Genomic DNA, 85,795 nt, shown 5'->3' on the forward strand with positions numbered 1-85,795 from the left:
TGAAGAAGACGGAGAACATGTTGGAGGCGGTCTGCACCTGGTGCGCGACGCCCTCCTTGTTCAGCGCCTCGCCGACGAGTCCCCGGATCTGCTCCGACACCGCGTCGACCTTCTCGTACGCCGCGTCGTCGAGCAGCCGCAGCTGGGCGAGGCCGGCGGCGGTGGCGACCGGGTTCCCGGAGAGGGTGCCGGCCTGGTAGACGGGACCGGCGGGCGCGAGATGCGCCATGACGTCCGCCCTGCCTCCGAAGGCGGCGGCGGGGAACCCGCCCCCCATCACCTTCCCGAAGGTCATCAGGTCGGGCACGACCCCGTCGATCCCGAACCAGCCGGCCCTGCTCGTCCGGAACCCGGTCATGACCTCGTCGGAGATGTACAGCGCGCCGTTCTCGCGGCAGGCGTTCTTCAGCCCCTGGTTGAACCCGGGCGCGGGCGGCACGACACCCATGTTCCCCGGCGAGGCCTCGGTGATCACGCACGCGATCTCGCCGGGGTGCCGGTGGAAGGCCTCCTGCACGGCTTCGAGATCGTTGTACGGCAGCACGATCGTGTCCCCGGCCTGAGCGCCGGTGACACCGGGCGTGTCGGGCAGCGCGAAGGTGGCGACGCCGGACCCGGCGGCGGCCAGCAGGCTGTCGACGTGCCCGTGATAACACCCGGCGAACTTGATCACCTTGGTGCGCCGGGTGAACCCGCGGGCCAGCCGGATCGCGCTCATCGTCGCCTCCGTCCCGCTGCTGACCAGCCGCACCTGCTCCAGCGGCTCGATCCGGGCGACCATCTCCTCCGCGAGGGCGACCTCGCCCTCACCGGGGGTACCGAAGGAGGTACCGCGCGAGACGGCGTCCTGCACGGCGGCGATGACCTCGGGGTGCGAGTGCCCCAGGATCATCGGCCCCCACGAGCACACGAGGTCGACGTACTCCCGCCCGTCCGCGTCGGTCAGGTAGGCCCCCTTGCCGGAGACCATGAAACGAGGCGTGCCGCCCACGGCACGGAAGGCACGCACCGGCGAGTTCACACCACCGGGCGTGACGACGGAGGCACGGTCGAAGAGCGCCTGTGAGACGGGCGCGTCGTAGGGATAGGGCATTTCGCTCTGGGCACTCATGACGTGCGACTTCTCCGACTTCTCGGACTCCGACTGCTGGGTGACCTCCTCAGGGTAGGCCGAGGAGGGAGCCGACGCGGTGGGGGCACCTCCCGGCCGAGGGCTGGGGGACGTCGGCGAGGGGCGACAAGGCGGAGGACGGTGGTCTTCTCGCGGTGGAGGACGGCGATCTCCGGTCGGCGGGCGGGGCATCTGCGAGACTGTGATCCGATACACGCAGCTCATCCGGTACGCAGGCGGCCGGAGGCTGTAAAGATCCTGCGGACTGATGTTTCGACGCACGTTTCGGCGGGCGGCCGTGGGGGAGGTCACTGACACGATGATCGGGTTGCGCGGCGGGGGCCACGCGTCCTAGAAAAGCAGTCGGGTGGAGATATGCATCGCGGTGGCGGACTGGGCGAGGGGACCGATGACCTGGGTCCTCGACGCGCCCATCGGGGAAGGCACCGACGCGAGGCGGAGGAAGCGGCGGAAGCAGCACGTCAGGAACAAGGCGTACCGAGTGAGTCGGAGCGGCGCGACCGACGTATCGATCAGTGGGACCAGAGGGGCCGGCGGATCGATCGCGGGATCGACCGTTCTGAGAGCGGGAGCAGGAATGGTGGTCGGGTGGGGGTGACGTACAAATACTTCGGCGCACCGGACGGCGCGACCGCGGCCCGCGTCCCGATCTCGATGCGTCCCGAGGAACTCGGCGGCGACGAGCTCGGCATGAACGGCATGTTCACCAAGATCAAGCCGGAGACCATGGCCGCGATGGTGCTGACGGGCATCGAAGGCGTACCTCTGCACAAGGTGCCGCCCCTGGAACTGGTCGTCCTGCACCCGGACTACGCCGTCGTCAAGCTCCCCATGACCGTCGTCGACCCGCTCCGCGGCATAGGCGAGGAAGCCGTCGGCGCGGCCGCCTTCATCTGGTCCACGGTCCCGGACCGCGGCGGCCCGAGAGACGCCTTCAACGTCTACCAACTGCTCCACGAGTGGCAGGACTTCTCACACCGGCTGCATGAGGCGGGGCACCAGCCGTACTGCCTTGTCTGGCCGTGAGCCGAGGTTTCGCTCCGTTCGGGCGAGGTCTTCGGACCTCGCCCTTTCTGCTGCGACCAGTCCCTCAACAGGCCCACTCTGCATGACGCCCATCGCCCCACCCGCGTACCCACCTGGCGTATCCGCCACCCCGGCGAGCCCCACGGCTCCGCCCCCCCGCTGACTGTAGGAGCGGGCGGTCTCCACCCACAGGGCAGATCAGCGCAACAGCTGCCCGCCGATCGCCTGAGCTTCCCAAGCTGAGAGCGCGAGTTCGATTCTCGTCACCCGCTCCAGCAGAAACCCCCAGGTCGTGGACCCGGGGGTTCTTTGTTGTCTAGACCGGCGAGCGGGTGCCGCACCACTGGCGCACCATTAGCCCGCTGATAACTCCTGCGTGTGGTGCGGACGGCCGTCCTCGCGGTCCTTCTTGTGGTGCTTCGCACGCTCGGATCGCACCATGCCGTCCAGTCCTGCGGGGACCTCCCGTTGCCGCTCGTCGTCAGAGTGCTGGCAGATCATCGCGGCCTTCTCGGAGGATTGGCCGGCGGGACGTCTAGGTCGACAGACTGGCAAGGTACGGCCGTGTGCGAGACCGGTCAGCGGCAGAGTTCCATGATGGTGTCATCGAAGTCTGGGAACTCTCGGGTCGCTTGCTCGATGCCGGCAGCAGCCGATTGCTTGTGGTCGGCCGCGAATCGTTCAGCGACAGCCGTCAGTTCCTGGTTGTGACGCGCGGTCCAGTCGGGTTCGTACGAGGTGGTCGCCTCCCGCGGGCCGTATCCCCCGGCCAGCACCCACAAGAAGGCACTCAAGTCGCGCGCAACGACACCGGTCTCGCCCTCGGAACCGAGAAAGACCACAGGCTGGTCTACGAGCGGGCGGTGCGGGCGGATGAGCCAGAAGGCCGCGTATCCGCCCGAGCCGTCCTGGCCGAACACACGGAAGCGGTCGCCGTCCAGCTCCGCGTTGCCCGTCCAGGCGCGGAACCAGTCGGTGGTCTCCTCGATGGACAGGAAGGCAGGGAAAGGCTCGAAGTCCACACCATTGCCGTCGTCATAGTCGAACGGGAGCACGAGCGCGGCGGCGAGGGCCGCGGGGAACTGCCGATCGTCGGTAGGAATCACGCGGTCACGCTAGCGACCACCACTGACATTGAGACCCGGATTCGCTGCGTCCGCTGATCTCCCCAGCGCCCGACCGAGGTAGGCACGGCGGAGGCGCGCACCTTTGTCCGAGCCGCTGCCCGTACGCCCATGCGCCGGTTCGTGAGGGGAGACGACAGCGCCTTAGGCAGTCATGCTAATTGCTTCCATCCAATTCGGAGGGATTCGACAGGGGGAAGGTTCTTATGTCACCTATACGTCTTTCGCGAGGTACCGTGATCGGCGCGGCCTGGACGTTGGCCGTGAGCGCAGCGATCGTCGGTCCCATCGGAGGCGCCACACCGGCCGCCGCAGCCAACCCGTGGACGTGTCCTGCGGGTGGCGACCCCAGCTTGTGGAATCCGCGCTATACGTCAACAGTTGGTACGGCTGAAGTCTGGTGGCGGAAGATCGAACTGCGCTACCACAGCGGTACCCGCTGTGCGTGGGGGCGGATTTCCAACGGCTCGCCTGGCGACTCGGTCTGGGTGGACTGGTCTGCCAACGGGGGGCAAACCTGGAAGCAGCTGGATGTGACCAAGATCCCGAGGGGTGGCCACGAGGTGCACACGGTCGCTCACAACGACGCCGGGTATGTGATGCGAGCATGCGGCAAGGCAGGTAACCGCCGCGAAATCGTCTGCACCGGCTGGTACTAGATCGTCTGCCGCAGGCGCGGGTAAGCGCCACCGGGCTAGGACAGGGTGATAGGGGTTCCAGGCGCAGGTTCTAGCCGCCGGGGACTGTTGCTGTGTCCCGTATGACCTCCAATGACCGATCTCTACAGAGCTACGGATCAGAAGGGTCTTGAACCGGTCGCCAAGGAGGAGGCCAGGGTGCCTCGCGCACCTGGCCCATATCGGCTATCTGCAGGCTGCGCCGCGCATGCCGGTAAAACTCTGCGCGCGCAGCGCGGTACTCGCTGAAGGCCTGCGCCCAAGTGGAGGGGTTGCCAGTCAACTGGCCCCGAGCGAGCCACTCAAGGTGCCAGACGCTCCTGTTGAGTATTTGCACTGCCTGCGCGGTTTCAGCGTTGGCCAGGAGGCTGAGAGCTTCCACCAGGGCTGAGCGCCGGCCTTCCACGTCTGCAGCTTGCTCCAGCTCCGTCTCGGTCGGCTCAAGCGGTGCCGGATGGTTGGTGAGACCGCGGTGAGCGGCAAACCGTTGGTAGCGGGTAGCACAGTCCTTCACCGCATGTCCGTATTCGCTGTATGCCTGGAGGAGCTGACTGTCCCAGCGGATCTCCTGCTGTCTACGCCAACGACTGCGTTCGGTGAGTGCTCCAACCACGTAGGACATCAGACCACCCACTACTACGCCGATCAGCGTCGGTAGTTGATCAAGAACCCCACTCATATGCCCCCCTGAGACGCCTGCGAGTTACATACCCTGCCCGACTCCTCGGCTTCGGTTTGCCGAGAGGGACGACAACGCAGACCTGCTCTGCGCTGTACGGAGGGCAACATCGTGTGCCCGCACCACAACCGCACCAGATCGAGCGGGGAACAGCGGGGAACCACGGGGAAGGCAACCAGGCCCCACGAGGCCACAGCCCGACCGTTCTCCCAGGTCATCCCTTGTTTCGACCCCAAATGCCCGCAGCTTCACAAGCTGAGGTCACTGGGCTTCTGCACGACCGTTCAGGTCGAACAACAGCCACTCCAGCCAGGCCGCCGACACGCCCAAGGCGCCGGCCCACACGTGCATGGCCCCCACATAGGCGACGTACCGAGCCGACCAACGACGGGTGCCTGCGGCTTCCTTGCTGGACCAGCCGAGCGCGTTGAGGGATCGGAAGACGCGATCATCCAGGATCAAGGCACGCTCGCGTTCGGCATCCCGGTCATCGACAGTGGCAAACCACTTGGTGAAGAACGACCGCCTCACTCCCCGCAACGTGAACTCGGTGTACGCCCGGGCCAGCTCGCCGACACGGACAGCGCTACGTGTCGCGTCGCGTCGCGAACCCTGCTCCCCAGATCATGACCGCGATGCATCTCGACGAGCGGTCGAAACCGCTCCACCATGTCTCCCTGGGATGCCATGCGGACAGCATCCTCAGCGACCGCCGCTGCCCCCAGCCTCCTCGCCAGGCTGTGGCGCGACCGTTATGAGCGTCGGCGTACCCCGATCTGGTGGCGGCACCCGCCCAAGTGGTGGGGCGCCGCCACGGTAGGGTCCTCCTCTGCTGGTGGGGAGGAGCTACAGGTGACGGCGTACAAGGTGGGCTATGCGGAGGGGCAGTGGACCGTATGGATCGCCCTGGGCCTGGCGGCAGTCTGGGTTGCGACAGGACGATGGCGGGACTACCCAAGCGGTGAAGGCAGGAACGCGGAGCAGCTCGCGTCCGAGGTGCGGCGCCGGTCCCGGTTGGTCAATCGTTCGATCCTCGCCGTCGCCTCGCTGTGGATCCTGACGAACATCGTCGTCGGTGTCTGGGCGGTCCGGCAGTAACCGTCGTCACGGATCCTTGCGCGGGGACTCACCGGGGAATCCCGGACGGTCGGCCGTGCGCCGGGGAACATCGGCAAGGCGAACTGGCCGGTCCCTATGTTGGCAGCAGCGCTCAAGTCCAGGCGGAGTGTGACACGTGGTCGCGGAGACGCAGCGTGCCACCTACGCCGACGTTCTCGATGCCGTTCAAGAGGCCGTGTCAGAGGGTGAGTAGTTCCTCGTGGAAGCCGCCGAACTGCCGGGGTCGGTGGATGAGGTGGATTTCGAGGATCCAGTGGCAGGTGCGGCCGGTCTTGTCGGTGCGGCGCAGGGGGGTGTCGTTGGCGGGGGTGATGTAGGACTCCGTGTCGGCGCCGTCGATGGTCTCGTGGGGGAACTCGCCGACGAGGTGTCCGGCGTGCCAGCCGCCGAGTTCCCAGCCGGCCTCGGCGGCCAGCCGTTCCACCTCGGTGTACAGCTGCTTGCCGGTGATGTCGCCGTGCTCGGCGAAGTACCGCTTGCCGGCGTCGAAGATCCTCGGCAGGTCGGCGCGGAGCCGGTGCTTGTCGGGGTCGTCGCCGAGGACGAAGGTGCGGCCGAAGTCGGCCTCGTACTCCTCGAAGATGGGCCCGAAGTCGGCGAAGACGATGTCGTCCGCGGTGATACGGCGGTCCGGGGGGTTCTCCCGGTACGGCGCCAGGGTGTGGGGGCCGGAGCGCACGATCCGCTTGTGCCAGTGGCGGGTGGTGCCGAAGAGTTCGTTGGCCAGGTCGCGCACCCGGTCGCTGACCGCCCGCTCGCCCTCGCCGGGCGCGACCAGGCCGCGTGCCTCGATCTCCGCGAAGAGCCGCTCGGCCTTGGCCTGGGCGTCCAGCAGGCGGGCCGCACGGGTGGGTTCGTCGTGAGCGTCATAAGCGTCGTGAGCGTCGTGAGGCATGGCAGTGAAAGTACGTTCCAATAAATGTTCGAGTCAATCAGATTGGACTCTGCGGGGCCGGGGCGCCTGTCGTCAGTGGTCGTGCGGGCCGGGCCGGTGGACCGGGCCGTGGGCGTCGTCGCAGTGTTCCGTCTGATCGGCCGAGGGGGTGGCGATCTGCAGCAGTTCCTCGCCGTCGCCGTCCTCGCCGAGGTGGTCGACCTGGAGGGTGGCGTGGGTGATGGCGTGCCGGTCGCGCAGCAGCTGCTGGAGGTCGCGGCGCACGGCGTGGCAGTCACCGCCGGGTTCGACCAGGACGTGGGCGGAGAGGGCGGGTTCGCCGGAGGTGATGGTCCACAGGTGCAGGTCGTGGATCTCGACGACCGCGGGCCGGCCGGCCAGTTCGTCACCGATCGAGTCCGGGTCGAAGCCGACCGGGGCGGCTTCCAGGAAGATCCGCCCGGAGTCCCGGACCAGGCCGTAACCGGCCTTGAACATCAGCACGACCACGACGAGCGTGGCGATCGCGTCGGCGCGGTCGAAGCCCGTGAGGACGACGATCAGCGCGGCGATCGCCGTGCCGATGAACGCGAACAGGTCGTTGAGGATGTGCTGGTAGGCGCCCTCGACGTTCAGCGAGCCACGGTTCGCCTTGGAGATGCACCAGGTGGCCGCCACGTTGACGACGATCCCGGTGAGCGCGGTGGCCAGCATCAGGCCGCCCTCGACCTCGGGCGGGCTGATCAGCCGGCGCACCGCCTCGTACGCCAGCCAGGTCCCGAGCAGCAGCAGGGTCAGGCCGTTGGCCTGCGCGGAGAGGATCTCGGCGCGCTTGAGGCCGTAGGTGAAGCCGCCGCGCGCGGGGCGGGCCGACAGCCGCATCGCGACGAGCGCGAGCACGATCGAGGCGGCGTCGGTGAGCATGTGCGCCGCGTCGGAGATCAGGGCCAGGGAGCCGGCGACGACACCGACGACGACCTCCGCCGCCATGAACACCGTGATGAGGGTGAGGGCGATGGCCAGCCAGCGGCGGTCGGCGTCCGCCGAGACGCCGTGGGAGTGCCCGGCGTGCCCGCCCTCACCGTGGCCGTGGCCATGGCCGTGGTCGTGCCCGTGATCGTGATCGCCCATGGCGGTTGCCGCCCCTCGCGTCGGGTGTTCCGCCTCGCAGTGAAACGCATGGCCGGGGTGAACGCCAAAGGCTGCACCGGTGACCGTTGTCATCTCCGTTAGCTCGGCCCTGGCCTGCGGAAACGCGGCCTGCCCGGAAGGCGGCCGGGCCCGTTTCCGACCGGCTGTCCGGCTGAACGCTCTCACTCGTCCCGCCGTATACGACGAGGTGACGACCGGGCCCGGCAGCGGTGCCGTAGCAGGCCGGGCCGGCCACGCGGGGACGTGTGCGCGGGCCGGTCTGTTCGCCGTGCTCGGGACCGTCCTCGCCACGTTCGGGCATCACGCGGTCGCCGGGACGGCCGTGCCCTGGCGGCTGGTCATCCTCTCGACGGCCGTCCAGTTCGCGGCGGTGTGGCCGCTGGCCCGGCGCCGCTACGCCGCCGTCGCCACCGTCGTCTTCACCCTCGGGACACAGGGCCTGCTGCACCTGGCGCTGTCGTACGCGGAGGGTGCCGGTGGCGGTGTCGGGGGTGGCGTCGGGGGCAGTAGTGGTGGCGGTGGCGCATCGGGCCACACCATGCACGCAATGCACACCGTGCACGCCGTGCACGCCGTGTCCGGGGACGGACACGCCTGGCATCGGGCCGGGACGGCGATGACGGTCGTGCACACGGTCGCCGCGCTGGTGGTGGCCTGGCTGCTGCACCGCGCCGACGCCCGGATGACGGCCGCGCTGCGCGCGCTGCGCACCCTGGGCCGGGCCGCCGCGGAGGCGCTGGCGTGGGTGCTGCCGCGACCGGTCGTCCGCCGCCGTGGTGCGACGGCGGCGCGGCTGCCCGTCTGGCGGTCGGCGCCGGGGGCGGACGACGACACGCTCGTACAGGAAGAGGTACTGGAGCACGCGGTGGTGCGCAGGGGCCCACCAGCCGGGGAGCGGCTCCAGAACATCACCGGATCCGGCGTCCGCCGGTCCGGATCTTCCCGTACCGGCAAGGAGTTCCCCTGTGTCCCACGTGTCCCACGTGTCCCACGTGTCCCATGGATCCCATGGATCCGCTGCCGCGCGTCCCTCCGTCCTTACGACGGCCCGGCGCGCGGCGCTCGTCGGCGCCACCGCGCTGACGGCCGCGCTCGCCCTGGCCGGTCCCGCCTCCGCGCATGCCGAGGTGGAGGCCGACACCCCGCGGGCGCTCGCCACCGGCGTCACCCTGACCTTCGTGTCGGAGGCCGAGTCCGACTCGGCCGGCTTCACCGAGCTCCGCGTCGTGCTGCCGGAGGGCATCTCCCCCGGTGACGTGAGCCTCGACGACGCCCCCGAGGGCTGGAAGCTGACGGCGGCGGGCAACGGGTACACCGTCGCCGGACCGGCCCTGAAGCCGGGTGTCGACGCCGAACACAGCATCAAGGTCAAGCAGCTCCCGAACGCGAGGGAACTCGTCTTCAAGACCGTCGAGACCTACAGCGACGGCGAGATCTCCCGCTGGATCGAACTGCCCACCGGGGGCAAGGAGCCGGAGCAGCCCGCACCGGTGCTGAAGCTCAAGGCCGCCGCGGCGGGGGCCGCCTCACTCGCCCCCAGCCCCAGTGCGAGTACCCCTACTAGTGCCAGTGCCAGTGCCAGTGCCGATGTGACGCGGAGTCCGACCCCCTCGGCCGTGCGGGCGGCCGGGGACGACGGCGGCGGTATGCCGGCGGGGGCGGTCGTCGGCGGAGTGGCGGCGGTGGTCGTGGCCGTCGGCGGCGGGGCGTGGTGGCTGGCCGGGCGCCGGCGCCGTTCGGCCGCCGCGCAGAGCTGATCCGGGGCTCCGGGGCGGCGTTTCCCGCGCCGCCCCGGGGCCGTGGTCAGGACGGGCTCTGCGTGACGCCCGGGCCCATGCCGCTCATGTGCACGATGTCGCCGCCGAGCTTGGGCCGGAACTCCTTGAGCACCTTCGGCTGGGCGCTGACCACCCAGCGCGTCCCGACCAGGTAGGTGCCCTGGTACATGCTGATCGTCTCCAGCCAGGTGTCCTGGAACCGTTCCTCCGGGAACGTGGTGATCAGGTAGTCGCCGCCCTTGGTGTGGCACACGCCCTCGCGCAGTTCCTCCGCGTCCACCCGGATCTTGGCCTTGCACTGCGTCAGGTTGGCGATGACCTCGACCTTGGCGGGCGCCACGACCTGGGCCTCCTGGGCGGAGACCGTCCGTTTCCCGGCGGACTTCTCGTCGGTGGCGTCGTCCTCGCCGCTGCAGGCGGCGGTGAGCGGGAGAAGGGCGAGGCTGCCGACGACGGCCGCACCGCGAACCAGTCGGGCGGTGGGTGAACGTCGTTGCTGCTGCTGGGGCACGGGACGGCTCCGATTCATCGCGGTTGCGCGGGTGAAGGGGGACCCCTGACGGGGGGTACGGCCGAACACCGACGGGTGTTCAGCACGTGGGGGTGGGGTGGGGCAGGGTGGTGTGGGGTGGGGTGGCCGGTCAGCCGCGGAACGTCTGGAGGGCGGCCGCGTCGGGGGTGTGGGCCGAGGCGGGACTCCGGGGGTCCCTCGCCGTACGGGGAAGGAGCGCGCGGGCGGGTGCGTCGGCGTCCGCCGGCGTCGCGGTACCGGTCGACGGGGTCTCGGCGGACGACCGCGCCTCGGCGTGCTGGCCGGTGCGCGGAGCACGGACCGGCGAGTCGGCCGCCGCGTCCACGTGGACCGAACCGGCACCGACGGCCCCCGCCGGCTCCGCCGCAAGCACCGGTGCTGCCGTCACGGCCGCCGTGTGCACGGCGTAGGAGGCGTGGTGCGGGGTCGCGATGTGCAGGAGCACGGCAGCGGCCAGCAGTACCACTGCCGCCGCCATGCGCCGTACCACCACGCAACTCCCGACGTCCGCTCCCACCGACGTCACGACGCTACCCGCCCGCCCCCATCGCCCGGCCCGAACTCACAGGCCCACGAGGTGATGTGGGCAACACACCGCCTCCGGCCGGGAGGCCGGGAGGCCGGCAGGCCGGCAGGCCGGGAGGCCAGCAGGCCGGCAGGCCGGCAGGCCGGGGACCATCGCGCTATTTCCCGGTGCCGGACGTCGCCGTCGTCGTGGTGGTGGTGGTGTAGTGCGGGCGGTTGCGTATCAGCAGGGCCGAGGCGAGGGCCGCGCACAGGAAGACGGCGGCGACGACGGTCATGCCGGCGTGGACGCCGGAGGTGAAGGCGTCGCCGATCGCGGCGGTCACGTTCGGCGGGGTCGCCCCGTGGCCGCCGGTGCCGGTGGCGACGGCGTGTTCGACGGCGGGCCAGGCGGCTCGGGGGACGTCGTGGGCGTCGAGCTGGGCCGGAAGGCGGGACTGGAGGCGGCTCGCGAGCAGGGCGCCGAGGAGGGCGGAGCCGGTGACGGAGCCGATCTGGCGGAAGGCATTGACGGCCCCGGAGGCCATGCCGGCGTGTTCGTGGGAGACGCTGACCAGGGCGGCGGCGGTGCTCGGCGCGGCCACCATCCCGGACGCGGCGCCGAAGAGCACGTACAGCCACCACACCCGGGCGTAGGGGGTGGTCGGCTCCACCGTGGTGAATCCGGCCGTGGCGGCGGCACCGACGAGGAAGCCCAGGGTGAGCGGGAGTTTGAAGCCGGTACGGCGGATCACGCGTCCGGTGGCGTAGGCGACGACGACGTAGACGCCGAAGAAGGCCAGCAGCCGCCAGCCGACGTCCAGGGCGGACAGGTGCTGGACGCGCTCGTAGAAGAGCACCGAGAGAATGGCCACCCCGGTGAAGCCGAACAGCGACACGGCCGCGACGAACATGACGGCGCTGAAGGACGGCGACCGGAACAGGCTCATGTCCAGCATGGGGGTGCGGGCGGCCCGTTCGACGAGGACGAAGCCGCCCAGGGCCGCGACCGCGACGATCCAGGCCGTGAGGATCCGGGGGCTGGTGTAGCCGTCGTGGCCGCCTTCGATGAGGGCGTAGACGAGGGCGGCGATGCCGAGGGCGGCCAGCACCTGGCCGGGGATGTCCAGCTTGCCCGCCGGGCCTCGGGACTCGGCGACGAAGACGGCGGCGGCCATGGTGACGACTGCGAGCGCGGCGGTCGACAGGAAGACCGTGTTCCAGTGGAAGTGGTCGAGGAGGGTGCCCGCGATCAGCGGGCCGGCGGCGAGGCCGATGCCGGAGGCGGCCGCCCAGGCGGTGACCACCTCGGTGCGCCGGTGCGGGTCGGGGAAGGCGGCCCCCAGGATGGCCAGGCTGTTGGGCAGGATGAGGGCGCCGCCCAGGCCGGAGATCAGCTGGCCGGCGATGACACCTCCCGTCGAACCGGCGGTGTAGACGGTGAGCGACCCGATGATCATGACCGCGGCGCCCGCGAGGAAGGCGCGCCTGCGGCCGTAGCGGTTGCCGAGGGTGCCCGCGGACATCACCAGGCTGGCCACGAGCAGCGTGTACGCGGAGGGGATCCAGACCAGGCCGGTCGGGGAGACCCGCAGGTCGTCCTGGATGGCCGACAGCGCCGACACCGACGCGGTGATCAGCAGGAACGTCGTCATGGCGCCCAGGCACATCGCGACGAGCGTGACGGCCGCGGCCCGCCGGGAGAGCGGCTCGTGCGGCTGCTGTGGCTGGTGCGGCTGCTGCTGCGGCTGCTGCTGCGACTGGTGCTGCGACTGGCGGGAGGCGTGCCGGTCGGCCGGCTTGAGCCGGCCCGGGGCGGGAGCAGGGGTCGGGGCGTCGGGGGCCATGGAGTCCTCGTCTCGGAGCCGGGCTGCGGGCAGCGGACGGCGACACGCCTCCGGAGACCCGAGCTGACTTACGATTGCAGAAGTCAGCTACGACGCTATAGGCTGACTTCGCACGAGGCAAGCCAGGTGGAGGTGGAGCGGTGAGGGACACAGAGGTGGACGGGGAGCCGAAGGATCTGCTGCGAGAGCGGGACGCCTGGTCCATGGCCAACTGCTCCGTCGCCCGGACCCTGGAGATCGCCGGCAACAGGACGGCGCTGCTGATCATGCGCGAGGCGTTCCTCGGCACCCGCCGGTTCGACGACTTCGCCAGGCGGATCGGCATCGGCGAACCCGCCGCCTCGGCCCGCCTGAAGGAACTCACCGCCGCCGGGCTCCTGGAACGCGTGCCCTACCAGGAGCCCGGCCAGCGGACCCGGTACGCCTACCGGCTGACCGAGAAGGGGCGGGACTTCCTGCCCGTCCTCACGGCACTGCGGCAGTGGGGCGACACCTGGGCCGCGGACGAGCAGGGTCCCCCGCTGGTGGTCCGTCACAAGGACTGCGGCGCCCCGGTGCGCGCGGTGCTGCGCTGCGACGACGGCCACGACGTCCGGCGCGGGGAGTCGCTGGTCGACGCCGGGCCGGGTCTCATCCGCGTCGGCCCGACGGCAACTGAACCGGACGGCAACTGAACCCGACGGCGGCAGGACTCACGCAACCAAAAGCACGAAGCACGAAGCACGAAGCACGAAGCACGAACGAAGCGCTACGAGGAGTTGTCTTGACCCACGACGTCAACCCCGGACAGGGGTCCAGGTCCCGCACGTTCGGCTGGGAGGACCCCGCCGTCTCCGCAGGCGCCGTCCCGCACCACAGCGGCCTCGACTTCCTCCGGGAGATCCTGGCCGGGAGGCTGCCCGCCCCGCCGATAGCCGCCACCCTGGGCTTCACCCTGGAGGAGGCCGAGTACGGCCGGGCGGTCTTCGTGCTGGTGCCGGGCGAGGAGCACTACAACCCGATCGGCAGCGTCCACGGCGGGGTCTACGCCACGCTCCTGGACTCGGCGGCCGGCTGCGCGGTGCAGTCCGTGCTGCCCCAGGGCACGGGGTACACCTCGATCGACCTGACCCTGAAGTTCCTGCGCCCGGTCACCGTCGACACCGGCAAGGTGCGCGCCATCGGCACCGTCCTCAACAGCGGCCGCCGCACCGCCCTCGCCCAGGCCGAACTCCGCGACTCCGAGGACCGGCTGCTGGCCCACGCCACCAGCAGCTGCCTGCTCTTCCCGGTCACGGCCGGCTGACGGTCACGGCCGGCTGACGGCTCCGCCGCAGGGGCCGGCGGAGGGTCAGCGGACGCGGGCCACGCCCGCGTAGATGCCGGCGTCCGGCTCCGGTTCCGGGGCCGGGGCGGAACCGAGCCACCGCGTCGACGTCACCAGGCCGGGGGCGACGAGGTCCAGGCCGTCGAAGAAGCGCTCCACCTCCGGGCGGGAGCGGAAGGCGAGCCGGATCCCGCCCTTGGCGTACTCGGCGACGACCTGGGCGGCGAGCTCCGGGTACACGTCGGAGGCGGCGTGCGACAGGATCAGATAGCTGCCCGACGGCAGGGTGTCCATGAGGGCCCGGACGATGCCGTGGGCGTCCTGCTCGTCGGTGATGAAGTGCATCAGCGCGATGAGGGACAGCGCGACGGGGCGGTCGAAGTCCAGGACGTGCCGGGCGTGCCGGACGATCGCCTCCGGGTCGCGCACGTCCGCCTGGATGTAGTCGGTGGCCCCCTCGGGGCGGGAGATCAGCAGCGCCTCGGCATGCCGCAGCACGATCGGGTCGTTGTCGGTGTAGACGACCTTCGCCGACGGCACTATCTCCTGCACGATCTGGTGGAGGTTCGGCTCGGTGGGGATGCCGGTGCCGATGTCCAGGAACTGGTCCACGCCCTGGGCCGCGAGCCACGCGGCCGCCCGGTTCATGAACTGGCGGTTCTGCCGCGCGGCGTCCCTCGCCTCGGGCGGCAGCTTCTCACCGACCGCCTCGTCGACCGGGTAGTTGTCCTTGCCGCCGAGCAGCCAGTCGTAGACCCGCGCGGGATGCGCCCTGCTGGTGTCGATCGGCGAGGAGGGCTGAGGGCTGGTCGGCATGGCAACTCCGTCGCGCCGGTGGAAGGTTCGGACCGGGTTCGCGGTGATCGTACTCGGACCTCCCATCTACCTTGTGCGAGAGGGGACTTGCGGCGGACGGGACCCTGCCGTCCGCCCCACCGGGCGGAGTTGGCACGGTGTGACGGACGGCAGGGTCCGAGTGCGGGTCCGGTCAGCCGGGCATGGCCGCACGGACCAGCGCGGTGTCCACGAACTGTTCGAAGCGGACGATCAGGCCGCCGCGTACGACGAAGTGGTGGGCGACCCGGACGTCGACCGGGCGCCCGGTGGCCCTGTTGACGGCCGTGTAGCGGGCGAGGACGACGACGTTCTCGCCGTCGACGACATAGGTGTCGTCGTGGGCGGTCCAGCCGTCCCACTCCTCGCCGAGCCGCTCCATGACGTGGGCGGTGACGCCCTCGGGCGTGCGGTAGGTGCCGGCCAGCGGGAAGCCGGCCATCTCCGTCCACTCCACGTCGGGGGCGAGGGTGGCGCGCAGGGCGGCCAGGTCACCGGCCGCCGAGGCCAGGTACTGCCGTCGTACGACGTCGGCGGGGGCGGTGGACAGGGCGAACTCGCTCATGGTCAGCCCCACTTCAGCTCGCCCTTGGCGACCTTCGCGCCGATCTGGGCGGCGATCAGCATGCCGTGGTCGGGGTAGCGGGCGACGAGCGCCTCGGTGAGCGCGGCACCGTCGGCGGCCTTGTCCAGCTCCTCCTCGAAGGCGAGCAGGTAGTCGCGGGTGGCGGTGACGGCGGAGATGTCGGCCGGGGTGCCGGGCAGCCGGTGCCCGGGCACCACCAGCTCCGGCTCCAGGGCCGCCATCTCGTCCAGCAGCCGGATCCAGGCCGAACGGTCCTCGGGGGCGGGGGTGTCGGCGACCCACACGTGCTCCCGCTGGAAGAGCAGGACACCGCCGAGGAGGGCGCGGTGCCCGGCCTGCCAGAGGTAGTGGCGGTCGGGCAGCCCGGCCGGGCCGCCCCGGAGTTCGAAGCGGTGGCCCTCCAGGGTGAGGTCGCCGGTGAGCGGTTCGAGGTCCACCAGGCGGGTCGGCAGGTTCGGGCCGAGGGCCGCCCAGGCCTTGAGCTTGCCCTCGTAGGAGTGCCGGATGTGCTCGATGGTGATCGGGGTGGCGACGAAGCGGGCGTCGGGGAAGGCGTCGGCGAGGACCTCGGCGCCGAAGTAGAAGTCGGGGTCGCCGTGGCTGACGAAGACGGTGGTCAGCCGTTTGCCCGAGTCCAGGACCGCGGCGGCGAGGCGGTGGCCGTCGGCGCGGGTGAAGGCGGCGTCGACGAGCAGGGCCTCGTGCTCGCCGGTGACGAGGGTGGCCGTCTTGTTCCGGGAGCCGGCGGGGAAGTCCAGGTCGAGGACGGTGAAGTCGAGGGCGGGGCTCATGGAGTGCTCCTGAACGCAGAGGGAGAGGGCGGCGGAGGGAGGGCCGGCCGCCGATCGTGAGCGATTCACCTGACGGAACAGTAACTGACGCGTCAGATATTTCTCCGTGCGTGTGGCTCCCGTCACACCCGCATCCGGGGTCAGGGCAGCCGGGGCAGCACGTCCCGCGCCGCATGGCTGAGGATCCGCAGATCCTCAGCGAACCGGTCACGGTCCTCCGGCGGCAGCGGCGCCAGGAAGAAACGGCGGATGTTCTCCACATGCACCCGGGAGGCGGCCACGGCGGTCTCGGCGCCCTTGGCCGTCAGCCGGACGAGACGGCCGCGCCGGTCGGCGGGATCCTCCGCCCGCTCGACCAGCCCGGCCGCCTCCATCCGGTCCACCAGCCGGGTCACTCCCCCGGTGGTCAGCACCTGCTCCTGCGCGACCGCCCGCATCGGCAGTCCCGGCTCGCCCGCCCGCCCCAGGATGAGCAGCACCTCGTACATGAGGTGACTGATCCCGCACTCCTGCTCCAGGGACCGCCCCAGGAGGTACTCCAGCCGGTTCGCGGCCCCCTGCAACCGCCCGAAGGCCAGCACCAGCGGGTTGTTCGCGGCGTCCCGCGGCGTCGAGATCTCCACCTGCTCGTCCACGACCCCGGAACCCCTCTCCTCGTAGCCCGCACCCGCACCCGTACCCGAGCCCGCACCCGTACCCGCGCCCGCTTCCGTCCGATCATCCCCGAGCGGAACCGGACCGGCCAACGCGCGCCGCCGCAACGTCAGTCGGTCTCGCCGTGCTGCCTGCGGATCCGGGCGGCCACCTCGTTCTCCTCCGTCTCCCACCAGGGGCGGACCCGGTCGGCGGCCGGGGCGGGCACCGCGGCCGGAGCGGCGGCCGGAGCGGCGACAGGCGCAGCGACAGGAGCGGTGGCGGCCTGCTGCCGGTCCAGGTGGCGGTCGAGGGCCGCCGTCTGGACGCGTTCCGCACGGGCCCACTGGAAGAGGATCGCCAGCAGGAAGGGCAGGGCGACCAGTTCGGCGATGCCCAGCATCGCGCCGCCGCCGATCTGCTGGTCCTGGCGGACGTCCGGGGACCAGGACGGATGGTGGTGCAGGTACCAGGCGCCGGCGATCAGCGTGCCGTGCGTCATGACGACGAGCCCGGGGATCGCGTCGACCACGCTGTCCAGGAAGACCAGGGCCGCCCGGACCGGGTGCGTGCACCAGGCGGGGAGGGTCTCCTCCCGGGTCAGGACCGGTACGACGAACAGGCAGCCCGCCGCCAGCAGGTTCAGGTACATCAACTCGTGCAGCCAGCCGACCCGCAGGGCGGTGGCGAAGTACGGGGTGAAGTAGACCGTCAGCTCGGTGGCGAGCACCAGCGCCGTGCTGACCAGCGGGAAGGTCAGGACCCGGAGCACCCGGCCGGTCATCGTCCGGCGCACCCGGGCCGCCGCGCCCTCCGGGAGCGCCGCCAGCGCGAGCCGGAGCGGGTCGCCCAGGGCCAGGCCCAGCGGGGCCACCAGGTCGAGCAGGATGTTCTGGACGGCCGCCGGCCAGAAGAGCACGTGGTCGTAGACGGCGAGCGCCGACATCGTCGCCACCACCAGCGCGCCGAGGCCCAGGACCGTGAAGGCGGCGGTGCGGGCCGCCGACCACGGCTCCCCCCTGCCGCGTACCCGCGCCACGCCCCAGCCGTACAGCCCGCCCAGGGCCAGGACCAGCAGCAGCGCCGGTACGTCCGGCTGCCACGACGTCAGCAGCCGGCCCACGGTCAGCTCGGCCATCCGGCTCACGCTCCTCAAGATCCGGGACGAAACGGGTCAGGTCTGGCCCACTGCGCGACGCTATACCGGGCCCGCCCGACCCTCGCACAGGGGTGGCCTGCAGAATCGGCGCGGTCATCGGACCGGTCATCGCACCGGCGATCGGCGCAGTTCACAGAGGTTCACAGAAGTTCACAGGGGTGGGGTTCATGTTCGGAAAGCGGCTCGTCGTGAGCGGGGCCATCGCGATTCTGATCGGCGCGCTCGGCGCGTGTTCCAGCGGCGGGGACGAGAGCGGGTTCGACGACGGCGTCACCTACGGGCAGGACGACACCGGCACCGGCACCGGCACCGCCACTTCCGCCGCCGCCCCCACTCCCACCCCCACTCAGGACGACACCGTCCACGGCCTGAAGGACGACGTCCGGCACATCGCCGCGAAGACCGCCAGGGCCACCCGGCCGCACCTGGTCAGGAAGTGCACCACCGCCACCCGCCGGGTCCGGCACACCTCCAGCAGCGGAAGCGGCAGCAAGCGGAAGACCCGTACCTGGTACACCACCGAGCGGTACCGGTCCTGCACCAAGGTCCGCAGCGGCACGGAGACCTACCGCAGGACCGTCCGCGCGGAGCAGTGGTGCGTGGAGCTGGACGACGTGAACGGCGACCCGAAGACGGACGACGTCTGGTACCAGGTCGGCCGTACGGTCTACGACGACGCCCGGGCCGCGGACGACCACGCCCGGCTGGAGTTCGTCCCGGCCCACGAGGGCTGCTGAGCCGCCCGCCCGGCCCCTGTCACAGTTCTGTGCCAGGCCGAGGTGACCCTTGTTCACTTTCGTTCAGCCGTACTTAAAGTGATCAACGCGGCTTGTGGATCTTGAAGAGCTCCGCCGCCGCACGGGGACACGGGGAACACGGGGAACACGGGGGCTTTTCACCATGGGGGAACGATTCGTCGCGCCTCGGCGCATGCCGGCACGGCCCGTCGCCGCGCTGCTGGCCGTCGTCGGGGTCCTCGCCGGGGTGCTGGTCGGCAGACCGGGGCTGGAGTCGGTGCCGGGCTGCGGCCCGTCGGGGGAGCTCTATCCCTCGCAGACCGCGCAGGACTGGGTGTCGTACGCCGATCATGTCGTCGTCGCCAGTCCGACGCGGGAGCGGGACACCAACCGGCAGGACTACGCCAAGGGGGCCATCGCGTACACGGCGGACCGGCTGGTGAGCTTCCGGACCGAGCGCCGGCTGTGGTCGGCCAAGTCGCCACGGCACGCGATCGGTTCCGGCTTCGACCTGGTCGCCCCGGGCTGGAAGGCCTACCGGCCCAGTGGCACCCGGGTCGCGCAGATGGCCGTCGACTCGCCCCGCTTCCAGGCCGGGCACACCTATCTGCTCGCCGTGCGCTGGCACGAGGGCGCCTGGGCGGTGCTCGGGGAGGGTGCCTCCGTGCCCTTCGACGACCACACCGGCGACCGGGGCGAGTGGTGCGGCCGGGTGCTCGGCGAGGACGACATCGCGGAGGGGGAACGATTCTCCCGGCATGACGACCACAGCCTGGAGAAGGCGCTCCTGGGGCAGGACGAGCAGGCTGCCATCAGCGCCCTGGACCGCGCGGCCCGCGCGGCCCGCGGCTGAAGCCGATCGCACGGCCGTACCCGTGCCGTACACCTGACCGCATCCTGAACGGCACAGGACCGGCAAAGCTTTGTCCCTCAGGACCCTCCAGTACACAGCCACCCACATCTCCCCCACCGAAATGGCATGCACTGTTCACGCGCTCTCCACTTTCGACGCGTTGATGCGCAAGGAACCGGCCATTGACTCTGCGGCGCGGCACCCCGATTCGGAGCCGTGTGGGGCGAATCGTTTCCGAACAGGGGGGGCACTGTGGTGTCCGCGCTCGAGGGTTCCGCCGGGGCGGAATCCGAAAGACCCGTGCCCAGGCGGCTGTCGACCGCCCGAGGGCTCGGGGACCGGATCTTCCGGTACCAGTTGACGGCCACCGGTGGTGTCGTCCTCGCCATCATGGCCGCCGTGGGGCTGTTCCTGCTTCTGCGCGCCGGACAGGCGCTGAGAGCCCGGGGTGTGTGGGCCTTCCTCACCACCGCCCAGTGGCAGCCGGACGTCCACAAGTTCGGCATCGCGGCCGTACTCACCGGCACGCTGCTGATCGCGGCCGTCGCCGTCACGATCAGCGTGCCGCTGGCCGTCGGCACCGCGCTGTTCATCTCGGACGTGGCTCCCCGGGGACTGCGCCGGACGCTCGTCACCATGGTCGACCTGATGGCCGCCGTGCCGTCCGTGGTCTACGGCTTGTGGGGGCTCTTCTTCCTCCAGCAGCACGTCATCGGGCTGTCCCGCTGGCTGTCGGACTGGTTCGGGTGGATCCCCTTCCTGCACGTCGACGGCACCCAGCCGGGCGAACCGCTGGCCTCCCAGAGCGTGTACACCGCGTCCACCTTCGTCGCCGGGATCGTCGTCGCGCTGATGGTCGCGCCGATCCAGTGCTCGGTGATGCGCGAGGTGTTCGCCCAGGCGCCGGCCGGTGAACGCGAGGGCGCCTACGCGCTCGGCGCCACCCGCTGGGGCATGATCCGCGCGGTCGTGCTGCCGTACGGCATGGGCGGGATCATCGGCGGCACCATGCTGGGCCTCGGCCGGGCGCTCGGCGAGACCATCGCGGTCTACCTGATCATCTCCCCGGTCTTCACCATCCAGCCGCACATCCTGCAGACCGGGTCGAACTCCGTCTCCTCCCTCATCGCCCTGCACTACGGCGATGCCTCCACCTTCGGCATGTCGGCGCTGATGGCCGCGGGCCTCGCGCTGTTCCTGCTGACCCTGGCGGTCAACTTCACCGCTTCCTCGATCGTGGCCCGGTCACGGTCCGGCGCACAGAGCGAGGCGTGACGATGACCGTCGTAGACCTTGAGAAGGACGTCCCCCAGGACGCCCCTCGGCCGGCTCCCCAGGACGCTTCCGCGACCGGGCCCGCGACCGACGCCGACGCCGTCGCCGTCGCCGAACTCCCCGACGTGCCGCGCCGGATCGGCGGGTTCACCCGCTCCGGGGTGCTGTCGCTGCTCGGCGCCGCCGCCTCCGGGCTGTGCGTCACCGTCCTCCTCTTCGGCGAACTCGCCCCCTTCTCCGGGGCATTGGGCTTCTTCATCACCGCGTACCTTTCTTTCCTAGGTATCTACGCGGTGTTGACAGGGCTTGAGGAGGACGCGCAGGCGGTCCGGGACCGGGTGATGACCGTCGTCCTGTGGACCGCGGGCGGGCTGATGTTCTGCGCGCTCGCGATGGTCGTGGGCTTCACCGCCTGGCGCGGCCGCGAGGCCCTGCCGCACGGCAACTTCTTCACCCAGGACATGCAGGCGGCGGGTCCGCTGGACCCGCTGAGCCACGGCGGCATCGCGCACGCCATGCTCGGCACCCTCATCATGATCGCCATCGCGCTGACGATCACGGTCCCGCTGGGCCTGGCCTGCGCGGTGTACCTGAACCAGATCCCGGGCCGCTTCTCCCGGTTCGTCCGCACGATCGTCGAGGCGATGACCGCGCTGCCGTCCATCGTGGCCGGCCTGATGGTGTACGCGGTCTGGATCCTCGGCCTGGGCATGCAGAAGTCGGGCCTCGCGGCCGGCTTCGCGATCAGCGTGATGATGCTGCCGATCGTGATCCGCGCGGCGGACGTGGTGCTGCGTCTGGTGCCGGGCAACCTGACGGAGGCCTCGGAGGCGCTGGGCGCGCCCCGCTGGCGGACCGTCTGGCACGTGGTCCTGCCGACGGCCCGCTCCGGTCTCGCGACCGCCGTCATCCTCGGCACCGCCCGCGGTATCGGCGAGACGTCCCCGGTCCTCCTCACGGCGGGTTTCACGGCCGCGCTCAACGCCGACCCGACGAGCGGCCCGATGGTCTCCCTCCCGCTGGCCGTCTTCAACTTCGTCAAGTCCCCCGAACCGACGATGATCGCCCGAGGCTTCGGCTCGGCGGCCGTCCTCATGGCCCTCGTCCTCATCCTCTTCGCCATCGCCCGCGTCATCGGCGGCCGCGGCCCCGGCCACCAGAGCAAGCGCCAGGCCCGCAGAGCCGCCCGCGCCTCCCGCCGCGACACCGACCGGTTCGGCCAACTCCACACCCCGGGCCTGGACCTGTTCGAGCCCACGGCCCCGGCGAACCCCGGCGAGACCAGCGCCCCTCTTGGGGACGCTGAGAACCCCGGCGAGAGCAGCGCCCCTCTTGGGGGCGCGGGGCTGCATCAATCAGCGGCTCCGCCGCGGAGCGCGACCAGCCACGACGCACCCGCACCCGAAAACGGCGAACCGGCCCCCGAACCCGCACCCACCGACGGCGAACAGCCCCTGTCCTCCACAGGAGACGAGCACTGATGTCCAGCCAAGTCATCAACGCCCTGAGACGGCTGGGCATCCTGGCCGCGATTCTCAGCATCCTCAGCCCCCTCACCGTCCTCGGCATCGCGCAGAGCGCCTCGGCCGACACGTACACCCCCATCGCCGGCGCCGGCTCCACCTGGGCGGAGAACGCCGTCGACGAGTGGCGCCGCGCCGTGAACCAGTACGGCATGCGCATCAGCTACGCCGGCACCGGCTCCTCCGACGGCCGCCGCCAGTTCCTCTCCGGCACGGTCGACTTCGCCGTCTCCGACATCCCGTTCCAGACGAACCCCACCGACGGCAGCGCGGCGGAGCGCCCGGCCTCCGGGTCGTACGCCTACATGCCGATCGTGGCCGGCGGCACGGTGTTCATGTACCACCTCACCGTCAACGGCAAGCGGGTCACCAACCTCCGCCTCTCCGGCGACGTGGTCACCAAGATCTTCACCGGGGCCATCAAGACCTGGGACGACCCGGTGATCAAGGCCGACAACCCGGGGCTGCAGCTCCCGCACCGCACCATCGTCCCCGTCGTCCGCTCCGACGGCTCCGGCTCCACCGCCCAGTTCACGATGTGGATGGCGAACCAGCACAAGGCGCTGTGGAACGCCTACTGCGCCAAGGTCGGCCGCTCGGGAGCGTGCGGGCAGACGTCGTACTACCCGACCGTCTCCGGCATGATTGCCCAGTCCGGTGACCTCGGTGTCGCCGGTTACGTCGCCCAGAACTACGGCGAGGGCGCGATCGGGTACGTCAACTACTCGTACGCGCTGAACGCGCACTACCCGGTCGCCAAGATCCTGAACCACGCGGGCTACTACACCGAGCCGACCCCGCAGAACGTGGCGGTCTCCCTCCTCAAGGCGGAGATCAACACGAACAAGAACTCGTCGGACTACCTCACCCAGCAGCTCAACGGCGTCTACAACGACAGCGACAAGCGCAACTACCCGCTGTCCAGCTACTCGTACATGATCCTGCCGCTGAAGGTGCAGGGCACCTTCACCAAGGCCAAGGGCAAGACGCTCGGCGCGTTCTCGTACTACTTCATGTGCCAGGGCCAGCAACAGGCGCCGAAACTCGGCTACTCGCCCCTGCCGATCAACCTCGTCCAGGCCGGCTTCGACCAGATCCGCCGGATCCCGGGCGTGGAAGCGCAGAACATCAACATCAAGAACTGCAACAACCCGACGTTCACCGCGAACGGCGAGAACAAGCTCGCGCAGACCGCGCCCTACCCGGCCGCCTGTGACAAGAAGGGCGCCGCGCCCTGCACCAGCGGCAGCGGCGGCGCCAAGTCCGGCTCGGGCGGCTCCTCCTCCAGCGGCGGCTCCTCCAGCAGCGGCGGCACCACGGGCGGCACCGGGTCCACGGACGCCTCGACCGGCGGCACCGGCGGTACCGGCGGCGGCAGCGCCCAGCCCTCCGTCGACCCCGACACCGGCCAGACCATCTCCCCGGACGGCTCCACGGGCTCCGCGTCCGGCGGCACCGGTGCGGCGGCGGCCGGCGGCACGGTCGCCCTCGCCCAGCCCGTCGCGGTGGCCACCGGGCACGGCTGGACCGCCACCCAGACGCTGATGCTGCTGGCCGCGCTGCTGGTCTTCGGCCTGCTCCTGCTGCCCTCGGTGGTCTCCCGGCTGGTCGGCAACAAGCGTTCCGACGACGGGAGTTCCCGATGAGACGGACCAGTCGCACCCGGATACGCAACGCCCTGGTCCGCCTGCTCGCCGGCGCCACCGTCGGCGCCCTCGCCGGACTCGCGGTCGCCCAGGCCGCCCCCAGCGCCACCGCGGCCACCGGTTCCGCCGTGACCGTCGCCGGGCGCGGTGAGTTCAAGGACATGAAGTTCACGGTCTCCCAGACCAAGAACCTCACCAGCCAGGCCGTCACGGTCAGCTGGACCGGCGGCACCGCGACCACCTTCGCGGGCACCCAGTTCAACACCGACTTCGTCCAGATCATGCAGTGCTGGGGCGACGACGACGGCACGGTCCCGTCCAACCCGGGCCCGTCGCGCACCCAGTGCCAGTACGGCGCCTCCCCGACCACCAACCGCACCAGCTGGCCGGGCAACGCCCTGGACGACACCCGGCAGGTCTTCTACAGCGCCGACCCGACCAACTACGGCCAGGACAACCGGTACGGCGCCGCCAACCCGAACGCCGGCGGCGAGGTCCCCTTCAAGTCCGTCGACGGCACCACGATCACCACGAACACCCAGAACAACGCGCTGTTCAACTACAACACCACCAACGAGATCGACTTCGCCCGCACCGGCACCAACGGCACGGGCAAGGAGTACTTCGAGGTGCAGACCGCCAACGAGGCACCCCACCTCGGCTGCGGCGAGCCGGTCAGCACGAACGGCGTGACCAAGCCCCGCTCCTGCTGGCTGGTGATCGTCCCGCAGGGCCATCTGGACCTGGACGGCAAGCCGTACGCGGACACGAGCCAGGTCAACGCGGGCTCCCCGGTCTCCTCCACCAACTGGAAGAACCGGATCGCGGTCAAGCTGAACTTCAACAGCGTCGGCACCAACTGCGCGCTGGGCGCCGACGAGCGCCCCACCACCGGCAGTGAGCTGGTGGCGGACGCGATGACCAGCTGGCAGGCCCAGCTCTGCTCGTCCGGCAAGGTCTACGGCTACACCGAGCTCGGCGAGCCGGACACCCGGTCCCGGCTGACCTCGGACGCCTCCTCCACGGGCATGGCCTTCACCACCCGCAAGCTGGGCGCCGACGCGGGCACCACGGCACCGTCGGGGACGACCACGTACGCGCCGGTCGCGCTCTCCGGAGCCGTCATCGGCTTCACGATCGAGCGAAGAGCCAAGTCCGACGCACCGGACAGCATCAAGAAACTCGCGGGCACCAAGGTCGAGTCCCTCAAGCTCAACGCCCGCCTGGTCACCAAGCTCCTCACCGAGTCGTACCGCAGCTCCCCCTGGGGTTCGATCGTCAACGGCACGGTGGCCAAGGGGTACGGCTGGGCGAAGAGCAACCCGGCCGGTATCGCCTCCGACCCCGAGTTCATCGCTCTGAACCCGGAGTTCCAGTACCTGTCGGTCGCCGAGACCCCGGCCACCGACACCGACCTGATCACCTCGCTGGGCCACTCCGACACCGCCCGCGCGATCTGGCAGTGGATCCTCGCCGACAAGGACGCCCGGCAGTTCCTCGCCGGTGTCCCGGACGACGACGGCATGCGGGTCAACCCGTACTACAGCACCAACAAGGACCTGAACCCGACCGGGATCGCCTTCGACCCGTCGAGCACCGACGACTACCCGAAGAGCGACCCGTGGTGCACGGTGCCGCCCGGCTCGGACGCCCCGTCCACGGCCACCCAGTGCATGACCGACTTCCACCCCTACGTGGACGACATGCACGCCGGCGCCCTGCACACCCGGCGCGCGGACACCCTGTGGAAGTCCAGCTGGGACGCGCTGTCCAGCCCGCAGGCGTACAAGAGCCCCGGCCCGCAGACGGTCGGCTCGCGGTTCATCATCACGATCACCGACGCGGCCTCCGCCGCCCGGTACGGCCTGCAGACCGCCCAGCTGGAGAACAGCGCCGGCAAGTACGTCGCCCCGACCACGGCCGGGCTGACCGCGGCCGCCGCGACCGCCTCCGGCAGCGGCGTCGCCGAGATCACCCCGGACAGCACCACGGCCAAGGCCGCCTACCCGCTCGCCGAGCTGGTGTACGCGGCGGTCCGGCCCGGCAAGGTGAGCAAGGCCGCCCGCCAGGACTACGCGGCCCTGCTGCGGTACGCCGCCGGCACCGGGCAGACCCTGGGCGCCGACCCGGGCAAGCTGCCCGAGGGGTACGCCCCGCTCTCCACGAAGCTGCGCGCGCAGACCGTGAAGGCGGCGGACGCGCTGCTCGCCTACACCGGGCCGACGTCGACCGACGGGGGTTCGGCGGACGGCGGCGGCACGGACACGAGCGGGGGCGGTCCCTCGGGCAGCGGCGGTACGGCCGACGGCGGTACGACCGGCGGTGCCGGTACCGGTACGCCGGCTGACGGTGCCAGTGCCACGCCGAGCGTGAAGGCGTCGTTCGACGGGGGCAAGGCGCTGGAGACGACGGCGGCGGGCAACACGCCGGCCGATCCGTCGAATCCGCTGCGGTACGCCGTTCCGGCGGGGGCCGCGATCGGTGCGGTCGCCGGGGTCGGGGCGCCGTTCGCCGGCGGGCGACGGCTGTCGATGTCTTCCGCTGTGGCGGCAGTTCGTCGGCTGCGGGTTCGTCGTGGCTGGTCGCGCCCACGCGGCGGAGCCGCAAATGGATAACGCCCCGCGCCCCTAAAAGACGGGGCGTTGAGCCCCACCGGAGCTAAATGCTCCCCACAATCGGCCGCCCGCCCCGAAAGGCAGTCGGGGCGGACGGCTCGTACCACCCTGCCAGATCCTCTGGCAACACCCAGCTAGCAAGCTCTCGTCAGGAGACTCTCGATGCGCAATCTGCGCTCTTCGGCGGCGTTCGTCGCCGCTGCCGTGGTGGCCGGCGGCCTCGCCCTCGCCACCCCGGCGGTCGCCGACCCGGACGCCGGTGCCTTCCGCCAGCTGGTCGGCGTCGGCTCGGACACCACCCAGGACGTGCTGAACGCCCTGGCCGGTGACACCGTCAACGGCACCAGCTACTCCGCCACCGCCGTGAAGTCGACGAACGGCGCGGGCATCGCGTCGTACGACGCGATCGAGCCCGGCACCGGCTCCACCACCTCCACCATCAAGACCCGCACGGACGGCCCGTCCTTCCTGCGCCCGAACGGTTCCGGCAACGGCCGTCTCGCCCTCAGCGAGGCGCTGACCGGTGACAAGTACCCGACCAGCGCCGGTGTCTCCATCAGCGGCCAGGTCGACTTCGCGCGTTCCTCCGGCGGCCCGTCGGCCTCCGGCACCGCGCTGACCTACATCCCGATGGCGCGTGACGCGGTCGGCGTCGCGGTCAAGGGCTCGGCCCTGGACACGCTGACCGCGGACCAGCTGCACGACATCTACTCGGGCACCGTCACCACGGTGAACGGCCAGACCGTGCACCCGCGGATCCCGCAGGCCGGCTCCGGCACCCGCAAGTTCTTCCTCGCGGCGATCGGCCTGACGGACGCGACGCTCTCCGCGAACGTCACCACCGTCCAGGAGAACCAGGCCAACGCGGCCCTGACCGAGGACGGCGCGCTCGTCCCGTTCTCCGTCGGTTCCTGGATCGCCCAGAACAACGGCGTCTCCCCCGACTACAGCACCACCGCGGTCGCGGCCGGCGGCCACCTGGCCGCCATCCAGCTGCCCGGCGACACCGGCGCCACCAGCCCGGTCACCACGGTGAACGGCAAGCTGTCCCCGGTCACCGCCTACTACGACAACTCGACCTTCGGCCGCGACGTGTACAACGTCGTCCCGAGCCGGGCGATCGACACCACGAGCATCTTCTTCGACAAGGACCTGTACGACGTCTTCGTCACCAGCGGCAGCCACACCGCCGCGCTGGCGTCGGACGCGGCCGAGACGGTCATCGCCAAGTTCGGCTTCGTCAACGAGTCCTACAACGGCTCCATCTCCGTGGCCAAGCACGCCAAGCTCGGCGGCCTGGAGGAGTCCGGCGTCGACACCTCGGTGCCCGGCGCCCCGACCGTCAAGGCCACCGTCGGCGACGCGAGCCTGAAGCTGTCGTGGACCGCCCCGTCCGCCACCGCGCTGCCGGTCACCGACTACCGCGTCACGCTGACCGACGCGGACGGCGGCGTCGTCGCGGTCAAGGACGTCGCGGCCTCCGCCACGTCGTACTCCTTCACGGGCCTGGCCACCGGCACCTACACCGCCACGGTCACCGCCAACAACCTCAACGGCACCGGTGCCGCGGCCACCTGGACCGGCGCGGTCAAGTACAAGAGCACCACGACCGCCGCCACCGCCACCACCGCGTACGGCAAGACCCCGAAGGTCGCCGTCACCGTCGCCGGCTCGCACAGCGTCACCGCGAGCGGCAAGGTCACGGTGAAGGAGGGCTCCACCACCCTCGGCACCGGCACCCTGAGCTCGACCGGCAAGGTCACCATCAGCCTGTCGAACCACCTCAAGGTCGCCACCCACTCCCTGACGGTGTCCTACGGCGGCAGCTCCAAGCTGAACTCGTCGTCCGCCACCGTCTCCCTGAAGGTCACCAAGGCCTCGGCGGCGGTCTCCACCTCCGCCCCGACCTCGGTGAGCCACACCGCCAAGGCCAAGGTCACCGTCAAGGTCACCGCGACCGGCACCACCCCGGGCGGCACCGTCCGCGTCTACCAGGGCTCCAAGGTGATCGCCACCGGCACGCTCAGCAGCGGCAAGGTCACCATCACCCTGCCGAAGCTGGCCAAGGGCAAGCACACCCTGCACGCCTTCTACGTCGGCTCCTCGACCGTGAACTCGAAGACGGGCGCCAACTTCTCCATCACCAGCAAGTGACCGTCTGACGGGCCCGCCGGGAGCCACCACGGCTCCCGGCGGCCCCTCATCGGTCTCTCCGAACCGATCTTCCCGAACCGAACGTTCCGAACCGATCTTTCCGAAGGAGGCGGGCCGCCGTGACGGTCGCCGTACCGACACCGAAAGCTCTGGCTCCGGCCGTGCCGCGCAGGCCCGTCCGCAGCCTCACCTTCGTCCGCCACCTCTCGCGCGGCGGACTGCTCAGTCTCGCCGCCCTGCTGCTCGGCATGACCGTCCAGCTGCTGGTGGTCAGCGGCGCGCAGCAACACTCCGCCCAGCACTCCGACTTCAACCGGCTGCGCGAGGAACTCGCCCTCGGCACCGCCCCGGTGGCCCAGACCGACCAGGACGGCAAGCTGCTGGCCCCCGGTTCGCCGGTCGCCATCGTCGAGATACCGAAGCTGGGTCTGAGCCAGGTCGTCCTGGAGGGCACCGACTCCTCCGTCATGACGGACGGCCCGGGGCACCGCCGGGACACCCCGATGCCCGGCCAGGCCGGTACCAGCGTGCTGATGGGCCGGGCGGCGGCGTACGGCGGCCCGTTCGGCCGGCTCTCCGAGCTGACCTCCGGCGACACCTTCACCGTGATCACCGGCCAGGGCAAGGCGAAGTACCTGGTCATCGACGTACGACGGGCCGGTGACCCGGCGCCGACCGCGCTCGCCTCCGGGAAGAGCCGGCTGGTGCTGATCACGGCGACGGGCCCGAAGTTCATGCCCTCGGGCGTCCTGCGCGTCGACGCCGACCTGGTCTCCGACACGTTCCAGACGCCGGCGGCCGTGATCCGGGCCGGTACGCTCCCGGCCTCCGAGGAACCCCTGGCGCGGCCCTCCGGGATGCCGTGGCCGCTGGTGATGTGGCTGCAGGCACTGCTGCTGACGGCGGTCGCCGCCGTCTGGGCCTGGCACCGCTGGGGCCGCCACCAGACATGGATCGTCTTCGCCCCGGTCGTCGCCGTGCTCGGCCTCCAGGTCGCGACGCGCACCACCGAACTGCTGCCGAATCTGCTGTGACAGGTGAATGAGATGACCGAGACCGCGACGACCGACACCGCGACCACCGAGACCGCCCCCGAGGCGGCCGACCCCGCGCTGACCGACACCGCCGTGCTGCCCGCCCCCGTGGTGGACGGCCCCGCCCCCGCCACCCTCGAAGCCCGTGCCGTCTCCGCCTGGTTCGGCTCCCACCAGGTGCTCAGCCGGGTGTCGCTGACCATGCCCGCGGGCGAGGTCACCGCGCTCATCGGCCCGTCCGGCTGTGGCAAGTCGACGTTCCTGCGCACCCTGAACCGGATGCACGAGATGATCCCGTCGGCGCAGTTCGGCGGCGAGGTGCTGTTCGAGGGCGAGGACATCTACGACGCGTCCTGGCGGCTGACCGACGCCCGCCGCCGGATCGGCATGGTCTTCCAGAAGCCGAACCCGTTCCCGGCGATGTCGATCTACGACAACGTGGTGGCCGGCCTGAAGCTGACCGGTACGAAGGTCGGCCGCCGGGAGAAGGACGAGCTGGTCGAGGAGTCCCTCACCCGGGCGGGCCTGTGGAAGGAGGTCCGCGACCGGCTCCGGCAGCCCGGCGGCGCCCTGTCCGGCGGCCAGCAGCAGCGGCTGTGCATCGCGCGGGCGCTGGCGGTCCGCCCCCGGGTGCTCCTGATGGACGAGCCGTGCTCGGCGCTGGACCCCACCTCCACCCGTCGGGTGGAGGAGACCATCCACGACCTGGCCGGCCAGGTGACGATCGTGATCGTCACCCACAACATGCAGCAGGCCGCCCGTGTCTCCCAGCAGTGCGCGTTCTTCCTGGCCGAGCAGGGCACCCCGGGCGGCATCGTCGAGCACGGCGCCACCGAGACCGTCTTCAACTCCCCGGAGGACCAGCGGACGGCCGACTACGTGGCCGGCCGCTTCGGCTGAGTTCACTCCGGGGGTCGCTCCGGGGGGCCCTGGGGGTCGCCTGGGGGTCAGCAGTACGGCGGCTGGTTGGTGAGCGAGGACGCCACCCGCATCCAGACGCCGAACTGCTGGTAGAGCGCCGGGAGCAGGCCACGGGCGTGGACGGTGCGGCTGTCCGTGGCCGTCACCCCCGGGATGCCGAGGAGGACGGCCGGGACCGAGGCGGACTGCCAGCGCACGGCGAGGAGCGACTCGCCCTCGGGCGCGGCGGGCCGCTTCGGCGCGGGCGAGAGGGCCTCGGTGACCGTCTCCTCGATCGCCCGGCGGGCCTCCCCGGCCGGGCGCAGCTCGGCGGCGAACCGGTCCCGGGCGTACTTCACGGGGACGGTGACGACCGATTCGTCCCATGCCGTCATCTCGGCGCACGCCGCGTCGTCACCCGTGAGGGCCACGACGGGGACGCCGAGCGCGGCGGCGGTGGCGTGCGCAAGGCCGATCTCGCCGACGGGCCTGCCGTCCAGCCACATGTCCTCGATCTCGTGGCCCATGAAGCTGTGGCTGAGGACGCCGAGGGCGCCGGCCCGGGAGTGGTAGCCGACGCATATCGCCGCGTCGGACTCCGCGGTGAGCCCCTCCAGCATGAGCATCCGCTTCGGTTTGCCGCGGACCAGGCGGGCCGCCGGATGCAGGGCTTCGGGGAGGAGGTTCCGCATCGGCCCGTGGGCGTCGTTGACGAGCACCTCGGTCGCGCCGGCGGCCACCGCCCCGCGGATCGCCGCGTTCACGTCCTCGGCCATCATCGCCCGGCCGCGCTCGTAGTCCCGCCCACCCGGCTGCACGTCGTCCCTGTCGACGAGCCCGGTGATGCCTTCCATGTCCACGCTGATGTAAATACGCACGTCCTGAGGCTATCCGGACCCTACGTATTGTAGGTTCCCCATCGGCCACGGCGGCCGGTCAGCTCATCGGGGGTACTCATGCAGGGCACGGAGACACAGGAGGCACGGCGCAGCCTGGCCCCCACGGTGACGGTGCTGGTGGCGAGCCTGCTGGTCGCGGCCGTGGGCGTGTACGAGCTGTCCGGTTTCGGTCTGCACAGCCTGGACCGGCGTCCGCACCTGTTCAGCGACGGGCTGGCGACGGGCGGGGTGATCGTGGCGGCGGTGGCGGCCGGGGCGGCGATCGGCAACCTGGCGTGGGTGCTGGTGGCGCGGCGGCGGGCCGGGCGGGAGTGCCCGTAAGAGGCCGTCCGCCCCTTCATACCGTTTTCCGCACCGCGGCAGGTCTCTCCCCCGCCTCCCGCCGTTACCCTACAGGCTGTAGGGTCAGCTCCCTTCCGTCATCGTCCCCGTCCCCAAGGTGACCGGTCCCCATGCCCGCACAGCAGTCGGCCCTGAACCCCCCGCGCGCCTCCGCCGCCCGCCGTACCCCCGGCGACGACCCCGGCGCCGCGCTCCGCAGGCGAGCCGCCGACGCCACCGTCTGGTACCTGCGGCTGATCGCGGTACTGAACATAGTGGCCGTGATGTCCCTCCCGTTCCGCCAGGAGGTCGACGAACACAACAACGGCCGCCTCACGCTCCATCTGCACCGGCAGCACGCCCACCACTCCGGCCAGTTCTTCACGCCGTACCTGGCGACCGCGGGCCTGGTCTCGGCCGCCCTCGCCATCTTCTTCGTCCTGGTGATGCGGCGCCGCAAGCGGGCGGCCTGGGTGGTCAACATGTGCCTGGCCACCCCGCTCCTCGCGCTCTACGTCCTCGCGCTCACCCAGCACGAGTACCGCGCCCATGTCTTCAACTGGGTCTCCGTCGCCCTCACCGGGCTCTTCGTGGCCGCGCTGCTGATCAGCCGCCGGGAGTTCAACGCGGTCGGCGACCCGTCGAACCCGCGGCTGGCGCTCGCGGTCGGCGCGGGCGGCCTCCTGGTGACCGGCGGCCTGGGCACGCTCCTCGTCCACGCCACGAACAAGCTCCCGGGCGCCACCCTCCCCGACGAGATCGCCTACACCCTGCTGCGGGGCGTCAGCGTCGGCCCGCTCGCCGACCACGTGACCGCCGTACACGCCTCCCGCTGGACCGACATCGTCATCAACATCCTCCTCGCCGCCGCCTTCTGCCTGGTCCTGTACGCCCTCTTCCGCTCCCCGCGCGGCCGCCGGCTGCTCGGCCCGGAGGACGAGTCCCGGCTGCGCGGCCTGCTGGAGCGGCACGGCGCCCGCGACTCCCTCGGCTACTTCGCCCTGCGCCGCGACAAGGCGGCGATCTTCTCCCCCACCGGCAAGGCGGCGGTCACCTACCGCGTCGTCGGCGGCGTCAGCCTCGCCTCCGGCGATCCGATCGGCGACCCGGAGGCCTGGCCCGGCGCGATCGACGCCTGGCTGACGGAGGCCCAGCGGCACGCGTGGACCCCCGCCGTGATGGGCGCGAGCGAGGAGGCGGGCACCATCTACGCCCGGCACGGCCTGGACGCCCTGGAACTGGGCGACGAGGCCATCGTCGACATCGCCGACTTCACCCTGGAGGGCCGCGCGATGCGCGTCGTCCGCCAGGCCCACAACCGGGTCCGCCGGGCCGGCTACACGGTCCGCATCCGCCGCCACGAGGACATCCCGCCGGACGAGATGGCCACCTTGATCGAACGGGCCGACAGCTGGCGCGACGGCGCCACCGAACGCGGCTTCTCCATGGCCCTGGGCCGCCTCGGCGACCTCGCGGACGGCCGCTGCGTCATGCTCGAATGCCGCGACGCGAACGACACCCCCCGCGCCCTCCTCAGCTTCGTCCCCTGGGGCGAGCACGGCCTCTCCCTGGACCTGATGCGGCGCGACCGCGACTCCGAGAACGGCCTGATGGAGTTCATGGTCGTCGAACTCCTCCTGCGCGCCGCCGAGCTGAAGGTCGACCGCGTCTCCCTCAACTTCGCCATGTTCCGCTCGGTCTTCGAACGCGGCTCCCGCCTCGGCGCGGGCCCCGTCCTGCGCCTCTGGCACGCCACCCTCACCTTCTTCTCCCGCTGGTGGCAGATCGAGTCCCTCTACCGCGCCAACGCCAAGTACCGCCCCGTCTGGGAACCCCGCTACATCCTCTTCACCAAGTCCAGCGACCTCCCCCGAATCGGCCTGGCCAGCGCCCGCGCGGAGGGCTTCCTCACGGTTCCCTGGGGGTCGTGACGGGACCGTGGGTCAGAGGCGGTAGGTGCCGGTGCCGGGGAAGCCGCCGCCCACGGTGAAGCCGATGACCGCGCCGCCGCCCTCGCGGCGGAAGGCGAAGGGGGCTCCGCCGTGGGCCATGGCGACCTCGCGAACGATGGAGAGGCCGAGGCCGGAGCCGGGGAGGGAGCGGGCGTCGGCGGCGCGGTAGAAGCGGTCGAAGATGCGGATGAGGTCGCCGTCGGCGATACCGGGGCCGCGGTCGAGGACCTCGACGCGGACCGTGCCCTGCCGGGCGGGCCCGGTGACGTTGATCTCGATGGGACCCTTGCCCTCGCGGTCGAACTTGGCCGCGTTCTCGACGAGGTTCGACAGGGCCCGCTGGAGCATCCCGGGGCGGCCGTCGGTCGTCGTGTCGCCGCTGAAGCGGAGCAGGATGTCGCGGCCGGTACGACGGCGGGCCAGCCCGGCCACGTCCTCCGCGATGTCGGCGAGGTCCACCCGCTGCGGCGGCTCCGAGTCCGACTGCCCGGCCGCCAGGTCGACCAGCTCGTTGACCAGGTCGGTCAGCTCACGCGCCTCCTGGCCGAGGTCGGCGACGAGTTCGTCGCGGGTGGCGGGCGGGAGTTCGTCGATACGGCGGAGCAGGGAGATGTTCGTACGGAGCGAGGTGAGCGGCGTACGGAGTTCGTGCCCGGCGTCCTGGACGAGCCGCCGCTGGTCCTCCTCCGACTGCGCGAGCCGGCCCAGCATCCGGTCGAAGGCGCGGCCGAGCCGCCCCACCTCGTCGAGGCCGGTGACCGGGACCTGGATGCCGAGCTGCCGGGTACGGGCCACGCCCTCCGCGGCCGAGGTGAGGATCACCAGCCGGCGGGTGATCCGCCGGGCCAGCCACCAGCCGAACAGCCCGGCGGCGACCACGACCGCCGCCATCAGGATGAGGGTGCGCTGCTGGAGCGCCCGCAGCAGGTCCTCGGTGTCGCTGAACTCCTGCGCCACCTGCACCGCGCCCCGCCCGTCGCCGAGCGAGACCGTGGCGATCCGGAACAGGTCCTCACCGACCCGGACGTCCTTGTGCTGGGCCGTCTTCCCGGCGGCCCCGGCCATCGCGGCCTCCCGGTCCGCGGCGGTGACGGGCAGCACCGGGCTCCCGTGGTCGACGATCTCGCCGCGCGCGCCGAGCACCTGGACATCGGTGCGGGCCGGGCGGACCAGATCATGCCCGGGCCGCGAGGAGGAGAAGTCCTCCGGCACCATCTTGTGCGTCTTCACCTCGTCCTGGACGTCCGAGACGACCTGCGTGAACACCGACTGCTGGTCGACCCGGACCAGCCGGGCGGCGGCGTTGTAGGACAGGATGCCGACGACGATCGTGACGGCCGCGGTGACCGCCGCGAAGGAGACGACGAAGGTGGTGCGCAGGGAGACCAGCTTCGGCCGGCGCCGGGCCAGCATCCGCCTGAGCCGCGCCGGCCGCCCGAGACGGCCCACTCAGTCCTCCCGCAGCACGTAACCCACGCCCCGGACGGTGTGGATCAGCTGCGGGGCGCCGGGCTCGTCCAGCTTGCGGCGCAGGTAGCCGACGTAGACGGCGAGGTTCTTGGAGCCGGGGCCGAAGTCGTAGCCCCAGATACGGTCGTAGATCGTGGAGTGGTCGAGGACGATCCCCGCGTTCCTGGCCAGCAGCTCCAGCAGCTCGAACTCGGTACGCGTCAGCTCCAGCTCGCGCCGGCCGCGCCAGGCCCGGCGGGCCTGGAGGTCCATGCGCAGACCGGCGGCCTCCACCTGGCGGTCGGAGATCTGCGGCTCCCGGCCGGGCTCGGCGGGGGCCACACCGCCGCCTCCGCCGCCACCGGCGGTCACCGGGGAGGTACGGCGCAGCAGCGCGCGCAGCCGGGCGAAGACCTCCTCCACGTCGAAGGGCTTGACCACGTAGTCGTCGGCGCCCGCGTCCAGCCCGGCGATCCGGTCGGCGGTCTCGACCAGCGCGGTCAGCATGAGGATCGGGGTCCGGTCCCCCTCCGCGCGCAGCACCCGGCAGACCTGGAGGCCGTCGATGCCGGGCATCATCACGTCGAGGACGAGGACGTCGGGCCGGTCGCGGTGGGCGTGCGCCAGGGCTTCCACACCGTCCGCGACCGCCGTCACCTCATAACCCTCCAGGGTGAGGGCCCGCTCCAGGGCGTGGCGGATGGCGCGGTCGTCTTCGGCGAGCAGCACAGTCTGGGGCACGCACCCAGTCTGCCAAGGCCTCCGGCGGTTAGGCCGGGCTGAGCGGGCCTACGATCACCCTTTTTACCTGCCTCTCACCGTCACAGAGGCAACGGGCCTTTTGTTTTGGCTATCGGCCGGTGGGGGCTGAGCGCGCCCACGCGGCGGAGCCGCACATCGACAGGGTCCCGCGCCCCTTACGGGGCGCTGAGCCTCGCCAGCTGTTCCGCGAACGGGATCACCTGCAGGTCGTCGGACTTATGCGGCTTCGTCGCCGCCAGGCCCGTCATCAGCCCCGCCAGTTCTCCCGCCGCCCGCTCGATGCGGTCGTCCAGGCCCTCCGCGCCCCAGTCCTCCGAGGCCGCGTAGACGCCCGTCGGTACGACCACGGCCCGCAGGTAGGCGAACAGGGGCCGCAGCGCGTGCTCCAGCACCAGCGAGTGCCGGCCGGTACCGCCGGTCGCGGCGACGAGTACCGGCTTGCCGACCAGCGCTTCCTTGTCGAGGACGTCGAAGAACGACTTGAACAGACCGCTGTACGAGGCTGTGAAGACCGGCGTCACGGCAATGAGCCCGTCCGCCTCGGTCACCGCCGCCAGGGCGGCCGCCAGCTTCCGCCCCGGGAACCCGTTGGTGAAGTTGTGGGCGATCTCGACCGCGAGGTCGCGCAGCTCCACGACCTCGACCTGCACCTCGGCCTCGCGCCCCACGGCGGCGGCCAGCCGGTCGGCCAGCAGCCGCGTGGACGACGGCACGCTCAGCCCCGCCGACACGACGACGAGCTTCATGCCCGGACCTCCTTCGTCTCCGTCTTCTCCGCGGCGGCGGCCGCGACCAGCGACGCGTGCGTCGGCGCCTCGGGAACGTCCGCCGGACGGCCGTTCGCGAACTCCTTGCGCAGCACCGGTACGACCTCCTCGCCCAGCATGTCGAGCTGCTCCAGGACCGTCTTCAGCGGCAGCCCCGCGTGGTCGACGAGGAACAGCTGGCGCTGGTAGTCACCGGCGTACTCGCGGAAGGCCAGCGTCTTCTCGATGACCTGCTCGGGCGTGCCGACGGTCAGCGGGGTCTGGTCGGTGAAGTCCTCCAGGGAGGGCCCGTGGCCGTAGACCGGCGCGTTGTCGAAGTACGGCCGGAACTCGCGCACCGCGTCCTGCGAGTTCTTCCGCATGAACACCTGGCCGCCGAGGCCGACGATCGCCTGCTCGGGCGTGCCGTGCCCGTAGTGGGCGTACCGGGCCCGGTACAGCTCGACCATCCGCTTGGTGTGGTCGGCGGGCCAGAAGATGTTGTTGTGGAAGAAGCCGTCGCCGTAGTAGGCGGCCTGCTCGGCTATCTCGGGCGAGCGGATGGAACCGTGCCAGACGAAGGGCGCGACGCCGTCCAGCGGGCGCGGGGTGGCGGTGAAGCCCTGCAGCGGGCTGCGGAACTTGCCCTCCCAGTTCACCACGTCCTCGCGCCACAGCCGGTGCAGCAGCGCGTAGTTCTCGATGGCGAGGTTGATGCCCTGCCGGATGTCCTGACCGAACCAGGGGTAGACCGGGCCGGTGTTGCCGCGGCCCATCATGAGGTCCACCCGGCCGTCGGCCAGGTGCTGGAGCATCGCGAAGTCCTCGGCGATCTTCACCGGGTCGTTGGTGGTGATCAGGGTGGTGGAGGTGGAGAGCAGGAGCCGCTCCGTCCGCGCGGCGATGTAGCCGAGCATGGTGGTCGGCGACGACGGCACGAACGGCGGGTTGTGGTGCTCGCCGGTCGCGAACACGTCCAGACCGACCTCCTCGGCCTTCAGCGCGATCGCGACCATCGCCTTGATGCGCTCCCGCTCGGTCGGCGTCCGCCCCGTGGTGGGGTCCGGCGTGACATCGCCGACCGTGAAGATCCCGAACTGCATGCTCGCTCACCCTCCAGGTTGTTTACGATTCAACTATACCCACAGAACGAGACCCCACGTCCACCTATTCCCGCCCCTCGGCCACCGGCCCCCTCCGCTCAGCGGGCCGCCTGGAAGGCCCGGCCCGCCGCCGTGGCCGTCGTACCGTTCGTGAAGAGCCCGCTGCTCGGCTTCGCCGGGTCCGCGCCCAGCCCGAACCACGCGTAGCGACGGACGTACGACAGACCGTCCAGCATCTTCGCCGACGCCGTGACGAAGTCCGCCTGCTGCCGCGCGGACGGGAAACGCGTCCCCTGCGAGAAGTCGATCAGCGCGTACTCGGTGAGCCAGATCGGCTTGTGGTACCGCGCGTACACCGACGTCAGGTACTGCCTCAGCTGCTCCACGGCCTGCGGGGTGCGGAAGTCACCGCCGTACCAGTGCAGCGTGATGAAGTCGACCCGGTACCCCTTCGCCGAGGCCCCGGACATGAACCGGTCCAGCCAGCCGCCCGGATCCGCCGCACCGGTCGCCACCGCCGGGCTGCCCAGCACCTTGCCCGCCGCCATCAGCTTCGGCCACAGCCCCAGCGCCTGCTCGACGGTCATGTTCGACTGCTGCGCCATGTCCGGCTCGTTGAACCCGAGCAGGTACGGCCCCGCCGCGCGCGCCTGCGCCAGCGACGCGTCGGTCACGGACGCCGCTCCCCAGATCATCGGCACGAAGGAGGCCGACCCCGGGGCCGTCACGCCCTGGTGCCGGGTGTCCCAGGTGTAGTACCAGCTCGCCCCGCTCGCGGCGAGCGCCTGGCTCACCCTGTCGAACGTCCACACCCCGACGCCCTTCTTGGCACCGGAGACGACCTGCACGGGCGCCGCGCCGTGCTTCGAGGGGTTCGGCTGCGGCGACGACTTCGGGGACGGCTTAGGGGAAGGGGACCCGCTGGGGCTGGGACTGGGACTACGGCTGGGGGTCGGGGCGGCGCTGCTGGAGGTCACGGCCACCGGGCTCGGCGGCGGAGCCGTCTCCGCGACCGGGGCGGACGGTCCCGCCGTCAGCCGGGCGGCGACCAGCGCGGCCACCGCGACGGTCGCGACCACCGCCGAGCCACCCACCACGAGCTGCTTACGCGCCAGCCGCCCGACCGTACGCCCACGCCCGTGTCCGTGTCCGTGCCGCCGCCGCGGAACACCACCGGAACCGGAACCGGAACCAGAGCCCGAACCCGAACCCGAAGCAGAGCCCGAACCCGAACCCGCTGCCGCCAGTTCCAGTACCCGCCCCGGATCGAGGCCGGCCGGCACCGCCACCAGCGGCAGGCCGCTCAGCAGCCGGTCCATCGGCAGCAGCCCCCGGTCCAGGCCCTCGCACACCCCGCAGCCACGTATGTGACGGCCGAACCGCTTGCGCCACAGCGGACTCGGCGTGCCGTCCCACGGCAGGGCGATCCCGTCCAGCTCCGCACAGCGCGGGTCGGCCCCCAGCCCCCGCACCACGCACCGCGAGACCTCCATCTGCTTCTTCATCCGCTGCACGCGCACGGCCGCGTGCCGGTCGGACAGCCCCAGCGCACCGGCGAGTTCGGCGCGCTCCAGCTCGCCGGTCTCCTCCAGCCACCACAGGGACAGCAGCTCCTGGTCGTCCGGGTCGAGCCAGCGCGTCGCCTCGGCGACCTCCCGGCGCTGCTCGGTCAGCCCCAGCCGCAGGATGGTCAGCCCGGCGAAGTCGAGGGCGGGATCGGTGATCGTCTCCGCGTCGTCCAGGTGCGCCCTGCGGTCCCGGTCCGCGGCCCGCGACTGCTCCCGGTCGCGCACCTGCCGGATCGTGATGGCGACCAGCCACGACCGGAAAGCGGACGGATCCCGCAGCTTCGGCAGCCCCCGCACCATGCGCAACAGCGTCTCCTGTACGACGTCGTCGACATCGGCGTGACCGTTCAGGGCCCGGCCGACGATGTTGTAGACCAACGGCAGGCACTGGCCGACCAGTTGCTCCAGGGCCGGTCCGTCGCCGGCGCGAGCCGCCGTCACCACGCCGGGGTGCGGCCCCCTCCGGTGGTTCTCGATCATGTGGGTCGTTCCTCCGCGCAGAGTCGGGCTGTCGGAACGGAGACCCCCCGACCCCCACGAGGACAACAGAAAAACCGGCGGGCGGACACCGAAACCCGTTCGGCTCCGCGATTTGTGTTGTACGGCCCCCACCGACGCGGTCACCGAGAGGCAGGCACACATCCGGCACCGCCCGAGGAAGGCACAAGGATGGCACGAGGACGCAGGAGACACGGCGCGCGACCACCGCGACGACGCGCCTGGTGGTACGCCGGAGCGGCCGCCGCCCTCGCGACGGCCGCCGCCGTACTGATCGGCTACGGCACCTGGCCCCCGTCGACCGAGACCGGGACCGACACCGCGAGCACGGTGCACACCCGGACGTCCACGGCCCTCCCGCCCGGCTCCCCGCACCCCACCTCCTCCCCCACACCGAGCCGCGCCCCCTCGCCCTCCGCCTCCCCCAAGACCACGCCCAAGGCATCACCGAGAACCACCCCGAAGCCGAAGACGACGGCCTCCCGAACCTCCGCCGGGCCCACCACGGCCCCCGCCGGCAAACGCCTGATCACCGTCGTCAACAAGACCCCGAAGACGGTCTGGGCCGTCGTCACCAACACCGCCGTCTACCCGGCCGGCCGCGAACTCGCCCCCGGCCAGAGCCTGTCGGTGACCGTGGCCGACAACTGGGGCGGCCGCATCTGGGGCCGTACCGGATGCACCGACGGCACGGCCGCGGGCCCCTGCGCCTCCGGCGACTGCACCAGCGTCTGCACCGGCGGCAACCCGCCCACCACCCTCGGCGAGTTCACCTTCGACGCCTACGCCGGCATGGACTTCTACGACGTCAGCATGGTCGACGGCGCGAACCTGCCCATGTGGATCAACATCTCCCACACCACGACCACCGACCCGGTCAGCTCCACCGGCTGCTACCGGGGCGTCTGCACCACGGACGTCGACTGCCCCGCCGCCATGCAGGCCCGCTCCGGCGGCCGGGAGATCGGCTGCAAGCCGCCCTGCGCGGCCTTCGGCGGCGACACCTACTGCTGCCGCGGCGCCTGGGCGGGCCGCGAGAACTGCGTCCCCGCCAAGTGGCCGGTCGACTACACCCAGGTCTTCAAGCGCGCCGCGCCCTACGCCTACGCGTACGCCTTCGACGACGCGGCGACGATGCCCTGCAAGGGCGCCTGCTCCTACCGGATCACCTTCGGGACCACGAACGGCGGCACCTGACGCGGGCCCAGCGGACCCTCGGGACGCGTTCACCCGGACGGCCCGTCCACGAGGCCGCGCCGTCCGGGGACCTCGACGCTGGAATCCCGGGCGTCACCCGACGCCCTCGCAGCAGAGGACCGGCATGCGCATATCCCGTGAGTCCCGCCGCACCGTGCACATCGCCCGCTGGGGCGCGGCCCTTCTGGCCCTGTCGGGGGCCACCTCCGTCCTGGCACCCGACACCGCGCGGGCCGGCGGTCCCAGCGGTGACCCCGGCCGGGCGAAGCCCACCATCGTGCTCGTGCACGGTGCCTTCGCCGACGCGTCGAGCTGGAACGGCGTCGTGGAACGGCTCCAGCAGAACGGCTACACGGTGGCCGCACCGGCCAACCCGCTCCGCGGCATCCCCGAGGACTCCACCTACCTCGCGAGCTTCCTGAAGTCGATCACCGGGCCGGTCGTCCTGGTCGGCCACTCCTACGGCGGTGAGGTGATCTCCCAGGCCGCCGTGGGAAACGACAACGTCAAGGCCCTCGTCTACATCAACGCGATCATGCCCGACACCGGGGAGTCGTTCACCAGCCTCTCCGCGAAGTTCGCGCCCGCCCCGCTCACCAAAGCCCTCAAGCAGGTGCCCTTCCGGGGCCGTGACCGCACCACCGGCACGGACGTGTACGTGCAGCCGAACCTCCTGCGCCGGGTCTTCGCCGCGGACCTGCCCACGAGCCGGACCGCCGTCCTCGCGGCCACCCAGCGCCCGATCGCGCTGTCGGCGTTCACGGACAAACTCACCGGCGCCGCCTGGCGGAACAAACCCGTCTACGTCCTCGTCGGCAAGCAGGACCAGGCGATCAACCCGGACCTGGAACGCTTCGAGGCGAAACGCGCCAACGCCCGCAGGACGGTCCAGATCGACTCCTCGCACGTCTCCCTGGTCTCCCACCCACAGGCGGTCAAGGACCTGATCACCGAGGCAGCCGAGGACTACATCTGGGGCACGACGAAAAAGTCCTGACCGTCCCCGTCCCGCTCAGAAGGCGTACGGGTCCCCGGTCGCCAGCACCAGCACCCGCTGCCTGTCGTTCGTACGGTCGTGGTCCACCGCGCTCCCGCTCCAGGCCACCTCCACCGCCAGCGTCACCTCCGACGGCCGCTCCCGCAGCCGTACCGGCACCACCAGCTGCTCGCCGGGCAGCTCGGCCGCCAGCGGCCCGGTGCCGCACACCACCTCCCGGTCGCCGGTGCGCGCGCAGGCGGCCGGCAACCGCTGCTCGTCCGCCAGCGCCGCCGACCAGCTCAGCCGCACGCTGGCGTCGGCGACGGCGTCCGGCCCGAGATCGGCCGGGGTCAGCCGGACCTCCATCACGCCCCCGCTCATCACGGCGGAACCGTGCACCTCCAGGTCGGCGTCCCCGGCCCAGGCGGCACCGCCCGTCCCCAGCACCAGCGCACCGGCCGCCACCGCACCGGCCACCGCACCGGCCACCGCAAGTCCGTATCGCCGCATCGCCACGCCATCCGTCCCGTCCGGCTCCGACAGTCCTACGGATGTATGCCACCCGGGCCCCACCCCGGTTACCTCCCAACAGGTGACGCGGGCCCGACGTGACAGGCTGCGAGCATGCTGATCCTCCGCTCCGCCGCCCTCTTCATTGTCGCCGCCCTCTTCGAGATCGGCGGCGCCTGGCTGGTCTGGCAGGGCGTACGCGAGCACCGCGGCTGGCTCTGGATCGCCGGCGGCATCCTCTCCCTCGGCGCCTACGGCTTCGTCGCCACCTTCCAGCCCGACGCCCACTTCGGCCGCATCCTCGCGGCCTACGGCGGCATCTTCGTCGCCGGCTCACTCCTCTGGGGCGCCGTCGCCGACGGCTACCGCCCGGACCGCTGGGACCTCACGGGCGCGGCGATCTGCCTGGCGGGCATGGCGCTGATCATGTGGGCCCCGAGAAACTGACGTGAGACGAGCGCCCCCGCAGGGGCGCTGGGGGTCCCCCGGCCGAAGGCTGGGGGAGGAACTGCGCGACCAGCCCCCACGGACCCACAGCCGCCCGACTCCGCACCATCCACGGCGCCTAGACTCTCCGGAACAACCCGCACAGGACACACCCCGCTGAGGAGCACACCCCCATGGCCCCGTCCCGCATCGCGGTAGTCACCGGCGCCAGCAGCGGCATCGGCGCCGCCACCGCCCGCCGGCTCGCCGCCGCCGGCTACCGCGTGGTCCTCACCGCCCGCCGCGAGGACCGCATCGAGGCGCTGGCCAAGGAGATCGGCGAGGCCGGCGGTGAGGCGACCGCCTACCCCCTCGACGTGACGGACCGCGCGGCCGTCGACGAGTTCGCGACGGCCTTCAAGGCGATCGCCGTCCTCGTCAACAACGCCGGCGGAGCCCTCGGCGCCGACCCGGTGGCCACCGGCGACCCGGCCGACTGGCGCACGATGTACGAGACGAACGTCATCGGCACCCTGAACCTCACCCAGGCCCTGCTCCCCAAGCTGGAGGCGAGCGGCGACGGCACGGTGGTCGTGGTCTCCTCCACGGCCGGTCACGGCACCTACGAGGGCGGCGCCGGCTACGTCGCCGCCAAGCACGGCGCGCACGTCCTCGCGGAGACCCTCCGCCTGGAGATCGTCGGCAGGCCGGTCCGGGTGATCGAGATCGCGCCGGGCATGGTCAGGACGGACGAGTTCGCGCTGACCCGCTTCGGCGGCGACGAGGAGAAGGCCGCCAAGGTCTACCAGGGCGTCGCCGAGCCCCTCACCGCCGAGGACGTGGCCGACACCATCACCTGGACGGTCACCCGCCCCAGCCACGTCAACATCGACCTCCTCGTCGTCCGCCCCCGCGCCCAGGCCTCCAACACCAAGGTCCACCGGGACCTGTGATGCCGGACGAGGACCCGGCGGCCGCCCTGGAACAAGACCTGGAACAAGCCCGCCTGAAGCAAGAGACCCGGAACGAACGCCAGGTCTGGTACTTCCTGGCCTACTTCCTCTTCGGCATCCACCTCATCGCCTTCGTGATGATCTACGCGGTCCGCCACGCGAAGTGACGGACCGCGCGGTCACCCCTTGACGCAGACGACCTGCTTGAGCTTCGCGACGACCTCGACGAGGTCCCGCTGCTGGTCGATGACCTGGTCGATCGACTTGTACGCACCCGGGATCTCGTCCACGACACCGGAGTCCTTGCGGCACTCCACGCCCCGGGTCTGCTCCTCCAGGTCCCGGGTCGAGAACCGGCGCTTGGCCGCGTTGCGGCTCATCCGCCGGCCGGCGCCGTGCGAGGCCGAGTTGAAGGACAGCGGGTTGCCGAGGCCCTTCACGATGTACGAACCGGTGCCCATGGACCCCGGGATGATCCCGAACTCCCCGCTCCCCGCCCGGATCGCGCCCTTGCGGGTGACCAGCAGGTCCATCCCGTCGTAGCGCTCCTCGGCGACGTAGTTGTGGTGGGCGCTGATCTCCGGCTCGAAGACCGGCCTGGCCTTCTTGAACTCCTTGCGGATCACGTCCTTCAGGAGCGCCATCATCAGCGTGCGGTTGTGCTTCGCGTACTCCTGCGCCCAGAAGAGGTCGTTGCGGTACGCCGCCATCTGCGGGGTGTCCGCGACGAAGACGGCGAGATCGCGGTCGACCAGGCCCTGGTTGTGCGGGAGCTTCTGGGCCACACCGATGTGGTGTTCGGCGAGTTCCTTGCCGATGTTGCGGGATCCGGAGTGCAGCATCAGCCACACCACACCGGTCGTATCCGTGCAGACTTCGACAAAATGGTTGCCGGAACCGAGCGTTCCCATCTGCTGATGCGCCCGTTCCTGACGGAACTTGACCGCATCCGCCACCCCGTCGAACCGCCCCCAGAACTCCCCCCACCCGGCCGTGGCCAGTCCGTGGAAGTCGCCCGGCTCGACCGGATCGGTGTGCATGCCGCGGCCCACCGGAATCGCCTGCTCGATCTTGGAGCGGAGCCGCGAGAGGTCGCCCGGCAGGTCGTTCGCCGTGAGGGACGTCTTCACCGCGGACATCCCGCAGCCGATGTCGACGCCGACCGCGGCCGGGCACACCGCGCCCTGCATCGCGATGACGGAGCCGACCGTGGCGCCCTTGCCGTAGTGGACGTCGGGCATGACGGCGAGGCCCTTGATCCACGGCAGGGTCGCGACGTTGCGCAGCTGCTGGAGCGCCACGTCCTCGACCGTCGTCGGGTCGGTCCACATCCGGATCGACACCTTGGCGCCCGGTATCTCCACGTACGACATGACTTCCTCATTCCCCCGCGAACAGCACATCAAAAAGGACGAACAGAATTAATGACATGAAACGCAAATGCAGCGCCAAGGTCGCTGAAATCAGACAAGGGACCGGCGTTCACAGCAGTGCGTGCGATACACATTGTCTCCAGGGGACTCCCCGCTGCGGCAAGCGAATAACCAGCGGGGACACTGGAGCAGGACCGAGCGACCCAGTGAACGGAAGGGAGCCTGACCGTGCAGCGGAAGGCGTACGTAACCGGCACCGCCGCGCTTCTCGCGGCCCTGCTGGCCGGCTGCACGAGCGGTTCCAGCGGGGGCGACGACACCAGCGACAAGAACGCGGACACCAGCACCTCCACCGTCGCCGCCCAGCCCGGCAAGTACCGCACCCTCCCCGAGGCCTGCGGCGCGGTCAGCCACGACACCCTGGACTCCCTGCTCCCCGGTATCGCCCAGATCACCGACCAGGAGCAGCGCGACAAGGCCTACGCGGGCGACGCCACGCTCACCTACGACACCGACCGCAAGGTCGGCTGCCGCTGGAAGGTCGAGTCCAGCGACGCCACCGACCGGCTCTCCGTCGACTTCGAGCGCGTGGTGTCGTACGAGAACGCGATCAGCGACGACACCGAGGCGCAGACGATCTACACGCAGATGGAGGCGGCGGCCGACATCCCCGAGTCCGCGTCCCCGACCGCGAGTGCGAGTACGAGCACGACCGAGTCGGAGTCGGATTCGCCGTCCGGGTCGCCCTCCTCGTCGGTGTCCCCCTCGGCCTCCGCCACGCCCACCGCCTCCGGTTCCGGCTCGGCGTCCGGGTCCCCCTCCGCCTCCACCACCCCGGCCGCCCTCCAGCCCCGCACGCTCGCCGACCTCGGCGACGAGGCGTATCTCGACGATCAGCTCAGCGCGTCCGGTTCGACGGCCGAACAGCGGACCGTGACTGTGGTGTTCCGCACGTCCAACGTCGTGGTGACCATCGAGTACGAGGAGCAGCCGATGGCCACCGGGACCGTCCCGGACAGCAAGGAAATGCAGGACAGGGCCCAGAATCTGGCCGCCCAACTGGCCGAGGCCCTCAACGGCTGACCGGCCGGGCACGCCGTCCGCACCCCGTCCGCAAAGCGCGCGAACCAAAACCGCACAGCTCCCTCACCGCGTACCGTGGCCCCTCGGACCCGATCCGACCGCAGGAACCCCGAACGTATGAGTGAAGGAACCATGCAGCGAGTAGCAGTCCAGCCAGCCGACCAGAGCGCCCGCACCGAACGGAACGCACCGCGACGGGCAGGGCGCCTGCGCCGCGGTCTCGTCTGCGCGGCGGCCGTCCCCGCGGTGGCCCTGTTCGCGACGGCCTGCTCCTCGGACTCGGACAGCGGCGCGCAGGGGACGGGCAGCGGCTCCAGTACCGGCACCGGTACCGTCACCTCCCCCTCCGGCGACTCCACGGCCGCCTCGCCGACCGTCCAGGCGGCCAAGTACCAGAAGCTGCCCGAGCCGTGCGCGGTGCTGTCGAAGAAGACCCTCACCGAACTCGTGCCGAAGGGCGTGAAGTCGGGCAAGGAGGGCAGCTCGGACGATGTGGCCACGCGCAACAGCTGCTCCTGGAGCAGCCTGGACAACAACGGTGTGAAGGGCTCCCAGTTCCGCTGGCTGAACATCTCCTTCCTGCGCTTCGACTCGGACGCCAACCGCGGCTCCGGCGAGAAGCAGGCCGAGGCGTACTACACGAGCCAGCTGCAGGACGCCCAGTCCGTGACCGGCGCCAAGAACACCAAGTCGGTGCCGGTGACCGGGGCCGGCGACCAGGCCACCGCGGTGCGCTACGACCTGAAGAAGAAGGAGGGCGCCTTCAAGCAGCAGACGGTGGTGGCCCGGGTCGCGAACGTGGTCGTCACCCTCGACTACAACGGCGCGGGTCTGGCCGGCGAGAAGACGCCGTCCGCCGACACGCTCACGAAGGCCGCGGAGAAGGCCGCCAAGGAGGCGGTGGCGTCCGTCTCGACCGCCAACGGGTCCGGTTCCGCTCCGAGTTCACCTGCGGCGACACCCTCCAAGTCCGCTTCCGCGTCCCCCTCCGCCTCCGCGTCGCCCTCCAAGTCGTCAGCCAAGAAGAGCTGACCGGCAACACGTGCGCCGCACACATGTGCCACCCTGTTGCGCGCAACAACACGCAAGGGGAGGGGAGTACGGGTGGCCGAGCGAATACAGCTGACTCGGATGCACCGCGTTCTCATCGGCGTGGTCGTGACCGGCGCGATGATCATCGCCGGCATCGGCTTCGCCGGTTCGTACGCGGCCGTCCGTGAGCTGGCCATCAAGAAGGGCTTCGGGAACTTCGCCTATGTCTTCCCGATCGGTATCGACGCGGGCATCTGCGTCCTGCTCGCCCTCGACCTGCTGCTGACCTGGATCCGCATCCCCTTCCCGCTGCTGCGGCAGACGGCCTGGCTGCTGACCATCGCCACGATCGCCTTCAACGGCGCGGCGGCCTGGCCGGACCCGCTGGGCGTGGGCATGCACGCGGTCATCCCGGTCCTGTTCGTGGTGGCGGTCGAGGCGGCCCGGCACGCGATCGGGCGGATCGCCGACATCACGGCGGACAAGCACATGGAGGGGGTCCGCCTCACCCGCTGGCTGCTCTCCCCGGTCCCGACCTTCCTGCTCTGGCGCCGTATGAAGCTGTGGGAGCTGCGCTCCTACGACCAGGTCATCAAGCTGGAGCAGGAACGTCTCGTCTATCAGGCGCGGCTCCGCTCCCGCTTCGGCCGGGCCTGGCGCCGCAAGGCTCCGGTGGAGTCCCTGATGCCGCTGCGCCTGGCGAAGTACGGCGTCCCCCTCGCCGACACCGCCCCGGAGGGGCTGGCGGCGGCGGGCATCGACCTCCCGGCCCTCCTGCCGGCCCCCGCACCCGCCGTACCGGCCCCGGCTCCGGCGGCAGCGGTCGCACCGCCCGCCGAGCAGCGCCCCGAACTGGCCGCCGGCGCCGGGCAGCCGGCCGTTCCCCGGCAGGCCGCGGCGCCGGAACCCGAGGGGGACGTCAACCAGTGGCTGCACGCCAGGGACCCGCAGCAGATCCAGTACCACGGCGACTACAACCCCGACTTCGAGCCGCCGTACGAGCCGCAGTTCACCGAGGAGCAGTACGCGGCCTGGTACGAGCAGGAGCAGCAGCGGTACCAGCAGGAGCAGCAGTACCAGCAAGAACAGCAGTACCGGCAGGAACAGCTCGCCCAGAGCCAGTTCCCGGAGGAGCAGCCGCCCCTCCCCGAGGAGTCCCCGTCGGAGCAGACCGGCAGCTTCCCCATCCCCTCCGGCCCGGGCCGCACCCGTGAGCTCGGCGAGGGCGGCGGGCCCCCGGAGCCGACGGAGGAGGACTTCTACCTGGTCTTCAAGAAGTCGATAGACGGCGGTTACCCCAGCTCCGGCCAGTTCCGGGGTGACGTGGAGGCGACCTTCGGCATCACGCTCCCGCAGCGCGACGCGGATCGCATGGTCAACCGCTTCACCAACCGCCACACGGCGGAGCTGCAGGAAGACCACATCGCGTAAGCCGAACGAAGGGGCCCTCCGCCGAGGAGGGCCCCTTCTTCATGCTTCGTGCCTCACATCCCGGTGCTACGCCCCGAGCAGGGCCCGTACCCGCTCCTGCCCCACCGCGAGCAGCAGCGTGGGCAGCCGGGGGCCGGTGTCCCGGCCCACCAGCAGGTGGTACAGCAGCGCGAAGAACGTGCGCTGGGCCGTCTTGATCTCGGCCGGCAGCTCCTTGGGCGTCGCGTCCGCGGAGAACCCGGCCTGCACCTTGGGCACGCCGTACACGAGGTGGGTCAGCCCGTCGAGCGACCAGTGCTCGGCGAGCCCGTCGAGCAGCAGTCGTACGGACTGCTGGGACGCCTCGTCGAGGGACTTCAGCAGCTCGGCGTCGGGCTCCTCGCGGACGATGGTCCGCTGGTCGGCCGGTACCTGGGTGTTGATCCAGGCCTCGGCCTTGTCGTACCGCGGGCGGGCCTCGTCCACCGACCCCAGCGGGTTCGCCGGGTCCAGCTCGGTCAGAATCCGCAGCGCCTGGTCCTCGTGCCCGGCGGTGATGTCGGCGACGGAGGCGAGGGTCCGGTACGGCAGCGGCTTGGGCGTCCGCGGCAGCTCACCGCCGGCCGTGCGCACGGCACGCGAGTGCGCGGCGACGTCGGCGGGCAGCGCGGCGCCCTCCGCGACCTTGGCGTCGAGCTTGTCCCACTCGTCGTAGAGCCGCTGGATCTCCTGGTCGAAGGCGATCTTGAAGGACTGGTTGGGCCGGCGGCGGGCGTACAGCCAGCGCAGGATCTGCGGCTCCATGATCTTCAGCGCGTCGGCCGGGGTCGGCACCCCGCCCCGGGACGACGACATCTTGGCCATGCCGCTGATGCCGACGAAGGCGTACATGGGCCCGATGGGCTGCTGCCCGCCGAAGATCCCGACGATCTGCCCGCCCACCTGGAAGCTGGACCCCGGCGAGGAGTGGTCGACACCGCTCGGCTCGAAGATCACGCCCTCGTAGGCCCAGCGCATCGGCCAGTCGACCTTCCAGACCAGCTTGCCGCGGTTGAACTCGTTCAGCCGGACGGTCTCGGTGAAGCCGCACTCGGCGCAGACGTACGACAGCTCGGTGCTGTCGTCGTCGTACGCCGTGACGGTCGTCAGGTCCTTGCCGCAGCCCCCGCAGTACGGCTTGTACGGGAAGTACCCGGCGGAGCCGGACGAGCCGTCGTCCTCGCTCGCCGCGCCCGAGCCCTCCTCGGCCTCCAGCTCGGCCTCGTCGACGGCCTTCTGCTGCTGCTTCTTGGGGGCCTTCTTCGTCCGGTACTGGTCCAGGATCGCGTCGATGTCACCCCGGTGCTTCATGGCGTGCAGCACCTGCTCCCGGTACACACCGGACGTGTACTGGGCCGTCTGGCTGATCCCGTCGAACTCCACACCCAGCTCGGCCAGCGACGCGACCATCGCGGCCTTGAAGTGCTCGGCCCAGTTCGGGAACGCGGAGCCCTTCGGCGCGGGCACGGAGGTCAGCGGCTTGCCGATGTGCTCGGCCCAGCTCTCGTCGACCCCGGCGATACCGGCGGGCACCTTGCGGTACCGGTCGTAGTCGTCCCAGGAGATCAGGTGCCGCACCTGGTACCCGCGCCGCCGGACCTCGTCCGCGACCAGGTGCGGGGTCATCACCTCGCGCAGGTTGCCCAGGTGGATCGGCCCCGACGGCGAGAGCCCGGACGCGACGACGACCGGTTTGCCCGGGGCCCGACGCTCCGACTCCTCGATGACCTCATCCGCGAAACGGGAGACCCAGTCGGTGGTCTCGGTGCTCTGAGCCACGTCGGCACGTCCTTCTTTCTGGCAACGGGCAGCCGGTACGGTCGCACGGCTGACCGCTCCATTCTCCCAGGCGCCGTCACATCTACGAAAACGGGTTCCCGAGAGGCCCCCGACCGGCGGCGCAACCGCCGCTTGGGGGCGCTGGGCTGTATCCGATATGCGGCTCCGCCGCGCGGGCGCGACCAGCGACCGCGCACCCCCCGACCGGCGGCGCAGCCGCCGCTTAGGGGCGCGGGGAACTGCGCGACCAGCCCCCACGCACCCGCACCCGGCAGCGCACCGCACCACCCCCACCCCGTGGCCGCAAAAACCCCTTTACCCCCCGTGAAATACTGGACCCGTCTACCCGCACCCACGAGGAGAACGGCTCCCACCCCATGGCCCCGGTCACGTCCCTCAGCGACTCCGTCACCCAGCAGCTCACGAACGCCCTCTCGGCCACCCTGCCGGAGGCCCCCGTGGACCCCCTGCTGCGACGCAGCGACCGCGCCGACTACCAGGCGAACGGCATCCTCGCCGCCGCCAAGAAGGCCAAGGCCAACCCCCGGGAGCTGGCGACGCAGGTCGTCTCGCACATCACCACCGGCGCGGACCTGATCCAGGACGTCGAGGTCTCCGGCCCCGGCTTCCTCAACATCACCCTCGCGGACCGGGCGATCACCGAGAACCTGGCCGCGCGGTACGCGGACGGCGACCGGCTCGGCGTGCCCTCCAAGCCGCACCCGGGCCTCACCGTCATCGACTACGCGCAGCCGAACGTCGCCAAGGAGATGCACGTTGGCCACCTGCGCTCCGCGGTGATCGGCGACGCCCTGCGCGGCATGCTCGACTTCACCGGCGAGCGGACGGTCGGCCGGCACCACATCGGCGACTGGGGCACCCAGTTCGGCATGCTCATCCAGTACCTGATCGAGAACCCGGCCGAGCTGGCCGCGGAGACCGACACGGACGGCGAGCAGGCCATGTCGAACCTGAACCGGGTCTACAAGGCGTCCCGGGCGGTCTTCGACGCGGACGAGGAGTTCAAGGAGCGGGCCCGGAAGCGGGTGGTCTCCCTCCAGTCCGGCGACAAGGAGACCCTCGACCTGTGGCAGCGGTTCGTGGACGAGTCGAAGGTCTACTTCTACTCGGTCTTCGAGAAGCTGGACATGGAGATCCGCGACGACGAGATCGTGGGCGAGTCGGCGTACAACGACGGCATGCCCGAGACCGCCCGCCTCCTGGAGGAGATGGGCGTGGCGGTCCGCTCCGAGGGCGCGCTCGTCGTCTTCTTCGACGACATCCGGGGCAAGGACGACCAGCCGGTCCCGCTGATCGTGCAGAAGGCGGACGGCGGCTTCGGCTACGCGGCCTCCGACCTGACGGCGATCCGCAACCGGGTCCAGGACCTGCACGCCACGTCCCTGCTCTACGTCGTGGACGTCCGCCAGTCCCTGCACTTCAAGATGGTCTTCGAGGCGGCCCGCCGGGCGGGCTGGCTCACCGACGACGTCACCGCGCACAACATGGGCTACGGCACGGTGCTGGGTGCGGACGGCAAGCCGTTCAAGACGCGTGAGGGCGAGACCGTACGGCTGGAGGACCTGCTGGACGAGGCGGTGCAGCGGGCCGCCGAGGTCGTCCGGGAGAAGGCGCAGGACCTGACCGAGGACGAGATCCAGGAGCGGGCCACGCAGGTCGGCATCGGCGCGGTGAAGTACGCCGACCTGTCCACGTCCCCCAGCCGGGACTACAAGTTCGACCTGGACCAGATGGTCTCGCTCAACGGCGACACCTCGGTCTACCTCCAGTACGCCTACGCCCGGATCCAGTCCATCCTCCGCAAGGCGGGCGACGTCCGCCCCGCCGCCCACCCGGAGCTGGAACTGCACACCGCGGAGCGGGCGCTGGGCCTGCACCTGGACGCCTTCGGCGACACGGTCTTCGAGGCGGCGGCCGAGTACGCCCCGCACAAGCTGGCCGCGTACCTGTACCAACTGGCGTCCCTCTACACCTCGTTCTACGACAAGTGCCCGGTCCTCAAGGCCGACACCCCGGCCCAGGTCGAGAACCGCCTCCTCTTCTGCGACATGACCGCCCGCACCCTCCACCAGGGCATGTCCCTGCTGGGCATCCGGACACCCGAGCGGCTCTGACCGCGGGCAGGAGACCCGGTCGACACCACGGCGCCGCGCCCCGAAGAACATTCGGGGCGCGGCGCCGTGGTGTCGGTGTCCGTGTCGGGCGGACGGCTACTTGTTCTCGCCCGGCCCCGCGCTGCCACCGCCGCCGAACGCCCCGTACAGAGTCGCCATGGCGAGGACGACGAGCGCCAGGGACTGGGGCTGAACTCCCATGTGGGGCTATGCCGATCCGGTACCTGGGTCCTGACCCTCGGCCGTACTCATCCGCATCAGGACGTGAACTCGCCCCACACCACCTTGCCGAGCTCCCGCTCGCACACCCCCCACTTGTCGGCGAGCGCCGCGACCAGGAACAGACCGCGTCCACCCTCGCCATCCGTCTCGTCGGCGATCTTCGGCACCCCCGTCCCGCTGTCGTGGACCTCCACGCGGACGACGTCACCGTCGTACCGCAACCGCAGCAGGAAGCCCCGTCCGGGCGGCACCCCGTGCAGCAAGGCATTCGTGGCCAACTCGCTCACGCACAGCGACACGTCGTCGGCGCGGGCCCAGTCCGCCAGGCCCCAGCATCTGAGCGACTGCGCGGCGAACCGCCTGGCCGCGGGCACGGATCGGCGCTCCCGGGCGTAGAACTGTTCGCGGGGGTAGAGGAGTTCGGTTACGTCGTTCACGGGACGAATGTCGCGCAGAGTCACTAACGTGAGGCAGGCAGTGAACCCGTACGAAATTTTTGTACGGGTTCCGACCCGGTGACGTACGCGTGCCCCAGGGGATTGAGACCGACATGAGCGCGAAGAAGCCGCCGCGGCCGAAGAACCAGACGTCGATGAAGATGCTCGGCAAGCAGCTCGGCGCGGCCCGCCGGGTCGCCGGTCTGACGCAGACCGAGCTGGGCCTTCGGGTGGGGCTCGACGAGCAGACGGTCGCGTCGATCGAGCAGGGCAGGCGGGCGCTGAAACCGGACGTGGCGGCACGGATGGACGAAGTCCTGGACACGAAGGGGATGTTGGCAGCGGGGGTGGCGAACCTGCCGGACGTGGACCAGTTCCCGATGTGGGCCGAGGTCTACATGGAGCATGAGCGCGAGGCGATCGCCCTGTCCTGGTACGACAACGCGGTGCTCCCCGGTCTTCTGCAGACGGAGGCGTATGTGCGGGCCGTCCTGCGCAACCGCGTGCCCGCCTACGACGGGGACGAGGTCGAGACGCGGACGGCGGCCCGGCTGGAGCGCCAGGAGATCCTGCACCGCAGGAACGCGCCGACGCTGAGCTTCGTCGTCTGGGAACCGGTGCTGCTCATGGCACTCGGCGGACCAGAGGTGCGGAGGGGCCAGCTCCGCCACCTTCGCGAGCTCGCCGAACTGCCCTGCGTGTCATTGCAGTTCCTGCTCCTGAGCAGCCCCTGCCACGCAGGAGTCAACGGCCCCTTCATCCTCCTCGAAACGCCGGACCACCAGCACCTCGCGTACACCGAATCACAGCGGGGCAGCCAGTGGGTATCCGACGCGGATGAGGTCTCCAGGCTGGCGCGCAAGTATGCGATGCTGCGGACACAGGCCCTGACCACTCAGGACTCGATGGGTCTGCTCGACCGCCTGCTAGGAGAGCGATGAACACCGAGGCGCTTCAGTGGTTCAAGTCGACCTACAGTGGCGACGAGGGCGGCCAGTGCATCGAAGTCGCCGTCGCCTGGCGGAAGTCGAGCTACAGCGGTGACGAAGGCGGCGCATGCGTCGAAGTCGCCGCCTGCCCCCACGCCATCCACATCCGGGACTCCAAGAACCCGGCGGAAACCGGCCCCACCCTCACCGCCTCCCCCGCCGCCTGGGCCGCCTTCACCGCGTCGGTGGGATAACCGCTTCCGCCGTTGTCAGTGGGCCCCCTTACAGTCATCGCCATGGCGACTCTTCCCAACCCGCTGCCCAAGCTGGCGACCGACCCGAGCGGTCGGTCCCTGGGGCTTCAACTCCCGCCCGGGACACTGGTCGACGACACGCTCGACGGCCCGTGGCACGAGCCGTTGCTGTGGTACGCCGGGCAGCCCGCGGGGCCCGGGACCTGGTCCGCGCTGGGTGCGCCGGCCACGCGCGCGGGGCTGCTGCCGGTGCTCGTCGACGTGTCCGAGATCGACGACTGGGACTTCGCGCCCGGGGAGACCTCGTACCCGGGGGACCACGACGCCGACGAGGTGCTGGAGGACTTCTGGGAGGAGGACCCGCTGGAGGGCGCGGAGTGGCCCGGGCTCGCCCCCGCCCCGGCTCTGGTCGCCCACCCGGACGCGCGGGCCGCCGATGTCGCCGACGCGCTGAGCCAGGGCCGGCCCTGGCTGAAGGAGCCGCACCTGGCGCTGGTGTCGGCCCGGCGCAGCGCCGACATACCGGCGGCGATCGGCTGGAGCGGGCCGGTGAACTACGAGGAGGACGTCGCCCGGCTGTGCGCGGTGCTGCGCTCCTGGGAGGACCGCTTCGGGATACGGGTGGTGGCCCTGGGCCTGGACCACCTCGCCCTCTCCGTGGCCGCCCCGCCCGCCGACCTCGACCAGGCGGAGGCGCTCGCCGCCGAGCACTTCGCGTTCTGCCCGTACGCCGTGCTGTCCGGCGCCGACGACACCCTCTCGTCCTACGCCGAGCAGCTGGTCGGCGAGCGGCTGTGGCACTTCTACTGGGACTGAGCCCCCGCTAGCTGTATTGACCCGGAGGGTTGTTGACTCGACTTATGGGTGGCTGCCCGCCGAGTGCGGTGTGGCACCGGTGGTGGTTGTAGGTATGGAGGAAGTCCCCAGGGCCTCGGTGCGCTCAACCTTGCCGTTCGTCTGCGGGCGATACGGCCGGGTGCGCTTGTGGGCGATGCCTGCGGTGCTCAAAGTCTGGGCGAACAGGCTGGACCTGTAGCAGGAACCGTTGTCGGTCAGGACTCGCTCGACGTTGATGCCGTGTGCCATGAAGAAGGCGTTCGCGCGCAGCCAGAACGCCGCGGCGGTTTCCTTGCGTTCGTTCGTCAGGACCTCGCTGTAGGCGAGCCGGGAGTGGTCGTCGATAGCGGTGTGGACGAAGCTGTAGCCGATCACGGGATGCCCGTTCCTGCGGACACCGGTGGCGGCCTGCCGGTTGGCGATGCCCTGCTGGCGCGGCATGATGCGGTGCCGCCGCCGTCGGGGATGTTGCCGAGCTTCTTAATGTCGACACGGATGAGCTCGCCGGCCCGTTCGCGTTCGTAGCGGCGGATGACCTGGCCGGTGGGCCGGTCCATCCAGCGGAGCCGGTTCATGCGTCCCAGGGCTCGACCAAGTTGTTGCGATAGGCGTAGCCGACGGCCTGGGCACGGTCGGCTGCGCCGATCTTGGTGAAGATGCGGTTGATGTGCGTCTTCACTGTGGCCGGGCTGACGACGAGCCGGGCACAGATCTCCGCGTTGGACAGGCCCCGGGCGATGAGGGTGAGTACCTGGGTCTCACGCGGGGTCAGAACGTCGGAAGGTGCGGGAGTTCGCGGCATGGGGGCCTGTGCTCGCTGCGCGGCGGGCGGTACGACCTCGCTGGTCTGCACGGCCGTGACCAGACGGGCCTGTACCTCAGGATCGAGCCAGATACGGCCTTCGTGGACGCTGCGGATGGCGTCCTCGATCGCGTCGTCGTCGGCGTCCTTGGTGAGATAGCCCCGCGCTCCCGCCTGCAGTGCCGGGAAGACGGAGTCGTCGTCGGCGTAGGTGGTCAGCACGAGTACCTTGCAGCCGGGTACCTGCTCACGCAGTGTCGCAGTGGCCGCGACACCGTCGAGGACCGGCATGTTCAGGTCCATCAGTACTACGTCCGGGGCCTGTTGTCCGGCGAGCAGCACCGCTTCCGCACCGTCACGGGCTGCGCCGACCACCTCGATGCCGTCCAGCATGCCGATCAGCAGGACCAGGCCCTTGCGGACGATCTGCTGATCGTCCGCGACCAGTACTTTGATCCTCTCGCCGTCAGATGCCGTTTCGCCGGGCTCCGTCACGCGGGTATCTCCATCCGTACTTCCCATCCGTGCGCTGTCGACCCCGCGTGCAGGGTGCCGCCGACCCCGGTCACGCGTTCGCGCATGCCGGTCAGCCCCAGACCGGAGCCTTCGACCAGTGCCGCCCGGACCGGTCCAGGCCCGGTCCGGCGGTCTTCGACGGTCAGGATGGTGGCACTGGGCTCATAGACGAGCGTCACCGTGGCCTGCGCGTCGCGTGCGTAGCGGACCGTATTGGTCAACGCCTCCTGCACTCCGCGGTACAGGGCTTCACCAACGTCGGGCTGCAGCTCCCGGTGCGGCCCCGTCACGGACAGCGTCACGTCGAGCTCCAGGTCCACCCGATAGCGTTCGACCAGTTCGGGCAGCCGCTCGAGAGAGGGCACACGCTCGCCGCGCAGCGCCCGCACAGCCCGGCGCGCATCGGCCACACCCTCCTTGACCAGCCCACCGGCCCGGTCCAGCAGCCCCCGCAGATCCCCGCTCGCCTGGTCGCGCCGGGCCATCCGCCGGGCGGCCTGTATCTGCACGGCCAGTCCGGACAGAGTATGGGCGAGCACGTCGTGCAGATCCTGGGCGATACGGGTGCGTTCGGCCAGCGCCGCCGCCTCGGTCTCCGCCTCCCGGGCGTCCTCGAGCTGCGCCAGCAGCACGGTGACGGCCACCTCGTTGATGATCGACTGCCGCACCACGATGCCCACGACGGCCAGGAGGACGCCGAACAGGACCTGATGCAGGAAGTTGTCGGTACCGCCGTCCAACCCGGCGGCCGCCGCACCGGTCAGACAGCCCATGACGACGACCGCGAGCACGGTGGCCGCCCGTCGCTCCAGGATGAGGAAGGCCGTCAGGACCACGACGGACGGTGGCAGGGTGGACATCGAGCCGGGCTGCAGGATGCCCAGCGCAAACCCGAAGCCGTCCACCAGCACGCAGAACACCAGGCAGCGGGCAGGGCGACCGGTGAGGGGCCACAGGTTCGACGCGGCCGCGGCCATGGGCAGCAGACAGCCGACGAGCACCAGGGTGACTGCCAGGTGCCTGCCTCTGACGCCGGGGGCGGGGGAAGCGTGCAGGGACTGGACGGCGACGGCGGCCATGACCCCCCACAACACGGGCTGCATGCGCCGGCCCCTGCCTTCGCGTCGCTCCCGCGCACTGGCAAGAGCCACGGCCAGCCGTGGACTGACCTGGCCCGTCGGCTGAAGTGTGTCCGTCACTTCTGAAGAATAGATGCGCGCTGCGCCGCTGATCGCAAAGCCCGGCCCGGGCCCGCGAACGCGGAACCGGGCCGGGGCGGAGTGTGTTGCGAGCGGCGGTCTGCTGGGTGCCACGCTTCAGGCCGCGGCGGGGGTGGCAAGGGGGGAGGTAAGCCGGTAGGCCCGGACGCGCACCACCACCAGGCGGCACACCACCTGCGTGACGGCCATCAGCAGCAGCGCGGCGGTCCAGGCGGCGGTGCCGGTGATCAGGTTGTCGCGGCTGAACTGCGCCATGGTGTGAGCGCCGCCGTGCTCGGCCCAGTACACGAAGGCCGAGCGCGCGCCCATGCCGAGCACCCACAGAAGGGCGGCCAGCCACCCGGCTTTGGAGTACGCGGCGCCGTCCTCCGTCAGGCTGACGCGGGTGGCCAGTCCACTGGCCAGTCCGAGCACTATGCCCATCGTGACGCCGAAGAGGTCCAGCTGGACGTCGTGGCCCTCGGTCGGGAAGGAATGAAGGTAGTGCGCGGCCGCGGCGCTGACGGACACCAGCGGCAGCAGGAGCGTGCGGGGCGTCAGACGGCCGCCGCGCATCTGCGGAATCACCAGAAGGATCAGGGCGGCGGAGATGAGGTAGTCAGTCGTCGTCATGGCGAAGAGCTTGCCGCCCGCGGCGCCGCACGGCCTCGGCCCGCGGGTTGACTCCTGGTTTGATACCCGGCGTCAACCCACGGGTTGACGCACGAGACCGCCCGGGTTACGTCAGCCCGTGGCCGAGGGGGTAGAGCTCGCGGGCCGGGGCGTCCGCCCGTGGCACCGGCACCGGGAGCCGTCCCGGGCGTACCGTCCCCGCGATCACCCGTGCGGAGGCGCGCAGTTCGGCCTCTGGACCATGAATAGGTGGCCAGGCCAGGTGGAGGCGAGGTGGGCGGCGTCGTAGGGGTTGCGGACTGCCACCGCGACCACCGGCCGGCCCGTCGCCGCTGCCCGGTCCGCCAGGGCGCGCTGCGCACTCGCCGCGGTGACGTTGTACGTCGTCAGCACCGCCGCGTCCGCCTCCCCGGCCGCCGCCACCGCCCGGGCCGCCACCTCGACTGACGGGCCCGTGCCAGGCGAGGCCGCGGGCGGCATCGACGGGCCGGAAGGCGTCTTTGTACTGCCAGGTGCCGTGTCCGCGTTTGAGGGCCATCACGAACGGCAAGCGGGCGTTGGGCAGTTCAGCGCGGAAGGTGCTGTGGTCGCCATAGGCGCAGTCGGCGACGACCGCCCGGAACACCACGCCGGCAGTCTTCGCTGCGCGGGCCAGGCCGGCCCCGATCTGCAGCTTGGTGCGGAAAGCCGGGCCATTCTTCCCGCCTGGGAAGTGGTGAGCGGGCGTGTAGGGCACCGCATGCAGCGGGTGGTAGAGGCGTTCGTCGGCCCAGCACATGGCCACCGTGACCACGCCCCGGCCGATTTTCCCGACCGAGCCGGGATACCGCTTGCCCACGTGCGCGGTCGCGCTGCCGTCGTTGCGATCACCGGAATCGTCGATGGCCAGCACCCCTCCTTGATGCGGCGCAGTGGCCGGGTCGGCCAGCAACGACGCAAGGCGGCGGGCCTTGACCTGCTCACCGTCCCAGGTCGACTCGGACAGGAGGAACTGCAGGCGCTGTACCGCCGCATGCTGGGCACCCTCCACGGGCTCCGTGCCGGCCAGGTACTCCCGAAACCCCCGCCGCTGGGCCAACGTCTGGAAGAGATCGTCGAAGCCGGCTGCATATGCTTCCAGCGGACCCGGTGCGGGAGGACACGGCAGCCGCTTCGTCATTTCTGGCTCCCCAGACCGTGGTTGACGCCTTCACCTCACGGCCTGCTCCCGCACGAACCCGCCGTCAACAACGCTTGTGGGCAATACAGCTAGCCGTCGAGACCCCCGGCGAGGCCCTCGGCGAGCCTGCGCAGGCCCTCCGCGATCTCCTCCGGTGTCTGTGTGACGAAGCAGAGCCGCAGGGTCGAGCGGTCGGGGTCGGCCGCGTAGAAGGGCTCGCCGGGGACGTAGGCCACGTTCCGCTCCACCACCCGGCGGAGCAGGGCGGTGGTGTCGTACGGCTCCGGGAGCCGGGCCCAGAGGAACATGCCGCCCTCGGGCCGGTTCCAGGCGGAGCCGGCCGGGAGGGCGTCGGCCAGCCCGGCGAGCATCGCGTCCCGGCGTTCGCCGTACACGGCGCGGACCTTGGCGACATGGGTGTCGAGGACGTCCAGATAGCGGGCGGCGGCCAGCTGGTTGACGGTCGGGGTGTGCAGGTCGGCCGCCTGCTTGGCCACCGCGCAGGCGCGGCGCACGGCGCCCGGGGCGCGGAGCCAGCCGAGCCGCAGGCCGGGGGCCATGACCTTGGAGAAGGAGCCCAGCAGGACCGTGCGGTCCTCGGCGCCGGGGAAGGACGCGATCCAGGGGACGCGGTCGCCGTCGTAGCGGAGCTCGCCGTAGGGGTCGTCCTCGACGATCCACAGGCCGTGCCGGGCGGCGGCCGAGGCGACGGCGGCGCGGCGGGCGGCGGGCATGGTGCGGCCGGTGGGGTTCTGGAACGTCGGGACCAGGTAGAGGAGTTTGGGCCGCTCGGCACGGATCAGCTCCGCGAGGGCGGCCGGGTCGACTCCGTCGTCGTCGCAGGGGACGGGCAGGATCCGCGCCCCGGCCAGCCCGAACACCTGAAGTGCCGCCAGATAGCAGGGGCTTTCGACGAGGACCGTGTCACCGGGGTCTATCAGGGCGCTCGCGAGGAGGGAGAGGGCCTGCTGGGAGCCGGTGGTGATCAGGAGGTCGTCCGGGCCGGTGGGCAGGCCCTGCGCCTGGAGGCGGGCCGCGAGCCCCTGCCGGAGCACCGGTTCGCCCTCGGTCGTGGAGTACTGCAGCGCCCGCTCGGGCGTCTCCTCCAGGACCGTGCGGAAGGCGGCGGCGATGCCCTCCCGGTCGAACAGCTCCGGAGCCGGCAGCCCGCCCGCGAAGTTGATCACCTCGGGGCGTGCGGTCACCGCGAGGATCTCCCGCACGGGCGAACCGCCGACGGTACGGGCACGGGCCGCGAGCGGCGGCAGGGCGGCGGGGGGTGCGGCGGCGGGGGCGCTGGTGACGGTCATGGACGGCTCTCCTGGGTCTGATCCGCGGTCTGATCCTCGTCTTGGCCGGAGCCTAGAGAGGTGCGTGCCGCCTACACCCGTCATTCCGCGATCCGGACGGACGGCGCCCGGGCCCCCGCTCCGGCGGCCCGGACGTCCCGGACCGTCGTCCCACGGGACGGGATCCGCACAGGTCACAGGGGTGGAACGGCGGCACGCGTCCCGGATTCCCGGTGTGCTCTGGCGGCGCGGGCGGACCGCCGGACAGGCTGAAGGCAGTTCGGGATCACCGACCGAGCCGAGTTCGCCAAGGGAGTCCTCGCATGTCCGCCACGCGCCCCACCCCGGCCCCCGGCCGCCGCCGTCTGCTCGCGGTGGCCGCCCTCGCGCTGGTCGCCGCGACCGCCCTCAGCGGGTGCCGGGACGGACAGGGCGTACGCGACGAGGGCCCCTCCGCCGCGTCCCTCTCTCAGTCCCCCGACGACGCGGCCCGCCAGGCCTCGCCGCCCAGCGGGAACTCGTAGGCGGGCCGCCCGTTGTTGCCGCTCGTGCGGAACGGCCGCCCCTTGTCGTCGATCCGCAGCGTCCCGTGCCGCGACCCGCTGGACCAGGACAGCTCCAGATACCAGCCGACGGAGTACGCCGAGGCGTCCGCCGTCACGTAGAACACCTCGGGGTCGGACTCGCTCACCTTGAACGGGAAGTCCCGGTGTCCCGCCTCCGGGACGACCGCCGGGCGCATCGCGTCCAGGGCGACGGTGAAGGAGCGGGTGGGCACGTTCCCGCCGCAGCCGACGCCCGGGTATCCCATCGCGTAGTCGTTCCAGGCGAGCGGCGCGCTCCGGTCCACCGTGCGGACCGCGAGGCTCTCCAGCACCACCGACTCCTTGCCGGTCCCCTGCACGGTCAGCGTGACGTACTGCTCCCCCGAGGAGACCGCCTGGTGCGCGGAGACCCAGGCGGTGGCGTCGGTCTCCAGGGGCGGCGGCGCCACGTCGGCCGGGGCCCGGTCGATCAGGTAGTGCTGGGAGCAGGGGCTCTCCCAGGAGTACGGCTGGGTGTTGACGGTGAGCGGCGGCGCGGTGGTGCCGGCGGCGGGCGCGGAGGCGGCCGTACCGGCGTCCCCTGAGCCGCCGGTGGCCGTGGCCGACACGGACGGGGAGGACGAGCCGGAGTCGCCGGAGGCGGAGGCGGACGGCGAGGCGGTGGACGGGGTGCCCGAGGCCGTCGCCCCCGCGGAGCGCGGGCCGCCGGACACCGACGCGGCGGCGCCCGCGGGTCCCTGCCCCTTGTCGTCGGTCCCGCCGGAGGGCAGCTTCACGGCGAGAACGGCGGCGCCGAGCAGGACGACGACCGCGGTGCCGGCGAGCAGCACGGGCCGGACGGCACGCCGACGCCGCCCGTCGTCCCGCCCCACCGACGACTCCGGCACCGACTCCACCAACGGCTCCGGGGACGCCGGTACGGCCGGTTCCGCAGCCGCCGATTCCGCAGCCGCCGGTTCTGCAGCCGCCGGCGCCACGCCCACCGCCGCTCCCTGGGCCGCCGTTTCCCCCGGCACCGCCTCGGCCGGCTTCCGGGGCGCGTCCGGCTTCCGCCCCCGCTCCGCGTCCGCCAGCACCCACCGCCGGTGCAGGTCGACGAGTTCCTCGGGGCCGGCCTTGCAGAGCCGGGCGAGGCGTTCCACGGGGGCGTAGTCCGCCGGTACGGCGTCCCCGTTGCAGTAGCGGTGCAGGGTGGACGTACTCATGTGCAGCCGTTTGGCGAGCGTGCCGTAGCTGAGCCCCGAGCGGTCCTTCAACTCCCGCAGCAACTCGGCGAAACCGCTTCCCGAAGTGCCGTCCGACACCGTTCCTCCGTCCCCCCCGCATCCCGTTCCCGCGTTCCAGGGAAGGGCTGTTCTTACAGGTCAGAGCCGGTATGGCCGTTCCAGCGTCCCGGATCGTCCGGCGGCTGTGGCGGACGGGACGGAGCGGCCCACAGGCTGTGGCCATCCAAGCACGCCACCACTCGAAAGAGGATTCGCCATGGCCCAGCGCGCCACCCGCCGTGTCCGTCTGCTCGCCGCCACCGGCGCCGCCGTCGCCGCCCTCGCCCTCACGGCCTGCGAGAACGGAACGGGCACCCGCGACGAGGGCGCGTCCGCACCGGCGACGACCGCACCGCAGTCGGCCAACCCGACGCCGACACCGAAGACTTCCGAAGCCTCCACGGGCAACACGGGCACCGGCACAACCGGTTCGGGCACCGCCAGGTCGACGCCCTCGCCCGTGAGCGACACCGCCACGAAGAACACGCGGCAGCCGGGCAGTAGCGGCACTTCCCGCGTCCTGTGCAACGGCTCCAACACCACCGTCACCGCCCAGCCGCTCTCCCGCCCGCTGAACCACCTGCTGCTGACCGTGCGGAACACCGGCAGCAGGACCTGCGACCTCACCTACTACCCCGTCCTGCGCTTCGACGAGATGCAGTGGGTGCCGCAGCCCGACGAGGCGACCCACCCGCAGGCGGTCACCACCCTCGCGCCGGGCGAGTCCGGCTACGCGGGCGTGCTGCTGACCGCGGCCGACGGCAGCGGCGACGGCGGCACGACCGGCAAGAAGCTGACCGTCGCCTTCCAGGGCATGACCCCCAACAGCAGCGGCGGTGCCTCGGCGACACCGCCGCTGCCAGCGAAGGGCGTGTACTACGACAGCTCGCTGCGGGTGACGTACTGGCAGCGGAACCAGGACGACGTCCTCGACTGGTGAATGGCGGGCCTCAGGCCTTCGCGCCCAGCCCCGCGTAGACGTTGATGTCCGCGTCGGTGACGTCGTTGATGTCGGCGTAGCGGACCCGCTCGATGTGGTCGAGGGACTCCAGGAAGGCGGCGTCGGGCTGCTCCGGCACGGGCGCCGCGTGGTCGGCGCGCCAGCGGTGCACGGGGACCACGCCCGGCTCGGCCAGGGCGAGGGAGTTCTCCGTGAAGAAGCGCTCGACGTCGGCCCGCGACCGCAGGACGAAGCTGAAGCCGCGCTCGGTGTAGGCCCGCTGGACCGCCCGGATGTTCTCCGGGTTGAGGTCCTCGGTGAGGTGGCTGAGCACCACCCGGCTGCCGGCGGGCAGCGCCTCGACGAGCCCGCGGACGATCGGGTAGGCCTCCTCGTCCTCCACGAAGTGCAGGATCGCCACCAGGCACAGGGCGACCGGCTCGTCGAAGTCCAGTGTCTTCGAGGCCTGTTCGAGGATCTCCACCGGGTTCCGGAAGTCGGCGTCGATGTAGTCGGTACGGCCCTCGGGTCCGCTGGTGAGCAGGGCGCGGGCGTGGGCGAGGACGATCGGGTCGTTGTCGACGTACACCACCCGGGAGTCGGGTATGACGCGCTGGGCGATCTGGTGGACGTTCTCCGCGGTGGGCAGGCCGGTGCCGATGTCGAGGAACTGCCGGATCCCGTCGGCGGCCAGCGTGTTCACGGCGCGGCGCAGGAAGTCGCGGTTGTGCCGGACGTCGAGGTAGCCGCGCGGGTTGGCGGAGAGCGCGGCGGAGGCGGCGGCGAGGTCGGCGGGATAGTGGTCCTTGCCGCCGAGGAAGACGTCGTACACCCGGGCCGGGTGTGCCTTGCTGGTGTCGATCCTCCTTCTCAGCTCGGCGGGGTCCTGACTGAGGGCGTCACCGGACATGGGCGTCTCCCGGACGGTCGGCGAAGGGCGAGGACGGTCAACAACGGACGGTCAACAACCTAACGCCATCGGCGACTTGAAAGTGCCCCCGGCCGGATCTCTCCGAGCGGGGGCACCGTGACGCACGGTCCGGCGGCTCAGCCCAGCATCCGGGCGGCCTCCACCGCCCAGTACGTCAGGATGTTCTGCGCGCCGGCCCGCTTGATGCCGGTGAGGGTCTCCAGGATGGCCCGTTCGCGGTCGATCCAGCCCTTCTCGGCGGCGGCCTCGACCATCGAGTACTCGCCGGAGATCTGGTAGGCGGCGACCGGCACGTCCACGGAGTCGGCGACCCGGGCGAGGATGTCGAGGTAGGGCCCGGCGGGCTTGACCATCACCATGTCGGCCCCCTCCGCCAGGTCCAGGGCCAGCTCGCGCATCGACTCCCGCAGGTTGGCGGGGTCCTGCTGGTAGGTCTTGCGGTCGCCCTTGAGGGACGAGCCGACGGCCTCCCGGAACGGGCCGAAGAAGGCGGAGGCGTACTTCACGGTGTAGGCGAGGATCGCGACGTCCTCGCGGCCGATCTGGTCGAGGGCGTCGCGGATGACGCCGATCTGCCCGTCCATCATCCCGCTGGGGCCGACGACATGGGCGCCGGCGTCGGCCTGCACCTGGGCCATCTCGGCGTACCGCTCCAGGGTGGCGTCGTTGTCCACGCGCCCCTCGGCGTCCAGCACCCCGCAGTGCCCGTGGTCGGTGGTCTCGTCGAGGCAGAGGTCGGACATCACGAGCAGTTCGTCGCCGACCTCGGCGCGCACGTCCCGCAGCGCGACCTGGAGGATCCCGTCCGGGTCGGTGCCGGGCGTCCCGAGGGCGTCCTTCTTGCTCTCCTCCGGCACCCCGAACAGCATGATCCCGGAGATCCCGGCCGCGACGGCCTCGGCGGCGGCCTTCTTCAGGCTGTCCCGGGTGTGCTGTACGACACCGGGCATGGCGCCGATCGGCACCGGCTCGGAGACGCCCTCGCGGACGAACGCCGGGAGGATGAAGTCCGCGGGATGCAGCCGGGTCTCGGCGACCATGCGCCGCATGACGGGGGTGGTCCGCAGCCGACGCGGCCGCGTGCCGGGAAAGGAGCCGTACTTCGTCATGCTCCCTACGCTACGCCCGTCACACGGGCACGCTTGCCGACGTGGCGTCGGTCAGACCTCCAGCTCGCTCTCCAGCTTCTTGAGGCTGTGCCGGGCCAGGGCGAGGTTGCTGCGGCCGCGGTCCAGGGCGAGGTAGAGGAAGAGCGAACCGCCGACCTTGGTCATGGGGCGGATCAGGTGGTACTGGCCGCCGAGCGTGATCAGGATGTCCTCGATCTCGTCGTCCAGGCCGATGGACTTCAGGGTGCGCTGCTTGGCCCGCACGACCTCGGTGTTCCCGGCCGCGGCCAGCTCCAGGTCCAGGTGGGGCCCGCCGCCCAGCACGCCGAGGGACATGCCGCTCTCGTAGTCGACGAGGGCGACCCCGAGGGCCCCGTCGATGCTCATTGCTTCCTTGAGGGTGGTCTCGATGTTCACGCTGGTCCCCTCGATTTCCTTACATGGGTCAACTCGGACGCGTACGGATCGGCAGGGGTTGCTTCCCGACCCCTCCCGGTCCGAATAAGTGTCATCTTTGGCCAGTGTTGCCACAGTTGGCAATAAAGTACTGTGCGAACGAGCGTCAGGAGGGGGAACTCATGACTTCGCTCGACACCGTCCTGGACGGCGTCGTCGGCACGCCCGGTGTGACCGCCGCGGCTCTCCTGGACGGCGTGACGGGTCTCCCCTACGCCGAGCACGGCGACACGGGACCGTCCCAGGACGCCCAGGAGACCGCCCACTTGCTGACCACCCACCTCAACCGGGCCGGTTTCGAGGGCGAGCTGGAGACCGTCGTCATCACGACCACCAGCCACCACCACGTGACGACCCGGGTCGACCGCGAGGGCGACCCGCTCCTGCTCTTCGCCCTGGTGGACCGGCACCGTACGAACATCACCTGGGCGCTGCGGGACCTGGCCGAGCACACGGGCCGACTGCTCGCATGACCGACGAGACCCCGGCCCCCCGCAACATCCCCGCCCTGCTGTCCGCCCTGTACACAGAGAAACGGTCCTGCACCGTTCTGGTCGCGGGCACCCCGGGCGGTGCCATCCACGTCCGGGACGGCCTGGTCGTGGGCGTGGAGACACCCGGCGCCCCCGGTGTCGAGGTGCTTCTGCTCAAGTCGCACCGGGTCACCGAAGACGACTGGGCCGCCGTCCGCGCCGCCGGCACCGACCCCGCGCGGCTGGCCCGGGAACTGGTCGCCCAGGGCCTGCTGGGCGCCGCCGAACTGGAGATCATCGGCCAGGCGGCCCTCTTCGACGCGGCCTTCGCCCTTGCCCTGACCAGCCCGGACGGCTGGGAGGTGGCCGCCGCGCGCCCGCTGCTCGAAACGGGCGCCGCGGTGCCGCCCGCCCGCCTGGTCACCGAGAACACCCGCCGTGTCCGACTGCTGGCGAACGAACGCGGCGCCACGGCCCGCTTCGCCCGCGACCGCCTCGCCCCGGCCCCGGCCGCCCGCGACCCGCGGCAGACCGCCCGGCTCTCCCCCCGGCACCGCACCGTCCTGACCGCCGCCGACGGCCGCAGGACCCCCCGGGACATCGCGTTCACCCTCGGCCGCGGCCTGTTCGCCGTCATGCTGGACCTCCGCGACCTCCTGGCCCAGGGCCTTCTCCAGCCCCCGTCCGGCACCGCCGCCGCCCGCCCCAGCACGGCCCTGCGCACCCCTCCCCACCCCTCGACGACACCCTCGCAACCCTCAGCGACCCCGCTCCCCCGCCGCAAGCGCTAGCGGTCCCGGGGAGGCCGGCCGCGCCTCCGCACCACCGAGCACGACAGGAAGTAGCCACCATGAGCGACCCCGTGCAGGACATCCTCGTCTCGTTGCGCGACCGGGTGATGGGCGTCTCCGAGACCGTCCTGGCCACCGTCGACGGCCTGGTGGTGGCCGGCGACACCGACAAGACCCACCCCGAGTCCATGGCCGCCCTCGCCTCCGCCGCCCTCTCCCTCGGCCACCGCCTCGCCGACCAGGGCAAAACCGGCACCCTCCGCCAGCTCACCGCCCAGTGCAACGCCGGCCACGTCATCATCACCGCCGTCGGCACCCGAGCCCTCCTCGCCGTCATCACGGACGAGGGCATCGACGGCCTCGCCTTCGACCGGGAGATCCCCACAGTCGTCGCCAACCTCAAAAAGGTCCTCGACAACGACACCCCGTAAGTAAAAGCGCCCCGTCAGGGGCGCGGGGCTGTATCGATATGCGGCTCCGCCGCGTGGGCGCGACCAGCCCCCACGCACCCGCAGACAACCACGAACGCAAAAGGGGTCCGGGGGCGCAGCCCCCAGACCCCTCCCGCTGCTCACCTCACGTAGTGGTACGCCTCCTGCGCGCCCCCGGCCGCCGCTCACTCGGCCGAGTCACCGGATCCCCCGCCTCCACCGCACTCGCCCGCCGCCGCAGCCCGAACTCAGCCAACGCCTCCGCCAGCTTGCCCGCCGACGGCTCCGGAGCCATCACGTCCACCCGCAGCCCATGCTCCTCCGCGGTCTTCGCCGTCGCGGGACCGATGCACGCGATCACCGTCACGTTGTGCGGCTTCCCGGCGATACCCACCAGGTTCCGCACGGTGGACGACGACGTGAACAGCACGGCGTCGAACCCGCCGCCCTTGATCGCCTCCCGCGTCTCGGCCGGCGGCGGCGACGCCCGCACCGTGCGGTAGGCGGTCACGTCGTCCACCTCCCACCCGAGCTCGATCAGCCCGGCGACCAGCGTCTCCGTGGCGATGTCGGCCCGCGGCAGGAACACCCGGTCGATGGGGTCGAACACCGGGTCGTACGGCGGCCAGTCCTCAAGGAGCCCCGCGGCCGACTGCTCACCCGACGGCACCAGATCCGGCTTCACGCCGAAGGCGACCAGCGCCTTCGCCGTCTGCTCCCCGACCGCCGCGACCTTGATCCCCGCGAAGGCCCGGGCGTCGAGCCCGTACTCCTCGAACTTCTCCCGCACCGCCTTGACGGCGTTGACCGACGTGAAGGCGATCCACTCGTACCGTCCGGTGACGAGCCCCTTCACCGCCCGCTCCATCTGCTGGGGCGTGCGCGGCGGTTCGACGGCGATCGTCGGCACCTCGTGCGGCACGGCCCCGTACGACCGCAGCTGGTCGGAGAGCGAGGCCGCCTGCTCCTTCGTGCGCGGTACGAGCACCTTCCAGCCGAACAGCGGCTTGGACTCGAACCACGACAACTGGTCGCGCTGGGCGGCGGCGGACCGCTCACCGACCACGGCTATCACCGGCCGGCCGCCGTCCGGGGACGGCAGCACCTTCGCCTGCTTCAGCGTCTGCGCGATGGTGCCGAGGGTGGCGGTCCAGGTCCGCTGCCGGGTCGTCGTACCGGCGACGGTGACGGTCAGCGGGGTGTCCGGCTTGCGGCCGGCGGCGACCAGCTCACCGGCCGCGGCCGCGACCGAGTCGAGCGAGGTCGACACGACGACCGTGCCGTCCGAGGCGCCGACCTCGGTCCAGCACCGGTCGGAGGCCGTCCGGGCGTCCACGAAACGGACGTCGGTGCCCTGCGCGTCGCGCAGCGGCACACCGGCGTACGCGGGCACGCCCACCGCCGCCGCGACACCCGGCACGACCTCGAAAGGCACACCGGCCGCCGCGCAGGCGAGCATTTCCTCGGTGGCGTACGTATCAAGTCCCGGGTCCCCGGACACCGCACGGACGACCCGCCTGCCACCCCGCGCGGCCTCCATGACAAGATGAGCCGCATCCCGCACGGGCGGGAGGGAAGCGGTTGTTGACGCACCGTCAACAACCGTGAGTTGAGGCGCGCCTGTGCCCGGATACGGGTCCGACGAGTAGTCCGGACTCGTGGGCACGACGGAGACGCCCTGCCTGGCGTGGGCCCTGATCACGTCGAGCACCTCGTGCTCGGCGACCAGGACGTCCGCGCTGGACAGTGCCTCCACGGCACGCAAGGTCAGCAGTCCCGGATCCCCGGGTCCGGCACCCAGGAAGGTGACGTGCCCGTGATCGAGGCCGGCGGGAAGGTTGGTGGGGCTCACTGTGCTCGCTCCCCCATCAGACCGGCCGCGCCCTGGGCAAGCATCTCGGAGGCGAGTTCGCGACCGAGCGCCGTCGCCTGGTCGTATGTCTCGGGCACGGGACCGGTGGTGGACAACTGCACCATCCGGGTGCCGTCGGTCGTGCCGACGACTCCCCGCAGGCGCATTTCCTTGACAATCTGCCCGTCGGCCAGAAGGTCGGCCAGCGCGCCCACAGGGGCGGAGCAGCCGGCCTCCAGGGCGGCGAGCAGTGACCGCTCGGCGGTCACGGCGACCCGGGTGAACGGGTCGTCGAGTTCCCCGAGCGCGGCGATCAGCGACGCGTTGTCCGCGACGCATTCGATCGCCAGTGCCCCCTGGCCGGGGGCGGGCAGAATCGTGTCGACCGACAGGAAGTCGGTCACCTCGTCGAGGCGGCCGATGCGGCTGAGGCCGGCCGCGGCCAGCACCACCGCATCGAGTTCGCCGTCGTGTATGTACCCGATGCGGGTGTCGACGTTCCCCCGGATCGGGACGGTCTCGATGTCCAGCCCGTGGCCGCGCGCGTACGCGTTCAGCTGCGCCGTCCGGCGCGGCGAACCGGTGCCGATGCGCGCGCCGCGCGGCAGGTCGGTGAACTTCAGCGCGTCCCGGGCGACGATCACGTCGCGCGGGTCCTCGCGCAGCGGTACGGCCGCCAGCGCCAGCTCTTCGGGCTGGGTGGTCGGGAGGTCCTTGAGCGAGTGAACCGCGAAGTCGACCTCACCGCTCAGCAGCGCGTCGCGCAGGGCGGTCACGAAGACCCCCGTGCCGCCGATCTGCGCGAGGTGCTCACGGGAGGTGTCGCCGTAGGTGGTGATCTCGACGAGCTCGACGGGCCGTCCGGTCACCTGGCTCACGGCCTCGGCCACTTGCCCGGACTGGGCCATGGCGAGTCTGCTGCGCCTGGTCCCCAGCCTCAGTGGTGGTTTGTCACTCATGCCGGTCGGTCCTTCTCGTCTGTGCTGTCCACGGCCCGGGAGACGGCGGCCACCGTCTCGGGGTCGAGGTCGAACAGGGTCCGCAGCGCGTCCGCGTACCCGGCGCCGCCGGGCTCGGCCGCGAGCTGCTTGACCCGTACGGTCGGCGCGTGCAGCAGCTTGTCGACGACCCGGTGCACGGCCTGCCGGATCTCCCCGCGCTGCCGCTCGTCCAGGCCGGGCAGGCGCCCGTCGAGCCGGGCGATCTCGCCGGCCACCACATCGGCGGCCATGGTGCGCAGCGCGACCACGGTCGGCGTGATGTGCGCGGCCCGCTGCGCGGCACCGAACGCGGCCACCTCGTCCGAAACGATACGGCGGACCTGGTCCACGTCGGCGGCCATCGGGGCGTCGGCCGACGCCTCGGCCAGCGACTCGATGTCGACCAGCCGCACCCCGGCCAGCCGGTGCGCGGCCGCGTCGATGTCGCGGGGCATGGCGAGGTCGAGGAGGAAGAGCGCGGGAGCGGGCCGTACGAAGCCGGCGACCGGCTCCGGCCTGCGCCGCTCGGGGATCCGGCCGACCCGGGTGACGGCCGCGGCGAGCGCGCCGATCAGCTCGGCATCGGCTTCGAGGAGGGTCTCGGGCGTACGACGGCCGGTCTCCCGGATGTCCACCGTCCCGTTGTCCACCCAGGCCGCGTGCTGCTCCAGCTCGGCGGCGGCCATCCCGGCGACCGCGGCCTCGCCCATCACGGAGAAGCCGCTCTGCGCGGCGGTGAGGTCGAGCGGGCAGTTCTCGTCGGCGCCGAGGCCGGGGGCGGGCAGCGGCTTCGGGGCCGCCGGTACGGTCACGTCGATCTCGGCGGCGGGTTCGCCGGTGCGTCCCTCGACGGCGGCCGCGACGGCGTCGGCGGTGAGGACAAGACCCGTCGCCCCGGTACACGAGACCGCGAGGTCGGCACGTGTCAGCTCGCCCGGCACCGCGTCCATCGGTACCGCGCGGGCCGTCACGTGCGTGTCGTCGCCCTCGTTCAGACCTTGCCCATACTGCTCTTCGAGCAGGTGTGCGAGCCGCTGCGCGCGGTCCAGCGTCCGGTTGGCCACCACGATCTCCGCGACCCCCGCCCGCGCGAGCGTCGCGGCGGCCAGCGAGGACATCGAACCGGCGCCGATGACCAGCGCCTTCTTGCCCTTGGCCCAGGTCTCGACGCCGGTGCCGGCGGCCAGCTGCTCCAGGCCGAAGGTGACCAGGGACTGTCCGGCCCGGTCGATCCCGGTCTCGGAGTGGGCGCGCTTGCCGACCCGGAGGCCCTGCTGGAACAGGTCGTTCATCAGCCGGCCGGCGCTGTGCAGCTCCTGCGCCCGGGCCAGCGAGTCCTTGATCTGGCCGAGGATCTGCCCCTCGCCGACGACCATCGAGTCCAGCCCGCAGGCCACCGAGAACAGGTGGTGGACGGCGCGGTCCTCGTAGTGCACGTAGAGATAAGGGGTGAGCTCGTCCAGGCCGACCCCGCTGTGCTGGGCGAGCAGCGTGGACAGCTCGGCGACCCCGGCGTGGAACTTGTCCACGTCGGCGTAGAGCTCGATGCGGTTGCAGGTGGCGAGGACCGCGGCCTCGGCGGCCGGCTCGGCGGCGACCGTGTCCTGGACCAGCTTGACCTGGGCGTCCGTGGTGAGCGCGGCCCGTTCCAGGACGCTGACCGGGGCGCTGCGGTGGCTCAGCCCGACGACGAGGAGACTCATGCCGGCATCACGGCGGGTACGTCCCCGTCGGGTCCCTGCTCGCCGGGCTCCTGGTGCGGGGCGGCGGGCGGGGCCGCGCCCTCGTGCTCCTCGCCGGCCTTGCGCTGCTCGTGGAAGGCGAGGATCTGCAGCTCGATGGAGAGGTCGACCTTGCGGACGTCGACACCGTCCGGGACGGTCAGCACGGTCGGCGCGAAGTTCAGGATGGAGGTGACCCCGGCGGCCACGAGCCGGTCGCAGACGGGCTGGGCGGCGCCGGCCGGGGTGGCGATGACGCCGATGCTGACGCCGTTGTCCTGGATGATCTTCTCCAGGTCGTCGGTGTGCTGCACGGGAATGCCCGCGACGGGCTTTCCGGCCATCGCCGGATCGGCGTCGATCAGCGCGGCCACCCGGAAACCGCGCGAGGCGAACCCGCCGTAGTTGGCGAGGGCGGCGCCGAGGTTACCGATACCGACGATCACGACCGGCCAGTCCTGCGTGAGGCCCAGCTCGCGGGAGATCTGGTAGACGAGGTACTCGACGTCGTAGCCGACACCGCGCGTTCCGTAAGAACCCAGGTAAGAGAAGTCCTTGCGCAGCTTGGCGGAGTTGACCCCCGCGGCCGCGGCCAGCTCTTCGGAGGAGACCGTGGGCACCGAGCGCTCCGACAGTGCGGTCAGCGCCCGGAGGTACAGCGGAAGCCGGGCGACGGTGGCCTCGGGGATACCTCGGCTGCGGGTCGCCGGTCGGTGAGTTCGGCCAGTTGCCACGGTGCTCCAACGGGTTGAGCGGGGCTGCGGACGGTCACTCGTACCCAGACCGCCCCGTCGACAGCAGGCTATGTCTTTGTGAACGCGTGCACAAAGATGGTGTCCGATTTGCCCGGCCAACGTGACCGGGGTCACGCACCCTCGGCGCGGTCGCGGGGAACCGGCGCATACGCGCTCACGCTCCGTCTCCAATGGGGGCAAAGCCGTACACACTCCTCACGAATCCCGCCCCCGAGACCAAGCCGCCGTCGATCCTAGGCGACTTTCCCACCGGTTTGGACTAGTCGGTCAGTGCCTTACGGAGCCGGTCTTCGTTCACACGCCAGAAGGTGTGCTGTTCACCGTCGACCAGTACGACCGGGATCTGCTCCCAGTACAGGTCGTGCAGCCGCTCGTCCTGGGTGATGTCCTTCTGCTCCCAGGGCACGTCGAGGTCGCCGCACACCTTCTCGACCACGACCTGTGCGTCATCGCACAAATGACAGCCCGGCTTACGGATGAGAGTGACCGATCGCGCACGAGACGCGGGGGCCTTCCGGCCGAAGAGAGGACTCATGGGGTCCATTCTCCCGCTCTTCCACGGCATGTTTGACTGGTTGTTTAACAGACCGGTCGCGGAGAGTTCACACCCAACCAACTCCCGCGACTCCGGATGCACCGAACAGACTGGCTATGCTCACGACATGGCCGCTCTCGGATGGCTCACTCCCCGTAGGCGCTCCGCCACGGCGCGGAGCGTGTTGGCAGGCGAGGCCTCGGCGGAGGCTGCGCGCAAGAACCAGGAAGCCCTGGCGGAAGAGGCGTCGGCGGGTGCCGAAGAGGCCGCCGAGCCGGACTTCCCGGTGCTCGGCGACGACAAGGCCGCCGCCTTCTTCGACCTGGACAACACCGTCATGCAGGGCGCCGCCATCTTCCACTTCGGCCGTGGCCTCTACAAGCGGAAGTTCTTCGAGACCCGCGACCTCGCGCGGTTCGCCTGGCAGCAGGCGTGGTTCCGGCTGGCCGGCGTCGAGGACCCCGAGCACATGCAGGAGGCCCGCGACTCGGCCCTGTCGATCGTCAAGGGCCACCGCGTCGCGGAGCTCCAGACCATCGGCGAGGAGATCTACGACGAGTACATGGCCGAACGCATCTGGCCCGGCACCCGCGCCCTCGCCCAGGCCCACCTGGACGCGGGCCAGAAGGTGTGGCTCGTCACGGCGGCGCCGGTGGAGATCGCCGGCGTGATCGCCCGCCGGCTGGGCCTGACCGGAGCGCTGGGCACGGTCGCCGAGTCGGTCGACGGCGTCTACACCGGCAAGCTGGTGGGCGAGCCCCTGCACGGCCCGGCGAAGGCGGAGGCGGTCCGCGCCCTGGCCGCCGCCGAGGGCCTCGACCTCTCCCGGTGCGCCGCCTACAGCGACTCCCACAACGACATCCCGATGCTCTCCCTGGTCGGTCACCCGTACGCCATCAACCCGGACACCAAGCTGCGCAAGCACGCCCGGGAACTGGACTGGCGCCTGCGCGACTACCGCACCGGCCGCAAGGCGGCGAAGGTCGGCATCCCGGCGGCGGCCGGGGTCGGCGCGGTGGCCGGCGGCACGGCGGCGGCGATCGCGCTGTCCCGCCGCCGCCGGTAACCACCGCGGCCGGACCGCACAGCCCCACAGCGCCACAGCCGGACAGCCGGGCGCCCCTCGCGGGGCGCTCCTCAGGCATGCCTTCGGCCCGCCCGCGCCCGAACATTCCGGCGTTCTCCCGCCACGCGCCCGAATTATCGCGCGGCCGCCCCAACACGCCCTCGACTCCGCCTGAACACGCACCATTCTGATCAACAATCAGTCACTCTGCGGCACTTGAACCATCTCAAATCGGTGAGAGAAGCGACGCAATCGATGATTTGAGCAACTCGGTGTAGCAGTGCCTGCACGAAGCGTTATTCTCCTCAGACGCAAACCGGTACCCCTCCGTCGCTACGACGGGTGAAAGGTCCCGTACTGCACGTGATGGAAGCTCTGCCTCTGGGAGTCCCGTGTACCCACACGTCGGGGTTGACGCCTCGGGCCTGGCTACGCTGCGCGCAACAGTCGCGACGGTCAAAGAGACGCTGCGCGGCCTCGTCCCGTCCGCGTACGCCGTCCCCGCCTTCGCCTTCGCCACCGCCGCCCCCGTGGGCCCGTGCTACGCACTGGCCGACGGCGGCGCCGCCGTCGGCAGACGCAGCCGGACCTCCGGCAGCGCCGCCACCGCCCGCCGTCCGGCCGCGGACAGCGACAGCGCCCGCATGATGGATCTCGTGGAGCGTGCCCAGGCCGGCGAGTCCGACGCCTTCGGCCGCCTCTACGACCAGTACAGCGACACCGTGTACCGCTACATCTACTACCGCGTCGGCGGCAAGGCGACCGCCGAGGACCTCACCAGTGAGACGTTCCTGCGCGCGCTGCGCAGGATCGGCACCTTCACCTGGCAGGGCCGCGACTTCGGCGCCTGGCTGGTGACGATCGCCCGCAACCTGGTCGCCGACCACTTCAAGTCGAGCCGCTTCCGCCTGGAGGTGACGACCGGCGAGATGCTCGACGCCAACGAGGTCGAACGCTCGCCCGAGGACTCCGTCCTGGAGTCCCTCTCCAACGCGGCGCTGCTCGACGCCGTACGACGCCTCAACCCGCAGCAGCAGGAGTGCGTGACGCTCCGCTTCCTGCAGGGCCTCTCGGTCGCCGAGACCGCCCGGGTGATGGGCAAGAACGAGGGCGCCATCAAGACGCTCCAGTACCGGGCCGTGCGCACCCTCGCCCGGCTCCTCCCGGACGACGCCCGCTGAGCCGGGCACCCTCGGCGACGTCCAACTCACGCTCGGTGAACGCCTGTTGCCATTCTCAGCCGATCACCGGTCGTCCGTAACCCAAGTGCCGAGCCGCTCGTTGTGCGGGATACAGGCTCCCTGTGGTCACGTCCAGCAAGACCCTGATCACACGATCGTGTGGATCGGTCGAGGGCGTGCAACCCTCAGGACCCCCTGGGGAGTCGACCGTCATGACGAGAGGAGGTGCCGCCAGTGATCGCGAACGTATCGGCCCACCGGCGGGCGAACGCCTTCGCCCAGGCCCTGGAGGAGCAGCCCGACCGGGACCCGGCGGCCGAGCGGTCCGAGGCCCCGGCGGGCGATCCACCGGCCGCAGCGGATCGCGCCGAACGGACCGAGCCGGGCGAGCTGCTGGCCCTGGCGACGGGTCTCGCCGCACTGCCCAAACCGGAGCTCGACCCGAAGGTCAAGGTCGTCCAGCGGGCCCAACTGGTGGCCGCGATGGAGGCCATGCTCGCGGAGGGCACCCTGGGCGGGGCGGCGGACACACCCGTGCCCGAGCAGCGGTCCGGCCGGGCCAAGGGCGCGCACCGGGCGAGTCCACTGGGCAAACTGCGACCGCGTTCCCGGCTCACCAAGGGGCTCGCCGCGGGCGGACTGAGCGTCGGCGTGGCCGCCGGAGCCTTCGGCGGCGTCGCCGCCGCCAGCTCCGACGCCCTGCCCGGCGACTCCCTGTACGGCCTCAAACGCGGCATCGAGGACTTCAAGCTCAACTATCTGTCCGACGGCGACGACCAGCGCGGCCAGACCTACCTCGACCAGGCCTCGACCCGGCTGATGGAGGCCCGCCGGCTGATGGAGCGGGGCCGCGGCGGCCACCTCGACCACGAGTCGATCGGCGAGATCCGCCGCACCCTGTCCGGGATGCAGCAGGACGTCACCGAGGGCCACCGCCTGCTCCACGAGGCCTACGAGCGCGATCCGAACTCCCTGGGCCCCATCCAGGCCCTGTCCGCCTTCGCCCAGTCGCACCGAGAGGCCTGGGGCGCCCTGCGCGACAAGCTTCCGGTGCAGCTCGGGGACGTCAGCCAGCAGGTGTCGTCGGTCTTCGACGCCATAGACCAGGAAGTCGGCCCGCTGCAGTCCCTGCTCCCCCAACCGCCCCAGAGCACCGGCGGCACCGGCAGGCAGGGCTCCGGCACGGCGTCCACCGGGTCCTCCGGCCGCCACCGGTCGACGGCCCCGTCGTCCTCCGGCAGCTCCTCCTCCGGCCACGACTCCGGCACCGGCAGCCCCAGCGGCTCGGCCTCCGGCAGCGCCGACAACGGCCTGATCGGCGGCACCACGGGCGGCCTCCTCGACCCCCCGAAGACCGGCACCACCAGCCCCTCCCCCTCAAAATCCGCAACCACCGAACCCGACGTCACCCTGCCCCCACTGCTGCCAGGCCTGCTACCCGGCCTGGGCATCGACAGCGAGGACACCGGCAACTAGCCGACAGAGGTTCACTCCCCGCGCCCCGAAGGGGCGCGGGGAACTGCGCGACCAGCCCCCACGCACCCGCACCCAAAACTCAACGCATCGCGCCTCAGAAGAAAACCGACCTCCGCTGCACAAGCAACTTGTACAGCGTGTGCTGAATCTGCTCCCGCACCTGATCCGTCAGATTGAACATCAGCATCGGATCCTCGGCCGCCTCCGGCGGATAGCCGTCCGTACGGATCGGCTCCCCGAACTGAATCGTCCACTTCGTCGGCAGCGGAATCCCGCCCAACGGCCCCAGCCACGGAAACGTCGGCGTCAACGGGAAATACGGAAATCCCAGCACCCGCGCCAGCGTCTTCGCGTTGCCGATCATCGGATAGATCTCCTCCGCCCCCACGATCGAGCAGGGAATGATCGGCGCCCCCTTCCGCAACGCCGTCGACACGAACCCGCCCCGCCCGAACCGCTGGAGCTTGTACCGCTCGCTGAACGGCTTCCCGATGCCCTTGAACCCCTCCGGCATCACCCCGACCAGCTCCCCCTGGGCCAGCAGCCGCTCCGCGTCCTCCGCGCACGCGAGCGTGTGCCCCAGCTTCCGCGCCAGCTCGTTGACGACCGGCAGCACGAAGACCAGATCCGCGGCGAGCAGCCTGAGGTGACGATTCGCCGGATGGTGATCGTGCACGGCGACCTGCATCATCAGCCCGTCCAGCGGCAGCGTCCCGGAGTGGTTGGCGACGATCAGCGCACCGCCCTCCGCCGGGATGTTCTCCATGCCCTTCACCTCGACCCGGAAGTACTTCTCGTACACCGGCCGCAGCAGGGACATCAGGACCTGGTCGGTCAGCTCCTCGTCGTACCCGAAGTCGTCGACCTCGTAGTCCCCGGTCAGCCGCCGCCGCAGAAACGCAAGCCCGCGCGCCACGCGCTGCTCCAGGCCGGCGTCGTCGTGCGGCTGCTCCACGCCCGTCTCAGGGCTCTCCCGGTTCACATGCACATCTTCCTGCGCGGGGATCCGCCCGGCGAGAGGCTGGACCTCACGCATCACCGCCGCCTGCTCGCCGCCGCCCCGGCGGCCCCCCTGACCCCGGCGCCGGGCCGGCCGCTGCACGGCAGCCCCACGGGACCGGTCGTCGTCGAACGGAATGACCTTGGCGTCCGCCATCGTTGTTGCGCTCCTCAGTTGGCGCTCTTGGTCGGGGTCTTTGCCGGGCCGCCGCCCAGCGCGGGCAGCGCGGCGAGCCGGTCGACGGCCGCGGCCACCGCCTCGGGCGGCAGCAGCCCCGGGGCCTGGGCCCGCACGAAGTCCGCGAACGTCTCCGCCGTCGTGTACTTCGGCCGGAAGCCCAGCGTCTCGCGCATCTGGTCGGTGGACACCACCCGGCCGTGCGTCAGCAGCCGGATCTGCTCGGGCGAGAAGTCGCTCATACCGAGCGTCCGCACCAGGGACCCGGCCCAGGTGACCGCCGGCAGCAGCAGCGGCACGGTGGGCCGCCCCAGCCGCCGCGAGCACTGCGAGAGCAACAGCACCCCGTCACCCGCGATGTTGAACGTGCCGCTGTTGAGCGTCCCCCGGACCGGATCGTGCGAGGCGATCCGCAGCACGTCGATCACGTCGTCCTCGTGCACGAACTGCAGCCGGGGGTCGTACCCGAGGACGGTGGGCAGCACGGGCAGCGAGAAGTAGGACGCGAGCGGGGTATCGGCGGTGGCCCCGAGGATATTGGCGAACCGCAGCACGCACACCGCCACGTCCGGCCGCCTCCTGGCGAACCCCCGCACATACCCCTCGACCTCCACCGTGTCCTTCGCGAACCCCCCGCTGGGCAGGGATTTCGGCGGGGTCGTCTCGGTGAAGACGGCGGGATCCTTCGGCGCGGAGCCGTACACGTTCGTACTGGACTTGATCACCAGCCGCTTGACGTTCGGCGACTTCTGACAGGCGCCGAGCAGCTGCATCGTCCCGATGACGTTGGTCTCTTTGACGGTGGCCCGGCTGCCGCTGCCCAGCGGTGTCCCGGTCACGTCCATGTGGACGACGGTGTCGGCACCGCTCTCGGCCAGGACCCGGGCGATGCTCGGCTGCCGGATGTCCGTCTGGATGAAGTCCGCCCCGCCCAGATGGTGCTCCGGCGCCACCGCGTCCACGGCGACGACCCGGTCCACTTCGGGGTCACGCTGAATACGTCGTACGAACCGGCCCCCGAGCTGACGGGCCACTCCGGTCACGAGCACGACCTTCCCCAAGATCAGCGCCTTTCTTCCGTGTTCCCGTATGCGGGCCAACTTAGCGGGTCGATGTTGCGCCGGCATGACCCCCAGCAGGCCACGACGAGCCGCGACGGCCGGAAAATGCATGTGGCCCCCCACCGTACTGGTGGGGGGCCACACACAAGCTCTCGCGGCTCGACGCCGTAATTACTTCTTGTTACGACGCTGAACACGCGTGCGCTTGAGCAGCTTGCGGTGCTTCTTCTTGGCCATCCGCTTGCGCCGCTTCTTGATAACAGAGCCCACGACTACCCTCGCTCACTTCTCATCACTCGGTGCTGGGCATCATGGGCCCATACGACCTACGAGGGGCTAGCCTACCCGCCCGAGCGCTGAGGTCGTAATCGAGGTGCCCCGGGACGAATCCCGGAACGGCCGTCAGGCGGTCTCCACCCCCACATAGCTCTCGCGAAGGTACTCGTGTACCGCTTGTTCGGGGACGCGGAAGGACCGCCCCACCCGGATCGCGGGCAGATGACCGCTGTGCACCAGTCGGTACACGGTCATCTTCGACACTCGCATCACCGCGGCGACCTCCGCCACGGTAAGGAACACAACCTCGTTCAGAGGCCTCTCGCCAGCTGCCATGACACACCTGAACCTTCCGCACTCGACGGGCCACCGGCTTCCCCTTCCGGTGACTCTTCGTCGTTGCGTGCTCACTCCCCAATGTAGGGGCGGGTGATGCGAGTGGGGAAGAGGTGCACCCATCGGCGGCCTACTGTGACAGACACGCTCGATTGAGTACGTAGCGGGTAAGCGGCGTGTAGTAATCAGACCGCACGCCGTCATCAACCGGAACGGCGACGGACACGACCCCCTCGGCCTCCCCCACGAAGAGCGCAGGGTCATCCGTATCCGCGAGCCCAATGGCCTCAAACCCGAGCTGACCTGCACCGCAGACCCATCCATGGTCCCCCACCACCAGCTCCGGCAGCGGCCCTCCGCCCCCCGCCGCCGCATCCAGCGCCACCCGAACCGGCAGCGGCGAATGCGTGTGCGCACCCGGCGCACAACCGGGGCGTTCACGGCCCGTTTCTCTCATGAACCCGACGCCTCGTACGTAATCAAGGTCGCAGGTACGTAGACCGAACCGGGTCGTTATGTCGACACAGCGACCCTGCGCAGGGGTGAGAACCTCACACCCCGCCGCCGACAACGCGTCCGCGAGACCGGCGTAGAACCCGATCAGCCGGTGCGGATGCCCGGTCCCGAACAGCACCGGGGCCCGCCGCCCGGCGACCTCACCCACCCGCTCCGCGAAGGCATCCAGCGCGGCCACCGTGCGTTCCGGGTCGATCACATCATGCCCTGAAACACACCGCGGATCGTCCGAAACCCCACACTTGCCCGCCATCAAGCGAACCAATTCCCGCTCGCTCCACGTCCCTTGCGGATCAATCCCGATCAACACCCGAGGATCCCGAGCAGCGAACAACCGGTAACGCCGAAGACTCCGCTCCCGCGAGGTGGCCACCACCCCGGCAAGCCGCACAGCCACCAGATACGCACGAAGCTCACCAGCACTCAACACGGCTGAGATGGTGACGGACTGCGCCCGCCGAGGAGCGGAGACCAGAAGAACACCGCACGGTCGGCGTAACGATTGACCACCCCAGCCCGCAGGGACGGCGCCCCCTACGCCAGCAACCCCCGCAACGGAAACACGGCCCGCCGCGTCGCCAGCACGGCCTGGTCCAGCCGATCGGCCGGGTCGTACCCCGACTCCCACCCGGCCCACCCCACCGGCCACCGCCCGTCCGTCATCCGCCCCGGCCCCAACTGCCGAGTCCGGGCGAACACTTCCTGCCGCCACCCCTCGGGCACCAGCGTCTCGGGCTCGATCTCCCGCCCCGCCGCGATCGCCACCAGATGCGTCCACGACCGGGGCACGACATCCACCACCTCGTATCCGCCCCCGCCCAGCGCGACCCACTTCCCCCCGGCGTACTCGTGCGCCAGCTCGTGACAGGCCACCTGCACCGCCCGCTGCGCGTCCAGCGAGACGGCCAGATGAGCCAGCGGATCCTCGAAATGCGTGTCGGCGCCGTGCTGGGTGACCAGCACCTGCGGCCGGAAGTCGGCGACCAGCTCCGGCACGACCGCGTGGAACGCCCGCAACCACCCCGCGTCCCCGGTCCCGGCCGGCAGCGCCACGTTCACCGCGGACCCCTCCGCCGCGCCGTCCCCGACCTCCTGCGGCCACCCGGTCTGCGGGAACAGCGTCCGGGGATGCTCGTGCAGCGAGATCGTCAGCACCCGCGGGTCCTCCCAGAACGCGGCCTGCACCCCGTCCCCGTGGTGCACGTCCACATCCACGTAGGCGACCCGCTCGGCACCGAGCTCCAGCAGCCGCGCGATCGCGATCGAGGCGTCGTTGTAGACGCAGAACCCGGACGCCGCCCCCGGCATCGCGTGGTGCAGTCCGCCCGCGAAGTTCACGGCGTGATCCGCGTCCCCCCGCCACACGGCCTCCGCGGCCGCCACCGACTGCCCCGCGATCAGCGCGGACACCTCGTGCATCCCGGCGAAGGCCGGATCGTCGACCGTCCCCAGCCCGTACGACTGGTCGGCCGCCGCCGGATCCGCCGAGGCCGCCTTCACGGCCTCGATGTAGTCCTCCCGGTGCACCAGCCGCAGCGTCGACTCCCCGGCCGGCTTCGCCGCGACGACCTCCGCCACCCGGTCGAGCCCGAAGGCACCGACCAGACTCCGGGTCAGCGCCAGCCGGACCGGATCCATCGGATGCCCCGGACCGAAGTCATAGCCCGTTACTGCTTCGTCCCACATCAGCTGTGCGCGGCCGCTCATGCCCGTCACCGTATCGGTCCGACCTGGTCGCGAACGAACGGGCGTACACCAACGTCACCAGCACCAACACCATCGGCACCAGCATCGCCCCGCGATAACTCCACGCGTCGCCGAGCGCACCCACCAACGGCGAACCGATCAGAAACCCGACGTAGTTGAAGATGTTCAGTCGTGCGATGGCCGCATCCGAAGATCCGGGGAACAGCCTCCCGGCCGCCGCGAAGGTCTGCGGCACCAGCACACACAACCCGAGCCCCAGCAGGGTGAACCCGACCATCCCCACCCAGGCCCCCGGCGCCACCGCCACCACCGCGAACCCTCCGGCAGCCACCAGCGCCCCCAGCCGTACGACGGCCACGGCCCCGAACCGCCGTACCCCGAAGTCCCCGAGGGCCCGCCCGACCAGCGTGGTCACCATGTACACGTTGTAGGGCACGGTCGCGAGCTGCTCACTGCTGCCCAGCACGTCCTTCAGGTACTTCGCACTCCAGTTGGAGACCGTCGAGTCCCCGATGTACGCGAAGGTCATCACCAGGCAGAGCGGCAGCAGCAGCTTGAAGACGACACCGCCGCCCGCACCCTCGCCCGCCGCGTCTTCCGTCGACCCGTCCTCCGCCGGCGCGGGATCGCCGTCCACATACCACCGGCTCCCCACCAGCGCGGCCGGCAGCAGCACCGCCACGACCGGCAGATACGACACCCACAGCGCGAGATGCCAGTGCGCGCCCACCCAGGCCAGCGAGGCCCCCAGAATCCCGCCCAGGCTGTACGCGGCATGGAAGCTGAGCATGATGCTGCGCCCGTACGTCCGCTGCAGGCTCACCCCCAGCATGTTCATCGAGGCGTCCAGCGCCCCGACGGCCAGCCCGAACACGGCCAGCGCCACCGCCAGCTCGGCCATCGCCCCGCCGGCCCCGACCCCGAGCAGCGCCAGCATCACCACGGGCTGGGACCAGCGCAGCAGCAGGCTCGGCCGTATGCGCTTCACCAACTGCTCGGTGGTGACGCTGCCGACACCGGCCAGGATCGGCACGGCGGCCAGAAAGACCGGCAGCAGCGCGTCGGAGACGCCGTACCGGTCCTGGATGGCGGGGATGCGCGTCACCAGCAGCGCGAACGTGGCGCCCTGGGTGAAGAAGCTGAACGCCAACGAGGCCCTACCGCGCCGCAGCACATCTGTCATGGCGGCGAGCGTAGGGCCCCGGCGTACTCGTGGGTAGATCCAGCCAAAGATGAATTTCCTTCAGCTTTACCTTCGTGGCGCTCAGGCGGCGACCGCGAGCCGCGGTTCCTGCCCCTTCTCCTGCTCCTTCTCCTGCTCCCGCGCGGTCGCCTTCTGGCGCTTCACCTCGTCGGTGATCAGGCACGCCATCGGCTCGGCGGCCGTCCCACCGCAGACCACCATCCCGAGGGTGATCGCCACGACCAGCAGCAGCGAGCTCAGCCAGACCATGGTGTCCACGGGGATCGTGTAGGCGCCGACGACCCGGGCCACACACTCCACCAGCAGCACCAGCCCCCAGATCACGGAGAAGACCCGCTCCTTCTTCAGGAACTCCGCCGACCGGACCGCGGTCCCGGAGGCCAGCCGCTCCCAGGCCGCCTCCCGCGCCGCGTCCCCCTTCACCAGGAAGGGCTTCAGCCCCGCCGTCATCATCGGCTTCCCCAGCGCCACCGACACCAGGATCCCGATCCCGACCGTGCTGCTGACCGCACCGTCCTTGGCCAGCATCAGCCGCGGGTCGCCGGAGACGAAGCTGAGCGCCAGCCCGACCACGTTCACCACCAGGATCAGCGCCGCCAGCCCGTTGACCCGGCGTTCCCTGACCACACTCCAGACCGTCCGCACGGCCGGCACCACACTGCTCCAGGCGAGCGCCGCGAAGGTGCTCATCCCGAAGGCCCCCTTGAAGAAGTAGTACGACCCGAGGGGCACCGCCACATCCACGATCAGCGGCCGGAGGTTCTCCAGCACGCTGTTCTGCCGCTGCTCGCTCTGGGACCCAGTGTTCGTCGTCTTCGTCATGCCCTCAGCTTCGCGTCCCGGCGGGGTCCCCCAGTAGAAACGAACGTCCGGAGCTCTGCATGACAATTGTCAGCACCCCCGTCATGCCTCAGGTCATTCCAGCAGGTCAAGCAACTGACCCAGACCGTCGAAGAGTTGAGTGGCACCCCGCAGCCGCTCGGCCGGCGTCATGGCCGTGAACCCGTACACGTCCATCCCGGCCGCGACAGCCGCCCGCACCCCCAGCGGACTGTCCTCTACGACGGCGCAACGCCCCGGCGCGACCCCCATCCGTTCGGCCGCGTACAGGAAGAGATCCGGCGCCGGCTTCCCCCGCCCCACGTCCTGCGAACTGAACACCCGCGACTCGTCGAACCACCGGTCGAGCCCCGTCGTCCGGTGCCCCACCCGGATCCGCTCATGGCTCCCGGACGACGCCACGCAGTACGGCACCCCGTCCGCCGCCAGCCGCTCCAGCACCTCCGCGGCACCCGCCACGGGCTTCAACTCCCGCTCGAACGCGGCGAACACCCGTCGGTGAAAGACATCGTCGAAGTCGTCGGGCAACCGCTGCCCCGTGCGTTCCTGGACGAGCTCATGGACCCGGTGCATCGCCGATCCCATGTAGTCCCGTATCGAGTCCTCGTAGGAGGTCGGATGCCCGAGCTCGGTGAGGTAGGCGGCCAGGAGCCGGTTGGAGATGGGCTCACTGTCGACGAGAACGCCGTCGTTGTCGAAGATGACGAGGTCGTAGCGCATACCCCTGAGCTTAAATGCAGAAAGGCCCACGCCATACGGCGTGGGCCTTTCCCAATATTTGTTCGGCGGCGTCCTACTCTCCCACAGGGTCCCCCCTGCAGTACCATCGGCGCTGTAAGGCTTAGCTTCCGGGTTCGGAATGTAACCGGGCGTTTCCCTCACGCTATGACCACCGAAACACTATGAAACTGTTCAGCCGCACCATGCCGTGACCATGGCATGGGGCTGTTCGTGGTTTCAGAACCAACACAGTGGACGCGAGCAACTGAGGACAAGCCCTCGGCCTATTAGTACCGGTCACCTCCACCAGTTACCTGGCTTCCAGATCCGGCCTATCAACCCAGTCGTCTACTGGGAGCCTTACCCTCTTATAGAGGTGGGAGTCCTCATCTCGAAGCAGGCTTCCCGCTTAGATGCTTTCAGCGGTTATCCCTCCCGAACGTAGCCAACCAGCCATGCCCTTGGCAGAA

Annotated in this window: 82 protein-coding genes, 2 rRNA genes and 4 pseudogenes (1 of these 88 running past the window's edge); 37 read left to right on the plus strand and 51 right to left on the minus strand. The window is 71.0% G+C overall.

Annotation, left to right across the window (positions count from 1 at the left end; all coding sequences use genetic code 11):
- Positions 1-1,111: the 5' portion of a glutamate-1-semialdehyde 2,1-aminomutase gene (gene hemL / locus ACGFZS_RS15095; protein ID WP_393795397.1), read on the minus strand. It extends 218 nt beyond the left edge of the window; only the first 1,111 of its 1,329 coding nucleotides appear in the window; it begins with the start codon at positions 1,109-1,111; its stop codon lies beyond the left edge, outside the window.
- Positions 1,112-1,486: 375 nt separating this feature from the next.
- Between hemL and ACGFZS_RS15100 the strand changes: the two genes are divergently transcribed.
- Positions 1,487-2,158 (plus strand): hypothetical protein, encoded by a 672-nt coding sequence (locus ACGFZS_RS15100; protein WP_355709829.1) that lies wholly within the window; start codon positions 1,487-1,489, stop codon positions 2,156-2,158.
- A gap of 578 nt (positions 2,159-2,736) precedes the next feature.
- On the opposite strand, the gene ACGFZS_RS15105 is transcribed toward ACGFZS_RS15100, so the two are convergent.
- Positions 2,737-3,264, minus strand: a complete 528-nt coding sequence (locus ACGFZS_RS15105; RefSeq protein ID WP_393795398.1) for an SMI1/KNR4 family protein — start codon at positions 3,262-3,264, stop codon at positions 2,737-2,739.
- A 281-nt stretch (positions 3,265-3,545) separates the two neighbouring features.
- Here ACGFZS_RS15105 and ACGFZS_RS15110 point away from each other — a divergent pair, with 281 nt between their 5' ends.
- Entirely contained in the window at positions 3,546-3,941 is a 396-nt protein-coding gene (locus tag ACGFZS_RS15110; RefSeq protein WP_393795399.1) for a glycosyl hydrolase, read from the plus strand.
- Positions 3,942-4,071: 130 nt separating this feature from the next.
- On the opposite strand, the gene ACGFZS_RS15115 is transcribed toward ACGFZS_RS15110, so the two are convergent.
- Complete coding sequence (locus tag ACGFZS_RS15115; RefSeq protein WP_393795400.1) at positions 4,072-4,638, minus strand: hypothetical protein; 567 nt, start codon at positions 4,636-4,638, stop codon at positions 4,072-4,074.
- Between the two features lie 261 nt (positions 4,639-4,899).
- Positions 4,900-5,217 (minus strand): annotated as a pseudogene (locus ACGFZS_RS15120) (hypothetical protein); the annotation flags it as partial.
- A gap of 273 nt (positions 5,218-5,490) precedes the next feature.
- On the opposite strand from ACGFZS_RS15120, the gene ACGFZS_RS15125 reads away from it, so the two are divergent.
- Positions 5,491-5,736, plus strand: coding sequence for a hypothetical protein (locus ACGFZS_RS15125; protein WP_393795401.1), 246 nt, complete (start codon positions 5,491-5,493; stop codon positions 5,734-5,736).
- A gap of 199 nt (positions 5,737-5,935) precedes the next feature.
- Here ACGFZS_RS15125 and ACGFZS_RS15130 read toward each other — a convergent pair whose 3' ends face one another.
- Positions 5,936-6,652 (minus strand): M24 family metallopeptidase, encoded by a 717-nt coding sequence (locus ACGFZS_RS15130; protein ID WP_393795402.1) that lies wholly within the window; start codon positions 6,650-6,652, stop codon positions 5,936-5,938.
- 72 nt (positions 6,653-6,724) lie between these two features.
- On the minus strand, positions 6,725-7,762 hold the full coding sequence (locus tag ACGFZS_RS15135) for a cation diffusion facilitator family transporter (protein ID WP_393795403.1): 1,038 nt from the start codon (positions 7,760-7,762) through the stop codon (positions 6,725-6,727).
- A 1,013-nt stretch (positions 7,763-8,775) separates the two neighbouring features.
- On the opposite strand from ACGFZS_RS15135, the gene ACGFZS_RS15140 reads away from it, so the two are divergent.
- The gene (locus ACGFZS_RS15140) at positions 8,776-9,540 is read left to right on the plus strand and encodes a DUF1775 domain-containing protein (RefSeq protein ID WP_393795472.1); all 765 of its coding nucleotides are present in this window, start codon (positions 8,776-8,778) and stop codon (positions 9,538-9,540) included.
- A gap of 46 nt (positions 9,541-9,586) precedes the next feature.
- Here the strand turns inward: ACGFZS_RS15140 and ACGFZS_RS15145 are convergent, their stop codons facing one another.
- The 3 genes from ACGFZS_RS15145 to ACGFZS_RS15155 all read right to left on the minus strand — a co-directional run bounded on the left by ACGFZS_RS15145 (position 9,587) and on the right by ACGFZS_RS15155 (position 12,444).
- Positions 9,587-10,072, minus strand: a complete 486-nt coding sequence (locus ACGFZS_RS15145) for a hypothetical protein (protein ID WP_393795404.1) — start codon at positions 10,070-10,072, stop codon at positions 9,587-9,589.
- A 130-nt stretch (positions 10,073-10,202) separates the two neighbouring features.
- Positions 10,203-10,571, minus strand: coding sequence for a hypothetical protein (locus tag ACGFZS_RS15150; RefSeq protein WP_393795405.1), 369 nt, complete (start codon positions 10,569-10,571; stop codon positions 10,203-10,205).
- Between the two features lie 205 nt (positions 10,572-10,776).
- Entirely contained in the window at positions 10,777-12,444 is a 1,668-nt protein-coding gene (locus ACGFZS_RS15155) for an MFS transporter (RefSeq protein ID WP_393795406.1), read from the minus strand.
- 140 nt (positions 12,445-12,584) lie between these two features.
- On the opposite strand from ACGFZS_RS15155, the gene ACGFZS_RS15160 reads away from it, so the two are divergent.
- Entirely contained in the window at positions 12,585-13,118 is a 534-nt protein-coding gene (locus ACGFZS_RS15160; RefSeq protein ID WP_393795407.1) for a winged helix-turn-helix transcriptional regulator, read from the plus strand.
- Positions 13,119-13,207: 89 nt separating this feature from the next.
- Positions 13,208-13,729, plus strand: a complete 522-nt coding sequence (locus tag ACGFZS_RS15165; RefSeq protein WP_393795408.1) for a PaaI family thioesterase — start codon at positions 13,208-13,210, stop codon at positions 13,727-13,729.
- A 45-nt stretch (positions 13,730-13,774) separates the two neighbouring features.
- Here ACGFZS_RS15165 and ACGFZS_RS15170 read toward each other — a convergent pair whose 3' ends face one another.
- The 5 genes from ACGFZS_RS15170 to ACGFZS_RS15190 all read right to left on the minus strand — a co-directional run bounded on the left by ACGFZS_RS15170 (position 13,775) and on the right by ACGFZS_RS15190 (position 17,732).
- On the minus strand, positions 13,775-14,566 hold the full coding sequence (locus tag ACGFZS_RS15170) for an SAM-dependent methyltransferase (RefSeq protein WP_393795409.1): 792 nt from the start codon (positions 14,564-14,566) through the stop codon (positions 13,775-13,777).
- Positions 14,567-14,738: 172 nt separating this feature from the next.
- A complete protein-coding gene (locus ACGFZS_RS15175) occupies positions 14,739-15,149 on the minus strand; it encodes a nuclear transport factor 2 family protein (protein ID WP_365692697.1) in 411 nt (136 codons plus the stop codon).
- Positions 15,150-15,151: 2 nt separating this feature from the next.
- Positions 15,152-15,961, minus strand: coding sequence for an MBL fold metallo-hydrolase (locus ACGFZS_RS15180; RefSeq protein ID WP_393795410.1), 810 nt, complete (start codon positions 15,959-15,961; stop codon positions 15,152-15,154).
- A gap of 140 nt (positions 15,962-16,101) precedes the next feature.
- The gene (locus ACGFZS_RS15185) at positions 16,102-16,596 is read right to left on the minus strand and encodes a MarR family transcriptional regulator (protein WP_359226551.1); all 495 of its coding nucleotides are present in this window, start codon (positions 16,594-16,596) and stop codon (positions 16,102-16,104) included.
- Positions 16,597-16,724: 128 nt separating this feature from the next.
- Positions 16,725-17,732: a cytochrome c oxidase assembly protein gene (locus ACGFZS_RS15190; RefSeq protein ID WP_393795411.1), complete on the minus strand. Its 1,008-nt coding sequence runs from the start codon at positions 17,730-17,732 to the stop codon at positions 16,725-16,727.
- A 188-nt stretch (positions 17,733-17,920) separates the two neighbouring features.
- Here ACGFZS_RS15190 and ACGFZS_RS15195 point away from each other — a divergent pair, with 188 nt between their 5' ends.
- From ACGFZS_RS15195 to pstB, 9 genes are all read left to right on the plus strand, one after another.
- A complete protein-coding gene (locus ACGFZS_RS15195; RefSeq protein ID WP_393795412.1) occupies positions 17,921-18,490 on the plus strand; it encodes a hypothetical protein in 570 nt (189 codons plus the stop codon).
- A 193-nt stretch (positions 18,491-18,683) separates the two neighbouring features.
- Positions 18,684-19,343 carry a hypothetical protein gene (locus ACGFZS_RS15200; RefSeq protein ID WP_393795413.1) on the plus strand — a complete coding sequence of 220 codons (660 nt, stop codon included), beginning with the start codon at positions 18,684-18,686 and terminating at the stop codon, positions 19,341-19,343.
- Positions 19,344-19,643: 300 nt separating this feature from the next.
- Positions 19,644-20,618: a phosphate ABC transporter permease subunit PstC gene (gene pstC, locus ACGFZS_RS15205; RefSeq protein ID WP_355709858.1), complete on the plus strand. Its 975-nt coding sequence runs from the start codon at positions 19,644-19,646 to the stop codon at positions 20,616-20,618.
- A 2-nt stretch (positions 20,619-20,620) separates the two neighbouring features.
- Positions 20,621-22,099, plus strand: a complete 1,479-nt coding sequence (pstA, locus tag ACGFZS_RS15210; RefSeq protein WP_393795414.1) for a phosphate ABC transporter permease PstA — start codon at positions 20,621-20,623, stop codon at positions 22,097-22,099.
- Positions 22,099-23,787, plus strand: a complete 1,689-nt coding sequence (gene pstS / locus ACGFZS_RS15215) for a phosphate ABC transporter substrate-binding protein PstS (protein ID WP_393795415.1) — start codon at positions 22,099-22,101, stop codon at positions 23,785-23,787. Before pstA ends, pstS begins: the two co-directional genes overlap by 1 nt.
- Positions 23,784-26,402, plus strand: coding sequence for a hypothetical protein (locus tag ACGFZS_RS15220; protein WP_393795416.1), 2,619 nt, complete (start codon positions 23,784-23,786; stop codon positions 26,400-26,402). Before pstS ends, ACGFZS_RS15220 begins: the two co-directional genes overlap by 4 nt.
- A gap of 162 nt (positions 26,403-26,564) precedes the next feature.
- The gene (locus ACGFZS_RS15225; RefSeq protein ID WP_393795417.1) at positions 26,565-28,556 is read left to right on the plus strand and encodes an Ig-like domain repeat protein; all 1,992 of its coding nucleotides are present in this window, start codon (positions 26,565-26,567) and stop codon (positions 28,554-28,556) included.
- A 119-nt stretch (positions 28,557-28,675) separates the two neighbouring features.
- Positions 28,676-29,590, plus strand: coding sequence for a sortase (locus ACGFZS_RS15230; RefSeq protein WP_393795418.1), 915 nt, complete (start codon positions 28,676-28,678; stop codon positions 29,588-29,590).
- Positions 29,591-29,602: 12 nt separating this feature from the next.
- The gene (gene pstB / locus ACGFZS_RS15235; protein WP_393795419.1) at positions 29,603-30,490 is read left to right on the plus strand and encodes a phosphate ABC transporter ATP-binding protein PstB; all 888 of its coding nucleotides are present in this window, start codon (positions 29,603-29,605) and stop codon (positions 30,488-30,490) included.
- A 47-nt stretch (positions 30,491-30,537) separates the two neighbouring features.
- On the opposite strand, the gene ACGFZS_RS15240 is transcribed toward pstB, so the two are convergent.
- Positions 30,538-31,368, minus strand: a complete 831-nt coding sequence (locus ACGFZS_RS15240) for a M55 family metallopeptidase (protein WP_393795420.1) — start codon at positions 31,366-31,368, stop codon at positions 30,538-30,540.
- A gap of 78 nt (positions 31,369-31,446) precedes the next feature.
- Between ACGFZS_RS15240 and ACGFZS_RS15245 the strand changes: the two genes are divergently transcribed.
- Together ACGFZS_RS15245 and ACGFZS_RS15250 are read left to right on the plus strand one after the other, a co-directional pair.
- A complete protein-coding gene (locus ACGFZS_RS15245) occupies positions 31,447-31,710 on the plus strand; it encodes a hypothetical protein (protein ID WP_393662294.1) in 264 nt (87 codons plus the stop codon).
- Positions 31,711-31,841: 131 nt separating this feature from the next.
- On the plus strand, positions 31,842-33,641 hold the full coding sequence (locus ACGFZS_RS15250) for a phosphatidylglycerol lysyltransferase domain-containing protein (protein WP_393795421.1): 1,800 nt from the start codon (positions 31,842-31,844) through the stop codon (positions 33,639-33,641).
- A 12-nt stretch (positions 33,642-33,653) separates the two neighbouring features.
- On the opposite strand, the gene ACGFZS_RS15255 is transcribed toward ACGFZS_RS15250, so the two are convergent.
- From ACGFZS_RS15255 to ACGFZS_RS15275, 5 genes are all read right to left on the minus strand, one after another.
- Positions 33,654-35,075, minus strand: a complete 1,422-nt coding sequence (locus tag ACGFZS_RS15255) for an ATP-binding protein (protein WP_393795473.1) — start codon at positions 35,073-35,075, stop codon at positions 33,654-33,656.
- A gap of 36 nt (positions 35,076-35,111) precedes the next feature.
- Positions 35,112-35,852 carry a response regulator transcription factor gene (locus ACGFZS_RS15260; protein WP_355721710.1) on the minus strand — a complete coding sequence of 247 codons (741 nt, stop codon included), beginning with the start codon at positions 35,850-35,852 and terminating at the stop codon, positions 35,112-35,114.
- 176 nt (positions 35,853-36,028) lie between these two features.
- Entirely contained in the window at positions 36,029-36,619 is a 591-nt protein-coding gene (locus ACGFZS_RS15265; RefSeq protein WP_393795422.1) for an FMN reductase, read from the minus strand.
- On the minus strand, positions 36,616-37,722 hold the full coding sequence (locus tag ACGFZS_RS15270) for an LLM class flavin-dependent oxidoreductase (protein WP_393795423.1): 1,107 nt from the start codon (positions 37,720-37,722) through the stop codon (positions 36,616-36,618). Before ACGFZS_RS15270 ends, ACGFZS_RS15265 begins: the two co-directional genes overlap by 4 nt.
- Before the next feature lie 98 nt (positions 37,723-37,820).
- The gene (locus tag ACGFZS_RS15275; RefSeq protein ID WP_393795424.1) at positions 37,821-39,770 is read right to left on the minus strand and encodes a sigma-70 family RNA polymerase sigma factor; all 1,950 of its coding nucleotides are present in this window, start codon (positions 39,768-39,770) and stop codon (positions 37,821-37,823) included.
- Between the two features lie 189 nt (positions 39,771-39,959).
- Here ACGFZS_RS15275 and ACGFZS_RS15280 point away from each other — a divergent pair, with 189 nt between their 5' ends.
- Together ACGFZS_RS15280 and ACGFZS_RS15285 are read left to right on the plus strand one after the other, a co-directional pair.
- Positions 39,960-40,985, plus strand: coding sequence for a thaumatin family protein (locus tag ACGFZS_RS15280; protein ID WP_393795425.1), 1,026 nt, complete (start codon positions 39,960-39,962; stop codon positions 40,983-40,985).
- Between the two features lie 124 nt (positions 40,986-41,109).
- On the plus strand, positions 41,110-41,982 hold the full coding sequence (locus ACGFZS_RS15285; RefSeq protein WP_393795426.1) for an alpha/beta fold hydrolase: 873 nt from the start codon (positions 41,110-41,112) through the stop codon (positions 41,980-41,982).
- A gap of 15 nt (positions 41,983-41,997) precedes the next feature.
- Here the strand turns inward: ACGFZS_RS15285 and ACGFZS_RS15290 are convergent, their stop codons facing one another.
- Positions 41,998-42,474 carry a hypothetical protein gene (locus tag ACGFZS_RS15290; RefSeq protein ID WP_393795474.1) on the minus strand — a complete coding sequence of 159 codons (477 nt, stop codon included), beginning with the start codon at positions 42,472-42,474 and terminating at the stop codon, positions 41,998-42,000.
- Between the two features lie 114 nt (positions 42,475-42,588).
- Between ACGFZS_RS15290 and ACGFZS_RS15295 the strand changes: the two genes are divergently transcribed.
- The 3 genes from ACGFZS_RS15295 (at position 42,589) to ACGFZS_RS15305 (ending at position 44,020) form a co-directional block, all read left to right on the plus strand.
- Positions 42,589-42,921 (plus strand): YnfA family protein, encoded by a 333-nt coding sequence (locus tag ACGFZS_RS15295; RefSeq protein ID WP_393538423.1) that lies wholly within the window; start codon positions 42,589-42,591, stop codon positions 42,919-42,921.
- Between the two features lie 173 nt (positions 42,922-43,094).
- Positions 43,095-43,853, plus strand: coding sequence for an SDR family NAD(P)-dependent oxidoreductase (locus tag ACGFZS_RS15300; RefSeq protein WP_393795427.1), 759 nt, complete (start codon positions 43,095-43,097; stop codon positions 43,851-43,853).
- Positions 43,853-44,020 carry a hypothetical protein gene (locus tag ACGFZS_RS15305; protein ID WP_365692733.1) on the plus strand — a complete coding sequence of 56 codons (168 nt, stop codon included), beginning with the start codon at positions 43,853-43,855 and terminating at the stop codon, positions 44,018-44,020. The genes ACGFZS_RS15300 and ACGFZS_RS15305 overlap by 1 nt, the downstream gene beginning before the upstream one ends.
- A gap of 12 nt (positions 44,021-44,032) precedes the next feature.
- Here ACGFZS_RS15305 and ACGFZS_RS15310 read toward each other — a convergent pair whose 3' ends face one another.
- On the minus strand, positions 44,033-45,226 hold the full coding sequence (locus tag ACGFZS_RS15310; RefSeq protein ID WP_393795428.1) for an RtcB family protein: 1,194 nt from the start codon (positions 45,224-45,226) through the stop codon (positions 44,033-44,035).
- A 228-nt stretch (positions 45,227-45,454) separates the two neighbouring features.
- On the opposite strand from ACGFZS_RS15310, the gene ACGFZS_RS15315 reads away from it, so the two are divergent.
- From ACGFZS_RS15315 to ACGFZS_RS15325, 3 genes are all read left to right on the plus strand, one after another.
- Positions 45,455-46,309 (plus strand): DUF3558 domain-containing protein, encoded by an 855-nt coding sequence (locus ACGFZS_RS15315; RefSeq protein ID WP_393795429.1) that lies wholly within the window; start codon positions 45,455-45,457, stop codon positions 46,307-46,309.
- Positions 46,310-46,426: 117 nt separating this feature from the next.
- The gene (locus ACGFZS_RS15320; protein WP_393795430.1) at positions 46,427-47,341 is read left to right on the plus strand and encodes a DUF3558 domain-containing protein; all 915 of its coding nucleotides are present in this window, start codon (positions 46,427-46,429) and stop codon (positions 47,339-47,341) included.
- Positions 47,342-47,440: 99 nt separating this feature from the next.
- Positions 47,441-48,772, plus strand: a complete 1,332-nt coding sequence (locus tag ACGFZS_RS15325; protein ID WP_393795431.1) for a DUF2637 domain-containing protein — start codon at positions 47,441-47,443, stop codon at positions 48,770-48,772.
- Positions 48,773-48,838: 66 nt separating this feature from the next.
- On the opposite strand, the gene lysS is transcribed toward ACGFZS_RS15325, so the two are convergent.
- The gene (gene lysS / locus ACGFZS_RS15330; protein ID WP_393795432.1) at positions 48,839-50,569 is read right to left on the minus strand and encodes a lysine--tRNA ligase; all 1,731 of its coding nucleotides are present in this window, start codon (positions 50,567-50,569) and stop codon (positions 48,839-48,841) included.
- 377 nt (positions 50,570-50,946) lie between these two features.
- Here lysS and argS point away from each other — a divergent pair, with 377 nt between their 5' ends.
- Positions 50,947-52,704 carry an arginine--tRNA ligase gene (gene argS, locus ACGFZS_RS15335; RefSeq protein ID WP_393795433.1) on the plus strand — a complete coding sequence of 586 codons (1,758 nt, stop codon included), beginning with the start codon at positions 50,947-50,949 and terminating at the stop codon, positions 52,702-52,704.
- Between the two features lie 257 nt (positions 52,705-52,961).
- On the opposite strand, the gene ACGFZS_RS15340 is transcribed toward argS, so the two are convergent.
- Positions 52,962-53,363 carry an ATP-binding protein gene (locus tag ACGFZS_RS15340; protein ID WP_393795434.1) on the minus strand — a complete coding sequence of 134 codons (402 nt, stop codon included), beginning with the start codon at positions 53,361-53,363 and terminating at the stop codon, positions 52,962-52,964.
- A 113-nt stretch (positions 53,364-53,476) separates the two neighbouring features.
- Between ACGFZS_RS15340 and ACGFZS_RS15345 the strand changes: the two genes are divergently transcribed.
- From ACGFZS_RS15345 to ACGFZS_RS15355, 3 genes are read left to right on the plus strand one after another with little or no spacing between them, the layout of a single operon-like run.
- Positions 53,477-54,304: a Scr1 family TA system antitoxin-like transcriptional regulator gene (locus ACGFZS_RS15345; RefSeq protein WP_393795435.1), complete on the plus strand. Its 828-nt coding sequence runs from the start codon at positions 53,477-53,479 to the stop codon at positions 54,302-54,304.
- Positions 54,301-54,546 (plus strand): DUF397 domain-containing protein, encoded by a 246-nt coding sequence (locus ACGFZS_RS15350; protein ID WP_393795436.1) that lies wholly within the window; start codon positions 54,301-54,303, stop codon positions 54,544-54,546. Before ACGFZS_RS15345 ends, ACGFZS_RS15350 begins: the two co-directional genes overlap by 4 nt.
- Positions 54,547-54,588: 42 nt before the next feature.
- Positions 54,589-55,362, plus strand: a complete 774-nt coding sequence (locus tag ACGFZS_RS15355; RefSeq protein WP_393795437.1) for a DUF4253 domain-containing protein — start codon at positions 54,589-54,591, stop codon at positions 55,360-55,362.
- 7 nt (positions 55,363-55,369) lie between these two features.
- Here the strand turns inward: ACGFZS_RS15355 and ACGFZS_RS15360 are convergent.
- The 7 genes and pseudogenes from ACGFZS_RS15360 to ACGFZS_RS15390 form a co-directional block, all read right to left on the minus strand.
- A pseudogene (locus tag ACGFZS_RS15360) lies at positions 55,370-55,958 on the minus strand (DDE-type integrase/transposase/recombinase); the annotation flags it as partial.
- Positions 55,955-56,680, minus strand: a complete 726-nt coding sequence (locus ACGFZS_RS15365) for a response regulator (RefSeq protein WP_393795438.1) — start codon at positions 56,678-56,680, stop codon at positions 55,955-55,957. The pseudogene ACGFZS_RS15360 and the gene ACGFZS_RS15365, both read right to left, overlap by 4 nt.
- Positions 56,677-57,780 (minus strand): sensor histidine kinase, encoded by a 1,104-nt coding sequence (locus tag ACGFZS_RS15370; protein ID WP_393795439.1) that lies wholly within the window; start codon positions 57,778-57,780, stop codon positions 56,677-56,679. Before ACGFZS_RS15370 ends, ACGFZS_RS15365 begins: the two co-directional genes overlap by 4 nt.
- Positions 57,781-58,017: 237 nt before the next feature.
- Positions 58,018-58,533, minus strand: a complete 516-nt coding sequence (locus tag ACGFZS_RS15375) for a hypothetical protein (protein WP_393795440.1) — start codon at positions 58,531-58,533, stop codon at positions 58,018-58,020.
- 106 nt (positions 58,534-58,639) lie between these two features.
- Positions 58,640-59,031: pseudogene (locus ACGFZS_RS15380) on the minus strand (glycoside hydrolase family 3 C-terminal domain-containing protein); the annotation flags it as partial.
- 61 nt (positions 59,032-59,092) lie between these two features.
- Positions 59,093-59,692, minus strand: a pseudogene (locus tag ACGFZS_RS15385) (transposase); the annotation flags it as partial.
- Positions 59,693-59,781: 89 nt separating this feature from the next.
- Positions 59,782-61,002, minus strand: coding sequence for a PLP-dependent aminotransferase family protein (locus ACGFZS_RS15390; RefSeq protein ID WP_393795441.1), 1,221 nt, complete (start codon positions 61,000-61,002; stop codon positions 59,782-59,784).
- Positions 61,003-61,304: 302 nt separating this feature from the next.
- Between ACGFZS_RS15390 and ACGFZS_RS15395 the strand changes: the two genes are divergently transcribed.
- Positions 61,305-61,505 carry a hypothetical protein gene (locus tag ACGFZS_RS15395; protein ID WP_355721757.1) on the plus strand — a complete coding sequence of 67 codons (201 nt, stop codon included), beginning with the start codon at positions 61,305-61,307 and terminating at the stop codon, positions 61,503-61,505.
- Here ACGFZS_RS15395 and ACGFZS_RS15400 read toward each other — a convergent pair.
- On the minus strand, positions 61,451-62,830 hold the full coding sequence (locus ACGFZS_RS15400) for a helix-turn-helix domain-containing protein (RefSeq protein WP_393795442.1): 1,380 nt from the start codon (positions 62,828-62,830) through the stop codon (positions 61,451-61,453). The two genes, ACGFZS_RS15395 and ACGFZS_RS15400, sit on opposite strands and share 55 nt — an antisense overlap.
- A gap of 178 nt (positions 62,831-63,008) precedes the next feature.
- Between ACGFZS_RS15400 and ACGFZS_RS15405 the strand changes: the two genes are divergently transcribed.
- The gene (locus ACGFZS_RS15405; protein WP_393795443.1) at positions 63,009-63,731 is read left to right on the plus strand and encodes a DUF4232 domain-containing protein; all 723 of its coding nucleotides are present in this window, start codon (positions 63,009-63,011) and stop codon (positions 63,729-63,731) included.
- A gap of 10 nt (positions 63,732-63,741) precedes the next feature.
- On the opposite strand, the gene ACGFZS_RS15410 is transcribed toward ACGFZS_RS15405, so the two are convergent.
- From ACGFZS_RS15410 to ACGFZS_RS15420, 3 genes are all read right to left on the minus strand, one after another.
- Complete coding sequence (locus tag ACGFZS_RS15410) at positions 63,742-64,641, minus strand: SAM-dependent methyltransferase (RefSeq protein WP_393795444.1); 900 nt, start codon at positions 64,639-64,641, stop codon at positions 63,742-63,744.
- A gap of 137 nt (positions 64,642-64,778) precedes the next feature.
- Complete coding sequence (hemB, locus tag ACGFZS_RS15415; RefSeq protein ID WP_393662245.1) at positions 64,779-65,771, minus strand: porphobilinogen synthase; 993 nt, start codon at positions 65,769-65,771, stop codon at positions 64,779-64,781.
- 51 nt (positions 65,772-65,822) lie between these two features.
- On the minus strand, positions 65,823-66,188 hold the full coding sequence (locus ACGFZS_RS15420) for a hypothetical protein (protein WP_393662243.1): 366 nt from the start codon (positions 66,186-66,188) through the stop codon (positions 65,823-65,825).
- A 161-nt stretch (positions 66,189-66,349) separates the two neighbouring features.
- On the opposite strand from ACGFZS_RS15420, the gene ACGFZS_RS15425 reads away from it, so the two are divergent.
- The 3 genes from ACGFZS_RS15425 to ACGFZS_RS15435 are packed head-to-tail and all read left to right on the plus strand — an operon-like array spanning position 66,350 to position 67,922.
- Positions 66,350-66,700 carry a hypothetical protein gene (locus ACGFZS_RS15425; RefSeq protein WP_393795445.1) on the plus strand — a complete coding sequence of 117 codons (351 nt, stop codon included), beginning with the start codon at positions 66,350-66,352 and terminating at the stop codon, positions 66,698-66,700.
- The gene (locus ACGFZS_RS15430) at positions 66,697-67,491 is read left to right on the plus strand and encodes a hypothetical protein (protein ID WP_393795446.1); all 795 of its coding nucleotides are present in this window, start codon (positions 66,697-66,699) and stop codon (positions 67,489-67,491) included. The genes ACGFZS_RS15425 and ACGFZS_RS15430 overlap by 4 nt, the downstream gene beginning before the upstream one ends.
- A 59-nt stretch (positions 67,492-67,550) precedes the next feature.
- Positions 67,551-67,922, plus strand: a complete 372-nt coding sequence (locus ACGFZS_RS15435; protein WP_365696097.1) for a roadblock/LC7 domain-containing protein — start codon at positions 67,551-67,553, stop codon at positions 67,920-67,922.
- 145 nt (positions 67,923-68,067) lie between these two features.
- On the opposite strand, the gene ACGFZS_RS15440 is transcribed toward ACGFZS_RS15435, so the two are convergent.
- The 5 genes from ACGFZS_RS15440 to ACGFZS_RS15460 form a co-directional block, all read right to left on the minus strand.
- A complete protein-coding gene (locus ACGFZS_RS15440; RefSeq protein WP_355721805.1) occupies positions 68,068-69,774 on the minus strand; it encodes a uroporphyrinogen-III synthase in 1,707 nt (568 codons plus the stop codon).
- Complete coding sequence (hemC, locus tag ACGFZS_RS15445; RefSeq protein ID WP_393795447.1) at positions 69,771-70,733, minus strand: hydroxymethylbilane synthase; 963 nt, start codon at positions 70,731-70,733, stop codon at positions 69,771-69,773. Before hemC ends, ACGFZS_RS15440 begins: the two co-directional genes overlap by 4 nt.
- Entirely contained in the window at positions 70,730-72,457 is a 1,728-nt protein-coding gene (locus ACGFZS_RS15450) for a glutamyl-tRNA reductase (RefSeq protein ID WP_393795448.1), read from the minus strand. Before ACGFZS_RS15450 ends, hemC begins: the two co-directional genes overlap by 4 nt.
- Positions 72,454-73,209 (minus strand): redox-sensing transcriptional repressor Rex, encoded by a 756-nt coding sequence (locus tag ACGFZS_RS15455; protein WP_365696093.1) that lies wholly within the window; start codon positions 73,207-73,209, stop codon positions 72,454-72,456. The genes ACGFZS_RS15450 and ACGFZS_RS15455 overlap by 4 nt, the downstream gene beginning before the upstream one ends.
- 280 nt (positions 73,210-73,489) lie before the next feature.
- Positions 73,490-73,774 carry a glutaredoxin family protein gene (locus ACGFZS_RS15460; protein ID WP_359227021.1) on the minus strand — a complete coding sequence of 95 codons (285 nt, stop codon included), beginning with the start codon at positions 73,772-73,774 and terminating at the stop codon, positions 73,490-73,492.
- Between the two features lie 118 nt (positions 73,775-73,892).
- Between ACGFZS_RS15460 and ACGFZS_RS15465 the strand changes: the two genes are divergently transcribed.
- From ACGFZS_RS15465 to ACGFZS_RS15475, 3 genes are all read left to right on the plus strand, one after another.
- Positions 73,893-74,831: an HAD-IB family hydrolase gene (locus tag ACGFZS_RS15465; protein WP_359227023.1), complete on the plus strand. Its 939-nt coding sequence runs from the start codon at positions 73,893-73,895 to the stop codon at positions 74,829-74,831.
- A gap of 392 nt (positions 74,832-75,223) precedes the next feature.
- Positions 75,224-76,012: an ECF subfamily RNA polymerase sigma factor, BldN family gene (locus ACGFZS_RS15470; protein WP_393538473.1), complete on the plus strand. Its 789-nt coding sequence runs from the start codon at positions 75,224-75,226 to the stop codon at positions 76,010-76,012.
- 234 nt (positions 76,013-76,246) lie between these two features.
- Positions 76,247-77,488, plus strand: a complete 1,242-nt coding sequence (locus tag ACGFZS_RS15475; protein WP_393795449.1) for a DUF5667 domain-containing protein — start codon at positions 76,247-76,249, stop codon at positions 77,486-77,488.
- A 94-nt stretch (positions 77,489-77,582) separates the two neighbouring features.
- Here ACGFZS_RS15475 and ACGFZS_RS15480 read toward each other — a convergent pair whose 3' ends face one another.
- From ACGFZS_RS15480 to ACGFZS_RS15530, 11 genes are all read right to left on the minus strand, one after another.
- Positions 77,583-78,644: a lysophospholipid acyltransferase family protein gene (locus ACGFZS_RS15480; protein WP_393795450.1), complete on the minus strand. Its 1,062-nt coding sequence runs from the start codon at positions 78,642-78,644 to the stop codon at positions 77,583-77,585.
- Between the two features lie 14 nt (positions 78,645-78,658).
- A complete protein-coding gene (locus ACGFZS_RS15485) occupies positions 78,659-79,726 on the minus strand; it encodes an NAD-dependent epimerase/dehydratase family protein (protein ID WP_393538479.1) in 1,068 nt (355 codons plus the stop codon).
- A 171-nt stretch (positions 79,727-79,897) separates the two neighbouring features.
- Positions 79,898-79,996, minus strand: a complete 99-nt coding sequence (locus tag ACGFZS_RS15490; protein WP_003948845.1) for a 30S ribosomal protein bS22 — start codon at positions 79,994-79,996, stop codon at positions 79,898-79,900.
- A 132-nt stretch (positions 79,997-80,128) separates the two neighbouring features.
- A complete protein-coding gene (locus ACGFZS_RS15495) occupies positions 80,129-80,338 on the minus strand; it encodes a helix-turn-helix domain-containing protein (protein WP_067299677.1) in 210 nt (69 codons plus the stop codon).
- Positions 80,339-80,468: 130 nt separating this feature from the next.
- Positions 80,469-81,284: a phosphatase gene (locus ACGFZS_RS15500; RefSeq protein ID WP_365696122.1), complete on the minus strand. Its 816-nt coding sequence runs from the start codon at positions 81,282-81,284 to the stop codon at positions 80,469-80,471.
- Between the two features lie 104 nt (positions 81,285-81,388).
- Positions 81,389-82,561 (minus strand): acetoin utilization protein AcuC, encoded by a 1,173-nt coding sequence (locus ACGFZS_RS15505; RefSeq protein ID WP_365696087.1) that lies wholly within the window; start codon positions 82,559-82,561, stop codon positions 81,389-81,391.
- The gene (locus ACGFZS_RS15510) at positions 82,512-83,744 is read right to left on the minus strand and encodes an MFS transporter (RefSeq protein WP_393795451.1); all 1,233 of its coding nucleotides are present in this window, start codon (positions 83,742-83,744) and stop codon (positions 82,512-82,514) included. The genes ACGFZS_RS15505 and ACGFZS_RS15510 overlap by 50 nt, the downstream gene beginning before the upstream one ends.
- Positions 83,745-83,825: 81 nt before the next feature.
- Positions 83,826-84,587: a VC0807 family protein gene (locus ACGFZS_RS15515; RefSeq protein ID WP_393795452.1), complete on the minus strand. Its 762-nt coding sequence runs from the start codon at positions 84,585-84,587 to the stop codon at positions 83,826-83,828.
- Between the two features lie 93 nt (positions 84,588-84,680).
- Positions 84,681-85,325, minus strand: a complete 645-nt coding sequence (locus tag ACGFZS_RS15520; RefSeq protein WP_393662223.1) for an HAD family hydrolase — start codon at positions 85,323-85,325, stop codon at positions 84,681-84,683.
- A gap of 60 nt (positions 85,326-85,385) precedes the next feature.
- A 5S ribosomal RNA gene (gene rrf / locus ACGFZS_RS15525) occupies positions 85,386-85,502 on the minus strand.
- Between the two features lie 90 nt (positions 85,503-85,592).
- Positions 85,593-85,795 (minus strand): 23S ribosomal RNA (locus ACGFZS_RS15530); the annotation flags it as partial.

Source organism: Streptomyces sp. NPDC048288, assembly GCF_043201555.1.
In the GTDB taxonomy this organism is placed as follows: domain Bacteria; phylum Actinomycetota; class Actinomycetes; order Streptomycetales; family Streptomycetaceae; genus Streptomyces.

Excerpts from the sequence above, each read along its gene's own strand:
- ACGFZS_RS15100 (WP_355709829.1), top strand. The coding sequence starts at position 1,487 with ATGCATCGCGGTGGCGGACTGGGCGAGGGGACCGATGACCTGGGTCCT.
- ACGFZS_RS15115 (WP_393795400.1), bottom strand. The coding sequence starts at position 4,638 with ATGAGTGGGGTTCTTGATCAACTACCGACGCTGATCGGCGTAGTAGTG.
- ACGFZS_RS15130 (WP_393795402.1), bottom strand. The coding sequence starts at position 6,652 with ATGCCTCACGACGCTCACGACGCTTATGACGCTCACGACGAACCCACC.
- ACGFZS_RS15135 (WP_393795403.1), bottom strand. The coding sequence starts at position 7,762 with ATGGGCGATCACGATCACGGGCACGACCACGGCCATGGCCACGGCCAC.
- ACGFZS_RS15150 (WP_393795405.1), bottom strand. The coding sequence starts at position 10,571 with ATGGCGGCGGCAGTGGTACTGCTGGCCGCTGCCGTGCTCCTGCACATC.
- ACGFZS_RS15155 (WP_393795406.1), bottom strand. The coding sequence starts at position 12,444 with ATGGCCCCCGACGCCCCGACCCCTGCTCCCGCCCCGGGCCGGCTCAAG.
- ACGFZS_RS15170 (WP_393795409.1), bottom strand. The coding sequence starts at position 14,566 with ATGCCGACCAGCCCTCAGCCCTCCTCGCCGATCGACACCAGCAGGGCG.
- ACGFZS_RS15175 (WP_365692697.1), bottom strand. The coding sequence starts at position 15,149 with ATGAGCGAGTTCGCCCTGTCCACCGCCCCCGCCGACGTCGTACGACGG.
- ACGFZS_RS15180 (WP_393795410.1), bottom strand. The coding sequence starts at position 15,961 with ATGAGCCCCGCCCTCGACTTCACCGTCCTCGACCTGGACTTCCCCGCC.
- ACGFZS_RS15190 (WP_393795411.1), bottom strand. The coding sequence starts at position 17,732 with ATGGCCGAGCTGACCGTGGGCCGGCTGCTGACGTCGTGGCAGCCGGAC.
- ACGFZS_RS15195 (WP_393795412.1), top strand. The coding sequence starts at position 17,921 with ATGTTCGGAAAGCGGCTCGTCGTGAGCGGGGCCATCGCGATTCTGATC.
- ACGFZS_RS15200 (WP_393795413.1), top strand. The coding sequence starts at position 18,684 with ATGCCGGCACGGCCCGTCGCCGCGCTGCTGGCCGTCGTCGGGGTCCTC.
- pstA (WP_393795414.1), top strand. The coding sequence starts at position 20,621 with ATGACCGTCGTAGACCTTGAGAAGGACGTCCCCCAGGACGCCCCTCGG.
- pstS (WP_393795415.1), top strand. The coding sequence starts at position 22,099 with ATGTCCAGCCAAGTCATCAACGCCCTGAGACGGCTGGGCATCCTGGCC.
- ACGFZS_RS15220 (WP_393795416.1), top strand. The coding sequence starts at position 23,784 with ATGAGACGGACCAGTCGCACCCGGATACGCAACGCCCTGGTCCGCCTG.
- ACGFZS_RS15225 (WP_393795417.1), top strand. The coding sequence starts at position 26,565 with ATGCGCAATCTGCGCTCTTCGGCGGCGTTCGTCGCCGCTGCCGTGGTG.
- pstB (WP_393795419.1), top strand. The coding sequence starts at position 29,603 with ATGACCGAGACCGCGACGACCGACACCGCGACCACCGAGACCGCCCCC.
- ACGFZS_RS15245 (WP_393662294.1), top strand. The coding sequence starts at position 31,447 with ATGCAGGGCACGGAGACACAGGAGGCACGGCGCAGCCTGGCCCCCACG.
- ACGFZS_RS15250 (WP_393795421.1), top strand. The coding sequence starts at position 31,842 with ATGCCCGCACAGCAGTCGGCCCTGAACCCCCCGCGCGCCTCCGCCGCC.
- ACGFZS_RS15255 (WP_393795473.1), bottom strand. The coding sequence starts at position 35,075 with ATGCTGGCCCGGCGCCGGCCGAAGCTGGTCTCCCTGCGCACCACCTTC.
- ACGFZS_RS15265 (WP_393795422.1), bottom strand. The coding sequence starts at position 36,619 with ATGAAGCTCGTCGTCGTGTCGGCGGGGCTGAGCGTGCCGTCGTCCACG.
- ACGFZS_RS15270 (WP_393795423.1), bottom strand. The coding sequence starts at position 37,722 with ATGCAGTTCGGGATCTTCACGGTCGGCGATGTCACGCCGGACCCCACC.
- ACGFZS_RS15275 (WP_393795424.1), bottom strand. The coding sequence starts at position 39,770 with ATGATCGAGAACCACCGGAGGGGGCCGCACCCCGGCGTGGTGACGGCG.
- ACGFZS_RS15280 (WP_393795425.1), top strand. The coding sequence starts at position 39,960 with ATGGCACGAGGACGCAGGAGACACGGCGCGCGACCACCGCGACGACGC.
- ACGFZS_RS15285 (WP_393795426.1), top strand. The coding sequence starts at position 41,110 with ATGCGCATATCCCGTGAGTCCCGCCGCACCGTGCACATCGCCCGCTGG.
- ACGFZS_RS15290 (WP_393795474.1), bottom strand. The coding sequence starts at position 42,474 with ATGCGGCGATACGGACTTGCGGTGGCCGGTGCGGTGGCCGGTGCGGTG.
- ACGFZS_RS15295 (WP_393538423.1), top strand. The coding sequence starts at position 42,589 with ATGCTGATCCTCCGCTCCGCCGCCCTCTTCATTGTCGCCGCCCTCTTC.
- ACGFZS_RS15300 (WP_393795427.1), top strand. The coding sequence starts at position 43,095 with ATGGCCCCGTCCCGCATCGCGGTAGTCACCGGCGCCAGCAGCGGCATC.
- ACGFZS_RS15305 (WP_365692733.1), top strand. The coding sequence starts at position 43,853 with ATGCCGGACGAGGACCCGGCGGCCGCCCTGGAACAAGACCTGGAACAA.
- ACGFZS_RS15310 (WP_393795428.1), bottom strand. The coding sequence starts at position 45,226 with ATGTCGTACGTGGAGATACCGGGCGCCAAGGTGTCGATCCGGATGTGG.
- ACGFZS_RS15320 (WP_393795430.1), top strand. The coding sequence starts at position 46,427 with ATGAGTGAAGGAACCATGCAGCGAGTAGCAGTCCAGCCAGCCGACCAG.
- ACGFZS_RS15325 (WP_393795431.1), top strand. The coding sequence starts at position 47,441 with ATGCACCGCGTTCTCATCGGCGTGGTCGTGACCGGCGCGATGATCATC.
- argS (WP_393795433.1), top strand. The coding sequence starts at position 50,947 with ATGGCCCCGGTCACGTCCCTCAGCGACTCCGTCACCCAGCAGCTCACG.
- ACGFZS_RS15345 (WP_393795435.1), top strand. The coding sequence starts at position 53,477 with ATGAGCGCGAAGAAGCCGCCGCGGCCGAAGAACCAGACGTCGATGAAG.
- ACGFZS_RS15350 (WP_393795436.1), top strand. The coding sequence starts at position 54,301 with ATGAACACCGAGGCGCTTCAGTGGTTCAAGTCGACCTACAGTGGCGAC.
- ACGFZS_RS15355 (WP_393795437.1), top strand. The coding sequence starts at position 54,589 with ATGGCGACTCTTCCCAACCCGCTGCCCAAGCTGGCGACCGACCCGAGC.
- ACGFZS_RS15370 (WP_393795439.1), bottom strand. The coding sequence starts at position 57,780 with ATGGCCGCCGTCGCCGTCCAGTCCCTGCACGCTTCCCCCGCCCCCGGC.
- ACGFZS_RS15375 (WP_393795440.1), bottom strand. The coding sequence starts at position 58,533 with ATGACGACGACTGACTACCTCATCTCCGCCGCCCTGATCCTTCTGGTG.
- ACGFZS_RS15390 (WP_393795441.1), bottom strand. The coding sequence starts at position 61,002 with ATGACCGTCACCAGCGCCCCCGCCGCCGCACCCCCCGCCGCCCTGCCG.
- ACGFZS_RS15395 (WP_355721757.1), top strand. The coding sequence starts at position 61,305 with ATGTCCGCCACGCGCCCCACCCCGGCCCCCGGCCGCCGCCGTCTGCTC.
- ACGFZS_RS15405 (WP_393795443.1), top strand. The coding sequence starts at position 63,009 with ATGGCCCAGCGCGCCACCCGCCGTGTCCGTCTGCTCGCCGCCACCGGC.
- ACGFZS_RS15410 (WP_393795444.1), bottom strand. The coding sequence starts at position 64,641 with ATGTCCGGTGACGCCCTCAGTCAGGACCCCGCCGAGCTGAGAAGGAGG.
- hemB (WP_393662245.1), bottom strand. The coding sequence starts at position 65,771 with ATGACGAAGTACGGCTCCTTTCCCGGCACGCGGCCGCGTCGGCTGCGG.
- ACGFZS_RS15425 (WP_393795445.1), top strand. The coding sequence starts at position 66,350 with ATGACTTCGCTCGACACCGTCCTGGACGGCGTCGTCGGCACGCCCGGT.
- ACGFZS_RS15430 (WP_393795446.1), top strand. The coding sequence starts at position 66,697 with ATGACCGACGAGACCCCGGCCCCCCGCAACATCCCCGCCCTGCTGTCC.
- ACGFZS_RS15435 (WP_365696097.1), top strand. The coding sequence starts at position 67,551 with ATGAGCGACCCCGTGCAGGACATCCTCGTCTCGTTGCGCGACCGGGTG.
- hemC (WP_393795447.1), bottom strand. The coding sequence starts at position 70,733 with ATGAGTGACAAACCACCACTGAGGCTGGGGACCAGGCGCAGCAGACTC.
- ACGFZS_RS15450 (WP_393795448.1), bottom strand. The coding sequence starts at position 72,457 with ATGAGTCTCCTCGTCGTCGGGCTGAGCCACCGCAGCGCCCCGGTCAGC.
- ACGFZS_RS15460 (WP_359227021.1), bottom strand. The coding sequence starts at position 73,774 with ATGGACCCCATGAGTCCTCTCTTCGGCCGGAAGGCCCCCGCGTCTCGT.
- ACGFZS_RS15465 (WP_359227023.1), top strand. The coding sequence starts at position 73,893 with ATGGCCGCTCTCGGATGGCTCACTCCCCGTAGGCGCTCCGCCACGGCG.
- ACGFZS_RS15480 (WP_393795450.1), bottom strand. The coding sequence starts at position 78,644 with ATGGCGGACGCCAAGGTCATTCCGTTCGACGACGACCGGTCCCGTGGG.
- ACGFZS_RS15495 (WP_067299677.1), bottom strand. The coding sequence starts at position 80,338 with ATGGCAGCTGGCGAGAGGCCTCTGAACGAGGTTGTGTTCCTTACCGTG.
- ACGFZS_RS15505 (WP_365696087.1), bottom strand. The coding sequence starts at position 82,561 with ATGAGCGGCCGCGCACAGCTGATGTGGGACGAAGCAGTAACGGGCTAT.
- ACGFZS_RS15510 (WP_393795451.1), bottom strand. The coding sequence starts at position 83,744 with ATGACAGATGTGCTGCGGCGCGGTAGGGCCTCGTTGGCGTTCAGCTTC.
- ACGFZS_RS15515 (WP_393795452.1), bottom strand. The coding sequence starts at position 84,587 with ATGACGAAGACGACGAACACTGGGTCCCAGAGCGAGCAGCGGCAGAAC.
- ACGFZS_RS15520 (WP_393662223.1), bottom strand. The coding sequence starts at position 85,325 with ATGCGCTACGACCTCGTCATCTTCGACAACGACGGCGTTCTCGTCGAC.